Annotated in this window: 110 protein-coding genes, 5 pseudogenes, 1 riboswitch and 1 other annotated feature (1 of these 117 running past the window's edge); of the genes and pseudogenes, 38 read left to right on the top strand and 77 right to left on the bottom strand. The window is 44.3% G+C overall.

All coding sequences use genetic code 11. The annotated features are described in order from the left end of the window. Window positions 1-239 precede the first annotated feature (239 nt). Window positions 240-1,523, top strand: coding sequence for a dicarboxylate/amino acid:cation symporter (locus P7F88_RS17355; RefSeq protein ID WP_277826726.1), 1,284 nt, complete (start codon window positions 240-242; stop codon window positions 1,521-1,523). A gap of 87 nt (window positions 1,524-1,610) precedes the next feature. On the opposite strand, the gene P7F88_RS17350 is transcribed toward P7F88_RS17355, so the two are convergent. Beyond that, complete coding sequence (locus P7F88_RS17350; protein WP_277826724.1) at window positions 1,611-2,033, bottom strand: DUF3859 domain-containing protein; 423 nt, start codon at window positions 2,031-2,033, stop codon at window positions 1,611-1,613. Between the two features lie 77 nt (window positions 2,034-2,110). Further along, window positions 2,111-2,659, bottom strand: a complete 549-nt coding sequence (locus P7F88_RS17345; protein ID WP_277826723.1) for a DUF1415 domain-containing protein — start codon at window positions 2,657-2,659, stop codon at window positions 2,111-2,113. Window positions 2,660-2,794: 135 nt separating this feature from the next. On the opposite strand from P7F88_RS17345, the gene P7F88_RS17340 reads away from it, so the two are divergent. Further along, window positions 2,795-3,226, top strand: coding sequence for a VOC family protein (locus P7F88_RS17340; RefSeq protein WP_277826721.1), 432 nt, complete (start codon window positions 2,795-2,797; stop codon window positions 3,224-3,226). A gap of 48 nt (window positions 3,227-3,274) precedes the next feature. Here the strand turns inward: P7F88_RS17340 and P7F88_RS17335 are convergent, their stop codons facing one another. Next, window positions 3,275-3,493, bottom strand: coding sequence for a hypothetical protein (locus P7F88_RS17335; RefSeq protein ID WP_277826719.1), 219 nt, complete (start codon window positions 3,491-3,493; stop codon window positions 3,275-3,277). A 114-nt stretch (window positions 3,494-3,607) separates the two neighbouring features. On the opposite strand from P7F88_RS17335, the gene P7F88_RS17330 reads away from it, so the two are divergent. Next, a complete protein-coding gene (locus P7F88_RS17330) occupies window positions 3,608-4,507 on the top strand; it encodes an AraC family transcriptional regulator (RefSeq protein WP_277826717.1) in 900 nt (299 codons plus the stop codon). Window positions 4,508-4,524: 17 nt separating this feature from the next. On the opposite strand, the gene ppsR is transcribed toward P7F88_RS17330, so the two are convergent. Next, window positions 4,525-5,358, bottom strand: a complete 834-nt coding sequence (gene ppsR / locus P7F88_RS17325; RefSeq protein WP_277829216.1) for a posphoenolpyruvate synthetase regulatory kinase/phosphorylase PpsR — start codon at window positions 5,356-5,358, stop codon at window positions 4,525-4,527. Window positions 5,359-5,523: 165 nt separating this feature from the next. On the opposite strand from ppsR, the gene ppsA reads away from it, so the two are divergent. Together ppsA and P7F88_RS17315 are read left to right on the top strand one after the other, a co-directional pair. Beyond that, complete coding sequence (gene ppsA, locus P7F88_RS17320) at window positions 5,524-7,884, top strand: phosphoenolpyruvate synthase (RefSeq protein WP_277826715.1); 2,361 nt, start codon at window positions 5,524-5,526, stop codon at window positions 7,882-7,884. A gap of 214 nt (window positions 7,885-8,098) precedes the next feature. Next, a complete protein-coding gene (locus P7F88_RS17315; protein ID WP_277826713.1) occupies window positions 8,099-8,521 on the top strand; it encodes a universal stress protein in 423 nt (140 codons plus the stop codon). A 61-nt stretch (window positions 8,522-8,582) separates the two neighbouring features. Here the strand turns inward: P7F88_RS17315 and P7F88_RS17310 are convergent, their stop codons facing one another. Further along, window positions 8,583-9,800, bottom strand: a complete 1,218-nt coding sequence (locus P7F88_RS17310) for a 4Fe-4S binding protein (RefSeq protein ID WP_277826711.1) — start codon at window positions 9,798-9,800, stop codon at window positions 8,583-8,585. A gap of 180 nt (window positions 9,801-9,980) precedes the next feature. On the opposite strand from P7F88_RS17310, the gene P7F88_RS17305 reads away from it, so the two are divergent. Further along, window positions 9,981-10,733 (top strand): DNA/RNA non-specific endonuclease, encoded by a 753-nt coding sequence (locus P7F88_RS17305; protein WP_277826709.1) that lies wholly within the window; start codon window positions 9,981-9,983, stop codon window positions 10,731-10,733. An 82-nt stretch (window positions 10,734-10,815) separates the two neighbouring features. Here P7F88_RS17305 and P7F88_RS17300 read toward each other — a convergent pair whose 3' ends face one another. Next, the gene (locus P7F88_RS17300) at window positions 10,816-11,262 is read right to left on the bottom strand and encodes an L-alanine exporter AlaE (RefSeq protein WP_277826707.1); all 447 of its coding nucleotides are present in this window, start codon (window positions 11,260-11,262) and stop codon (window positions 10,816-10,818) included. A 293-nt stretch (window positions 11,263-11,555) separates the two neighbouring features. Between P7F88_RS17300 and P7F88_RS17295 the strand changes: the two are divergent. Then, window positions 11,556-12,122, top strand: a pseudogene (locus P7F88_RS17295) (UPF0149 family protein). A 63-nt stretch (window positions 12,123-12,185) separates the two neighbouring features. Here the strand turns inward: P7F88_RS17295 and nadA are convergent. From nadA to aspS, 17 genes are all read right to left on the bottom strand, one after another. Continuing rightward, window positions 12,186-13,250 carry a quinolinate synthase NadA gene (nadA, locus tag P7F88_RS17290; RefSeq protein ID WP_277829215.1) on the bottom strand — a complete coding sequence of 355 codons (1,065 nt, stop codon included), beginning with the start codon at window positions 13,248-13,250 and terminating at the stop codon, window positions 12,186-12,188. A 176-nt stretch (window positions 13,251-13,426) separates the two neighbouring features. After that, window positions 13,427-14,209: a tol-pal system protein YbgF gene (gene ybgF, locus P7F88_RS17285; protein ID WP_277826705.1), complete on the bottom strand. Its 783-nt coding sequence runs from the start codon at window positions 14,207-14,209 to the stop codon at window positions 13,427-13,429. Between the two features lie 15 nt (window positions 14,210-14,224). Then, entirely contained in the window at window positions 14,225-14,764 is a 540-nt protein-coding gene (gene pal / locus P7F88_RS17280) for a peptidoglycan-associated lipoprotein Pal (RefSeq protein ID WP_277826703.1), read from the bottom strand. 35 nt (window positions 14,765-14,799) lie between these two features. Beyond that, on the bottom strand, window positions 14,800-16,158 hold the full coding sequence (tolB, locus tag P7F88_RS17275; RefSeq protein WP_422128149.1) for a Tol-Pal system beta propeller repeat protein TolB: 1,359 nt from the start codon (window positions 16,156-16,158) through the stop codon (window positions 14,800-14,802). A gap of 15 nt (window positions 16,159-16,173) precedes the next feature. Then, complete coding sequence (gene tolA, locus P7F88_RS17270) at window positions 16,174-17,250, bottom strand: cell envelope integrity protein TolA (RefSeq protein WP_277826701.1); 1,077 nt, start codon at window positions 17,248-17,250, stop codon at window positions 16,174-16,176. Between the two features lie 12 nt (window positions 17,251-17,262). After that, window positions 17,263-17,706 (bottom strand): protein TolR, encoded by a 444-nt coding sequence (gene tolR, locus P7F88_RS17265; RefSeq protein WP_277826699.1) that lies wholly within the window; start codon window positions 17,704-17,706, stop codon window positions 17,263-17,265. Between the two features lie 2 nt (window positions 17,707-17,708). Continuing rightward, a complete protein-coding gene (gene tolQ, locus P7F88_RS17260; protein ID WP_277826697.1) occupies window positions 17,709-18,392 on the bottom strand; it encodes a protein TolQ in 684 nt (227 codons plus the stop codon). After that, window positions 18,382-18,804: a tol-pal system-associated acyl-CoA thioesterase gene (gene ybgC, locus P7F88_RS17255; protein WP_277826695.1), complete on the bottom strand. Its 423-nt coding sequence runs from the start codon at window positions 18,802-18,804 to the stop codon at window positions 18,382-18,384. The genes tolQ and ybgC overlap by 11 nt, the downstream gene beginning before the upstream one ends. Window positions 18,805-18,940: 136 nt before the next feature. Then, window positions 18,941-19,246, bottom strand: a complete 306-nt coding sequence (gene ybgE / locus P7F88_RS17250) for a cyd operon protein YbgE (RefSeq protein ID WP_277826694.1) — start codon at window positions 19,244-19,246, stop codon at window positions 18,941-18,943. A gap of 6 nt (window positions 19,247-19,252) precedes the next feature. Further along, on the bottom strand, window positions 19,253-19,360 hold the full coding sequence (gene cydX / locus P7F88_RS17245; RefSeq protein WP_000270284.1) for a cytochrome bd-I oxidase subunit CydX: 108 nt from the start codon (window positions 19,358-19,360) through the stop codon (window positions 19,253-19,255). A gap of 12 nt (window positions 19,361-19,372) precedes the next feature. Beyond that, window positions 19,373-20,509, bottom strand: coding sequence for a cytochrome d ubiquinol oxidase subunit II (gene cydB, locus P7F88_RS17240; RefSeq protein ID WP_277826692.1), 1,137 nt, complete (start codon window positions 20,507-20,509; stop codon window positions 19,373-19,375). A 15-nt stretch (window positions 20,510-20,524) separates the two neighbouring features. Then, window positions 20,525-22,117: a cytochrome ubiquinol oxidase subunit I gene (gene cydA, locus P7F88_RS17235; RefSeq protein ID WP_277826690.1), complete on the bottom strand. Its 1,593-nt coding sequence runs from the start codon at window positions 22,115-22,117 to the stop codon at window positions 20,525-20,527. 470 nt (window positions 22,118-22,587) lie between these two features. Next, window positions 22,588-23,598 (bottom strand): Holliday junction branch migration DNA helicase RuvB, encoded by a 1,011-nt coding sequence (gene ruvB, locus P7F88_RS17230; RefSeq protein ID WP_277826688.1) that lies wholly within the window; start codon window positions 23,596-23,598, stop codon window positions 22,588-22,590. A 27-nt stretch (window positions 23,599-23,625) separates the two neighbouring features. After that, a complete protein-coding gene (gene ruvA / locus P7F88_RS17225) occupies window positions 23,626-24,252 on the bottom strand; it encodes a Holliday junction branch migration protein RuvA (protein WP_277826686.1) in 627 nt (208 codons plus the stop codon). A 94-nt stretch (window positions 24,253-24,346) separates the two neighbouring features. Beyond that, window positions 24,347-24,865, bottom strand: a complete 519-nt coding sequence (ruvC, locus tag P7F88_RS17220; RefSeq protein WP_277826684.1) for a crossover junction endodeoxyribonuclease RuvC — start codon at window positions 24,863-24,865, stop codon at window positions 24,347-24,349. 38 nt (window positions 24,866-24,903) lie between these two features. Next, entirely contained in the window at window positions 24,904-25,590 is a 687-nt protein-coding gene (locus tag P7F88_RS17215; protein ID WP_277826682.1) for a hypothetical protein, read from the bottom strand. A gap of 122 nt (window positions 25,591-25,712) precedes the next feature. Continuing rightward, on the bottom strand, window positions 25,713-27,491 hold the full coding sequence (gene aspS / locus P7F88_RS17210; RefSeq protein ID WP_277826680.1) for an aspartate--tRNA ligase: 1,779 nt from the start codon (window positions 27,489-27,491) through the stop codon (window positions 25,713-25,715). A gap of 258 nt (window positions 27,492-27,749) precedes the next feature. Here aspS and P7F88_RS17205 point away from each other — a divergent pair, with 258 nt between their 5' ends. From P7F88_RS17205 to P7F88_RS17180, 6 genes and pseudogenes are all read left to right on the top strand, one after another. Continuing rightward, window positions 27,750-28,616 carry a DUF72 domain-containing protein gene (locus P7F88_RS17205; RefSeq protein ID WP_277826678.1) on the top strand — a complete coding sequence of 289 codons (867 nt, stop codon included), beginning with the start codon at window positions 27,750-27,752 and terminating at the stop codon, window positions 28,614-28,616. A gap of 62 nt (window positions 28,617-28,678) precedes the next feature. Continuing rightward, window positions 28,679-29,407: a carboxy-S-adenosyl-L-methionine synthase CmoA gene (gene cmoA, locus P7F88_RS17200; RefSeq protein ID WP_277826676.1), complete on the top strand. Its 729-nt coding sequence runs from the start codon at window positions 28,679-28,681 to the stop codon at window positions 29,405-29,407. Window positions 29,408-29,418: 11 nt separating this feature from the next. Then, entirely contained in the window at window positions 29,419-30,390 is a 972-nt protein-coding gene (gene cmoB / locus P7F88_RS17195; RefSeq protein ID WP_277826674.1) for a tRNA 5-methoxyuridine(34)/uridine 5-oxyacetic acid(34) synthase CmoB, read from the top strand. A gap of 117 nt (window positions 30,391-30,507) precedes the next feature. After that, entirely contained in the window at window positions 30,508-31,299 is a 792-nt protein-coding gene (locus P7F88_RS17190) for an ATP-dependent zinc protease family protein (RefSeq protein WP_277826672.1), read from the top strand. Window positions 31,300-31,307: 8 nt separating this feature from the next. Continuing rightward, window positions 31,308-32,815: pseudogene (locus tag P7F88_RS17185) on the top strand (inactive transglutaminase family protein). A gap of 4 nt (window positions 32,816-32,819) precedes the next feature. Next, window positions 32,820-33,794 carry an alpha-L-glutamate ligase-like protein gene (locus tag P7F88_RS17180; RefSeq protein ID WP_277826670.1) on the top strand — a complete coding sequence of 325 codons (975 nt, stop codon included), beginning with the start codon at window positions 32,820-32,822 and terminating at the stop codon, window positions 33,792-33,794. Between the two features lie 149 nt (window positions 33,795-33,943). Here P7F88_RS17180 and P7F88_RS17175 read toward each other — a convergent pair whose 3' ends face one another. Together P7F88_RS17175 and cysS are read right to left on the bottom strand one after the other, a co-directional pair. Continuing rightward, window positions 33,944-34,522 carry a thymidine kinase gene (locus P7F88_RS17175; protein WP_277826668.1) on the bottom strand — a complete coding sequence of 193 codons (579 nt, stop codon included), beginning with the start codon at window positions 34,520-34,522 and terminating at the stop codon, window positions 33,944-33,946. Window positions 34,523-34,633: 111 nt separating this feature from the next. Beyond that, entirely contained in the window at window positions 34,634-36,016 is a 1,383-nt protein-coding gene (gene cysS / locus P7F88_RS17170; protein ID WP_277826667.1) for a cysteine--tRNA ligase, read from the bottom strand. Between the two features lie 213 nt (window positions 36,017-36,229). On the opposite strand from cysS, the gene P7F88_RS17165 reads away from it, so the two are divergent. The 4 genes from P7F88_RS17165 (at window position 36,230) to P7F88_RS17150 (ending at window position 39,287) form a co-directional block, all read left to right on the top strand. Then, entirely contained in the window at window positions 36,230-36,724 is a 495-nt protein-coding gene (locus P7F88_RS17165; protein ID WP_277826665.1) for a peptidylprolyl isomerase, read from the top strand. A 36-nt stretch (window positions 36,725-36,760) separates the two neighbouring features. Further along, the gene (gene lpxH, locus P7F88_RS17160; protein WP_277826663.1) at window positions 36,761-37,474 is read left to right on the top strand and encodes a UDP-2,3-diacylglucosamine diphosphatase; all 714 of its coding nucleotides are present in this window, start codon (window positions 36,761-36,763) and stop codon (window positions 37,472-37,474) included. 114 nt (window positions 37,475-37,588) lie between these two features. Then, the gene (locus P7F88_RS17155; RefSeq protein ID WP_277826661.1) at window positions 37,589-38,797 is read left to right on the top strand and encodes an EAL and HDOD domain-containing protein; all 1,209 of its coding nucleotides are present in this window, start codon (window positions 37,589-37,591) and stop codon (window positions 38,795-38,797) included. Further along, window positions 38,790-39,287, top strand: coding sequence for a YchJ family metal-binding protein (locus P7F88_RS17150; protein ID WP_277826659.1), 498 nt, complete (start codon window positions 38,790-38,792; stop codon window positions 39,285-39,287). Before P7F88_RS17155 ends, P7F88_RS17150 begins: the two co-directional genes overlap by 8 nt. Before the next feature lie 40 nt (window positions 39,288-39,327). On the opposite strand, the gene P7F88_RS17145 is transcribed toward P7F88_RS17150, so the two are convergent. Next, window positions 39,328-39,597 carry a hypothetical protein gene (locus P7F88_RS17145; RefSeq protein WP_277826657.1) on the bottom strand — a complete coding sequence of 90 codons (270 nt, stop codon included), beginning with the start codon at window positions 39,595-39,597 and terminating at the stop codon, window positions 39,328-39,330. 179 nt (window positions 39,598-39,776) lie between these two features. Here P7F88_RS17145 and mnmA point away from each other — a divergent pair, with 179 nt between their 5' ends. Genes mnmA through purB form a run of 3 tightly spaced genes read left to right on the top strand, consistent with a single transcriptional unit; the run spans window position 39,777 to window position 42,930 of the window. Next, on the top strand, window positions 39,777-40,886 hold the full coding sequence (mnmA, locus tag P7F88_RS17140; protein WP_277826655.1) for a tRNA 2-thiouridine(34) synthase MnmA: 1,110 nt from the start codon (window positions 39,777-39,779) through the stop codon (window positions 40,884-40,886). A gap of 16 nt (window positions 40,887-40,902) precedes the next feature. Then, on the top strand, window positions 40,903-41,523 hold the full coding sequence (gene hflD, locus P7F88_RS17135; RefSeq protein WP_277826653.1) for a high frequency lysogenization protein HflD: 621 nt from the start codon (window positions 40,903-40,905) through the stop codon (window positions 41,521-41,523). Between the two features lie 36 nt (window positions 41,524-41,559). Further along, window positions 41,560-42,930, top strand: a complete 1,371-nt coding sequence (gene purB / locus P7F88_RS17130; protein WP_277826651.1) for an adenylosuccinate lyase — start codon at window positions 41,560-41,562, stop codon at window positions 42,928-42,930. A gap of 219 nt (window positions 42,931-43,149) precedes the next feature. On the opposite strand, the gene hisIE is transcribed toward purB, so the two are convergent. The 9 genes from hisIE to P7F88_RS17085 form a co-directional block, all read right to left on the bottom strand. Then, entirely contained in the window at window positions 43,150-43,797 is a 648-nt protein-coding gene (gene hisIE, locus P7F88_RS17125) for a bifunctional phosphoribosyl-AMP cyclohydrolase/phosphoribosyl-ATP diphosphatase HisIE (RefSeq protein ID WP_277826649.1), read from the bottom strand. Next, entirely contained in the window at window positions 43,794-44,567 is a 774-nt protein-coding gene (gene hisF / locus P7F88_RS17120; RefSeq protein ID WP_277826647.1) for an imidazole glycerol phosphate synthase subunit HisF, read from the bottom strand. The genes hisIE and hisF overlap by 4 nt, the downstream gene beginning before the upstream one ends. Further along, entirely contained in the window at window positions 44,549-45,286 is a 738-nt protein-coding gene (gene hisA / locus P7F88_RS17115) for a 1-(5-phosphoribosyl)-5-[(5-phosphoribosylamino)methylideneamino]imidazole-4-carboxamide isomerase (RefSeq protein ID WP_277826646.1), read from the bottom strand. Before hisA ends, hisF begins: the two co-directional genes overlap by 19 nt. A gap of 160 nt (window positions 45,287-45,446) precedes the next feature. Then, the gene (gene hisH / locus P7F88_RS17110) at window positions 45,447-46,064 is read right to left on the bottom strand and encodes an imidazole glycerol phosphate synthase subunit HisH (RefSeq protein ID WP_277826644.1); all 618 of its coding nucleotides are present in this window, start codon (window positions 46,062-46,064) and stop codon (window positions 45,447-45,449) included. Continuing rightward, window positions 46,065-47,138, bottom strand: coding sequence for a bifunctional histidinol-phosphatase/imidazoleglycerol-phosphate dehydratase HisB (hisB, locus tag P7F88_RS17105; RefSeq protein ID WP_277826642.1), 1,074 nt, complete (start codon window positions 47,136-47,138; stop codon window positions 46,065-46,067). 52 nt (window positions 47,139-47,190) lie between these two features. Next, window positions 47,191-48,231, bottom strand: coding sequence for a histidinol-phosphate transaminase (gene hisC / locus P7F88_RS17100; protein WP_277826640.1), 1,041 nt, complete (start codon window positions 48,229-48,231; stop codon window positions 47,191-47,193). 5 nt (window positions 48,232-48,236) lie between these two features. Next, the gene (hisD, locus tag P7F88_RS17095; RefSeq protein WP_277826638.1) at window positions 48,237-49,538 is read right to left on the bottom strand and encodes a histidinol dehydrogenase; all 1,302 of its coding nucleotides are present in this window, start codon (window positions 49,536-49,538) and stop codon (window positions 48,237-48,239) included. Window positions 49,539-49,542: 4 nt separating this feature from the next. Beyond that, on the bottom strand, window positions 49,543-50,439 hold the full coding sequence (gene hisG, locus P7F88_RS17090) for an ATP phosphoribosyltransferase (protein WP_277826636.1): 897 nt from the start codon (window positions 50,437-50,439) through the stop codon (window positions 49,543-49,545). A gap of 52 nt (window positions 50,440-50,491) precedes the next feature. Then, window positions 50,492-50,621: a sequence feature (His leader region), on the bottom strand. Window positions 50,622-50,791: 170 nt separating this feature from the next. Beyond that, on the bottom strand, window positions 50,792-52,375 hold the full coding sequence (locus tag P7F88_RS17085; protein ID WP_277826634.1) for a Na+/H+ antiporter NhaC family protein: 1,584 nt from the start codon (window positions 52,373-52,375) through the stop codon (window positions 50,792-50,794). Window positions 52,376-52,472: 97 nt separating this feature from the next. Further along, a riboswitch (Lysine riboswitch) is annotated at window positions 52,473-52,651 on the bottom strand. A 379-nt stretch (window positions 52,652-53,030) separates the two neighbouring features. On the opposite strand from P7F88_RS17085, the gene P7F88_RS17080 reads away from it, so the two are divergent. Next, window positions 53,031-53,438, top strand: coding sequence for an H-NS family histone-like protein (locus P7F88_RS17080; protein WP_277826632.1), 408 nt, complete (start codon window positions 53,031-53,033; stop codon window positions 53,436-53,438). 98 nt (window positions 53,439-53,536) lie between these two features. On the opposite strand, the gene P7F88_RS17075 is transcribed toward P7F88_RS17080, so the two are convergent. From P7F88_RS17075 to P7F88_RS17065, 3 genes are all read right to left on the bottom strand, one after another. Continuing rightward, window positions 53,537-54,838 (bottom strand): inosine/guanosine kinase, encoded by a 1,302-nt coding sequence (locus tag P7F88_RS17075; RefSeq protein ID WP_277826630.1) that lies wholly within the window; start codon window positions 54,836-54,838, stop codon window positions 53,537-53,539. A 168-nt stretch (window positions 54,839-55,006) separates the two neighbouring features. Beyond that, window positions 55,007-55,666, bottom strand: a complete 660-nt coding sequence (locus P7F88_RS17070; RefSeq protein WP_277826628.1) for a DUF2057 family protein — start codon at window positions 55,664-55,666, stop codon at window positions 55,007-55,009. Window positions 55,667-55,779: 113 nt separating this feature from the next. After that, entirely contained in the window at window positions 55,780-56,688 is a 909-nt protein-coding gene (locus P7F88_RS17065) for a porin (RefSeq protein WP_277826627.1), read from the bottom strand. 648 nt (window positions 56,689-57,336) lie between these two features. Between P7F88_RS17065 and dinG the strand changes: the two genes are divergently transcribed. The 4 genes from dinG to rsmS are packed head-to-tail and all read left to right on the top strand — an operon-like array spanning window position 57,337 to window position 60,966. After that, the gene (gene dinG / locus P7F88_RS17060) at window positions 57,337-59,412 is read left to right on the top strand and encodes an ATP-dependent DNA helicase DinG (RefSeq protein WP_277826625.1); all 2,076 of its coding nucleotides are present in this window, start codon (window positions 57,337-57,339) and stop codon (window positions 59,410-59,412) included. Between the two features lie 35 nt (window positions 59,413-59,447). Beyond that, a complete protein-coding gene (locus P7F88_RS17055; protein ID WP_277826623.1) occupies window positions 59,448-60,221 on the top strand; it encodes a TSUP family transporter in 774 nt (257 codons plus the stop codon). A 14-nt stretch (window positions 60,222-60,235) separates the two neighbouring features. Beyond that, window positions 60,236-60,787, top strand: a complete 552-nt coding sequence (locus P7F88_RS17050) for a primosomal replication protein (RefSeq protein WP_277826621.1) — start codon at window positions 60,236-60,238, stop codon at window positions 60,785-60,787. Then, the gene (gene rsmS / locus P7F88_RS17045; protein ID WP_277826619.1) at window positions 60,784-60,966 is read left to right on the top strand and encodes a pleiotropic regulatory protein RsmS; all 183 of its coding nucleotides are present in this window, start codon (window positions 60,784-60,786) and stop codon (window positions 60,964-60,966) included. Before P7F88_RS17050 ends, rsmS begins: the two co-directional genes overlap by 4 nt. On the opposite strand, the gene P7F88_RS17040 is transcribed toward rsmS, so the two are convergent. The 9 genes from P7F88_RS17040 to htpX all read right to left on the bottom strand — a co-directional run bounded on the left by P7F88_RS17040 (window position 60,934) and on the right by htpX (window position 68,110). Continuing rightward, entirely contained in the window at window positions 60,934-61,500 is a 567-nt protein-coding gene (locus tag P7F88_RS17040) for a DUF3833 domain-containing protein (protein WP_277826617.1), read from the bottom strand. The genes rsmS and P7F88_RS17040 overlap by 33 nt on opposite strands. Further along, the gene (locus P7F88_RS17035; RefSeq protein WP_277826615.1) at window positions 61,497-62,045 is read right to left on the bottom strand and encodes a hypothetical protein; all 549 of its coding nucleotides are present in this window, start codon (window positions 62,043-62,045) and stop codon (window positions 61,497-61,499) included. The genes P7F88_RS17040 and P7F88_RS17035 overlap by 4 nt, the downstream gene beginning before the upstream one ends. Before the next feature lie 2 nt (window positions 62,046-62,047). Then, on the bottom strand, window positions 62,048-62,533 hold the full coding sequence (locus P7F88_RS17030; protein ID WP_277826613.1) for a DUF2878 domain-containing protein: 486 nt from the start codon (window positions 62,531-62,533) through the stop codon (window positions 62,048-62,050). A 3-nt stretch (window positions 62,534-62,536) separates the two neighbouring features. Then, on the bottom strand, window positions 62,537-63,808 hold the full coding sequence (locus P7F88_RS17025) for an SAM-dependent methyltransferase (protein ID WP_277826611.1): 1,272 nt from the start codon (window positions 63,806-63,808) through the stop codon (window positions 62,537-62,539). Beyond that, entirely contained in the window at window positions 63,801-64,595 is a 795-nt protein-coding gene (locus P7F88_RS17020) for a DUF1365 domain-containing protein (RefSeq protein ID WP_277826609.1), read from the bottom strand. Before P7F88_RS17020 ends, P7F88_RS17025 begins: the two co-directional genes overlap by 8 nt. Continuing rightward, window positions 64,592-65,893 carry an NAD(P)/FAD-dependent oxidoreductase gene (locus P7F88_RS17015; RefSeq protein WP_277826607.1) on the bottom strand — a complete coding sequence of 434 codons (1,302 nt, stop codon included), beginning with the start codon at window positions 65,891-65,893 and terminating at the stop codon, window positions 64,592-64,594. Before P7F88_RS17015 ends, P7F88_RS17020 begins: the two co-directional genes overlap by 4 nt. A gap of 1 nt (window position 65,894) precedes the next feature. Continuing rightward, complete coding sequence (locus P7F88_RS17010; protein ID WP_277826605.1) at window positions 65,895-66,641, bottom strand: SDR family NAD(P)-dependent oxidoreductase; 747 nt, start codon at window positions 66,639-66,641, stop codon at window positions 65,895-65,897. Then, entirely contained in the window at window positions 66,638-67,057 is a 420-nt protein-coding gene (locus P7F88_RS17005; protein ID WP_277826603.1) for a nuclear transport factor 2 family protein, read from the bottom strand. Before P7F88_RS17005 ends, P7F88_RS17010 begins: the two co-directional genes overlap by 4 nt. A gap of 189 nt (window positions 67,058-67,246) precedes the next feature. Continuing rightward, window positions 67,247-68,110 (bottom strand): protease HtpX, encoded by an 864-nt coding sequence (gene htpX / locus P7F88_RS17000; protein WP_277826601.1) that lies wholly within the window; start codon window positions 68,108-68,110, stop codon window positions 67,247-67,249. Window positions 68,111-68,379: 269 nt separating this feature from the next. On the opposite strand from htpX, the gene P7F88_RS16995 reads away from it, so the two are divergent. After that, window positions 68,380-68,550 carry a hypothetical protein gene (locus P7F88_RS16995; RefSeq protein WP_277826599.1) on the top strand — a complete coding sequence of 57 codons (171 nt, stop codon included), beginning with the start codon at window positions 68,380-68,382 and terminating at the stop codon, window positions 68,548-68,550. 77 nt (window positions 68,551-68,627) lie between these two features. On the opposite strand, the pseudogene bioD reads toward P7F88_RS16995, so the two are convergent. The 4 genes and pseudogenes from bioD to bioB all read right to left on the bottom strand — a co-directional run bounded on the left by bioD (window position 68,628) and on the right by bioB (window position 72,310). Then, window positions 68,628-69,313: pseudogene (gene bioD, locus P7F88_RS16990) on the bottom strand (dethiobiotin synthase). Further along, entirely contained in the window at window positions 69,310-70,095 is a 786-nt protein-coding gene (gene bioC / locus P7F88_RS16985; protein ID WP_277826597.1) for a malonyl-ACP O-methyltransferase BioC, read from the bottom strand. The pseudogene bioD and the gene bioC overlap by 4 nt, the downstream one beginning before the upstream one ends. 29 nt (window positions 70,096-70,124) lie before the next feature. After that, window positions 70,125-71,271, bottom strand: a pseudogene (gene bioF / locus P7F88_RS16980) (8-amino-7-oxononanoate synthase). After that, window positions 71,258-72,310 carry a biotin synthase BioB gene (bioB, locus tag P7F88_RS16975; RefSeq protein ID WP_277826595.1) on the bottom strand — a complete coding sequence of 351 codons (1,053 nt, stop codon included), beginning with the start codon at window positions 72,308-72,310 and terminating at the stop codon, window positions 71,258-71,260. Before bioB ends, bioF begins: the two are co-directional and overlap by 14 nt. Before the next feature lie 123 nt (window positions 72,311-72,433). Here bioB and bioA point away from each other — a divergent pair, with 123 nt between their 5' ends. Then, window positions 72,434-73,723: an adenosylmethionine--8-amino-7-oxononanoate transaminase gene (gene bioA / locus P7F88_RS16970; RefSeq protein WP_277826593.1), complete on the top strand. Its 1,290-nt coding sequence runs from the start codon at window positions 72,434-72,436 to the stop codon at window positions 73,721-73,723. Window positions 73,724-73,835: 112 nt separating this feature from the next. Here bioA and P7F88_RS16965 read toward each other — a convergent pair whose 3' ends face one another. From P7F88_RS16965 to lrp, 6 genes are all read right to left on the bottom strand, one after another. After that, complete coding sequence (locus P7F88_RS16965; RefSeq protein WP_277826591.1) at window positions 73,836-74,591, bottom strand: metalloregulator ArsR/SmtB family transcription factor; 756 nt, start codon at window positions 74,589-74,591, stop codon at window positions 73,836-73,838. 71 nt (window positions 74,592-74,662) lie between these two features. Further along, a complete protein-coding gene (gene serS / locus P7F88_RS16960; protein ID WP_277826589.1) occupies window positions 74,663-75,970 on the bottom strand; it encodes a serine--tRNA ligase in 1,308 nt (435 codons plus the stop codon). 239 nt (window positions 75,971-76,209) lie between these two features. Further along, window positions 76,210-77,559, bottom strand: coding sequence for a replication-associated recombination protein A (locus P7F88_RS16955; protein ID WP_277826587.1), 1,350 nt, complete (start codon window positions 77,557-77,559; stop codon window positions 76,210-76,212). A 167-nt stretch (window positions 77,560-77,726) separates the two neighbouring features. After that, a complete protein-coding gene (gene lolA / locus P7F88_RS16950; protein WP_277826585.1) occupies window positions 77,727-78,326 on the bottom strand; it encodes an outer membrane lipoprotein periplasmic chaperone LolA in 600 nt (199 codons plus the stop codon). A 231-nt stretch (window positions 78,327-78,557) separates the two neighbouring features. After that, window positions 78,558-81,365 (bottom strand): DNA translocase FtsK, encoded by a 2,808-nt coding sequence (locus tag P7F88_RS16945; protein ID WP_277826583.1) that lies wholly within the window; start codon window positions 81,363-81,365, stop codon window positions 78,558-78,560. A 190-nt stretch (window positions 81,366-81,555) separates the two neighbouring features. Next, complete coding sequence (gene lrp, locus P7F88_RS16940) at window positions 81,556-82,050, bottom strand: leucine-responsive transcriptional regulator Lrp (protein WP_042474348.1); 495 nt, start codon at window positions 82,048-82,050, stop codon at window positions 81,556-81,558. A gap of 156 nt (window positions 82,051-82,206) precedes the next feature. Between lrp and ald the strand changes: the two genes are divergently transcribed. Further along, on the top strand, window positions 82,207-83,331 hold the full coding sequence (gene ald, locus P7F88_RS16935; RefSeq protein WP_277826580.1) for an alanine dehydrogenase: 1,125 nt from the start codon (window positions 82,207-82,209) through the stop codon (window positions 83,329-83,331). 80 nt (window positions 83,332-83,411) lie between these two features. On the opposite strand, the gene P7F88_RS16930 is transcribed toward ald, so the two are convergent. Together P7F88_RS16930 and cysB are read right to left on the bottom strand one after the other, a co-directional pair. Beyond that, window positions 83,412-84,605 (bottom strand): methyltransferase, encoded by a 1,194-nt coding sequence (locus P7F88_RS16930; RefSeq protein ID WP_277826578.1) that lies wholly within the window; start codon window positions 84,603-84,605, stop codon window positions 83,412-83,414. Window positions 84,606-84,661: 56 nt separating this feature from the next. Further along, window positions 84,662-85,636: an HTH-type transcriptional regulator CysB gene (gene cysB / locus P7F88_RS16925; protein WP_277826576.1), complete on the bottom strand. Its 975-nt coding sequence runs from the start codon at window positions 85,634-85,636 to the stop codon at window positions 84,662-84,664. Between the two features lie 274 nt (window positions 85,637-85,910). Between cysB and P7F88_RS16920 the strand changes: the two genes are divergently transcribed. Beyond that, window positions 85,911-86,675 carry a DNA repair protein gene (locus P7F88_RS16920; protein WP_277826573.1) on the top strand — a complete coding sequence of 255 codons (765 nt, stop codon included), beginning with the start codon at window positions 85,911-85,913 and terminating at the stop codon, window positions 86,673-86,675. Window positions 86,676-86,745: 70 nt separating this feature from the next. Then, window positions 86,746-87,516 (top strand): tRNA isopentenyl-2-thiomethyl-A-37 hydroxylase MiaE, encoded by a 771-nt coding sequence (gene miaE / locus P7F88_RS16915; protein WP_277826571.1) that lies wholly within the window; start codon window positions 86,746-86,748, stop codon window positions 87,514-87,516. A gap of 160 nt (window positions 87,517-87,676) precedes the next feature. Here the strand turns inward: miaE and pyrF are convergent, their stop codons facing one another. From pyrF to sohB, 7 genes are all read right to left on the bottom strand, one after another. Then, window positions 87,677-88,372, bottom strand: a complete 696-nt coding sequence (gene pyrF / locus P7F88_RS16910; protein WP_277826569.1) for an orotidine-5'-phosphate decarboxylase — start codon at window positions 88,370-88,372, stop codon at window positions 87,677-87,679. 179 nt (window positions 88,373-88,551) lie between these two features. Next, window positions 88,552-89,721 carry a lipopolysaccharide assembly protein LapB gene (gene lapB, locus P7F88_RS16905; RefSeq protein WP_277826567.1) on the bottom strand — a complete coding sequence of 390 codons (1,170 nt, stop codon included), beginning with the start codon at window positions 89,719-89,721 and terminating at the stop codon, window positions 88,552-88,554. A gap of 25 nt (window positions 89,722-89,746) precedes the next feature. Beyond that, window positions 89,747-90,022, bottom strand: coding sequence for a LapA family protein (locus tag P7F88_RS16900; protein ID WP_277826565.1), 276 nt, complete (start codon window positions 90,020-90,022; stop codon window positions 89,747-89,749). A 139-nt stretch (window positions 90,023-90,161) separates the two neighbouring features. Beyond that, window positions 90,162-90,446, bottom strand: coding sequence for an integration host factor subunit beta (gene ihfB / locus P7F88_RS16895; protein WP_277826563.1), 285 nt, complete (start codon window positions 90,444-90,446; stop codon window positions 90,162-90,164). 89 nt (window positions 90,447-90,535) lie between these two features. Further along, window positions 90,536-92,206 carry a 30S ribosomal protein S1 gene (rpsA, locus tag P7F88_RS16890; RefSeq protein ID WP_277829213.1) on the bottom strand — a complete coding sequence of 557 codons (1,671 nt, stop codon included), beginning with the start codon at window positions 92,204-92,206 and terminating at the stop codon, window positions 90,536-90,538. Window positions 92,207-92,304: 98 nt separating this feature from the next. Continuing rightward, complete coding sequence (gene cmk / locus P7F88_RS16885) at window positions 92,305-92,985, bottom strand: (d)CMP kinase (RefSeq protein ID WP_277826561.1); 681 nt, start codon at window positions 92,983-92,985, stop codon at window positions 92,305-92,307. Window positions 92,986-93,240: 255 nt separating this feature from the next. Continuing rightward, entirely contained in the window at window positions 93,241-94,302 is a 1,062-nt protein-coding gene (sohB, locus tag P7F88_RS16880; protein WP_277826559.1) for a protease SohB, read from the bottom strand. 132 nt (window positions 94,303-94,434) lie between these two features. On the opposite strand from sohB, the gene P7F88_RS16875 reads away from it, so the two are divergent. From P7F88_RS16875 to P7F88_RS16860, 4 genes and pseudogenes are all read left to right on the top strand, one after another. Beyond that, complete coding sequence (locus P7F88_RS16875) at window positions 94,435-95,175, top strand: YciK family oxidoreductase (protein WP_277826557.1); 741 nt, start codon at window positions 94,435-94,437, stop codon at window positions 95,173-95,175. A gap of 244 nt (window positions 95,176-95,419) precedes the next feature. Then, window positions 95,420-96,103, top strand: a complete 684-nt coding sequence (gene imuA, locus P7F88_RS16870; RefSeq protein WP_277826555.1) for a translesion DNA synthesis-associated protein ImuA — start codon at window positions 95,420-95,422, stop codon at window positions 96,101-96,103. Beyond that, window positions 96,103-97,490: pseudogene (locus P7F88_RS16865) on the top strand (Y-family DNA polymerase). Before imuA ends, P7F88_RS16865 begins: the two are co-directional and overlap by 1 nt. 183 nt (window positions 97,491-97,673) lie before the next feature. Further along, window positions 97,674-100,763, top strand: a complete 3,090-nt coding sequence (locus P7F88_RS16860) for an error-prone DNA polymerase (RefSeq protein ID WP_277829212.1) — start codon at window positions 97,674-97,676, stop codon at window positions 100,761-100,763. A gap of 65 nt (window positions 100,764-100,828) precedes the next feature. Here P7F88_RS16860 and P7F88_RS16855 read toward each other — a convergent pair whose 3' ends face one another. After that, on the bottom strand, window positions 100,829-101,779 hold the full coding sequence (locus P7F88_RS16855) for a chemotaxis protein CheV (RefSeq protein WP_277826553.1): 951 nt from the start codon (window positions 101,777-101,779) through the stop codon (window positions 100,829-100,831). A 156-nt stretch (window positions 101,780-101,935) separates the two neighbouring features. Further along, entirely contained in the window at window positions 101,936-103,150 is a 1,215-nt protein-coding gene (mlc, locus tag P7F88_RS16850; RefSeq protein WP_277826551.1) for a sugar metabolism global transcriptional regulator Mlc, read from the bottom strand. Window positions 103,151-103,494: 344 nt separating this feature from the next. On the opposite strand from mlc, the gene pyk reads away from it, so the two are divergent. After that, the gene (gene pyk, locus P7F88_RS16845; RefSeq protein ID WP_277826549.1) at window positions 103,495-104,940 is read left to right on the top strand and encodes a pyruvate kinase; all 1,446 of its coding nucleotides are present in this window, start codon (window positions 103,495-103,497) and stop codon (window positions 104,938-104,940) included. 35 nt (window positions 104,941-104,975) lie between these two features. Here the strand turns inward: pyk and P7F88_RS16840 are convergent, their stop codons facing one another. Both P7F88_RS16840 and cydH read right to left on the bottom strand, forming a co-directional pair. After that, window positions 104,976-106,115 carry a patatin-like phospholipase family protein gene (locus tag P7F88_RS16840; protein ID WP_277826547.1) on the bottom strand — a complete coding sequence of 380 codons (1,140 nt, stop codon included), beginning with the start codon at window positions 106,113-106,115 and terminating at the stop codon, window positions 104,976-104,978. 12 nt (window positions 106,116-106,127) lie between these two features. After that, on the bottom strand, window positions 106,128-106,217 hold the full coding sequence (gene cydH / locus P7F88_RS16835) for a cytochrome bd-I oxidase subunit CydH (RefSeq protein ID WP_277826546.1): 90 nt from the start codon (window positions 106,215-106,217) through the stop codon (window positions 106,128-106,130). A gap of 132 nt (window positions 106,218-106,349) precedes the next feature. Between cydH and P7F88_RS16830 the strand changes: the two genes are divergently transcribed. The 3 genes from P7F88_RS16830 (at window position 106,350) to P7F88_RS16820 (ending at window position 109,005) form a co-directional block, all read left to right on the top strand. Next, entirely contained in the window at window positions 106,350-106,940 is a 591-nt protein-coding gene (locus P7F88_RS16830) for a porin family protein (RefSeq protein WP_277826544.1), read from the top strand. Between the two features lie 491 nt (window positions 106,941-107,431). Continuing rightward, complete coding sequence (locus tag P7F88_RS16825) at window positions 107,432-108,901, top strand: sodium-dependent transporter (RefSeq protein WP_277826542.1); 1,470 nt, start codon at window positions 107,432-107,434, stop codon at window positions 108,899-108,901. Window positions 108,902-108,903: 2 nt separating this feature from the next. Then, entirely contained in the window at window positions 108,904-109,005 is a 102-nt protein-coding gene (locus tag P7F88_RS16820) for a MetS family NSS transporter small subunit (RefSeq protein WP_277826540.1), read from the top strand. Between the two features lie 79 nt (window positions 109,006-109,084). On the opposite strand, the gene P7F88_RS16815 is transcribed toward P7F88_RS16820, so the two are convergent. The 7 genes from P7F88_RS16815 to pabC all read right to left on the bottom strand — a co-directional run. After that, entirely contained in the window at window positions 109,085-109,525 is a 441-nt protein-coding gene (locus P7F88_RS16815) for a hypothetical protein (protein ID WP_277826538.1), read from the bottom strand. Between the two features lie 162 nt (window positions 109,526-109,687). Next, window positions 109,688-111,118, bottom strand: coding sequence for a PTS glucose transporter subunit IIBC (gene ptsG / locus P7F88_RS16810; protein ID WP_277826536.1), 1,431 nt, complete (start codon window positions 111,116-111,118; stop codon window positions 109,688-109,690). Window positions 111,119-111,378: 260 nt separating this feature from the next. Then, a complete protein-coding gene (locus tag P7F88_RS16805) occupies window positions 111,379-112,146 on the bottom strand; it encodes a TatD family hydrolase (protein ID WP_277826534.1) in 768 nt (255 codons plus the stop codon). Then, window positions 112,137-113,102, bottom strand: a complete 966-nt coding sequence (holB, locus tag P7F88_RS16800) for a DNA polymerase III subunit delta' (protein WP_277826532.1) — start codon at window positions 113,100-113,102, stop codon at window positions 112,137-112,139. Before holB ends, P7F88_RS16805 begins: the two co-directional genes overlap by 10 nt. A 1-nt stretch (window position 113,103) precedes the next feature. Continuing rightward, window positions 113,104-113,739, bottom strand: coding sequence for a dTMP kinase (gene tmk, locus P7F88_RS16795; protein WP_277826530.1), 636 nt, complete (start codon window positions 113,737-113,739; stop codon window positions 113,104-113,106). Beyond that, a complete protein-coding gene (gene mltG, locus P7F88_RS16790) occupies window positions 113,736-114,755 on the bottom strand; it encodes an endolytic transglycosylase MltG (protein WP_277826528.1) in 1,020 nt (339 codons plus the stop codon). Before mltG ends, tmk begins: the two co-directional genes overlap by 4 nt. Next, window positions 114,752-115,343, bottom strand: the 3' portion of a protein-coding gene (gene pabC / locus P7F88_RS16785; RefSeq protein WP_277829211.1) for an aminodeoxychorismate lyase. 212 nt of this gene lie beyond the right edge of the window; only the last 592 of its 804 coding nucleotides appear in the window; its start codon lies beyond the right edge, outside the window; it ends in the stop codon at window positions 114,752-114,754. Before pabC ends, mltG begins: the two co-directional genes overlap by 4 nt.

Below are 115,343 nucleotides of genomic sequence, written 5' to 3'. Positions count from 1 at the left end.
GTATAACTTTTATTATATCAATATAACCCATTGATATATTTAGCTCGTCAATAATTAAAGCTAGAGGGCATTACTAAAGTTATACCCCTTTATTTAATCCATAAAAACCATAAAACTCATAAAATCATATAGTTAACGACCAAATCAATGTTGGCACTCGGATTGCAATCTATTCCTTGTCGCAGGTGCTTGCAAAAGCCAACGCGTTGGAACTCGTTATCAATACAAGGAAATGAAATATGAGTGCAAAGGATTCGTCACCACAGGCAAGCGGTGGCTTTTGGAGCAAAATGGAACTTTGGAAAAAGATCGTAATCGCAATGGTTCTCGGAATGATCGTTGGTATCATCATGGGCCCGGAAGCGGAAATGCTAAAACCTATCGGTACACTATTCATCAACGCTATCAAGATGTTGATCGTACCACTTATCTTCTGTTCACTGATTGTGGGCGTAACCTCAATGCAAGATTCGGCCAAGATGGGCCGAATCGGCGGTAAAGCTATCGTTCTGTACATGGGTACAACCGCAGTTGCAATCACTATCGGTCTTGTTCTGGCTGCTGTTTTTGGTCCTGGTGAAGGTCTGAACATGGTTGCTCAAGACGCAGGCGCATCAGGTAAAGAAGCTCCACCACTGGTACAAACTTTATTAAACATTATCCCTAAAAACCCAGTAGGTGCATTGGCTGCAGGTAACATCCTTCAGATCATCGTTTTTGCTATCGGTCTTGGTGTATCACTAAACCTGATTGGCGACAAAGCAAAGCCAGCGATTGCTGTTTTTGAAAGCCTTGCAGAAGCTATGTACAAGCTAACAGAGCTTGTTATGAAGCTTGCCCCTTACGGTGTATTCGGCCTGATGGCATGGGTTTCTGGCAAATATGGCCTGGACATCCTTCTGCCTCTATTTAAGGTAATCGCGGTTGCATACCTTGGCTGTCTGCTGCATGTGCTAGTGTTCTACTCAGGTCTTGTTAAGGTAGTTGGTAAACTAAACCCATCTCGTTACCTGAAAGGCCTGACAAACCCTGCTGCTGTTGCTTTCACAACAACAAGTAGTTCAGGTACGCTTCCAGCAACTATCAAGGCTTCACGCGAAGAGCTTGGTGTTTCTAAAGGTGTATCAAGCTTTGTTCTACCACTAGGTGCAACCATCAACATGGATGGTACAGCGCTTTACCAGGGCGTTTGTGCGCTGTTCATTGCTCAGGCATTTGGTATCGACCTGACTATGGCTGACTACATGCTTATCATCATGACCTCTACCCTTGCATCAATCGGTACTGCTGGTGTACCGGGTGCTGGTTTGATCATGCTGTCTCTTGTGCTGACAACAGTTGGTCTTCCAATTGAAGGTCTGGCAATTGTTGCTGGTATCGACCGTATCCTGGATATGGCTCGTACAACAGTAAACGTATGTGGCGATATGATGGTATCTCTGCTTATCGCTAAGAGCGAAGGCGAGCTGGATGAAACTATCTACGATTCAGATACACCTGTACTAGAAACTGAAACAGCTTAATCGTCTAGGTCACACCCTCTTTAATTGAAAAGCAGATATCCTGGCGGGTATCTGCTTTTTTGTTCGTATGACAAACAACTTGCAGAGTTAAAAACCTCTGCGCCTCCAGAACTCACCCTCATCTCTGGCATAAACATCAAAGGTTTTCTCTGCGATAATTCGATTATCTAACTCAATCGTCATTCGCCACTTCCCTACCTTGTTATCAATTGGCTCCCAGATGGTATCACCCAGATAAAAGTCCCAATCGTTATTTCCGACATGGACTTCACCATTGAAAGGCGCTAACACTTCCCCGTCTGGAGAGGTTATTCCCGGGTGATAGATGCAGTAACGAACCTTCTTTCCTTTCGCCTTCTTAATATTAACGGTAAAACCAAACTCGATATCTATCTCAGCAGGAACCTGAGTCGTGAACTCTTGTATTTTAGGTAGATGTTTAGATTTCGCATCCCAGGTAGAAAATATGCCGTAGGATTCAATCTCAATTACAGGTGAGCGCTTTGCCATTGTACAGTGTTCTTATTTGACGAATGTTAGACGCCATAGTTTATCACCAGAGCGTAATTGGCAGAAACATTAAACGGCTACCCAAGCAGGTATGGGAATAGCTTTGCTTTCTCTTGATCGGTCAAAGCCTCAACTCTGGCAATGTTGTCATCCGGAATACCCTCTGGGTTTGGGTAATGCTTTAATACTTTTTCCATCGATTCTTCCCTGATCAGGTGAATCGTTGGGTATGGGGATCGGTTTGTTAAGTTCTCCGCATCTTCAGGTCCCGTTCCGCCAAAGCAATAATTGGGATGGAAGCTCGCAACCTGATATACCCCTTCGTAGTCTTCTTGCTTCAATAAAGCGTCGACCCAATCCAGGAAAAAGTTATAGTCCATAAAGTCTTCTAGCATATCCTGAGCCACTACTAAAGTGGTCTCAAGCTCTTCAGGAGCGCTACGATCTAACTCCTTAAGTTCTAGCAAGATAAATTCTAAAAGCTGTTCCTCTGTCGTCGCTGTAGATACTGCAATTTTAATTTGCTTTTTCTTGTTTGGTTTATGAGCAAACGGGCACAAGTTGAGGCCAATAACAACATCTTCCAGCCATTGGCGGGTTTGTGATTCTGCTTTAGATGTAGACATGTCATAAGCCTCGTGAAATATCCTGACTGGTGACTTAGCGTATCTGATAACGTTAATCTGGGCAATTTGAAAGTACTTATGTCCTTCTTTCGGGTTATAATTTACTGAAAATCATAGAGATACGGATTGATTCGGATGGAACCAAGAATAAGCATCATCACACTGGGCGTATCAGATCTGGAGCGGTCTTACGAGTTTTATCATAAAGGGCTCGGGCTACCTACCACTCGTGAGCCCAGTGAAGGCATTATCTTTCTCAAAACTTCTGGCACCTGTTTAGCACTCTATCCATTGGATAAGTTAGCAGAGGACATTTCTCCAAATCTGGCTATTCCTCAACCTGGTTTCTCAGGTATCACACTGGCACATAACACCAGGAAGAAAGAAGAAGTAGATAAAATTCTAAGTAAAGCAGAAGCTGCCGGTGGCAAAATAGAGAAAGCAGCACAAGATGCCTTCTGGGGAGGATACAGCGGTTACTTTTCCGATCCTGATGGCTACATGTGGGAAGTCGCCTACTCTGATGGCTGGCAATTTAACGAAGATGGTAGTCTGGTAATACGTTAAAGGGCAAACGTATTACCAGCAATGTCATCCATAAATGAAGTCTACCAATTAAAGTAGTGGCAAGACCAATACACATGGGACAACAAATAGCAGCATATCCATTCCACGCTCTTTCAATACGTCGTAAGAACGGTGTGCTGCGTCATTCATTCTGACAAGCGAGTGAACAAAGCCTACATTAGCTCGTAGCCTATGCTTCTCAACAATATGCTTAGTGGTTTCGTTATCGTCAGTATATTCCCACGGTTTTTCAATTAAATGGTTCATATCTATTCCCCCTTTGCTTATCTACACTTCATATTTTATAAGGCTTATCACAAATCTAAATGCCATGACTGGTAAAATAGATATGCTAATTGGCAATTCAATTTAGAGGAGTGAATGACCTTAATGGTAGAAAAAAACCAACACAAATATTTGGAAAAAGAGTCGATATGTGCCCAAAACCTGTTTCCTATGGAACATGAAAATAGCACCTCTTCACTCAATTTCTCCAGAACATTGGGACCATCAAAAAACTGGATTGGAAGCGGATATATAGAAGAAACTGGCACCGACAATGTGCATATCAATGGCAGATTCCCCTTTTACTCCGTTGTGTATGTGGTGAAAGGGGAAGGGTTATATATCGATAAGCATGGAAAGGAGTATCCACTTGTCGCGGGATCTGTCTTTCAACGACTTCCTCAAGTGACACACACAACATTGATTACAGAAGGCAGCGGCTGGGCTGAGTACTATCTGGACTGCAATGAAGAGCTTTATCTCCACCTTTGCTCATTATCACTCGTTGATAAAACTATCCCTGTATATCAAGGCGAGGTCTCGGAATCGCTTATTACAAGTATCAAATCTTTCATGGAACAGCTCAAAACAAGTACTGAAGAAGAGATGTTTGATGCATACCTCAACTACCTGAACATTCTTCGTTTGCTTTTTACGCAACAAAGCATCGGCATCATCCCAGATGCGATGCTAAAAGACGCACTCGAAGATTTTGAGAAGATCTATCCTACCCGATTTGATTTAAAGCTTTACTGCAAGGATAAAGGCTGGGGCTACGAAAAGTTTCGCAAGACGTTTAAGAAAAACATGGGGGTATCCCCGCGAGAATATCTCATCCGCAAAAGAATGAACGAAGCAGGTCGACTGCTCAGAACAACCAACCTGCGTATCTTAGAAGTCGCGACCAGACTTGGTTATGCTTCTCAATACGAGTTTTCGAATCAGTTTAGTAAGTACTTCTCTGTCGCACCTAAGCACTACAGAGAAGGCACCTAAAGTAGATTAGCTTAAAATTAAAACATATTCCGGCTAACACCAGTACGCTCCAGAATCCGGGCGGAGATCTCTTCAATTGATAGATTCGAAGTATCCAGATAAGGGATCGCTTCCCGGCGGAAAAAAGCCTCTACCTGATTAACTTCGCTAATACATTGATCAGCGCTGGCATACTCACTCTCAGCTAAACGATGGCTTCGTACTTCAGTCAATCGCTCTGCTTTAATCGTTAATCCAAATAACTTATGCCTGTTTATTTCAAGCTCAGGCAGCAACCTTAACTTCTTAAGATCTTCTTCAATAAACGGGTAGTTGACCACTCGTAAACCAAACTGCATCGCCATATACACACTTGTTGGTGTCTTGCCACTACGGGATACGCCCAACAGTATTAGATCGGCTTTATCCAGATCCCGGAGTGAAATTCCGTCATCGTGAGCCAGGGTGTACTCAACAGCAGCGATACGGTCGAAATACCCCTCTGCATTTTTGTTCACACTATGAGAGCGGTGCAGCTTTGGCTTTGCTTCAAGTTGCAAATCCGTCTGCATCGCCTGAATTAATGGGGCAAGTACATCATAAAAGTGCGCCTCGCATTCAAGTAACTTATCTCTAACTTCAGGTAACACCATAGAGAAGAGAACCATTGGAGGAACTCCCTGCTTTTGGTTGGATTTTTCAATCTCACGGATAAGCTCGTACAACTTTTCTTCAGATTCTACAAACGGAAATGTTCTCTCAACCGGCAAAAATGAGAACTGTGCAATAACTGCACGTCCTAATGTTTCACATGTAATGGCTGTTCCATCAGAAACGTAGAATACGTCACGAGTTTGAATATTCGATTCCATAATTTGTTTATAACTTAAAATATTTTTGAGTACGATGTGCGCAATGATAACGATAATAACAGGGTACTCAATTAGGCTAATAGGAAGTTGAGATGTTTGCACGTTTTAATTTTCTGCTCATTGTTTACCCACTTTAAGCCCCCAATGTATGACGTGGAGATAATCATGCAAAACCATACCCTCTGGCTCAATATGCTAGGCATGGACGATGTAGATAAAGTCGGCGGTAAAAACGCTTCCCTTGGAGAGATGGTATCCAATCTCGCTAACGTAGGCGTCTCGGTGCCTAATGGATTCGCTACAACAGCATTCGCTTTCCATCAGTTTCTGGAGTTTGAAGGCCTGAATCAACGGATCTATAACACCCTGAACACTCTGGATATTGATGATGTGAAAGCACTTCAACAAGCTGGAACTACTATCAGGCAGTGGATTCTTGAAGCCCCCTTCCCTTCAGAGCTGGAACAAAATATACGAGAATATTATCGGTCTCTGACTGATGGAAACCCTGAAATATCAGTGGCAGTGCGTTCATCGGCTACTGCAGAAGATCTTCCGGACGCTTCCTTCGCAGGACAGCAAGAAACCTTTCTGAACATCAAAGGTATTGATGCCGTACTTGAAGCAACAAAGCATGTGTTTGCTTCGTTATTTAATGACCGAGCCATCTCTTATCGTGTTCATCAGGGATTTGATCACGAGGGTATTGCACTGTCAGTGGGTATTCAGCGAATGATTCGCTCTGATATCGCCGCGTCTGGCGTTATGTTCAGTATTGATACCGAAACCGGATTCGATAACGCGGTATTTATCACTTCTTCCTGGGGCCTGGGTGAAATGGTGGTTCAGGGAGCCGTTAACCCGGATGAGTTTTATGTTCATAAGCCGATGCTGGAAGCGGGCAACCACGCTGTCATCAAGAAAACATTTGGTTCTAAGCTGACCAAGATGATCTACTCCGATCAAACAGAAGTCGGCAAACAGGTTCAGATTGTTGATACAAGTAACGAAGAGAGAAACCAGTTTTCGCTAACGGATGCCGAGCTGGAAGAACTGGCTAAGCAAGCATTGATTATTGAACGTCATTACCAACGTCCAATGGATATTGAGTGGGCCAAAGATGGTATCGACGGCAAGCTGTACATTGTTCAGGCACGCCCGGAAACCGTTCAGTCCCAAGAAGATACAAACGTCATTGAAAGATACCAGCTAGGTGACAAGAGCCAGGTTCTGATAGAAGGCCGGGCTATCGGTCAGAAGATTGGAACAGGTAAAGCTCGCCTGGTTTCCTCATTGGACGAAATGTCTTTGGTTAAAGAAGGTGATGTTCTGGTTACCGATATGACAGACCCTGATTGGGAACCGGTAATGAAAAAAGCAGCGGCAATCGTTACTAACCGTGGGGGAAGGACATGCCACGCAGCCATCATTGCTCGCGAACTGGGTATTCCGGCAATTGTCGGCTGCGGACACGCAACAGATGAAATCAAGGATGGCCAGCTTGTAACGGTGTCCTGTGCTGAAGGGGAAACCGGCCATGTTTATGAAGGTGAAATTCCGTTTGAGATCAATCGTTCTGAGGTAGATGAGTTACCTGTACTTCCTACCAAGATAATGATGAACGTGGGTAACCCGGATCGAGCATTCAACTTCGCGCAACTACCAAACGAAGGGGTTGGGCTCGCTCGCCTGGAGTTCATCATCAACAAAATGATTGGTGTTCACCCTAAAGCACTGCTGAACTTTGATGAGCAACCAGAGGAAGTAAAAGCAGAAATCCGCACGAAAATGCGTGGATACAGCGATCCGGTGGAGTTCTATGTAAGCAAGCTAACAGAAGGCATTGCTACCATCGGTGCTGCATTCTGGCCTAAACGTGTGATCGTTCGTATGTCTGATTTTAAGTCGAACGAATACGGCAACCTTGTTGGTGGTCCTGACTATGAACCCCATGAAGAGAACCCAATGCTTGGTTTCCGTGGAGCATCACGTTATATCTCCGAATCATTCGAAGACTGCTTCGAACTGGAAACTCAGGCGATCAAACGAGTTCGTGGTGAAATGGGTCTGAAAAACGTAGAAATTATGATCCCATTTGTTCGTACACCAAGTGAAGCAAGCTCTGTTATCGACCTGCTCTCTAAATACGGACTCAACCGTGGTCAGGAAGGTCTTCGCATCATTATGATGTGTGAGATCCCATCTAATGCGATTCTAGCGGATGACTTCCTGAGATATTTCGATGGCTTTTCAATCGGTTCCAACGATATGACTCAGCTAATGCTGGGGCTTGACCGGGACTCTGGCGATGTTGCGCATATCTTCGATGAGAGAAATGCGGCGGTAAAAGCGGTATTGCATATGGCTATAGAAGCTTGCACCAAACAAGGCAAGTACGTAGGTATCTGCGGACAAGGCCCTTCAGACCATGAAGATCTTGCTCAATGGTTAATGGAAGAAGGCATTAGTTCTATTTCCCTCAACCCGGATACGGTTGTTGATACCTGGCTTCAACTTGGTAAGTAAATCCCTTCTGGCCCGCTAGATTATTGCGGGCCTTATTCTTCAAACGATACACTTCCTACTACTATCTGCTACAAATAGTTATCTTCATCAAATTTTTCACCAAATAAATCACTGTTTTCGAACAAGATTACAAAAATGCGAATAGGTGTACAAAAACACGCTTTCTCAGGTGCTATGCTTTTTATGTTAATAACTATATGAGGAAGTTGCAGTTATGTATAAGCACATTTTAGTTGCAGTAGAGCTTTCCGAAGAGAGTGATTCGCTCGTCAGTAAGGGCGCAGCTTTAGCGAAAAAATTCGATGCCGAACTCTCCCTGATTTACATTGATGATACACACGGGGAAATCTATCACGAACTTTTTGATCTGAATGACGAAGAGAGTCGTGCAAACGTACCGGATAAAACCAACCACTTCTTTGAGCGCTTTATCAAGGCCTGTGATGTACCAGTTAAAAACGCTCTGGCCGGCTCCGGGAATATAGCCAACCGACTCCCTGAAATCATCGAAGAATACGAAGCCGATCTGCTGTTATGTGGGCACCATCATGACTTCTGGAGCCATATCATTTCTACTTCTAGGCAACTGATTAATAGCAGTTCGATTGATATTTTGGTCCATCCGATCATGAAATAAATCGTTCTAACAGCTAAACCGTAAGCCGTATATCTTTCTTGCAGGGTCGATATACGGCTGGTTAGTGATTTATCTGATGCAGATACTTCATCAACTCCATACGAGTGATATCTTCAATCTGACTGCTCCAGAACCCTGACAGGTAGGCTATCAAAGGCAAACCAAACATTAGCAGAAGCAAGACAATCAACATTCCCCTCGCCGATAAACGAACACCATTGCGAGTACTGACATCTAATGCTTCTTTTTTGGGACAAGCGCTAACACACCTCATACACGCCTGGCACTCGTCGGTTCTTACGGCTTCGACGGTATGGACCTTAATTCGCGCAGGGCATGCACGCGTGCACTTATCACAATCCATCCCTTTTGAGTCGATAAGACAGTGGGCCGTATTACGACGCACTTTGAATGGACTGGCGAAACTTAGAATCCCCAGTGCAGCACCATATGGGCAAAGGTAGCGACAAAACGCCCTATCCTGCCACAAGGCAAGTAGCAGCACGACTAACAAGCATAGTCCACCAATAAAACCGGGGCTGATAAAAAACAGTCCTGTTTTCAGATCAGCGACTTTCATATAGGTGCCGTCTAAATAGTGCGGTAATGCCTGGGTAGGAACTCCTTTTATAATGATGAAAAGCAGGCCTGCCAGAAGTAGATACTTTAGCATTCTAAGCGGCCAATCTAGCCAGCCCGGGGGATTGTAATCTCCAGCTATAAATCGCTTTCTCAGCTTGAATAGATAAGTACCGCCATAACCTATCGGGCAAATCCAGCCACAAAATGCACGCTTGCATAGCAACCCACTAAGTAGCACAGAAACCATCATGACCGCTGCTGCCGGGTGGTTGTCGTCCCATAAATTGAGAGTAAGAATCGCTCTGATCTCCAACCCTGCCGCGATAGGTAAAAAAGCATCCAGTACATCGGGTCGGGTAAGCCCACTTATCTCGCCATGCGCTAAAAAGCTGTAATACGCAACATATTGGATACCGACCAATAAGATAGAAAGCGCCATCAGGTGTTGCACCCAATCCCGGAGATTATTTTCCCGCACTTCTCCTTTTGACAGTTCGGGTTGGTAACGATTGAGCAAGCCTACAGCAACTAACCCAAACCCCGTTGCCAGCATTAGTGGCCAGTATGCCGAAATAATAACCGCGGCTAGCAATAACAAAGCTGAAAGCAGGTAACCCCACTTCTTGTTACTCCAGTAAAGTAAGCTTACACAGAAGATTAACCCTAACATCAAAACTATGGATTCTACTAGCGACATAATACTGCTCTTGATGAAGTGAGGAGAAAAAAGCTCCTGAACTATTACAGAGATTAATATAAGCAGAAGAAACCGGGATTGATATACCTTAAAAGATGTATTTTCCGTATTAAATACTGTGATTTAACTCTAATCCAAGTATTATTTAAGTCATACTTCTCAGCTGAAACATGGATAGTTATGAAATCATCTGTACTCATTGGCTTACTTAGCACTGTTTTCACACCAGCGATTGTTACCTCAGCATTTGCAGCAACTCTATCTGTACATTGTCCACAAGGTTGTCCAACTAACCCGGATAATAATGACCTCGTCTTCACACATATCTATGCCCTATCCAATAATCCAGAGACTAAGTTTGCAGACTGGGTAGCGTATGAAGTCAATCCTATTAATTTCGGTGCGTCTCCGGGCAGAACCTGGAAGTCCGATCCCCTGCTGGAACAAGATGAAACGCTGGAAAAAGCAGATTACAGTGGCGCTAGTTCAACATCACTGCAAGCAGACAGAGGGCATCAGGCACCGTTAGCCTCATTCGCCGGCTCCCGTTTTTGGTATGAAGCAAACTATCTGAGTAATATCACCCCACAAGACAAGGACCTGAACCAGGGACCATGGAAACAGCTGGAAGAAAAAGTCAGGAATGCCGCCACATATGACTCGCCATTGTATGTCATCACCGGCCCCGTATTTGATGAAAAGATGCCAAGCCTTCCAAAAGCTGATGAAAACCATACCGTGCCATCCGGTTACTTTAAGGTGATTTACGATGGAAAACATTCAATCGGCTTTTTAATGGCTCAGAATGTTAAACGAAGCGAAAACGCCTGTTCCAAAATAGTCAAACTTGAGGAAATTCAAACGCAACTCTCTTTCACTCTTCCTAAGTTGCCATTCGACACAGAGCTTCAGGAAAAATTAGGCTGTTGGTAGAAACGGACTGTTAAAATTAAGAAGAGCTCTGGAAGTGAGAGCCCCCTTTCGGGGGCCAGCCACTCTAGCCGTATGGCGTTAATTAAGCACCCTGATACCCAGGCACACGGAACATTTTTCTACAACTATCTAAAAAGTAGCCGTAAAGAATACCCATGCCACACGAAAGCGCCGCGTTAACCGACACTGCAGAAATAATCTGTTCAGTTGACGCGCCTACAGACAGTAAGATAGCCACATACACCGGGGACTGAAATGTAACAAAAGCAAAAAGATCTGAAACGTTTTTTGCAAAAGAGCCAGTAGCAACTTTCGCACCCTGTCTAACTACCCAGTCCCTATAAAGGCCATACGGCACCGCTATAGCAATGTTGACCGGTATAGAAACCAGTCTTGAAGCCAATGATTTTTCAAAGCTTAAACCCGAAATGAATACCTCGATCGCCATCCCTGTGATAAAGCAGAATACAACCATCGCAAAAGTATCTGCTGCAAAGTTCCTTAAGTTAAAAGGAGCGCGAACCTTCATTTACATCCTCTACAAGAATAAATATCTAGATTAATTATTGATATGCAATATTATAAACTGGCTTAAAGACCATAATCCAGCAGTGCGCGCTATTAAAACAGATTTTTTATAGTTTTATATTTTATATTTAAAATAGTTTTATGAATATTGCACTAGTTTTTTAACAGGAATCAGTCAGATTCTCTGAGTATTGATATCAACATCAGATCGATCCACCAGTAACCTGTCTTTTGGGTTTAGCCTGATGAATTATCTTGGTAGGATACTGCTATTATTCCAATCAAGGACATATCGTGACACTACAAGAATTACTTCAGTTGCCCGAGTTAGAAGGTAAGCTGCTTGGTGAATCCCAAACTATTGGATTCGTGACCGCAATGGCATGCGCCCCAAACGTTTTAGACCCAGCAGAATGGCTACCATTCCTGTGGGGAGGAAGAAACAGCGCCCTTTTCTGATGGAGAGCAGCTAGAAACTTATGCAGGTCTTGTTGTCGATATCTGGAACGAAGCAAGACCAGCGCTTCTGGACGGAAAGTGGCAATGGCCAGAAGGATGCACGTTGGACGACGAAGATATCGTCTCAACTCAAACCCGAGATTTTTGGAAGGCGTCTTACAAGGTTATCAGCTTGCACGAGACGATTGGGAAACGCTGATGCCTGAGCAAAGTGAAGATAACGCTCTACTAGGTGGTGTACTTCTTTCTCTGAGCATGCTTTACGATCCGGAAACCGCACTGACTACACTTCAGGAGCAAGGCATTGAAGGACTTGAACAGTTTGAAGAGATTTTTAACGCTGTACCTGTAATGCTCTGTGGCTTAACCCAACGTGGAGCCGTATTGGCAGAACAGCAATAAACGCATACAAATAAGGGGCTCGTTGAAGCCCCTTAGTTTTTTTAGATGCAAGCTGATAACCGCTTAAGCATTGCCCTTCACTTCCATCTGAAGTTGTTCTGCAAAATCAAGCATGCGGTTTAGTGGGATAAGCGACTTAACACGAACGTCTTCATCAACAAAGATTTCATGCTCTTTACTGTTACCCGTTAAAGCACTCTCAATAGCAGCCAGACCATTCATCGCCATCCACGGGCAGTGAGCACAGCTACGACAAGTCGCACCATTACCCGCTGTTGGTGCTTCCATAAGCTCTTTCTCAGGAACCAGTTGTTGCATCTTAAAGAAGATGCCTTTATCCGTCGCAACAATAAGCTGCTTATGTGGAAGCTCTTTTGCCGCTTTGATCAGCTGGCTGGTTGAACCAACTGCGTCTGCCAATTCAACAACACTTGCTGGTGACTCAGGGTGAACCAGTATTGCCGCTTCCGGATAGAGTGCCTTCATATCCTTTAGAGCCTTAGAAGAAAACTCATCATGAACCACACACTCGCCCTGCCACAAAATCATGTCAGCACCGGTTTGATTCTTGATATATGAACCTAAGTGGCGATCCGGCCCCCAGATAATTGGTTTATCTTCCGAGTCCAGATGTTCAACTATTTCTAATGCAATACTAGAGGTTACGACCCAGTCAGCACGCGCTTTAACCGCAGCAGAAGTATTGGCGTAAACCACAACAGTATGGTCTGGATGTTGATCGCAAAACTCTGTGAATTTATCAGCAGGGCAACCCAGATCCAATGAACATTCAGCCTCAAGGTTCGGCATCAAAATGGTCTTTTCTGGCGTAAGAATTTTTGCTGATTCGCCCATAAAACGCACACCTGCAATAATTAGTGTGGTTGCTGAATGACGGTTACCAAACTTCGCCATCTCCAGAGAATCCCCAACAAAGCCGCCTGTCTGTTCAGCCAATGCCTGGATTTCTGGGTCTGTATAATAATGGGCTATCAAAACCGCATCTCGCTCTTTAAGCAACCTCTTAATATTTTCTATATGAGTCTGCTTTTGCTCTTCTGTAAGAGGTACTGGCTTAGGAGGAAATGGGTATACGGTATTTTCGATAATATCTAATATGTGGCTCATTGCTCTGCTCACGCAATTTCCTGTAATCCGCGCATTGTACACCCGATAGTGTTTTTAGTTCCACTACCAATGAGGTATACATAAGTCTAAAGAGTTTTAATCTAAAGTTAAGACAATAAAAAAGGCCACCCTATGTGGATGACCTTCCATTATTGGCTCTATCGGAAAAGCTCGTTTTATTTCTCTATGCGAGATTTTGCGGTTTTCGCCGATGCGCTATCAGGGTACTCATCAATAGCCTGCTGGTAATACTTATTAGCCACGTCCGGCTTTTTGTTTCTCTTAGCAATATCGCCAAGTTTAACTAAAGCATCCGCTCTTTTTCCAGAATCAGTAAATGAAACCACAGACGCGAAATGCTTGGCAGCTTCAACATCCTGCTTCTTAGCAAAGTACAATTGACCTAGCCAGTAGTTTGCATTTGGCGAGTAAACTGAATCCGGGTAAGTAGCCTGAAACTGATTCAGTGCTTCCAGGGCACCTGAGTAATCTTTTTTAGTCAGGATAAGATCGACAGCAGCCTCGTAGTCTTCTCTTTCTTTCTGATTACTTGAAAAGGTTCCCGCACTTTTCAGCTCGGCTTTTTCTTGAGCGGCTTCTTCCGGAAATTGAGACGCTGTCTGAGCCTGGCTTCTTACACGATCCAACTCCAGAAAGAGTTCTCTCTGGCGATCTAATAGCTTTTTGATTTCGTAGCTGTTTCTTTCTACCAATCCACGTAAGTCACTCATCTCAGCCGTCATATCATCCATTTGCTGTTGCATTTGGATCTGTATACGGTTTCGATTTTGCAGTAGACGTTCAAGGCGCTGAACTTCATTCTCGGGAGAGGCAGGAGTGGAAACGGGAGTAGAGTTACTTTCGTTTATATTTGATACTGGAGCTGGTGCAGCGAGAGTGGTTCCCGCTGCACTTGCCAGTAACACAAGCGAAACAGCTCGCTTTAAGTTACTGAACATGAGGTATATCCTCAATTAGTATACGATAACCGCACGACGGTTTTTCGCGTAAGCTTCTTCGCTCTGACCTAGAACTAGAGGCTTCTCTTCACCGTAGCTAACGATTTCGATTTGATCTGCTTGTACACCTAGAGCCTGAAGGTACTTAGATACCGCCATTGCACGACGCTCGCCTAGTGCGATGTTGTACTCTGGAGTACCACGCTCATCTGCGTGACCTTCAACCTGTACTGTGATAGATGGGTCTTTACTTAGGAACGCAGCGTGTGCAGCTAGCATTTCTTCGTAATCACCAGAAACTGTTGCGTTGTCGAACGCAAAGAAAACGGTTTGGTTTTGACGAAGCGCCTGCTCTTTTAGCTCTTGCTCAGAAAGTTGAGCATCTGCGTCCATTGGAGTAACTACTGACGTATCTGTAGTGTTAGCTGCACCAGCTTGCTGGTTTGTAGTTGTTTCAGATGAAGCATCTGTCGCTTCGTCGCTAGAACTACATGCAGTTACAGCCAGTACTGGTAGCGCAATCAGAAGCCCTTTCAGAACCTTATTAAGTTGCATCTTATTTCTTCCTTTACTTTATAAAAACTTAGTTGCTACAAAAACGGAGACCAGGCGGGAGCTCTAACACGCCCATTTGTTGCCGGTAATCTAGCTTTAAATCGTCCATCTATAGACACCATAGAAAGAACGTTTCTCTTTCTGTACATAGAGCTATAGATGACCATGCCACCATTAGGGGCGATACTTGGAGACTCATCCAGAAGTGTTTTTGTTAACACCTGAACAGCTCCGGTTTCCAGATCCTGCTTAGCCAGATTAAATCCTGAGTTCGAACGGTTCACCATTACCATGAAACGCCCATCAGGAGTAATTTGACCACCCAGATTCTGACTACCTTGCCATGTCAGACGGTTTGTTGAACCGTCCTCCAAATTTACTTGATAAATCTGCGGTTTACCACCCCGATCCGAGGTAAATATCAAAGATTGACCATTCGGATGCCAAAATGGTTCAGTATTATTTGATCTGCCGCGAGTAATTTGTTTGAGACGACGTGTCTGCAAATCGAGAACATAAACCTGTAAGCTTCCGGTCTTTGACAAAACCAGTGCCAACTTGCTGCCATCCGGAGAAAACCTTGGCGCACCATTATGACGAGGAAATGACGTTAGCTTTTCACGCTTACCTGTGTAAATGTTCATCAAAAAGATTTCTGACTGACCATTTTCAAAGCTTACATAAGCCAACTGCTTTCCATCTGGTGACCAAGCTGGAGACATCAGTGGCTGCTTCGAACGAAGTACCATACGTTCGTTGTAACCATCGTAATCCGCAACACGAAGTTGGTAAGGATACTTGGCGTCATCGTTTACAACCACGTAAGCAATTCGTGTCAGGAACGCGCCTCTTTCACCAACCAGTTGCTCGTAAACCAGATTGGATATCCTATGCGCGTAACGGCGCATATCTTTTGACTTCAAGTTATTCTTGTTTTTGTGGAAATGAACATGGTCCTTAGTCACAACAAGCTCACCAGTCGCAGGATCTAAGCCTTCACTCTTTCCACCAGTTAACTGCCCTCTTACTACATCAATTAGCTGGTAGTTAACGTTATATGTACCGTCGGCGTTCTTTGTAATCGTTCCAGTTAATAACGCGTCCACACCTAAACGAACCCAGGCGTTGTAATCAACTTCAGTATCACTATACGGCGTTTGTGGCATCTGGTTCACTTTCACCGGGCTGAACTTACCACTACGCTGCAAATCAGATGCAATAACTGCCGACAAATCCTGAGGAAGAGGCTCTGTTCCCTCCCACTTGAACGGTACAATCGCTATAGGTCTGGCAGAATCAATACCTTCAGTAATGACTAGCTCCAGCGCAGCGTTTGCCACACTTACCATTCCAAAAAATAAAATAACAATACTTGTTAGCAGTCGTTTAATCACAACCCTTTCCTTTTACTATTCTGGCGCTACAGTCAGATTAATATTTCTAACTTTCTCAATTACGTCTTTTTCTGTTGGTAAAGGAAAGCTTCCCACCTGCGCAACCGCTCGCTTTGTAGCAGCACACAAACGTGAGTCACCCTCGATTACTTTTGCGTCATTAAGCATCATATCTGCACCTGTTGGTAGCAACCTAAGGTTTACCTTGCAGGTTTTGCCTCGATACGAGTCTTCCATTAATAAGTTTTGCTGGATCAGTTGGCGATAAATCGCACCGTAGCGATCCGCTTCAGAAGCCACATGTCTTGCTGCTGCTGAGTTGTTCTGAGCAGCTTCTTCCTGTAGTCCAGAGAAAATATCCCCTAAAGCTGCTTCTTGTTCTTTACGTTCGCGCTCTAGTCTTTCTAATCGCTCTGTTTCTACACGCGCTTTCTCGGCAGCTTCAGCAGCGGCCTTTTCCTTCGCTACTCGTTCCCGCTCGGCTTTTTCTGCTTTTTCACGTTCAACTCGAGCTTTTTCTTCTGCTTGTTTAGCCGCTTTCTCTTTAGCTATTCGTTCTGCTTCCGCTTTTTCGATAGCTGCCTGCTTAGCTTTACGCTCTTCTTCAGCTCGTTTTATCGCTTCCTGCTTTTTCTTACGTTCAGCTTCGGCTTTTGCCGCCAGAGCCTTTTCCGCTTTTAAGCGTTCCTGCTCTTTCTTAACTCGTTCTTGCTCAAGCTTAACTTTCTCTTGCTCAGCCTTGCGTTTTTTCTCTGCCTCACGAGCGGCTTTATCCGCTTTGGCTTTGTCTTCTTTGAGCTTGCGGATACGAGCCTCTTCGGCTTTTCGATTTTTCTCTAGCTGCTCACTTTGCTTACGCAATTTATCCAAACGCTCCTGCTCAGCTTTGGCCGCTGCCTGACGCGTTTTTCTGATCTCCTGAGCTTGTTTTCTCACGACATCGGGATCAATTACCACAGCCTGAACCAGATTGCCGCTAGGCTTTGGTTTAGACATGGTAAAGTCTGTTCCCCATATCAGTGCCACTACCAGTAGCAGATGGAGGAAAAGAGATATTAAAATCTCTTTTGTATAATTCTTATCGCTCTTCATTTACAGCTTAAGCTATTCCCTGATTTCTGTTAGCAGTCCTACTTTCGGAATCCCGGCTCTGCTTAATTCGTCCAGCACAAGCACCACTTCTGCGTATGGCGTAGAAGCGTCTCCACCAACCGCAACTGGAGATTCTGGCGCAATAGACAGTTCGGCTTTAACACGAACAATAATATCTTCCAATGACAGGCCTCGTTTGACCTCTTCGTCATTAACGCTTAATCCCAGGTTACCTTGGTCATCAATTTCCACAATGATAAAGCTTGCATCGCTATCACCAGCCAATTCAGAAGCTGGTTTCGCTGCTGAAGTCTGAGGAAGCTCAACTTCAACGCCCTGAGTAACAAACGGAGAGGTAACCATAAAGATAATAAGCAGAACCAGCATAACGTCGATATAAGGTACGACGTTAATCTCTGCTGTCATTTTACGCTTTTTAGGTTGATAACCCGCCATGCTTATTCCTTCTCACTCATCGCCTGACGGTGAAGAATACTGTGGAACTCTTCTGAAAAAGTCGCAAAGTTATGTTCTAGCTTACCAACACGGTTACTCAGGTTGTTATAAGCCATTACAGCAGGTATCGCTGCAAACAGACCCATTGCTGTTGCTACAAGTGCCTCTGCGATACCGGGAGCAACCATAGCCAACGTTGCCTGCTTAACTTCGCCTAATGCAATAAAGGCATGCATGATACCCCAGACCGTACCGAACAGACCAATGTAAGGGCTGATTGAACCTACTGTTGCCAGAAATGGAAGATTGGTTTCAAGCTCTTCAACTTCACGAGCGACTGCAACACGCATCGCACGGCCAGTACCATCCATGACTGAGTCAGCTGATGAACCCGTCGTTCTTCGAAGGCGAGCAAATTCAGTAAAGCCTGAATAGAAGATCTCTTCTGAGCCTGAGATTTCATCTTTACGTTTTTTAACGTCCTGATAAAGGCGAGAAAGGTCTTGAGTTGACCAGAATTTATCTTCAAAGGCATTACTATCGCGAATTGCTGTGGTGAGCACCTGACTACGTTTAATAATCATCGCCCAGGAAACAACGGACATTCCAAGGAGGATAAGCATGACAATTTTAACGAGTAAACTTGCCTGTAAAAAAAGATCTAAAATCGAAATATCAGCTGTCACTGTTCTTCAACTCCGCAATAATCGAGACTGGTATAGCTTGTGGTTTCATCTTCTGGTTGTTGACGCATGCTACCTTAACCGTTGATTGGCACAACGTACGGCCTTCAAGATTGACAATCTTCTGACAGAAAGTAATCGATGCTTTTTTCAACTCATTGATTGTTGTCTGTACTGTTAATTTTTCGTCAAGCCTCGCACCCTGACGAAAATCTATATCCATGTGTCTGACAACGAAGCCGATGTTTTGTTCTAATAAAATTTGCTGGGACACACCAACACTGCGTAACAGCTCTGTGCGCGCTCGTTCAAAGTATTTTAGATAATTAGAATGATATACAACACCACCCGCATCCGTATCTTCGTAATAAACGGTCACAGGCCATTCAAATAGAGAAGTCGTCAATTCCTGCACAACTCAATACCAGGTTAATTCTGTCAATAATAACGCTCAACTATACATGATGAATGCGGCAATAGTACGAAAACGTTGAATTTTTTTCAGGAAAATAGGAGTAGCTACCATTTAGCCACTCCTGTTTGGATAGAAATTATACGAAGAAGTAAAGAAATGTAAGATAACCGAGCACTAGTAGCGAAATGTACGGACTAAACAGAACGCGCCAGTACCAGTTAATCGGCGTGAAACCCACTCCAAAAATAACGCCAGTACAGATCGCCCAAATCATTAACGGACTAATTACCGTATTGAATCCACCAATCGCTTGCGCATATTGAGTTGGTTCCCATAGAACTAATCCAGCATGCATAAACACCATCAATATTGAAAGAGCCCTGAAAAGGGCTCTTTCTACAGGACGATGTATCTCAGCAACCTTTGTAGCCAAGTTACTCATCAGCAATTACTCACTGTCTTTGTCCATCATTTCTGAATGCTCTAGCCAAAGAGCATTAATGATGCCGAATGCACAGGCTAACAGTACGCCCAAAATCCATGCAAAATACCACATATTAATATCTCCTTAGTAAAGTGAATTCTTGTTTTCTTCGATGAAGTTTTCATCCAGACGACCAAACATCTTGTAGTACGACCATGCTGTGTATGAAAGAATGATTGGCACAAATACAGCTGCTACCGCAGTCATAATCTGCAGTGTCAGCTCACTGGACGTTGAATCCCACATTGTCAGGCTGTGGCTTGGGTTTAGCTCTGAAGGCATTACGAATGGGAACATTGTAAAGCCAGCAGTCAGAATTACACCCGCAGCAGTCAGACTAGAGAACAAGAACGCAAAACCATTTTTTTCTGCCTTCGTAGCAACGATAGTTAGCAATGGCATTACTACCGCAAGGATAGGCGCAGCCCACATAAGAGGATATTTGTGGAAGTTTGCCATCCATGCACCTGCTTCACGAACCACTTCTTTGTTCAGAGGGTTAGATGCAGCAAGCGTATCGATTTCACTCTTGATAGCGTAGCCATCGATAAACTGAATCCAAATACCAGCAAGAACCATTAGTCCTGCAACCACAAGTGAAGAGATCACACTGAAGTTACGTGCACGTTCATATACTGCGTCCGTGGTCTTCATCTGTAACCAAGTAGTACCCATCATGATGAACATACCAAGGCTAAGTACGCCACACACCAATGCGAATGGATTTAGCAGACCGAAGAACGAACCATGATAGGTTGGCATCATAAAGTCACTTAAAGTGAACGGAACACCCTGAAGCAGGTTACCAAACGCAACACCAAAGATAACTGGCGGAACAAATCCACTGATACTGATCGCGATATCCCAGTTATTACGCCACTTTGGATCTTCGATCTTAGAACGATAATCCAAACCGATCGGACGTAGCCACAGTGCAGCCAGCGTCACAATCATTGCAAAATAGAATCCTGAGAATGACGTTGCGTATACCAAAGGCCACGCAGCAAACAACGCACCACCAGCGGTAATCAACCACACCTGGTTACCATCCCAGTGCGGTGCAATCGAGTTAATCATTACACGGCGTTCGTTGTCCGTTTTACCAATGATAGGAACAAGCGCACCTACGCCCATATCAAAACCATCAGCAATGGTGAAACCAATTAGCAATACGCCAACCAATACCCACCAAATAAATCGTAAGGCTTCGTAATCAAACATTTTTATTCTCCCTGCTTACGCTTCAACCTGGCGGTTCACTGCATCCTGTGCAGAGTTGCCGTTTTGTTCAAAGTGGTAGCGGCCAGTTTTCAGGCTGCTTGGACCTTTACGTGCAAATTTAAGCATCAGATATACTTCTGCGATTAGGAACACTGTATAGAGTGCAATTATCGCGGCAAGTGACGCCCAAATCTGACCTGCGGAAAGCGCAGATGCTGCAACATCTACAGGAAGAATTTCACCAACCGCCCATGGCTGACGGCCATATTCGGCAACAAACCAACCCATTTCCACAGCGATCCATGGTAGCGGGATACTGAACAGTGCGGCTTTAAGCACCCACTGTTTTTGTTCTATCTTCTGGCGACATGTCTGAACAAACGCGGCACCGAATACGAATAGCATTATGAAGCCACAAGCAACCATGATGCGGAACGACCAGAACAGAGGCCAAACAGTCGGAATAGAATCATCTACTGCTGCCTGAATCTGATCTTCAGTCGCATCGACAACATTTTCTGTGTAACGCTTCAGAAGCAGGCCATAACCAAGGTCGTTTTTAACCTCATCAAATGCCTGCATGTTTGCATCAGATTTTTCGCCAGCGCGAAGTTTCTGAAGCAGTTCATACGCATACATACCGTTACGGATACGCTCTTCGTGCTCAAGCTTCAGATCAGTCAGGCCAGTGACTTCTTTTGTGATGGAACGAGTAGCGATAATACCCATAACGTAAGGGATCTTAATGGCGTAGTCCGTGTGCATGGTTTCCTGATTAGGCAGACCAAACAAGGTAAACGCAGCTGGTGCTGGTTCTGTGTGCCATTCCGCTTCAATAGCAGCGAGCTTAACCTTCTGGACATCACCTAGTTCATAACCGGATTCGTCACCCAGGACAATAACCGACAGGATTGATGCCATACCAAATGAAGCAGCGATTGCAAAAGATCGGCGTGCAAACGCGACATCACGACCTTTCAGCAGATACCATGCACTAATACCAAGGATAAACATCGCGCCAGTTGTATAACCAGAAGCGACTGTGTGAACAAACTTAACCTGAGCAACAGGGTTTAGAACCAGCTCAGAGAAACTCACCATTTCCATTCGCATTGATTCAAAGTTGAATTCAGAACCTACTGGGTTCTGCATCCAGCCGTTCGCTACCAGAATCCATAGCGCAGAAAAGTTCGAACCTAAAGCAACAAGCCAGGTAACAGCCAGGTGCTGGCGCTTAGAAAGACGTTCCCAACCAAAGAAGAACAGACCAACAAAGGTGGATTCGAGGAAAAATGCAACTAGCGCTTCGATAGCAAGAGGGGCGCCGAATATGTCACCTACATAGTGAGAATAATAGGACCAGTTAGTACCAAACTGGAACTCCATGGTCAGACCGGTTGCAACACCAAGTGCGAAGTTAATACCGAACAGCTTACCCCAGAACTTAGTCATGTCCTTGTAGATCTGCTTGTCCGTCATTACATAGAGAGACTCCATGATGGCAAGAAGAAACGCCATACCTAAAGTCAGTGGAACAAATAAAAAGTGATACATCGCTGTTAGCGCGAACTGCAACCGCGATAGATCGACTACATCTATATCTATCATTGAAACTCCTTTTGTGTCGGCTGAATGACACTGATGCTATTGCATCCATTGGGCTTAAAATTCCAACGAAGCCTTTCCTTAACGGGCCAACTTCATTGTTAACACTTTGTGTCTTAATGGTTATTATTTTGTTAAGACACTCCTAATATAGCTGGGGCTAATATTAACGCCAAACTTCCGACGTTTCAAAATTTTTATGAACAAATTTCGCCTTGATTTAAATCAAACATTCATCCTAATTTGTCATACATAGATAATTAAACTGATCGAGATCAAGTGAACCCACACGAATTTTATGGTTTTAACGTTTAAAACGTACGTTTAAGAATCAAGGCTTTTGAGAAAACTGAAAGGCGAGCGATAAGAGAGAATTATTAGAAGTGTGAAATTTATCACACATTGAATAGAGTAAAAGACTTAACTCAAGAAAGCCAGACCGAATAAGATGTTCCATCTGGCTATGAAGATTGTTACTCGTTTGTATCAAGACCGAAGTGAAGATAGGCTCGGTTAGTCGCGATTCTTCCCCTTGGCGTTCTTTGAAGATAACCCTGTTGGATCAGATAAGGCTCAAGAACATCCTCAATGGTATCCTTCTCTTCACCAATGGCTGCGGCTAAGTTGTCTAGACCAACAGGCCCGCCACCAAATTTTTCCATAATCGCCAGCAGCAATTTTCTATCCATGTAGTCAAAGCCCTGATTATCCACATCCAACATGTCCAGAGCTTTGTCAGCAATTTCTCCACAAATATGGCCATCACCCTTAACTTCCGCATAATCACGGACTCGTCTTAACAAGCGGTTCGCTATACGCGGCGTTCCTCTGGCACGTCTTGCTACTTCCATTGCGCCAGCCGGCTCCATAGACAGATTCAAGCAGTCCGCACTTCTTTGGACAATGTTCTTAAGATCTGAAACATTATAGTATTCAAGACGCTGCACGATACCAAATCGATCCCGCAGTGGAGACGTTAACGAACCCGCGCGAGTCGTGGCACCAATTAAAGTAAACGGCGGCAAATCAATCTTAATTGACCGAGCCGCAGGCCCTTCACCTATCATTATATCCAACTGGTAATCTTCCATCGCCGGATAGAGTACCTCTTCAACCATTGGGCTTAACCGGTGAATTTCATCGATAAAAAGAACGTCGTTTTCTTCGAGGTTAGTTAACAAGGCCGCCAAATCACCGGCTTTTTCTAGCACCGGCCCAGAAGTAGTCCGAATGTTCACTTCCATTTCATTAGCGACGATATTCGCCAACGTGGTTTTACCTAATCCTGGTGGACCAAAAATCAATAAGTGATCCAGAGCTTCACCCCTTTGCTGTGCCGCCTTGATAAAGATTTCCATCTGATCACGAACGTGGTCTTGTCCCTGATAATCAGCAAGTTTCTTAGGGCGGATAGCACGGTCGATAACGTCTTCTTCTCTGAACGTCGGGTTATCCGGGGCTATCAGGCGATCGGCTTCAATCATATCTTTCTCTCTGACAATCGTCTCTTATTAAACCATCGATTTAAGGGCTTCACGAATCAGGGTTTCGCTGGTCATATCATCTGTCGCAACTTGTGAAATAACTTTTGATGCCTGTTGAGGTTTATAACCTAAAGCAACCAAAGCACTTACAGCCTCTTCTACCGCGTTTGCAGACTTATCAGCAACACCACCAGACATACCGTCCATTGGAGCGGCATCTGTCGCTGGAGTAAACAGATCTCCCTCACCCCACCCTTTCAGGCGGTCTTTCATTTCTACGACCAGACGCTCTGCGGTCTTTTTACCCACGCCCGGCAACTTAACCAGTGTAGAGATGTCTTCACGCTCAACACAAGCAACAAACTGTGCGGCTGTCATCCCGGAAAGAATGGCTAATCCCAACTTAGGTCCTACACCATTTGCTTTGATCACTTCACGAAACAGAGCTCGCTCTTTCACTGTATTAAAGCCATAGAGCAACTGAGCATCTTCCCGCACAACAAAGTGAGTATAAACGATAGCTTCCTGGCCAACTTCTGGTAATTCATAAAAGCAGCTCATCGGCATTTGTACTTCATAGCCAATACCACCGACTTCAATAAGTAGCTCTGGTGGTTGTTTTTCGATAAGCATTCCGCGAAGGCGTCCAATCACAAGTGTGTTCCTTTGGATAGTAGTGACTTTTAATAGCGAAGATAGTAATAAATTACTGGCTATTTATCCAGTAAAAGATAGCAGTATGAGTTGACTAGCGATAGCGTCCCTTCTTTGCAGACGTTGCCTTACCCGCCAGCGCAATAAGAGTTTTATTGGTATTAGCATGACAGATAGCAACACCGAGTGCATCGGCAGCGTCAGCCTGTGGCTTAGCAGGAAGTTTCAGCATACTCTTCACCATATGCTGTACCTGAGCTTTATCCGCCCCACCTGTCCCCACTACTGCTTGTTTTATCAGCCTCGCGGCATATTCATAAACTGGCAGATCGGCGTTTACCGCGGCAACAATTGCACTTCCCCGAGCTTGTCCTAGCTTAAGCGCTGAGTCGGCATTGCGAGCCATAAACACCTGTTCTATGGCAAAGGCATCGGGCTGAAATTGAGTAATAATCTCTGTCACACCTGCGTATATTTGCTTTAAACGCCCCGGTAGTGCTTCCTCTGAAGTGCGGATACAGCCGCTACCCACGTAGTGGAGGTGACGTCCCTCCTGTCGTATAACACCATATCCAGTAATTCTGGAGCCAGGGTCTATACCAAGAATAATCATTAAGTGTCCTGTATGTGGGCTGCGTCAGATGAGAAATCCTATATCGGGAAGAATGTCATCGATGCAACGCTATGCACCACTTTATTTATTGTTCTGTTATTGCTGTCGGCGATGATTGCCGACATTGTGTCCTGAATAATGATCAGTTGCCCTAGAACGCGTTCGTAACTAAAGTTAGGTACACCACTTTCATCGTAGCCGTTTGATAGCAATAAAAGCGAACCATCATCGTATTTTGCATTGTTAAGTTGCCAGGCTATTTTCTCTAGGTTTCGGGCACTGTTATACAGCTTCTGTTCATCAATATCATCGAGCAAATAGAACTCAAGCTTGTTTTCATAAGAAGCTGTGAGCATCCCGGTGACACCCGCCATCAAAGCAAATACGCGGTCACCTTTAAACTCTTTTGAAAAGGCCAGGGGAAGAACGTCAACACCATCCATATACCCTAATTCAATAAATCCTTTTTCTGGGCGATCAACTGTCATCAATTGAACGAGTCTTGCATCAATTGTCATCCCAGAGTTCTTTTTGAGCTCTCGCGGGTTCCTTTTATATAGCTTGATGATCAGCTGCTTGGTAAGTGCCCTCAGATGTTCCAGGTGAATTTCCGTCACAAGGTCAACGTCTGATTTAGCCAGATTTTTAATATTAAAAGGGCGTGAATCCTTGCTGGAGCAACCAGCAAGCAGTATTCCTAATAGCGCAACCAGCACAATACGCATCCATGTATCCTTTCACCGAGTGATATCAACAAACTAGGTTGAAGGAATTCATGCAATTTATCAATTATCGGATGCAAAAAGCCGGGGCTAGCCCCGGCTTTGAATTGTTACAAAAGCAAAAATTACTCTGCTTCTTTATCCTGTGCTTTCGTTACCGCAATAGCCAGCTCTTCAAGCGCTGCTGGATTAGCAAGGCTTGGGGCGTCAGTCATCAAACACGCTGCAGCAGTTGTTTTAGGGAATGCAATTACGTCACGAATGTTCTCAGTACCACAAAGCAGCATAACCAGGCGGTCAAGACCAAATGCCAGACCCGCGTGCGGCGGTGTACCGAACTTCAGAGCGTCAAGTAGGAAGCCGAATTTTTGCTTCTGCTCGTCTTCTTCAATACCCAGGATATCGAATACCGCTGACTGCATTTCAGCATTGTGGATACGAACAGAACCGCCACCAACTTCGTAGCCGTTAATTACCATATCGTAAGCATTTGAGTTCGCCGCTGCCGGGTTCTCTTTTAGCTCCTGAGCCGATACGCTAAGCGGAGATGTGAATGGGTGGTGCATAGCATGCAGGTTACCTTCATCATCTTCTTCAAACATTGGGAAATCCACAACCCAAAGTGGCTTCCAAGCAGAAGTATCAGTAAGTTCAAGATCGATACCCACTTTAAGACGAAGTGCGCCCATTGCTTCAGCAACAACGTTCGCTTTATCAGCGCCAAATAGGATGATGTCACCAGACTTAGCACCAGTGCGCTCAAGAATACCCTTGATAACATCTTCGCTCAGGAACTTAGCAACTGGAGACTGAATACCTTCCATGCCAGCATCGATATCGTTAACCTTCATCCATGCTAGACCTTTAGCACCGTAGATACCTACGTATTTGCCGTATTCATCAATCTGCTTACGGGTTAGTTTCGCACCGCCAGGTACACATAGAACCGCTACGCGACCTTTTGCATCATTAGCCGGGCCTGAGAATACCTTAAACTCAACGTCTTTAACCAGATCAGCAACGTCCACCAGCTCAAGTGGGTTACGTAGGTCAGGCTTATCGCTACCAAAGCGGCGAATTGCTTCTTCAAATGACATAACCGGGAACTGACCAAGGTCAACGTTCAACAGCTCTTGCCACATTTCGCGAATCATTCGCTCAGTCACTTCACGAACCTGAACAGCAGACATGAACGATGTTTCGATATCGATCTGAGTGAACTCAGGCTGACGGTCAGCACGAAGGTCTTCATCACGGAAACACTTAACGATCTGGTAATAGCGGTCAAAGCCAGACATCATCAGCAGCTGTTTGAACAGCTGTGGCGACTGAGGTAGCGCGTAGAAGCTGCCTTTATGTACACGTGAAGGTACAAGATAGTCACGCGCACCTTCAGGTGTCGCTTTCGTTAGTACCGGTGTTTCGATATCCAGGAAGTCGTTACCATCAAGGAAACGACGAACAAAGCTTGATGCTTTAGCACGAAGCTTGATGTTGTTGCTCATTTCCGGACGGCGAAGATCGATATAACGATACTTCAGACGCTGTTCTTCGGTGTTGTTCTGGTTGAAGTCTAGTGGCAGCACGTCAGAACGGTTGATGATTTCCAGACCTGTAGCCAGCACTTCTACTTCACCTGTTGCCATATCTTTGTTGATTTGGCTTTCAGGACGAGCGCGAACTTCACCGGTAAACTTAATGCAGAACTCGTTTCGTAGTTGGTTGGCAACCTCAAAAACGTCCTTCATATCCGGGTCTACAACTACCTGAACGATACCTTCGCGATCTCGCATATCCACGAAAATAAGACCGCCTAAATCACGGCGACGGTTTACCCAACCGCACAGTTCAACAGTTTGTCCCACAAGGGACTTGTTCAGGTGACCACAATACTGGGTACGCATAATGAAATTCCCAATCTCTTAATTCAAATTATTCCAGTGCAGCCGGTCTACTTTCCGGTCTGCGTACGAACCCACATTTATACTCGGAAAGTCGCTTAAAATCGACCTTTGCAGATACTTTTTCTTATAAAAAATGACCTCTTTCTTTAAATCGGACAGAAAACAAACAATTTATAACGTTTATGTAAAATTCTCTCTTAGCAAACACAACAGTATTCTGTAGAGTGGACAACGAACTTTCTGCAATAAGGTAAGCTAATGGAACCAATCCCTATTCGTATCGGGTTAACTCTCTGGTCTCATAACCAGTGGGCAGACTCTTTTTATGGCAAGGGAACAAAGCCTGCAGAAAGGCTGGAAAAATACTCGAGTGTCTTTAATACCGTCGAAGGAAATACAACGTTTTATGCAACACCTTCCAGCCAGACGGTTGATGCATGGAACAAATCCACACCCGAAGATTTCAAGTTCACTTTTAAGCTTCCCTCCTCTATTACGCATCAAAACCAACTGAAGAACTGTCAGGGATTACTTCATGAGTTTCTTTCTGTAATGGAGCCACTTTTCGACAAAATTGGTCAGTGGACAATTCAGTTACCCGCTTCATTTTCCCCCGAAAACCTGCCTGAGCTAAAAACCTTTTGTGAATTAATGCCAAGAGAAGTCAAACTCGGTGTGGAAGTTCGACATCTCGGCTTTTTCTCTAAAGATGAGCGTGAAAAAGCCTTTAATCACTGGCTGATGGAAGCGGGGATCAATCGAATCATCATGGATAGTCGTCCAGTTTTTGCCGCACCACCAACCACTGACGCGGTTATTGACGCCCATCAGAAAAAACCTAAAGTCCCGGTACATGCCATTGCAACAGCTGAGAACCCATTAATACGGTTTATTGGACACCCTACTTTGTCCGAGAATGATGCCTTTTTTGCTCCCTGGCTGAAAAAAATACCGTTGTGGATGGAACAGGGAAAGCAGCCGTATGTGATGATTCATACGCCGGATAACATAGAAGCACCTGAGCTAGCTGATAAACTGTATAAACAATTACAAAAGATTTGCACTATCCCTAACCTACCTGATTTTCCTGCCAATAATGACCTACAGCAGTTAGATATGTTTTAAGTGACATAGTCCACAAGATCTCATAAAATACGCCCCCAATTTTTACTGGCGGATACCCTGATATGAGCAACAGAGACGATATATTCTCATCACCAATCGACAACATTGGTAACTTCTCGTTTGATGAAAATGTAGTTGAAGTCTTTCCAGACATGATTCAACGTTCGGTTCCTGGTTATAGTAACATCGTATCTGCCATCGGCATGCTTGCTGAGCGCTTTGTTAAGCCCAACAGCAATATCTACGATCTTGGTTGCTCGCTTGGCGCGTCGACACTCTCTATCCGACGCAACATTCAACAGGAAGGTTGCACTATTTACTCCATCGACAACTCTAAAGCGATGGTGGAAAGATGTAAGCTGCATGTTAATGCCTACCGCTCGGATACACCTGTGAATGTTATAGAAGCAGATATCCGCGATGTTGACATCGAAAACGCAAGCATGGTTGTACTGAACTTCACCTTGCAATTTCTATCACCGGAAGATCGCCGTGCACTGCTTGAGAAAATCTATCAGGGTCTGCGCCCGGGTGGCATTTTGATCCTATCAGAGAAATATATTTTTGAAGATGAGCGCTCAAACGAGCTACTGATAGACCTACACCATGATTTTAAGCGAGCGAATGGATACAGCGAACTTGAAATAAGCCAAAAACGCAGTGCAATTGAAAATGTACTGATCCCGGATTCTATTCCAACTCACCAAAAACGCCTAGCCGATATCGGCTTCAGTAGTGTAGAGGTGTGGTTCCAGTGCTTCAACTTTGGCTCAATGTACGCAATTAAATAAGAATATTCATTATGTTTAACTTTTCAGATATTTATAAGTTGATCGCTCAAGATACTGTACTGCAGCCTTGGCTAAATATACTTCCACAGCAGCTTACTGATTGGCAGAATGCTGAGCACGGTGATTTTGAACGCTGGCTAAAGGCGCTAAAAAAGATCCCTGAAGGCACACCTGACAATATTGAACTTAAAGATTCGGTCACGGTATCCAATAACCAGCCGCTACCAAACGGTGAATTGAAAAAACTGGAAAACCTACTACGTACTTTCCACCCATGGCGTAAAGGCCCTTTTGAGATGCACGGCATCCATATTGATACCGAGTGGCGCTCTGACTGGAAATGGGACCGAGTATTACCTCATATTTCTCCGCTGAAAGATCGCTCTGTACTGGATGTGGGCTGTGGTAATGGTTACCACATGTGGCGTATGTTAGGAGAAGGTGCTCGCCTGTGTGTCGGTATCGACCCGTCACATCTGTTCCTTGTTCAATTCGAAGCAATCCGAAAGCTGATGGGAGGTGATCAAAGAGCCCACCTTCTTCCGCTTGGAATCGAACAACTACCTGAGCTAAAGGCTTTTGATACCGTATTTAGCATGGGTGTACTTTACCACCGTCGTTCCCCACTTGATCATTTGATTCAGTTGAAAAACCAGCTTGTTTCCGGTGGCGAACTGATCCTGGAAACACTGGTGATTGAGGGTGACGAAAACGCGGTACTTGTTCCGGTAGACAGATATGCTCAGATGAGAAATGTTTACTTCTTCCCATCAGCTAAGGCGCTTAAAGTGTGGCTGGAAAAAACCGGCTTTGAAGACGTAAGAATTGTAGACGAAAACGTCACAACAACTGGTGAACAGAGAACAACCGGCTGGATGACTCACAACTCATTACCGGACTATCTGGATAAGAACGACCCAACAAAAACAGTTGAAGGTTATCCTGCACCAAGACGTGCAATTTTGGTTGCAAGAAATCCATAACTATCTCAATTAGATATCGATTTCTGATTATCTGACTTAATACTAACATTAGGGTGCTTCTCGCACCCTTTTTTGTGAGCTAAACTCCTCGCGGCTCTTAATAAATTAAGGTATTCAATGAAAACGACCGTATTTCCACTTATCATTTTATCGTTGCTGTCTGGATGCACACTTACCGATGGGGAGAAGTACAGCAAGGAAACGCAAGCAACTATTCAACAGTCTGAAACGAATATAAACCAAAAGCTTTCTATTATTACACTAGCTGTTAGCAACCAGTCCGACTACATTGAAAGTCTCGAACACGAAGTGACATCGTTGAAATCTGACGTAGATAAACTGCGGGAAGAAGTTGCACTAGTTAACGCTAAAGACTCAGACCAAAGCCAAAATACAGAAAACAGTCCACAACCACCTGAAAGTCAAAACCTTTCATCTTTGAACACATCGGCAATTTCCGATGAATTAGTTGTACTTGGTGCCGTAGAATCTGTCACAATAGACTCGATAGAGGTCACGTTCGATGCAAGAATCGACACTGGCTCAAAAATGTCGTCATTGAATGCCGTTGATATGCAGCGATTTGAACGCGAAGGCAAGACCTGGGTGCGTTTTCATCTAGGTGATAAAGACGTTGAAGATGCAGATAAAAACTGGATTGAAGCTCCGGTTATTAGGTATGTCAATATCCGACAAGTTTCAACAGACGACAAGCTAGAAAAACGTCCGGTAATTGAATTGTGGGTAAAAGTGGGAAATATCCATGAAAAATCGCAATTTACATTGGCGGATCGCACTCATATGAGCCACTCTATCCTTTTAGGCAGAGAGTTTATTAAAGACATCGCGATAGTAGATGTAAGTAAGAGCTTTCTTCAATCTACGTCAGATAAGAAAAATCAAAGTTAGGGAAAATTATGATTTCCAGAGTTCCTTTCTACTTACTCATTGGCTTGTTAGTGGCTGCTGGTATTTCTTTGTGTATCACACGGCATGAGAATTACGGTGTACCCTGGACTCCAGGTGAACAACGTCAGGTATGGGATATTGAAGCTAGAGTAGAGTTCAGTGGTGTTGGTGAACCTGCTAAAGTATCACTTGCAGCACCAAGTACCCAGCAGGGTTATACTTTAATCGAAGAATCATCTTCTTCACCTGGTTATGGTGTTGCCTATTTAGATACAGATATCGGTCGTCGTGCAGAATGGTCTGTACGCCACGCTGATGGTTCACAAACCATTTATTATAAAACTCAGTTTCTGGAAGATGACCGCGCGGATGTAAAACCAATTCCACCGTCCGATTCGCCGATACTGAAACCAACCCTTGACGGACCTCAGGAAGCGGCTGCAAACGCGCTAATTGAACGAGCTACTCAGCGCTCTGCGGATGATGTCACTTTCACTCGTGAGCTTATCAAAGCACTGAACGATACCGATAGCCAAAATGCCTCTTTGCTGTTAAACGATGACTCTAAAGCGAAAACGACGTCTCGTATTCTCTCTTACTCCAATATCCACAATAAGATTGTCGGCGTTATTTTCCTTGAGGATGGTCGCCGTCGCCAAAGCATTACCCAAATGCTTCAGGTTTGGGATGGAAAAACTGGGTTCTGTTTGACCCTGAATCAGGCGCTCAGGGGCAGCCAAAGAATGTGCTGGTCTGGGATGAATCCAACGTATCTCTTCTAGACGTGATTGGCGGTAAAAACAGCCAGGTGCACTTCTCGATGATCGCACAGGAAGTTTCACCTAAGCTTGCCACCAACGCCAAGATTGAAGCAGATAACCTGATTAACTTTTCAATACACAGCCTGCCGCTGGAAGAACAGTCAATGTTCAAAACCATTATGTTGATCCCTATCGGCGCGCTGATTGTTGTTTTCCTCAGAATCATTGTTGGCCTTAAGACCTCCGGTACCTTTATGCCAGTACTGATTGCAGTAGCCTTTGTGCAAACACAGCTGGTAACCGGTATCGTTGGGTTCCTGCTTATTGTTGGTACAGGTTTGGTGATACGCAGCTATCTGTCCAAGCTTAACTTGTTACTGGTTGCCCGGATTTCTGCAGTGATTATTACCGTAATCCTGATTATTTCTGTGTTTACTGTTGTTGCTTTCCGCGTTGGTTTAACCGAAGGTCTAAGCATTACCTTCTTCCCAATGATCATTCTTTCCTGGACTATCGAACGTATGTCGATTCTATGGGAAGAGGAAGGTGCAAAAGAAGTACTGATTCAGGGCGGAGGCTCACTTCTTACTGCCGTACTTGTGTACCTTGCGATGACCAATCCGTTTATTCAGCACATGACGTTTAACTTCATCGGTGTTCAGCTTCTTGTTCTGGCTGCCATTCTGGCACTTGGTAACTATACCGGTTACCGACTCACTGAACTTAGACGCTTTAAGCCGTTAACGGAGGACTAAGCCTATGCTTGGAAAGCTAACCTCCCCTTTTAAACTTCGTGATAAAGGCATCATGGGGATGAACCAGAGGAACCACAGCTATATCGGTCGATACAACGATCGTAAAAAGTATCCTCTGGTTGATGATAAGTTAAAAACTAAGATCATCGCGGAGAAAGCTGGTGCTACAACACCTGCGCTAATTGGTGTGATTCGAAGCCAGTCTGCTGTAAAAACCGTACATAAGATGGTTAAGGATTGGCCTGGATTCGTCATCAAACCGGCTCAGGGCAGTGGTGGTAAAGGCATTCTGGTCATAACCTCTCATAAAGATGGAGTTTATACCAAGCCTTCAGGCGCAACCATTAATGAGCAAGACGTAGAGCGTCATATCAGTAATACGCTAGCTGGCTTGTTTTCTCTAGGTGGAAAAAACGACGTAGCAGTTGTAGAAAACCTGATTAAGTTTGATGATTGCTTCGATGGCTTCAGCTACGAAGGTGTGCCAGATGTACGAATCATCGTATTCAAAGGTTACCCAGTAATGGCAATGATGCGCCTTTCTACTTCTGCATCAGACGGTAAAGCGAACCTTCACCAGGGTGCAGTGGGCGTTGGTATTGATATCGCCACCGGAAAAGCGGTTCGTGCGGTTCAGTTTGACCAACCTGTCACCCATCACCCCGACACAGGAAAGGATCTGAGTACCCTACAGGTTCCGCACTGGGAAAAGCTCTTAACACTAGCGTCTAGCGCCTGGGAGATGACCGGACTTGGCTATATGGGTACAGATATGGTGTTGGATAAAGAAGAAGGACCTATGGTACTAGAGCTGAATGCCCGTCCTGGCCTAGCTATTCAGATCGCTAACGGCTGCGGAATCCTCCCTCGCCTTCAGCATATCGAAAGCCTGAACCTCGATGAACTGCCGCCAATAGACTTCCCACGCCCCGCTGAACGCGTAGCCTACGCTGCAGAGCAGTTTGGTACTGGGGTATAGGTTACGGGTTACGGGTTACGGGTTACGGGTTACGGGTTACGGGTTACGGGTTACGGGTTACGCAAGGAATAATAGAAAGCGCAAGAATCAAACTCTTGCGCCTTTTTATCTAAGACCCGTAGGACGAAGTCCGTCCTGTAACCCACAACCTACTTCCCTAGCGCCTCTTTATAATGCTGACGACATACAGACACATATCGGTCGTTGCCACCAATCGCCACTTGATCCCCTTCAGCAATTGGATTTCCATGCTCATCTGTTCGGATAACCATATTCGCCTTACGGCCACAATGACAAATCGTCTTAAGCTCAATAAGTTTGTCTGCCCATGACAGCAGATACTTACTACCTTCAAATAGCTCGCCCAGAAAGTCAGTACGAAGACCATAGCAAAGCACCGGAATATTCAGTTTATCCACCACTTCGGTAAGCTGATAGACCTGCTCACGGGATAAGAACTGGCACTCATCGATAAGGACGCAATGTAACTTCTCTTCGTTGTGCAGTTTATCTATTGCTTCATGAAGGTTTGTTTCCGGCTGGAAAAGGTGCGCTTCCGACTGCAACCCGATTCTTGAACTCACCTTGCCTACGCCATAACGATCATCAAGAGCAGCAGTAAAAATAACCGGGTTCATTCCTCGCTCCTGGTAGTTGAACGATGACTGCAAAAGGGTGGTTGATTTACCCGCGTTCATCGCGGAATAGTAGAAGTACATCTGAGCCACGTGGCTTTCCTCTAAGTAGTTGTCTTATACGACGATATATCTTCGTCTTTCTGATAAAAAATTGCCCCGAGAAAACTCTCAGGGCAAGTATTTATTATAGAAAAGAAGTGGTTAGCCTCTTCTCCATGTTGTACCTTCTGGGCCATCTTCCAGAACGATACCCATTTCATTCAGCTTATCACGAGCCATATCCGCATTCGCCCAGTCTTTTGCCGCGCGAGAATCATTACGAAGTTTGATTAATGCTTCGATCTCTGCAACTTCATCGTCATCACCCGCATCACCTTTAAGGAATGCTTCCGGATCCTGATAAAGGATACCAATAACATCCGCCAGCTCACGCATCAAAGCGCCTAGCTTAGATGCAGCTACAACATCTTCTGTCTTCAGGCGGTTAACTTCTCGAGCCATATCAAACAGTACAGAGTAAGCCTCTGGTGTATTGAAGTCATCGTTCATCGCATCGCTGAAGCGCTGTACGTAGGATTCACCGCCCGCTGGCTCAACAGACATATCCAAACCACGTAGCGACGTATACAGGCGCTCAAGAGAAGCACGAGCCTGATTTAGGTTCTCTTCACTGTAATTTAGCTGGCTACGGTAGTGGCCTGACATCAGGAAGTAACGAACTGTCTCTGCATCATAGTGTCCCAGCACATCGCGGATAGTAAAGAAGTTGCCTAGTGATTTAGACATTTTCTCTTTGTCTACCATCACCATACCGCTGTGCATCCAGGTGTTTACATACTGGGTATCATGAGCACAGCACGACTGAGCAATCTCATTTTCGTGGTGCGGGAACTGGAGGTCAGAACCACCACCGTGAATATCAAAGTGATTACCAAGGATAGCCGAGTTCATTGCAGAACACTCGATGTGCCAGCCCGGACGACCAGGTCCCCATGGCGACTCCCATGTTGGCTCACCCGGCTTAGACATCTTCCACAGCACAAAATCTAATGGGCTTTTCTTCGCACTTTCGATATCAACACGAGCGCCAGCCTGAAGTTGCTCAAGGTCTTGTTTAGAAAGGCGGCCATATTCATCGTACTTGCTCACTTCAAACATCACATCGCCATTATCAGCAACGTATGCAAAGCCACGTTCAATCAATCGCTCGACAAGCTCAATGATCTCCTGGATGTAATGCGTAGCGCGAGGCTCAACATCAGGGCGCTTCATGTTCAGTGCATCAAAGTCCTGATACATATCCTGAATCAGACGCTCAGTCAGTGAATCACAGCTTTCACCGTTCTCTGCCGCACGTTTAATAATTTTGTCGTCGATATCCGTGATATTACGAACAAAAGTCAGGTCATAACCCAGGTAGCGCAAGTAGCGCGATACCACATCGAAAGAGACAAAAGTACGACCATGACCGATATGACAGAGATCGTAAATAGTCACTCCACAAACGTACATACCAACTTTGCCGGCAGTAATGGGTTTGAATTCCTCTTTTTGACGAGTGAGTGTGTTATATATTTTTAGCATGATCTCTATCTGTATTTAATTTTAAGTAAACAGAGCGAAAGTATAACAACTCATCAGGCACCAAGTCACTCCAAATGTGGCTTTAAAGTGTTCAATTAGTCAGCAAAATAATGGCTTAGGTTTGAATGTGAGCCATGTTCAGCTAGACTAGGTTCATCTGGATTCAAAAGAGTCCACAATACAACCCGAACAAAAAATCGAAAGGAATTAATCATGATCGTCCTTCATACCAACTTTGGCGACATCAAAATTCAGCTAAACGAAGAAAAAGCTCCGGAGACCAGCGCAAACTTCCTGCAGTACTGTAAAGATGGCTTTTACGACAACACTCTATTCCACCGTGTTATCGATGGCTTTATGATTCAGGGTGGCGGCATGACTTCTGGCCTGAAAGAGAAGGCAACTCGTGCTCCTATCAAGAACGAAGCGAACAATGGTCTTAGCAACAAGGTTGGTACATTAGCAATGGCTCGTACAATGGAACCACACTCTGCAAGCTCCCAATTCTTCATTAACGTAAACAACAACACCTTCCTTGACTTTAAATCAGAGAGTCTTGATGGCTGGGGTTACTGCGTTTTCGGTGAAGTAGTAGAGGGCATGGAAATCGTAAACAAAATCAAAGGTGTGAGCACAGGTACAATGGGCATGCACCAGGATGTTCCACTGGAAGAAGTAGTAATCACTGACACTACTATCGAAGAGTAATATTTAAGGGAAGCGTATGCTTCCCTTCTTTCTATTATGACAATACTTTTTATATCTGATTTACACCTTACGCCTAACCGCCCCGACATCACCCAATGTTTTATGGAGTTTATGCAAAGTGAAGCGATACATGCGGAAGCTCTGTATGTGCTCGGTGACCTTTTTGAGTTCTGGGTCGGCGATGATGACAATAACCCTTTCAACCAGAATATTAAGCAAGCTTTCAAGTCATTAACCAGTGCCGGCATCCCTTGCTATTTCACCCAGGGCAACCGTGATTTCCTTGTTGGTAAGCGCTTTGCGCGGGAAACCGGTGTGATCATACTCGATGAACTTAGCGTTATCGACCTATATGGTGAAAAAGCGTTAGTCCTTCATGGAGATACACTTTGTACTGATGACCACAAATATCTCGCGTACAGAGAGAAGGTTCATCAACCATGGTTACAATGGGTTTATAACCGCCTTCCGCTCTTTATCAAAAAGAAAATTGTTTCCAAGGTACAATCTGATATTGGCGAAGAGAAAAAAGAAAAGTCGCTCGACATCATGGATGTTAATCAGGCCGAGGTCGAAAGAGTCATGGCGCAATACGATTGTAAGCTAATGATTCACGGCCACACCCACAGGCCGGCAATACATACGTTCGAGCACAACAAACGAATCGTACTTGGCGACTGGTATACCCAGGGATCAGTCTTAGTGGTGACGAAAGAAAATCTGGATTTACAAAATCGTGATTTCACTTAATAGAAACATGTCTATGTACCTAATTTAACGAAACCATGATCTTTCGCAAAAATCATCGTATCATTAGAACATAGTGATTTAAGCCTCAATGAACAAAATGAGCTGCAGGATAAAATGAGATATTCCTATGTTGCGCGCCAACCTATATTAGATGCAAATAAGACAACCGTTGCATACGAGTTATTATTCCGGGATGGCCCTAAAAACACTTTTCCAGAAGTTGAGGCAGAAATGGCGACAAGCCGCCTGCTATCTGATCAATTTCTAAGTGCTCAATATGCGTCCATTGGTGGAAAACTTGGTTTTGTTAACTTTCCTTATGCCAGTCTAGTCAATCTGATCCCTACCCTGTTCCCAAGAAAGAAGATCGTAGTAGAGATTCTTGAGGATTGTGAGCCTACAGATGAATTATTGGAAGCGGTTAAACTGTTACACTCTAAAGGATATAAAATAGCGTTAGATGACTTTGTTCCCAGCCCGGAGTGGAAGCGGTTTCTGCCCTACATTGCTATTATCAAGTTCGATATCCGGATCGTGCCGATTGCTAAGGCCGCGAAGTTTATCGCTCGGCTAAAGGGCACCAAAATAGAATTTCTGGCAGAAAAAGTAGAAACCTACGAGGAATTTCAGGAGGCACTGGACGCCGGGTTCAAATATTTTCAGGGCTATTTCTTTAGCAAACCGGAAATTATCCAGCAAAAAGCGATTGAACCATCATTTTTAACCGTTGTTCAATTATGTAAAGAAGTGGCCTCAGATGACATCAACTACGATGCTATTGAACGCATCGTTTTACAGGATGTATCACTCTCATACAAGCTATTGCGCTATGTGAACTCATCAGCAAATATTACTTCTCAGATCAGCTCTTTCCATCAGGCGCTAGTGTACCTTGGTCAGGAGCGCTTACGTAAGTTTATTGCTCTTGTAGCTATCGCCAACGAACAGGATAGCAAGCCTGATTCACTTTACGCATTGTCGATTCAACGTGCCAGAAGATGTGAACTAATGCTTCATTATCATGATAAAAGCATGGACAAAAGCCAGGCCTTTTTAGTCGGCATGTTTTCTTTACTGGATTCGTTACTAGACCAGCCGCTAGAAAAGGTACTTAACTCTATACCTCTTGATGATGAAATCAAACGCGCACTGCTTGATAGAGAAGGGATATTGGGCAAGATTTTGTCAATATCGATACATTACGAGCAGGCTAACTGGTCAGAAGTAGAATCTCTCCTGCCTGAAACTAACTTAAGCGAAGAGTCACTTCGTCGTTGTTATGAAGAGTCTACCGAATGGGCCGAGGAACTATTTAGTGAATGATGTTTGTCCTTGTGGCAGTGGTAAAAGCTACAGCCAATGTTGCGAGTTAGTTCATCACAACCACGCTACGGCTCAATACCCTGAGCAATTGATGCGCGCACGCTATAGTGCCCATGTGCTTAAACTGGTGGATTTTGTTGTTAACACATACCACTCTTCCTGTAATGCGGAGCATGAAAGAGCCGGGATTGAAGAATCAATCAATCTGGACTGGAGCAAACTCGAGGTGGTTCGAGCAGACAAACCTCTATCAGATGAAGGTTTTGTTGAGTTTAAAGCTTACCTTTTAGAGGAAGGTATCGAACATTGTATGCATGAGTTATCTCGTTTTGTCAGAGACGATGGACTCTGGTACTACATTGATGGCGTTTTTCCCGAAAATGAAGACGCGCCAGAGAGCACAGCAACAGCAGTAAAAACAGAAAAAGTCGGCAGAAACGATCCCTGCCCTTGTGGTAGCGGAAAGAAATTTAAAAAATGTTGTGGGTAAACAGGGTTAAAAACCCTGTTTATGGTTCAATTCTCTGAAACTACTCACCTTCCATAAAGCTGATATCAGGCAGCATGTCCAGATGCTCAGCATAACGTTTTTCATTAAACGGCTGCTGGTTTTTCATCACATCAAAGATTTCTACCGAAACTGCACATGCCATCATAGCGATGGCGTCTTCTCGTGAAGTGCCCATCATCGTAAGCCTCATCAGAGTCTCTTTTGCTTTTAATGGCTTGCCATCTGCTAGCTGGTTTTCGATTACTTCCAGAAGCATTGCTTCATCGATAAATTCAGGAGTGTCAGTCATTGGTTTAATTCCGGTTAAATTCTTGCGCAACTATGACATAACCGACAAGAAAAGCGAGTAATTTTGCCCCTCCAAAACAAGCATCAACTAATAAAAAGTGTGAACAGTGTCTCTAAACTGTAACCTTGCGAATCTTTCTGATAGAATCACCGCCCGTGTAACTTTAGTGGTGTTAGCCAATGTCTGATAATAGCCAAAAGAAAGTCATTGTCGGTATGTCCGGCGGCGTTGATTCATCTGTATCTGCCTACCTTCTGCAACAACAGGGGTATCAGGTAGAAGGCCTGTTCATGAAGAACTGGGAAGAAGACGACAACGAGGAGTACTGTACAGCAGCGGATGATCTTCGCGATGCTCAAGCTGTGTGTGACAAACTTGGTATTCATCTGCACACCATTAATTTTGCAGCAGAATACTGGGATAACGTATTTGAGTACTTCCTTGCTGAGTATAAAGCAGGGCGCACGCCAAACCCGGATATTCTTTGTAATAAAGAAATCAAATTCAAAGCGTTTCTGGACTTCGCTGACGACGTTCTGGATGCAGATTATATCGCTATGGGCCACTACGTTCGCCGCACTTTCCCTGAAAATGGCGGTAACCCACAGATGCTACGTGGCTTAGATGGTAATAAAGATCAGAGCTATTTCCTCTATACTTTAAGTCATGACCAGGTCGCTCGTAGCCTTTTCCCTGTAGGTGAGCTAGAAAAACCAGAGGTTCGCCGTATTGCTGAAGAGCAAGGTCTGATTACAGCGAAGAAAAAAGACTCTACCGGCATCTGTTTTATCGGAGAGCGCAAATTTACAGATTTTCTTTCTCGCTACCTGCCTGCGCAACCGGGTAAAATTGAAACTCCTGAAGGCAAGGTTATTGGCGAACATATGGGGCTGATGTACCATACCCTTGGTCAGCGTAAAGGCCTGCATATTGGCGGCCAAAAAGGCGGCGGCGGCAATGAAGAACCGTGGTACGTTGCAGACAAAGATTTGAAGCGAAATGTTCTTATCGCGGTTCAGGGTGCTGACCACCCATTGCTGAAATCTCAGGGCTTGCTTGCTTCGCAGCTTCACTGGGTAGATAGAAAAGCAATTACTGAGCCCCTAAGCTGTACGGTTAAAACCCGTTACCGTCAACAGGATATTCCATGTACAATTATTCCTGTTGACGACGAGAATATTAAAGTTATCTTCGACGAACCTCAGGTTGCAGTTACACCGGGTCAGTCGGCAGTATTTTATAAAGATGATGTCTGTCTTGGTGGCGGCATTATCGAAGAACGAATCTAACCAGGAGTAAAAATACGTGGCAAATTCACTTTATGACCGTACTATCGCTTTCGCAGGAATGTGTCAGGCTGTTGCATTGGTTCAGCAGGTAGCAAAAGACGGTTATTGTGACAACGACGCGTATGAAACCGCTCTTAAAGCAATTATCAACCTTAACCCATCCAGTACGCTTGACGTATTCGGTCATGAGTCAAACCTTAAAATAGGCCTGGAGACTCTGGTTAAGGGCATTGATAGCACTCCAGCTGGTAGCGAAGTGACTCGCTACCTAATCAGCCTGATGGCACTTGAGCGCAAGCTAAACGAAAAGCGTGACGCAATGGCTCAACTTGGCGATCGTCTTCAGATGATCGAACGTCAGGCAGATCACTTCGAGCTTCTGGACGACCAGATGCTTTCGAATATTGCCAGTGTTTATCTGGACGTTATTAGTCCTATCGGGCCAAGAATTCAGGTAACCGGCACCCCATCAGTATTACAGCAAACTACCAACCAGCAAAAAGTAAGAGCTATGCTACTTTGTGGCATCCGATGCGCAGTACTTTGGCGTCAGGTTGGTGGCAAGCGCCGCCATATGGTGTTTGGTCGCAAAAAAATGGTCGAGCAAGCACAGATCCTTTTGGCAAGAATTGCATAACCCACCCACTTAAATTTTTTATTCAGGAGAAACATAATGGAACTGTCAGCACTGACTGCTGTTTCACCGGTAGATGGCCGCTACGGTAGTAAAACGATTGCGTTACGCAGCATCTTTAGTGAGTATGGCCTCCTAAAGTATCGAGCTATCGTTGAAATCCGTTGGTTACAGAAGCTTTCTGCTACCGATGCTATCAAAGAAGTCCCTGCTTTCAGCGCAGAAGCAAATAAGTTTCTTGATGAGCTGGCTGCTAACTTCAGCGAAGCAGATGCAGCACGCATTAAAGAGATCGAGCGCACTACTAACCACGACGTTAAAGCGGTTGAGTACTTCCTGAAAGAAAAAGTGGCTGAAGTTCCTGAACTTCACGCAGTGAACGAATTTATTCACTTCGCTTGTACTTCTGAAGATATTAACAACACTTCTCACGCACTGATGCTAAAAGAAGCTCGTGATACTGTTATTCTTCCTGAAATCAAAAACATCATCGATGCTATTCGCGCGCTTGCAGTAGAGTATCGTGATATTCCTCTTCTATCACGTACGCACGGTCAACCAGCCTCTCCTTCTACTATGGGTAAAGAGATGGCGAACGTTGCTTACCGTATGGAGCGCCAGTACAAGCAGATCGAAAATGTTGAAATTCTTGCAAAAATCAACGGTGCTGTAGGTAACTACAACGCTCACCTTTCTGCGTACCCTGAGCTAAACTGGCACAAGTTCAGCGAAGAGTTCATTACTGAGTCTCTGGGCGTTACCTGGAACCCATACACAACTCAGATTGAACCGCACGACTACATCGCAGAACTATTTGATGCTATCGCACGTTTCAACACCATTCTAATCGACTTCGACCGTGACGTTTGGGGCTACATCGCTCTTGGTCACTTCAAGCAGAAGACAATTGCTGGTGAAATCGGTTCTTCAACCATGCCGCATAAAGTTAACCCTATCGATTTTGAAAACTCGGAAGGTAACCTTGGCCTTGCGAACGCGGTATTCAGCCACCTGGCACAAAAACTGCCTATCTCTCGCTGGCAGCGTGACCTGACTGACTCAACAGTGCTACGCAACCTGGGTGTTGGTGCTGGCTACGCGATCATCGCGTACACATCTACACTTAAAGGCATCAGCAAGCTGGAAGTTAACCGCGACGCTCTACTAGCGGAGCTAGACCAGAACTGGGAAGTATTGGCTGAGCCTGTACAGACAGTAATGCGTCGCTACGGTATCGAAAAGCCATACGAGAAGCTTAAAGAGCTGACTCGTGGTAAGCGTGTAGACGGTGAAGCAATGCGTAACTTTATCGACGGCCTTGAACTTCCGGAAGAAGAGAAAGCTCGTCTGAAAGAGATGACGCCAGCGAACTATATCGGTCAGGCTATTGAGCTAACTGATAAGCTGTGATGAAGGTTCAAGGCTTATAGGTAACAGGACGGACTTCGTCCTATAGGCTATGAGCAATTGTTTGAAGGAAGTGACCTGAGTTTTACTTTGGTCACTTTTTTTATTTTCTTAAAACAGGGCTAACATCGTTAAAAAAAGGACTGACATAAATAATATCAGTCGCTTCTTCGCCAGTTACCTGTAGGACGAAGTCCGTCCTATAACCTGTTGCCTGTAACCCTATTTGTGTCTTTCCTTAAGCTTATTAATCACATCATTCAGTGATAAGCCCTGATCCTGTAGCAGAACCAATAAGTGATAAATCAGGTCAGCTGATTCACACACAAGTTCTGCTTTATCACCAGAAGTAGCTGCAAGAGCGACTTCAACGCCCTCTTCACCCACTTTCTGAGAAATACGCTTAGTACCACGCGCATACAGGCTAGCTGTGTAGGATGAATCAGGATCGGCGTCCTTACGCGCTGCCAGAAGCGACTCTAGCTGGCTTAACCATACCAGTTGAGACTCTTCTTGCTTATCAGCGTCAAAGCAGGTTGTCATACCCGTATGGCACGTTGGACCAATAGGATCGACTTTAAGCAGCAGCGTATCTTCGTCACAATCCAGCGCCATGTTTTTCAGCTGCAAAACGTTGCCTGAGGTTTCTCCTTTAGTCCAAAGACGCTCTTTGGTACGAGAGAAAAACGTCACATTTTCAGTTTCTGCCGTTTTACGCAACGCATCTTCGTTCATGTAGCCCATCATCAGAACCTGACTGGACTGAAAATCCTGAACAATCGCGGGAACCAACCCATCGACTTTGTCCCAGTTGATACGCTCAATAATGCTTTCGATATCCTGAACTTTAAAGCTCTCTGTCAGGCTCATATACGGATCTCCACGCCTTCTTGTTTCAAATACTGTTTTAGCTCACCAATATTGATGACTTGCTTATGGAATACCGATGCCGCCAAGGCGCCATCTACATCCGCTTTTTTATAGGCTTCTGCAAAGTGCTCCATCGCCCCAGCGCCACCTGAAGCAATCAGAGGAACATGACAAACTTCACGCACCATGTTTAGCTGCTCAATATCGTAGCCATTTCGCACACCATCCTGGTTCATCATATTTAGTACGATTTCACCAGCGCCGCGCTTTTGCACTTCCTGAACCCAGTCTCGGGTTTCCCATTTAGTGGCTTTGGTTCGCTCTTCGTCTCCAGTAAACTGGTAAACCTGATATTTACCTGTCTCTTTGTCGTAGTACGAGTCGATACCCACAACGATACACTGAACGCCGAACTTATCCGCAAGGTCGGTAATCAGTGCAGGATTTGCCAATGCCGGAGAGTTGATAGAAACCTTGTCTGCACCAAACTCAAGAATACGCGCCGCATCTTCGGCTGATTTAATACCACCAGCCACGCAGAAAGGAATATCAATCACCTCTGCAACACGAGCTACCCAACTTTTATCTACCACACGACCATCTGAAGAAGCGGTAATATCGTAGAAAACTAGCTCATCGGCTCCCTCTTCAGCATAGCGCTGCGCAAGAGGAACGATATCACCAATAATTTCATGGTTACGAAACTGAACGCCTTTTACTACCTGTCCGTCACGAACATCAAGACACGGTATTATTCGCTTTGCCAGCATTCGAATGCCTCCTCAGCTGTAAATTTGCCATCCAGTAGCGCTCGGCCAACGATAACGCCAGCTACACCACTACCCTTCAGTGCTTCGATATCTTCAAGCTTGCCAATACCACCTGATGACTGGAACTGAATCTGTGGGTAGGTATTACAAAGGTCGATGTAAAGCTCAACGTTAGAACCAGCCAGAGTACCGTCGCGTGAGATATCAGTACATAACACATGAGTCAGGCCAACTGTCAGGTAGTTTTCAATCAGTTCTTCAATCGACACGCCTGAATCTTCCTGCCAGCCTGACACCGCTACGCGACGATTGCCAAATTTGTCGATATTGATATCCAGAGCCAGAACGATTTTTTCAGCGCCGTACTTCTCCATCCAACCTTTAACCATTTCTGGTTCTTTAACAGCAGTAGAGCCAACAACCACGCGTTGAGCGCCTGCATCAAGCAAGTCTTTTACATCCTGCTCGGTACGTACACCACCTCCAATCTGGATATTGGCAGGCGTGCTAGCAAGAAGCTTTGCAATCAAATCAAGCTGACGCGCTGAAGTATCTTTAGCGCCAGTAAGATCAACAAGGTGCAGCCAGCCTGCACCTGCTTTGTGGTAAAGATTAAACTGCTCAGCCGGATCGACTTTGTATTCTGTTACCTGACCATAGTCGCCCTGATAAAGGCGGACTACCTGTCCTTCGATTAAATCTAATGCTGGAATAATCATTTTAATTCCTTTCTTTTTTATTCCCTCGTTCCCACATTCCGCATCCTCTCGTTCCCACGCTCCTGCGTGGGAATGCGTATTGCTTCTGATATTTTGGTACGAGATTATTTAAAATTAAACACCGTATGCATTCCCACGCGGAACTTGGGAATGAGATCCATCAGAGTTCTAAGAAATTTTGTATTAACTTAGACCCAGCTTTACTTGAACGCTCTGGGTGGAACTGTACGCCGTAATAGTTACCACTTTGAATCGCTGCAGAGAACGGATTTCCGTAATCACAACTCGCGATGGTGTAATCGCCAGTTGGCATAGCAAAGCTGTGTACGAAGTAGAAGTATTCTCCTTCTTCGATATCTTTAAACAGCGGGTTGCCCTCTTTTGCAGAAACGGTATTCCATCCCATGTGTGGTAGAGGCAGATCTCCAGTATCCATTAGCTTAACTTCGCCTTCACACAGGCAAAGACACTCAACGATGTCGTCCGCTTTCGAACCTTTCTCCTGAGAAAGCTTACCAAGTAGCTGCATACCCAGACAGATACCCAGAAGTGGTTTTTCAACCTTCTTAACCAGCTCAATCAAATTTCGCTCTTCAAGGTTCTTCATTGCTTCACTTGCTGTTCCTACTCCAGGCAGAAACAGTTTATCTGCCGCAAGAACCACTTCTGGATCTTTAGAGATAGTAACCTGATAGCCAAGCCTCTCGATTGCGAACTTTACAGAAGATACATTGGCACAGCCTGTATCAATAATAACGACCTTCTGGGTCTGACTCATTTACAGCACTCCTTTACTGCTTGGCATCTCGTTGCCTTCCACTTTAATCGCCTGACGAAGTGTACGGCCAAAAGCCTTAAAGATACTTTCGATGATGTGGTGATCATTCTCGCCAGTAGATGAAATGTGTAGCGTACATAGCATGGTGTCGGACAGAGACTTAAAGAAGTGCTCGGTCATTTCGGTAGAGTAATCACCGACCGTCTCGCGACTGAACTTAGCATCAAACACCAGATAAGCACGACCGGATAGGTCTAAGGCACACTGCGCCAGACATTCATCCATTGGAAGCGAGAAGCCAAAACGTCCGATACCGCGCTTATCGCCAAGCGCTTCACGAAGTGCCTGACCAAGAGCCAATGCGGTATCTTCAACCGTGTGGTGGTCATCAATGTGTAGATCACCATCCACCTTTGCCTTCATCTGGAAGCCGCCGTGTGTCGCAATCTGATCCAGCATATGGTCATAAAAACCTAGACCCGTGGAGATTTCATTTCCGCCCTGACGATCAAGGTTAACTTCGATAGAGATATCTGTCTCTTTAGTTTTTCGAACCACTTTAGCGATGCGCTCTTTTACTGTCAGGTCACGCAGAATCTCACGCCAGCCCATGGTTTCAGGATTGTACTGAATACCGCGGATGGCCATATTCTCTGCAAGCTGAAGATCAGTTTCACGATCACCAATCACTGCGGAAGTTTTAAAATCGACTTTGCCGTTTTGAAGATACTCTTTTACCAGACCAAGCTTTGGCTTGCGGCAAGAGCAGTTATCTTCTTCAAAGTGAGGACAAATAAGAACATCGTCGAATTTTACGCCCTGAGATTCAAAAATCTCCATCATCATATTATGAGGAGCGTCAAAGTCTTCCTGCGGGTAGCTGTCTGTACCTAAGCCATCCTGATTGGTTACCATAACAAGACGGTAACCTGCATCCTGAAGCGCCAGCAGGCTTGGAATCACGTAAGGTTCCAGCTTAAGTTTGTCCAGTCTGTCGACCTGAAAATCCACCGGAGGCTCAACAATTAAGGTGCCGTCACGGTCGATAAATAGAATTTTTTGTTGGTTGCTCACTATTTTTTCCTTTATGCATTACCACACAGAGCGTGGGAACGAGTGTGCGGGATTATTCCACTGTTCCTTTGATAAATTCGATTGTCTTCTCACACTCTTCCCGACTACCTATACTGATACGAACGCAGTCTTCAATCGGCGAGTTACGAAGAATGATTCCTTTATCCCATGCAGCTTTAAACAGCTTATCACCTTCGGGGAACTGAATCAGAGAGTAGTTACCGTTGCCCGGATAAACCGTCACACCTTCTAACTTAGAAAGCTCTTCCTCAAGATAAGCCTTATTCTCGTTCAAGACAGAGATCTGCTCTTTAGCACGCGCTAAACCTGCTTCAGAAAGTGCCTGAGTCGCAATATCGGCAACAGGGACCGGTACCGGATAGGGTGCAATTACCTTCAACAGAACATCAATCAGAGATTTATTTGCCAGAGTAAAACCACAACGTAAACCAGCCAGTGCAAACGCCTTCGAAAGGGTTCTCAGAATAGCTAGGTTTTCGTACTCACTCAGCAGATCGGCAGTTGAAGCTTCCGGACAAAAGTCAATATAAGCCTCGTCCATTACAACAATCGCTTTGTCTTTGGTCATCTCAAGCAAAGTGATAATGTCTTCGCGATTAACAATATTACCTGTTGGGTTATTAGGACTACAAACAAAGACCAGTTTAACCTTATCCAGATTTGCTTTAATACCTTCCAGATCTAACTGCCAGTCAGCCGTTAAAGGTACTGTTTTACGCTCAACACCAATGGTTTCTGCACTAATTGAATACATCCCGTATGTTGGTGGGCAATAAAGAATCGAATCCTCTCCCGGCTCACAGAAAGCGCGGATAAGCAACTCGATACCTTCGTCAGCACCACGAGAAGTCAGTGTTTGCTCAGGTATAACGCCAGCGTACGCCGCGTAAGCATTAATTAGCTCTGGTGGTTGGCACTCACTGTAGCGATTCAGACGATCAAACGTGGTTATGTACTCGTTGTCGTGTGGTGATTCATTGGCATTCAGCCAGATGTCACCACTACCACCGATACGACGCGCTGAAAGATAAGGCGTAAGCAGTTGAACCTGTTTCCTTGCAAGTTTCTCCATTAGCCTTACTCTCCTTTTTGTTTGTTCAGTGCTTCTACACGAATCGTTACCGCACGCTTGTGTGCGTCAAGGCCTTCAGCTTCGGCCATTGTTACAACCGTAGGAGCCAGACCAAGAATACCGTCAGCAGATAGCTCCTGAACCGTCATACGCTTAGAGAAATCCGCCAGACCAAGGCTCGAGTATGTTCTGGTGTAACCATAAGTCGGAAGTACGTGGTTTGTGCCAGAAGCATAATCACCGGCTGACTCTGGAGACCAGTCACCAAGGAAGATTGAACCAGCATTGTCCAGCACTGGCAACAGTTCGCGAGCGTTACGGGTCTGAACAATCAAGTGCTCTGGACCATAGTAGTTAGAGATAGATACACACTGAGGAATAGAGTCTGCAATGATAATCACACTTGAACCCAACGCCTGCTCTGCGATAGAAGCACGAGACAGCTGTTTAAGTTGCTTTTGAACTGCATCTGCAACTTGATCGGCAATCACTGGAGATGGTGTTACCAGCACTACTTGAGAATCTGGACCGTGCTCAGCCTGGCTTAGCAAGTCTGCTGCAATAAAGTCAGGATTTGCGTTTTCATCAGCAATAACCAGTACTTCTGAAGGGCCAGCAGGCATATCAATCGCCGCACCACGGAAATCGTTGCTAACCTGACGTTTAGCTTCAGTTACATAAGCGTTGCCAGGACCAAAGATCTTATCGACCTTAGCTACCGTCTCAGTACCATACGCCATTGCAGCCACTGCCTGACCACCACCTACATTGTATACTTCGTCAATCTTACATAGCTTTGCTACATACAGAATTTCATCTGCAATTGGTGGTGGTGAACATAGAACAACTTTACGACATCCGGCAATCTGAGCAGGAACACCAAGCATCAACACCGTTGATGGTAGAGGCGCACTACCTCCCGGGATATAAAGACCAACCTTATTAATTGGACGGGTAACCTGTTCACAAACCACACCCGGCTGAGTCTCAACACTCAAAGGTTGTGGTTTTTGTGCTTTATGGAATGTCGAGATATTGGTATACGCTTGCTCTAATGCTTGCTTCATTTCATCCGTCAAACGCTCAGAGGCAGCTTCGATCTCTTCCTGCGATACGCGAATTGATTCAGGACGAATGCCGTCAAACTTTTCCGTAAGTTCTAGTATCGCTTCGTCGCCCTCTGCACGAACTTTCTTGATGACACTTTCTACCGCCGCGGTAATATTTGCGCCTTCGGTAATCGCAGGACGTTCAAGTACTGAATCCTGCTGATCTTCACTTAATGATTGCCAGACAACTGTTTTCATCGCCTTACCCCATCATCTTCTCTATAGGTAGTACCAGTATTGAGCTCGCGCCCAGTTCTTTCAGTTGCTCCATCTCTTCCCAGAACAGGTTTTCTGTACTTACAAGATGAACAGCAACACGGTTTCTGTCTTCAGATAGTGGCAGAACGGTTGGATCTTCTGCACCCGGAAGCAACTTCTTAATCTCTTCCAGTTTCTCAGTCGGTGCGTGAAGCATGATGTACTTAGATTCTTTTGCCTGAATCACGCCCTGCATACGAGTCAGAAGCTTATTAATTAGAGCCACTTTATCCTCTGTAAATTCACCGGCACGCTGAATAAGTGTCGCTTTAGAGCGGAATATCACTTCAGCTTCTTTCAGGCCATTCGCTTCTAGCGTTGCTCCCGTTGAAACCAAATCGGCAATCGCATCAGCAAGACCTGCGCGTGGAGCAACCTCAACAGAACCTTGCAGTACACAAGTGCTAAAATCAACGCCCTGCTCATCCATATAGGCTTTTAGCAGGTGCGGATAAGTTGTTGCGATGCGCTTACCTGCCAGATCCTGTGGGCCGTTGTAGTCTTCATCTTTATCAATCGCGATTGACAGGCGGCAACCACCAAAATCAAGACGACGAAGTGCCACAAACTCATTCGGTTCTTCCTGAGCGATTCTGTCCAGGCGAACTTCTTCCAGCTCGTTTTCTCCGATGAAGCCAAGGTCAACGACGCCATCCATCACAAGACCAGGGATATCGTCGTCGCGAACAAGTAGCAAATCGATAGGCATGTTTTCAGAGTGGACCACTAAGCGCTCACCCATTAGGTTAAATTTAACGCCACATTTTTTTAGCAGGTTCTGACACTCTTTACTTAGGCGTCCTTTTTTTTGAATTGCGATTCTCAATCTTTGATTTGGCATTGTATTTCCCTGTAATAAATTCTGTCTGTTTAATAATTTTGTTGTGTTAAATACTAAAAAACCCCCGGAAGTTTTATCTCCCGAGGGTCTAAATCTGATGTTTCTGACTTAACCACCGGGAGATTGTCTCCCGGGTATGCGTACATCTCCCGAAAGACTACTCAGGATGATGGTGATGATGAATGTTCATTACAAAATTACGCATAAGTTTTATTAGCTCCGATTTCTTGCTAACCACACTAACGAAGCTGTTCACATTTTTCAACAGAAAATTTGTTGTTTTTCCATATTATTTTTCAATAAAAAAAGGAGACCGAAGCCTCCCTTATATAATTAACTAACTTTCAATGAGTTATGCTTTTTGCAGAGCCGAAGATTTTGCCTTTGAAATCATTGCTAGAGCAACACAAACTGCGACAAAGGCTACGAATGTTGCTGCAAACGAGACAGCTACAGAACCAGTCATACCAAGAAGCACGTAACCAATACAAGAAATAAAGGCAACTGAAAGTGCATAAGGCAGCTGTGTCGCAACATGGTCAATATGGTTACAACGAGCACCTGTAGACGAAAGAATAGTCGTATCCGAAATAGGTGAACAGTGATCACCAAATACCGAACCGGCTAATACCGCACCTAGCATTGGCAGCATCATCGCCAAATCCGTAGCTCCCGCCATGTCACCGGCAATAGGAAGCATAATGCCAAACGTACCCCATGAAGTACCTGTAGAAAATGCCATCAAACCAGACAATAGGAATAAAATTACCGGCAACCAGTGGTAATCAATATTACCCTGAACAAGAGAAGACAAATATGCCCCCGTTTTCATGTCACCAATAACAGAACCAATCGACCAGGCGAATATAAGGATAAGAATAGCGCCGAACATAGATTTAGCACCAATCCATAATGTCGTAAATATATCTGACATCGATAATTTCTGCATAAATACAGTAATTAGGGATACCAATAACCCAACTAGTCCGCCATAAACTAAAGAAGTGCCTACATCTGTATTCTCGAACGCACCTAATACAGAAAACTCTTTGCCAGACTCGGCCAGTGCATTACCACCAGTTGTTAACATAAATACAACTGTTGCTATAATTAGCGCTACAATTGGTAAAATAAGATCTGATACTTTACCGTTTTCACTTTCAGTGATATTTAGATCTTCGCTTAATTCATTCACTGACGAAGAATTATCACTTTCAGCTAAATTACAGTTTTCTTCGTGCTTACGCATAGGCCCAATATCCAACTGGAACCAGGCTACTGCAAATACCATTAACAGTGCAAATACCGCATAAAAGTTCATTGGGATAAGGGCGAGATAAGCACCAATTGGCGAATATTCTGTCATACCGTGGGTAACTAAAATCCCACTAATAATGGTCATAATATAAGCCCCCCAACTAGATGCAGGCATTAATACACACATCGGAGCAGCGGTAGAATCCAGAATATAAGCAAGTTTCGCTCGAGATACTTTATATCGGTCTGTAACCGGACGTGAAATCGCACCTACCGCCAAACTGTTGAAGTAGTCATCGATAAAAATGAAAACACCAAGGAAAGCGGCCAGTAATTTAGAGCCACGCTTACTTTTCACTCTTTGTTGTGCCCAGAAAGCAAAAGCACGAGTACCGCCAGAAAGAGTAAGCAGTGCTGTCATCATTCCCAATAATAGTAGGAAAGCGACTATACTCATATTCCATGAGTTAATTCCACCGTCTTCTATAAATACGCCTTTTACCGTATCGCCAATATAAGAAGCGGAATTAATTAAAGAAAAGTCTGTTAAGAGTAAACCACCAAGAATAATACCTACACCTAACGAAAGTAATACCTGACGGGTGACAATCGCTAACGTTAACGCAATAAGCGGTGGTAATACAGAAACAGGAGATAATGCAAAATCGACTAAAATCATGATCTTCAAAAACCAATTTGGTTAGAGATCTACTGCAGAACAGTCGCTAAAGCGACATATGTTGAACAAGCGAAAGGGAAGCGAACACTTCACCCAACCCTACAGTAGCGCTCCATAGTTAAAAACAATTACTATGGCAGTGATGTACCTATTTAATACACCCCCAGCAAGCCACCTTGATGAGTGAACTCACTTCGGCAATAACCCCTTTCACATCTGTTCATTGGCATCACCCCAACAGAAGTTACTGATAACTATTGCGCCTCTACCTCAGCCTCATCCCAAATTTTAGTTAAAATTTAGTTAAATCGGGCTATAGACTGAATTAGGTAACGGGAATTCTACTGATTTCATTGTTATTTGCAAGATTAAATTCGAGGCACAACACGTTTAGTGCCGGGATTTGATGTTAGAGTCAGCTCACAAACTTAGTTAATCGATGCCGCAAATTAATTCTATTTTTTAACGATTCATCCAGTTAAATAAAAATATATAAATTCTTATGATTGTAAGGAATGTTACACCACTCGAACTTTTATTATTATGTGTAGATATTCTATAATAATATTTACAGGATTCAGTGCGAATTTAATTGTTAATAGTTAAACGCACTGCTATTATTAGCGCGTTTAATAAGAAATAGATGGGATAAATCATGTCAGAACTTACCAAAACTCTGCTCAATATTCGTAGTCTGCGTGCGTTCGCTCGCGAATTAACTTTAGAGCAACTAGAAGAAGCCTTAGATAAACTAACAATTGTTGTTGATGAGCGTCGCTCAGCAGCAGAAGAAGAAAAAGCAGCTTTAGCAGAACGTGAAGCTAAATTATCTGAATATGCTCAGATGATTGCTCAGGACGGAATTGATGTTGAAGATCTAATTGCCGCTCTTTCTGGCGAAACTAAAACTAAGACGCGTAAAAAACGCGACCCTCGCCCAGCGAAGTATAAATATACTGATGTAAATGGCGAAGAGAAAACATGGACTGGTCAGGGCCGTACACCATCTGCTATTCAAAGCCAACTAGATCAAGGTAAATCTCTGGAAGACTTCCTAATCTAACCTAATCTATTTAAGCTTCGTATTAAAATTTGAGCCCCTAAAAAGGGGCTCTTTTTTTATTTGTTAATTATTATTAATATATTTAACGATAGTGTTAATTATCTTTCCCAGTATGCCTCTTCCAGGCTATCTTCTTTTTCAGGTAACCCTCTGGAAAGCCTTGGAGAATGTTGAACTAAAACCTCGTAGCTTGCCCGGTTCGCATACTTACAAACCTGTGAAAATGACGAATAAGTCAGATATGGATATTGGTGTTTACTAGAATTAGGGACGTTTTCTTTATGGTACTTATTTGCCGACATATCATGTAATAGAGCAGACAATGCTGCATCGCCAGCACCATTAGTATTTTTTATTTTTTCCGGTCCACCCATATAAGGGGCAATATGTGAATACACTTTAATTGGGTCTTCACATAGTGATTTTTGTGCCGGACGACTAAATTCATACTGGTTAAATTCAGCAATTGCACCTGGTAGTAATGGCAACGAAGTAGTCCTTTTCGCCTTCTCTTCCGTATATCCAGCCATAAATAACCCAATTGGGCCTGCGGTACATAAAACAAGGTCAACCCACTCCAGAGCCTTGTCAGACGCTAACAGAGGATCTGATTCACCAGTCAACGCCTCTGCTTCATCTTCATTCATTGCGACAATGGTGACATGGTCACGCAAGAAATCTCGCCAGTATTGAGGGTCATCTTGAATAACAAATTTTGTACCAAGCGTCAGCACGACAGGAACATCGTGCGCTTTTGCATACTCTATTGCTTTCATCGTTGCTTCAGGCATAGGATCGCCTTCTTTACAACGAACAAGATAAGCTGTTAAAACTAACGCTGACGCATTCTCGAAAATAGTTTCCGGGATATTCTCTGGTAGCAATTGGTTCATTTGCCCTTCACTGATAGCAAAAGTACGTTCGCCATCATCACTAATTAGGGCGAAGCAGCGGCCTATTGCACCATCAACACCCTGTAGATGGTTTAAATCCACCCTGCTCGATGTGTTACAAAGATAACGATAGCCGTAGCTTCCAATCTCGATATCTTTACTCATCACGCCAAGCAATGTAGAGCGATCATCAGCAAGCACAGAGTAGTTGTGCAGCGTGTTCCCTATTGTGCCGCCAGCAAACTCATTGGTGATTAGTTCGTTTTCCTTAAGCTCTCGATATAAACTTTCTGCTTTCTCATCATCGATAACCAGAGAGTGTCCCTTACTCAGTGCGAACTTTTCGATAAACTCTTGTGACACTCTTGCCTCGATATCTACCAGGGTCTGGTCGATACCAATAACATGAGTACGCTTCATTGTTTTAGCCGGAGACTGGCTAATAAGGGGATCACGTGCGTGAACGGGGAAATAGTGCTTAGATTTGCGTTGACCGGGAAATTTCATGGGAACGTTCTACAGGGTTATGAGTAAAACGTTAAGTTTAGCGTGGGTATTTTGTTACAGCAATATGATAGGAAATAGCAAACGGTTGCGGGTGAAAATAGCCAATGTCATTCCCACGCAATAGAGTTGCATGGGAATGCATATCGACTCAGGAAGATTTAAACAGGATTATTCCTGGTCAATCATCCAGCGTCTGAATTCTTTACGCTCTTCTTTTGAAGATTTTAGGTACCAGGCTTTTAGCTGGTCAAGGCTGTCAGTATTGATCATCTTACCTTGTAGCTTGGCACTATTTCCTGTAGCCACGTTCTGGCTTGCTGTAACACTTGCAGACTTTGCCTTTGCAGCGATTGCAGCCTCAGTACCAAAGTAGATATTGTGATTCTCGTTATACGCCTTTATCTTGCGGTCAAGCTTCCAGTTTGGCATAAAACCATCTTCTAGTGGCATTGGAATCGCTTCATGATCGACAGGCCTACCATTTGAAGTCACGCCCCACGTTGGTCCCTTTTTAAAAAGGTTTACCGCTTGTTCATAGCTGTATATTTCTGGAGCGCTAATATGAACGTCGGAATCCCCTGCTGTAAAAGTAATGATATACGGTTCTGAATCGAATACGCGTTTTTTACTCCCTCTACCTACAGACTCACTCATCCTAACCACAGCCTGAACTTTGCCAGGCTCAATATCGAAGCTGGAACCCAAAAACTCAGAAGTTTCCTCATTGACTACCAATAACCTTACACCTGACTCAGGTATCAGCTTTGCAGAATATGCTGCCCCGGAAAAGACTACGCTTGTTAGTAGAATAAGCACTTGATTTCTCATTGATAACCCTTTTTCAAAAACACGAAATACAAATCGATAAAGATATATAATAAAGGTAAAAAAAGTAAAAAAGCCACCCTTAGGTGGCTTTTTTTATAAAGTCAAAATTCTGATTAGAATTCAGCTTTAACACCGATAGCGTAACCAGTGTCAGTGTCAGTACCGTCGATATCTGCGCCACCAACTTCTGCATAGATCTTAGTATTTGGAGCAATACCGTAACCAGCGTTTACGAACCAGTTTTTAGTTTCAGGTTCAGCTGCATTAACTTTCTTGTCTACTGTAGTTACAGAGTAACCAGTAGCAAATGTCCAAAGGTCTACAGAGTAATCTGCCGCTAGAGCCCAAGAATCAGCTGTATCTTCTGTATCGTAGTAACCTGCTTCTAGGTTTACAGCGTCGATAGCGTAACGTAGTTCAACAGCCATTACGTCAGTTTCTTCTGTAGTGCCTGCTGGTTGAGTCTGACCGTAGAATACTACCGCGTCAAAGCCAGCTACACGAACACCAATGTTCATATCAGCAGTGCGGTCGCCGCCTTGCTTGTTATCCATGAATGCAACACCACCGTATACCATACCAGTGTCGATTTGGTACTTGATAGTTTCTTCACCGCCAACAGTTACGTCGTCGATAGCTTTAGAGATACCGAACTGGTAGTCACTACCTACGCCAGCGTCATCAAAGATTGTTGCAGTCTTACCAACTTTAATTGAACCCATGTCTGCAGTGTAAAGAGCAACGTAAACGTCACCAGTATCTGCCTGACCTGCGTCACCAGAGAACTCCCAGAATGCACCTACAGTGTACTCATCATTGATAGCGTAACGAGTGTCAAAGCTGAAGTCTGCATCTTGGATGTCTTGCTCCATAGAAGAGTCTTTTGTAGTGCTCTTGATGTAAACTACTTCGATGTCACCACCGAAATCTACAGTAACACCGTCTGCGTCATAAATGTTGATGCCCGCGTTCGCAGTACCAGCTGCTGCTAGTACACCTAGAGCGATTAGAGTCTTTTTCATAATAATCCACTGCCTTTTCTTAAAATTGGGAGGTCCTTGCCCGGTTCCCTTTTAGTTTTTGATGACAACGTTTTACCTCTTTGTGCAAAATCGTTATCGCCATTAAATTGCGGAGTTAGATTGCAAAAGTTTGAGCCGCATGTCAAACGGATAAATTTTTATAAACAAAAAAATAAAAACCCTTTAATTACAGCAAGTTAGTAATGTTACCAGTCAATTAATGTGATCTTCATAATAAAACATTCATTAAATTTAAATAAAAATCAGCCACCTCATTGCAGTATTTATATCTGTTTACACTTCAATAAACCACAGTTTACAGCATTAAATTCTATTTATATTTTTTTACACAGCCATAAAGGCATGTATCTGGGTGTATTTTAGTTAGTTCCGTAAGGTTCAGTATTTTTTTGTGACGCAAGTCAATTTTTAGTCAAAAACAGACTCTATCTGGCTATAAAACACCCGCAAACTAAAACTAATAGTCAATCAAATGAGTTTGTTAAAGCGATAAGTTACGTAACAAAACATTTACGAAACCTATATTTACCGCGAGTTTATTCCTTCTATTCTCGATAGTGGACAGCATCTGTATTGTGATATCATGCACACAATGTCGCCCCTGGTTTCAGCCTCAGTTTAAAACTCATGATTAACCCAAACATCCAAAAATCCATCAAGACCAGTTATCAAAACCTTCAACATCAACTTGATAATTTCAAACCCAGGCGCGCTCAAAACTATCTGGTTGCCGAGATAGCTAAAACACTGTCTGGGGAATACCATAAAAAAAATCGACTGATAGTGGCTGAAGCTGGTACAGGAATAGGTAAATCACTGTCTTATTTAATGGCTGCAATTCCTGTTGCCGTGTTAAACAACAGAAAAGTCGTTATCTCTACCGCTACCGTTGCCCTTCAGGAACAGTTACTAAATAAAGATCTGCCCCTATTTAGGCGAATTACCGATCTGAACTTTTCTTTTGTATTAGCGAAAGGCAGACAGAGATATTGCTGCGCTGAAAAGCTCGCGGTAGCGTGTGGTGCCGATGGCGGCCAACTTGCGATATTTGAAACCAAACCTAAAAAGAAAGATATTGAGCTTTTGGAGACAATGTATCGCTCCCTTGCTCAGGGTAAGTGGGATGGCGACAGGGATTCATGGCCCAAACCCATAAAAGATGAACTATGGCAACTGATCGTTAGTGACAAGCACAGCTGTAACAATGCTCTCCCTGCGCATAGAGGCTGTCCATTTCAGAAGGCACGTTCGGAACTGGATAAAAATGATGTCATCATTGCCAATCATAGCCTGGTGATGGCGGACATTGATCTTGGTGGCGGAATCATCCTTTCAGAACCAGAAAATACTATTTACGTTTTTGATGAAGCGCATCATCTGCCTAAAGTAGCCAGAGACCACTCTTCTGCAGCTGCAAGCCTGAAAGGTGCAGCAAGCTGGCTGGAAAAACTGAACCAGTCATCAGCCAAATTTGCATCACTGGCTGATGATAAACGGGTTAACCGTTTTCGCAATGAGCTACAGGATGGTATTCAACAACTCATTCCTGGCCTGACGCAATTAGCAAGACAGTTTAATCCAACAGGCTTTGAAGAAAACGTTTTCCGTTTTGAACATGGAGAATTACCAGAGTGGCTGGAAAAAGAATCGTCTGAACTCAAAACTATCGCCTTAAAAACCAATCAAGCGTTGGGAAAAATAATCGACCTTATTGCAGAGCAAGTAAAAGACGGCGAGCTATCGGCAAAACTGGCCGAGCCTACCATGGCGGAAGCCGGGTTTTATCTTCAGCGTCTGGAAAACCTGACTAAGGTCTGGACACTTATGGCGGAGCCAACACGGGAAAAAGGCGCACCATTGGCAAGATGGCTAGAGCTTCACCCCGATCGTGAAGGCGACTTTATTGTTAATGTATCTCCACTGGAAATTGGCTGGCAACTGGACCAAAAGCTCTGGAGCCGATGTATCGGAGCCGTTCTAACATCAGCAACCATTCGAGCGCTTAACTCATTTGGCTTCTTCTGCTCTCAGGTTGGAGTTAGCCAAAAACCTGAAGAAGGCACCCAGTATCTGGCTTTGGCTTCGCCTTTTGATTATCAAAACAATGCCGAGCTTTATTTACCGCTAACCAAATACGAACCACAAGCGCCTCAATTTAGCGATTATCTGGCCGAAGCTTTACCCGAATTAATTAAAGAGAACAAGGCGAACCTGATACTTTTTGCTTCTTACTGGCAGATGAATCAGGTCGCTAAATCCCTAGAAACAAGTTTTGTGAAGAAAGGCTGGGCTCTGCAGGTTCAAGGGGAAAGCTCCCGTTCCGAAATTCTAAAAAAACATAAAACACTGATTCAGTGCGGTAAAACAAGCGTGCTTTTTGGCACCGGAAGTTTTTCAGAGGGCTTAGACCTACCAGGCGAACTTTTAGAAAACCTGATAATCACCAAAATACCTTTCGCGGTGCCCACATCGCCGGTAGAACAGGCTCATTCGGAGTATATAGAGAAACGTGGCGGTAATCCCTTCCTGCAAATAGCGGTTCCTGAAGCGAGTAAAAAACTCATACAATCTGTGGGGCGTTTACTGCGAAAAGAAGAGGATTCTGGTAGAGTCGTCATTCTTGATCGTCGCTTGATTTCAAAACGTTATGGGAAGTCGCTTCTGGACTCACTCCCTCCTTTTAGACGCAATATCGAGTATTAACCTTAGTTAAGTAAGCTTTATTAATAAGAATTGTTATGGAAATGATGGAACCGGCCATGCTGGTTATTTTAGCGATAGTCGCTTTTTCAGCTGGTTTTATTGACGCAGTAGCGGGGGGCGGAGGAATGCTCACAGTACCTGCACTCTTGTCTCTTGGGCTTCCCCCTCATATTGCATTAGGAACAAATAAACTGGCAGCAACCTTTGCATCGTCTACTGCGGCGGTCACATACTATCGTAAGCGTTTATTTAACCCTCAGTTTTGGGGACATGCGTTTGTTGCAACGCTTATCGGAGCAACTACCGGAACGCTGGTTGTAGATGCAATAAGCACAGAGTGGCTCGAAAAGGCGCTACCACTTATCATTATAGCAACCGCGATTTACACCATTTTCCATAAAGCCCCGGATACCAATAAAAACGTCCTTCCGGAGCCCAGCAAAAAGCTGACAAAAATCCAGTGCTTACAAGGATTCACTTTAGGCTTCTATGATGGCGTAGCAGGCCCGGGAACCGGCGCTTTCTGGACAGTAAGTAGCATGGCAATATACCGCCTGAACATACTACTCGCTTCTGGATTGTCAAAGGCAATGAACTTTACCAGCAACTTCACCTCATTGGTCACCTTTGCCGTTTTAGGCCATATTAACTGGGTTCTCGGGCTAACTATGGGAGTCTGCCTGATGATAGGAGCTTACGTAGGAGCACATTCCGCGATTAAGTTTGGTGCTAAATTTATCCGCCCTGTGTTTATTACTGTGGTTACTGTGCTGGCAGTAAAACTGGCCTACGAAGCCTGGTTTGTATAGAGATAATCATAGAGATGTCGGTTTCATTCCTCCAACTAACCAATTTGCTTGAGCAGCTGACTCTTCAGGCTGAACAACTGGACGGTAAACGTGGTGAGCATCATCATCCACTGTTTGATGACCGACTTTTTAGTACTCGCTCTATGTTGCTGACTCCATATGTCGATGAAACCCGGAACCTAGTCGTTACTCTGATAAACGAAAAAGATAGCGGGCAACTGACACCCGAGCACGCTGAATACCTGACAGATAAATTGCTCGACCAGATTTCAGCTATTCAACTCGAACTTAACACTCAGGAACTGCGGAAAAGCGAAGCCAAGCCGAGAGGATATTATAAAAAGCCTATCTGCCTGCTCTATCAAGATCTTGCACAACACCAGGAGTGGGAGCGTCGCCTAAAGGAGTTAGTAAGGGCAAAAGAGAAAGAAGCTGAACAGGCTCCACCAACTTTAAAACCTCAAGCACTCAAGGCTCTTATCAACGCAGAAAAGCGTCTTGAACGCTGTATCGCAGCAAAGGCCAATATTGAAAAACAGATTTACAAACGAGAAAGAAAGCAATGACAGGGAAAAGAAATATCTCCAATAACAACACTTTAGAGAATGCGGCCGAAGAGATAAAGCTGGCTGTTGATCTTATTTATCTACTCGAGTCGAATGAGATTGACCCAAAAGTGGCACTTGATGCGATTAACATTGTGAAACAGGATTTAGAAAGCAAAATCGAGCCTGCACGTACTTAACGAAAGATTGTTACTGTTTTTCAAAAATAGCGTGATAGTGCCAACCTCAATGCCAAACTTTTTAATTTTGGTCAGGTTGAATACTCGTTTTTCATCCTGACGATAAAGCCAGTCATCAAATGCAACGGTTACAGAGCTGCCGTCTAACTCAAGTTCGAAGTCATACTGCCACTGCAATGCATTACCTACTTCTCGCCCCTTAGCCGCACCGATTATGTCATCCGCCTTGCCGGAATAAGTACCGTCAGGCTGACGCGTGATTACCCAGATCCTTTTGGATTTTTCGCCATCAGCAAAAATGAAATCTTCGTCAAGAGTCAGCACATCTCCTTCAATCTTTCCTCTTAATATAACGCTGAAACGCCTGGTTTGCTTATCCGTATAGTCCTGTACCATTCCCCATGCATGTGTTTCACCTTCAAAATACTCAAACAAGTTAAATTTAGGATGTTGTCCCGAGTATTCATTCAGATCTGCGCTGCATCCAAAAAGGGTGAACACTAAAGTTAAAAATAAAAGCAAACGTTTTATCATTTTCTGTTCCCGATAAGTTTAGCCCTGTGTTTAGGGTATTCGGTACCCGGCGATAACCAAATAGACAAGAATGCATCGTTTAAAGACTCACTTTGAATCTCTCCAAGTTTAACTGGTTCACTTTTGTCACGATAAAAATGGATCTCACCTGTTTTCCCGTCAGTGATGTAAACCAATCTTTGTCCTTTTTGAACGCTTGGGTAGATCTTATCCAACTGCGTTAACCACTCTTTCTGCGACTCTTCGCTGTAACCGAGGTAATTCCACTGATCCTGAGTCGCTTCCATCAGTTGCTGCTTGGTGATATCACGCTGATACTCAATAGAAAGCGCCATAGGGTGAGGTGTTACATCCAGTGACTCTTCGTATTCACCAGTAGGGGTTTTGAGCTCTGAGTTAAATAACTTAAAGAACAACCAACTTAAACTAGACTTGCCAACGGTCGGCCAGCTTTCCCACTTTGTTTCATCTTGCCAGTCAGGTGCCGAAGCTAACGCTGACGTTGATAGAACTGTGTAGATCAGTAATCCGGTTATCCATCTCATGACTATTCCCACCTGTTACGAATCAGTAAACGTACACTCCAGGTCAGCAAAATCCATTCCACAAATAGAATAGCGAATGTAACGTATACCGGAAACGCCAGAGCCACAGCGCTCAATTTATAACCAGCAAGGTAACTTAGTGCACCTCCGGTTCCTCCAAGAAACAGTACGCCAACAAGCGGCAAACGGATCAAAAAGGCTCGTATTTGCCAACAATACCAGGCAAAAATCAGCCACAGGCAGATAAGCCATAACGGAAAAGGGCCGGTATCAAAATTAAGTATGCTGTTATAAATGTTTCCACCATCCACCAGTAATCCCAGTCCAACCACTGATATGGCAAACGTAATGGGTAGATCTTTTTTGTATAGCGAGTATAAGTAGGTACTTACAATCAGTATTACCAGTAAAATTAAATAATCTCCTCTGCCAAGCACGGCAAGAAACCATATCATTTGGAACCAGAGTGACTTTAGAAAAAGGGCCATAATCTAGCCCGCCTTTCTGAAGGTTAACTGTACTGTACTGATACTTTGGGCAAGAAAGCCTCCTTCACAGTAACTCAGGTAATAACGCCACATCCGGATAAATCTATGGTCATACCCGAGGCTAAGAACTCTGTCGAGTGAATTCAAAAAACGGCCATGCCAGTCTGCAAGTGTCCGTGCGTAATCTGCGCCAATGTCTTCTGCATTGTTAAGCATGAGCTCACTATTTTTGGTTGCTGTGTTGACCAAGGCTGTAACAGAAGGCAGAAAACCACCGGGGAATATGTATTTTTGAATAAAGTCGACGCGTTTGCTGTATGCTTCGTAACGCTGGTCGGCTATGGTTATCGCCTGAATAGCCATTAAACCGCCCGGTTTTAGTAACTCATTGCACTGATGTACGTAAGAAGGCAGAAAGGCCTTGCCAACAGCTTCAACCATCTCTATCGACACTAATTTGTCGTACTTCCCTTTCAGGTTACGGTAGTCTTCTTTCAGCAAAGTGATCTTGTTTCCCATACCGCTTTCTTCGATTCTCTTTCTAGCATACTCATACTGTTCTTCGGATATGGTCGTAGTCGTCACATGGCATCCGTAATGCTCTGCCATATAAATCGCCATTGATCCCCATCCACTGCCGATCTCAATGACTTCATCACTCGCTTTCAGTTGCAACTGTTGACAGAGTCTTTCCATCTTATTGATTTGAGCCTGTTCAAGAGAATCGTTGACACCAAGGTAGATACCCGACGAATAGAGCATTTTCGAGTCAAGAAACTGTTCATATAAGTCGTTACCCAAATCGTAATGGGCCTCTATGTTCTTTTTGGAGTTCTTTACCGTATTCTTGTTTAGCCAGTGCTTAAACTTATTTACCAGCATTGCTAATCGACCTGTACTCGCTTCCAGTTTATCTATTAAAGGAAGGTTCTTAGCCATCAGCTCCATCAACGTTGTCAGATCTGTGCTATCCCAACGCCCATCCATATAGGATTCGCCCACCGCAATACTTCCCCCTTTGAGAAGAGTACAGAAGAAATCCGGGTGCTTTATTTCTATAACCGCATGAATTCCAGATTCACTGCCAAATCGCTCTGTTTTGATATAACGTTTATCATCGTCATTTGAGCGTAATTCCCTGCCAGATAGATAATTCTCAATAATGGTAAGTGAGCCATGTTGAATATTTGGCAATAATTTAAATATCAATGCGCGAGCGTTTTTTTGAGACACGCTTAATTCATTAATCGACGCTACAGAAATTGATTCATACATGGCTGTCTCTCCTATTTCGATCACTTACTGGATGATCGCTTACTGCATTCTCTGGTATGGTTTTTCCCGGGTGCTGATATAAAGGGGCTTTTTTAATAAACAATTTCAATGCCTGCCAATAGATACCAGTTACCACCTTAATGGTCTGTATTGGTGTTTTAACAAGTACCTTTGCAAGGTTGCACGAGGTAAACTCATTGGCCTTAAGTGCTAGTGTGGCATCAAACTCTTTGTCCGATCGACGGCATTCAAGATGGACAAATAAGCGCTCGGACAAAGGCTTCAATTTCCAGACATAATCCTGATCTACCGGGTTGAAAGGGGAAACATGAAAAGCTTTCTTATGTTCCCAGCCTGATTCTGAATCTTGGTCTGCGCTGATCGCGTAGTAATGGCGCTCATTCCAGGGGGTATTACTCACTTCTGCCAACAGGTATCGCCATTTACCATCATCATCGTAAACGTAATAAAAGTTAACCGGACTAAAATAGAGGCCGAGATATCTGAGGTGGCAGACCATCATCACCCGCCCGGAAAACTTCTCTCCGGTTAGCTCAAATACCTTATTCTGAACCGCTACTTTAAGGCTACCGTCTCCCAAATAGTCACTCCGCTTAAATCGTGCCCAGTGCCACCAGCGATTACCAAATAGCCATACTTTTTTCTGCAATGTTTCAAGGTCATCCAGGTTGATGCTGGCCATAAACATTGAATAACTGAACTGATGTTTGATCGGCAGGTATCGAGTATGCTGCACACTACCTATCATTAGAGAGCTAGAAATCATGATGCATTCTCCCAGCGCTGTTTTGAATGCACATTTGACACGCCTATGGCTTTCGCTTCTATCGCCCGAACCACGTCAAGGGCGCTTCTTACACCATCTTCGTGGAATCCGTTGTACCAGTAGGCACCACAGAACCAACTTCTGTTGTTACCGTTGATCTCCGCTCTTCTTGATTGCGCCTCACTAGACTCACGGTTGAAAAGTGGATGGTGATAAACAAACGATTTTAGGATCTTGTCCTGACGTATTTTTTCTGAAGAATTCAACGACACGCAGAAGGTTTCATCAGATTGAATGCCTTGCAAAATGTTCATATTGTAAGTCAACGTCGGTAGCTGATGATCCATGGAGTCAGCTTCAGGTAACTGATAGTTCCACGATGCCCAGGCTTTTCTTCGCTTAGGCAGCAGCCCAGTATCAAGATGAAGTGTTACCTCATTGGCCTGATACTTGAGCTTTGGCAATATGGTTTGCTCTGCCAGAGTTTTATCCTGAATCATATTGAGTGCCTGATCGCTATGGCAGGCAAAAACAACTTCATCGAACAGTTCATGGTTGCCATTAGAAACAACGTGTACACCACTCTCATCACGCCATACCTTCTCAACCGGAGAGTTGAGCTTTATCTTGTCTTTGAACTCCCGCGTCATCGGTTCCACATAGGAGTTTGAACCTCCTTTAATCACATGCCACTGCGGGCGATTTTTCACATCCAACAGGCCATGATTCCGGAAGAAGCGCATAAAGAACATCATCGGGAACTTACGTATATCGGCAATCGTAGAAGACCAGATTGCAGCACCCATTGGCAAAAGATAGTTTTGAGTGAAGTAATCACTAAACCCGTAGCTAGTGAGGAAATCCCCTAGCGTTATGAAATGGGTATCTTTCTCTGAAACACTTTGCTTTGCGAGCTCATTAAACTTAAGAATCTCGCGAATAAATCGGTAAAACTGTGGATTAAACAAGTTCGATTTCTGAGCAAATAGCGTCGAGATTGAATGCCCGTTATATTCAAGACCAATCTCGTCGTTTCTGACACTAAAACTCATTTCGGTAGGCTTGCCTTCAACACCTATCTCATTCATAAGGTTAATGAAGTTTGGATACGTTCTGTCGTTGTAAACAATAAACCCGGTATCAACTTTATACTTTTTTCCCTTTACTTCGACATCTACCGTCGCTGTATGTCCGCCAATGTAATCATTCGCTTCAAACAAGGTAATGTCGTGGTTTTTATTAAGGTAATAAGCACAGGTCAGTCCTGAAATACCGCTTCCGATGATAGCTATCTTCATTTTATTGCTCCTTAACGAATCTATTCACCAGATATGATTGCCATTCGTACGGCAGCAGCGAGATCGCCCTGAGTATCGAAGTAAACCGTTTTGGGAAATAGATATTGGATTTGCCAGCCTTGATACCATTCCTGATCGCTAAAGAAGCCTCTTTAACGCTGACTATCATCGGCATGCTAAATGTGTTTTTGTCCGTTAGAGGGGTTTTGACAAAGCCCGGAAAAATTGTGGTTACATTTACTCCGGAATTTTTCAGATCAACAGCCAAAGCTCTTGCTATATAACTTACTGCCGCTTTAGACGCCCCGTACGCTTCTGCTCTCGGTAATGCAAGCTCACTCGCTATCGAGCCGACGACCGCAATCCTGTGACCAGAGCGATACATTGGTTGGGTAGCTTCAATGCTATTCACCAACCCTTGGACGTTGGCAGAGAAAACACGCCCAACCAATTCTGCGTCCATTCTTCCGTCATCAATATATTCGCAGGTACCCGCATTAAATATCCATAAACTTGGTTCAGGAGATAAGCTCTCAAGGTGCAACTTTGTGGACTCAAGATCAGATATGTCAAACCCAATAGTTCGGATATTATTCGAGTACTCTTCCAGTTCGCCGAGTTGTTCAAAGTTTCTTCCACATGCCCAGACAAAATAACCTTCGTCTGCATAGTCCTTTGCTAGCTGATTACCGATGCCAGATGTCGCTCCGGTAATCAGCACACAGTTGTGATGTTCTGCACTGCTCATTGGCCAACCCTCTGTTTGATAGCGCTAATGAATGTCCCTACTACAGGCAGATTTTCGTAGAGCATTTCTCCCGCATCAAAGTAGTCTCTGTGATACAAAACTTTGCCTTCAAAAAACTCAAGGTGGCTGCATCCATGAACGGTAACTGCTTTCCCTTTGTTGATTTTTGGATGTTTAAGGGACATCTCCCAAACCAGGAAACCAACACTGCTCTGTTGCTGCGAGTAAGAAATATAGAAACTGCAATTCTCGACATTTTTGTACAAATTATCGAAATAGTTGTACAGGCTATCTATACCCTCAATACAATGAAGAGGATCGCGAAACTCCACATCTGTATGATATATCTCATACAATTCAGAGAGCCCATCAGCAGTAAGACTTTTATAAAAGGAAGCGACTTGTTCGACATTCATCTCTAAATACCTGCATACAACCTAAAGTTATACAATATTCGTTTATGTAAAACTTAGTACGGATTAAATAATTGTACAAATATTTTTTTGTACAATTTAATTTTCTTGCGGGTATCTACGTTTCAGAAAGGAAGATGGATCAAAAAAAGCCTGAGATAATCAGGCTTTTGGTAGGATGTAAGGAAAGGTTTAGCTGTTACGCAATGCGTCGATACGCTTGTCCAACGGAGGATGGCTCATCAGAAGCTGCATCATGGTGCTCTTACCATTAATGCCAAATGCCATCATGGAACCTTCAAGTTGCGGCTCGTGGCTCATTTTAAGACGCTCGAGCGCTGCAATCATCTTATGCTTGCCGACCAGACTCGCTGCTCCTGCATCAGCAAAGTACTCTCGACGGCGGCTGTACCACATGGTGATAAAGCTAGCCAGGAAGCCAAGAACCAACTCCAGGAACATGGATATCGCAAAGTAAGCCATCATATTTGTGCCCTGACCTTCTTCTCTGTCACCAGAGGCTAGAATGTTGGCAACAAAGCGAGATAAGAATATAACGAAGGTGTTCACAACACCTTGCATTAGCGTCATAGTGACCATATCGCCATTGGAAATATGGCTGACTTCATGCGCTAACACCGCTTCCGCTTCATCACGCGTCATGTTGCGAAGAAGTCCTGTAGATACAGCCACCAGCGAATCATCACGCTTTGCACCTGTAGCAAAGGCGTTAATATCAGGGGAATCGTAAATCGCTACAGTTGGCATGCCGATACCCGCCTTCTGCGACTGAACTTTAACGGTTTCTAATAACCAGTGTTCCGTTTCATTTCTTGGGCTATCAATAACCTGTCCACCGACAGAGCGCAGAGCCATACTCTTGGACATGAGCAAGGAAATAAACGAGCCACCAAAGCCAAATACCGCGGCCATAATTAGCAGACCATTGAGGCTACCTGGCTGCATTCCTGTGGTCGCATAGACAATATTCAATACGATACTTAGTACAAAGACGACAGCTAAGTTCGTTGCTAAAAATAGCATTACACGTTTCATTCTTATCTCCAGTTATTATCTATTAGCGTACATTTTTTATAAGGTTATTTGGTACGCCGTCATGTTATATAGATAGTGTCATAAATTTCGATTACAAGGTTAAGCCTAATTTGCAACAAATTGTCAATGAAGTGAAAACCTCATTCACAAAGTAACACTGGTCTAACCATCATACTTTATAGACTAAGGTCTTATTGATGATAAATACATCAAGAGTAGGATTCCAGACATGCAAAACTGCATGAACTATTAAGTAAAGGGATTAGATTATGGTTGAGAATGGAAGTAACTATCAGATGGCAATTGACCTACTATGTTGCCATCTGGGCATTACTGAGGATGAAGCGAGAGATCAGCTTGGTATCGGTGATGAGCAATCAATCCATAAGCATGTAGTGGATACCCAGCAGGCGTTGATGGGCCTAAACACAGAAAAGTAAATTCACCGCTTGTTCAAGGTTTGAAACAAGAAGGGTTGCCGTACGGCAACCCTTCTTAATTATATGATTCGGCTAAATTAACCTTCAATAATCGGTGAAACATCCATATATTTACCGATATCACGCCTTTTAACACTAGGCACGTATGGGATTTCACCAAGTTTAGAGTGCCGGTATCTTGTCTTCCAGCATCTTGATGATTTCAGCATAGTTTTCGGTACCTGGGTTAATGCGATTTGCAGCCCAGCCGATGATTTCCAATCCGTCATTCTGGATCGCTTCAACTGAAAGCATTGCGTGACTCCAGACAACCCAACTTAATGCCAACCACCAGTATTACCGGAAGCTTTTCCTGTTTTACCCAGGTTGATAGGCAGTCTGAATCAGAAATCGGAACTCGCCAGCCACCAGCACCCTCAACCAGTACAACATCAGCACACTCTTTGTGGTGAACAAGTTTCTCGCTAAGAACCGAGTACTCGACTTTTACTTGCTCTCTCTTTGCCGCAATATGCGGAGAGCAAGGCTGAATAAGAGCATAAGGATTGACATCCTCATATGGTACTTGCTTTGTTGCAGCTTGCTGAAGATGTAATGCGTCAGAGTTGCGCATCCCTTCTTCCGTTTCTTTGCAACCAGCAGCAACGGGTTTGTACCCGATGGTTTCTAAACCTCTGGCACCCAGTGCCTGCAGTAGCGCTTTAGATACTACTGTTTTACCGACTTCTGTATCAGTTCCGGCAATGAAAAATGCTTTAATCATAGATTAATAGCCCCTAAACATACTTCATAAGTGGCAGGTAATAATCCTGACTCACTTCTATATCTACTGTACTCACCCTCAACATCTAACAAAGTCTGCTTTTTAATCAGTCCTTGCGATCGCCCACTAACATGGGTTGCTCCAATGCCTTTCAGATCACGCATTAGCTGTAACGCAGATGAGTACCACACCTTAATTGTCCGTAAGTCTAGATGATGCACCGATGCCTCAGATTGCGCTAACGCAACTTTTATATTTTTCTCATTAAGAAAATCATTGACGTGTTGATATGTATCAATTTTGGCCCAGGACTGTTTCAATTCATACAGTGAGCCATCCAGTAAAGTCGAAAAGTAGATTTTTCCTCTGGGTTTGGTTACACGCTGCAACTCTTTTAATGGAATAGAAAGATCGTCACACCACTGTAAAGCCAGGCTGGAGAAAACAATATCAAATGAATCATCATCAAAAGGAAGACCTTCTGCATCAGCTTGTTGATAGCTCTCAACCCGACTACCACAACGGATTTCTGCCTGAGCCAGCATTTCCACGGAGAGATCTGCAGCTGTAACACTCGCTCCTTTCTCTGCTAAAAGTGCGGAGAAATAACCGGTTTTACCACACCCGATATCTAGTACCTTCAAACCTTTCAGAGACTCAGGTAGCATTTCGATCAGCTCATGACCGACCTGTCTTTGAAACTCTGCATGGTCATCATATCGCGCTGCGGCTCTGCCGAACGCATCTGCAATGGCTTCTTTACGACTATTATCTAACACCATCTATGTACCACTCTTTGTACCACTCTTTTTTAACCTAATGCCCTGCAGATTTCCTGACCGAGCAACTTTACTTCGTCACATGTATGTTTTGCCGTTAAGGTCACTCTTAACCGCGCACTACCTGCCGGAACCGTGGGCGGGCGAATAGCGGTAACCCAGAAGCCTTTCTCTTTAAGAAGATCGCGCCAGATTCATAGCAGTTTCAGCCTCGCCACAAATCAACGGCTTAATCGGCGTTTCAGTTTGGACAAAACCATCTAAGTTTCTGAGCTCATCATCAAAAACTGATTGCAGTTCAAGAAGCTTTTCCCTACGCCAATTTTGCTCCTGAATTAGCTTCGCCGTACTAGCCAGCGCGTATGCCTGTGCTGGCGGCATGGCAGTTGAGTAGACATGATGTCTTGCAAACTGTGCTAGATAATCACCCGTTTCTTCACTGCACATAACGGCAGCGCCAGATAAACCAAACGCCTTACCAAAGGTAACGACCAGAAGTTCGGGCTTAATTCCGACAGCAGAACAACTTCCCTCGCCATTTTCCCCCAGTACACCAATACCGTGCGCATCGTCGACCATTAGCCAGCTTTTTGCTGCTCTACACCTCTGATGAATGGAGTCCAGAGGTGCTTTATCGCCATCCATGCTGAACACGCCTTCGGTAACGACGAGCGAGGACTTTGTGCCATCAATCAGTTTTTCCAGGTGTTCAACGTCATTGTGCTTAAAGCGTTTCATTGAAGCCGGAGATAAGCTACCAGCTTCCATCAGAGAAGCGTGATTCAGGCGGTCCTGAACCAGTAGATCCGTTTTATCCAGCAACGAAAAAAGCACCGCCTGATTGGCGCTAAAGCCAGATACAAATAATATCGCTCTCTCGTATCCTAGCCATTCACACAGTGTCTCTTCCAGCAGTTGATGGGCGGGAGAATAGCCAGTAACCAGCGGAGAGGCTCCGCTACCAGCACCATATAGATCCAGCCCTTTGTGCCAACTTGCGACAACATCTGCATCCGTGGCCAGGCCAAGGTAGTCATTACTGGAGAAGTTTACATACCTCCTAGCATCACTCTGGAAGCTCGAATTATTAGCCCCTGAAAGCACATTCACCCTACGGGTAAGCCCTTTTTGCTTACGCTCTTCCAGTTCAGCAGCAATTCGTTGGTTAAACGCTGGCATCGTAAAACAGATCGTCTTCTGTTGGACGCGCGGCAACTCGTTCTGCAACCTGCTCTAGCAGTTCATTTTCCTGTACTTCATCCGGCTTCTGACTCATTTCTACACTGTTGATACCCAGCTTCTTAAACAGCTGCATATCCGCATCTTCATCCGGGTTAGGTGTGGTTAAAAGCTTACAACCATAGAACACAGAATTTGCGCCAGCCATAAAACAAAGCGTCTGCATCTGCTCATTCATATTTTCACGACCAGCAGACAGGCGAACCGCAGATTTCGGCATCATAATTCGTGCGATGGCAATCAGGCGGATGAAGTCAAAAGGATCGACATCTTCTGCATCTTCAAGCGGTGTGCCTTTCACTTTAACCAGCATGTTGATAGGCACACTCTCCGGATGGACCGGAAGATTGGCAAGTTCCACAAACAAGCCCGCCCTGTCATTTACGCTTTCCCCCATACCGATAATGCCACCAGAACAAATTTTCATACCGGCATCACGCACATGAGAAAGGGTATCTAATCTATCCTGATAAGTACGAGTGGTAATGATCTTGCCGTAAAACTCCGGTGAGGTATCAAGGTTGTGGTTGTAGTAATCTAAACCAGCATTTGCAAGTTCGTTTGCCTGGTCAGGAGTTAGCATGCCTAGAGTCATACAGGTCTCGAGTCCTTTCTCTTTTACACCTTTGATCATACTGATCAGATGCGGCATATCCCTTTCTTTTGGGTTTTTCCACGCCGCTCCCATACAAAAACGGGTAGAGCCGGCATTTTTTGCTTTCTCAGCAGCGTCTAACACACGCTCTACTTCCATCAGGCGCTCACGTTCTACATCTGTTGTATAGCGAGCGCTCTGCGGACAGTACTTACAATCTTCCGGACAAGCGCCGGTTTTAATCGATAGCAGCGTACTCACCTGTACATAGTTGTGTTGCTGATATTGGCGATGAACTTGCTGCGCTTCAAACAGCAAATCCATAAAAGGCTTTTCCATCAGTGCACGAACTTCCTGCACCGTCCAGTTATGACGAACTTCCACGTGTATATCCTGAATTTTTATTGTGTTAATGCTTGGCTAGTCTACTGACAGAAGATAGACTGTCAACAAAACTAAATGCACTTAAGTTTACAATTGACCAATTAATAATCAATAATACTAATTATGGATCTGAACTTTGATCGCCAACACATTTGGCACCCATACACCTCAACCCTGAATCCTTTAACTTGTTACCCGGTAAAAAGTGCTAAGGGCGTTTACTTAGAATTAGAAACTGGTGAGCAACTTATAGATGGCATGTCTTCCTGGTGGTCTGCTATTCATGGCTACAACCACCCTCACCTTAATCAGGCAGCTCATCAGCAAATCGATAAGATGTCCCATGTTATGTTTGGTGGTCTTACTCATGATCCAGCAATCAATCTCTGTAAGAAACTGCTCAATCTAGCGCCTGATAACCTTGAACACGTGTTTTTGGCTGATTCTGGTTCCGTTGCAGTTGAAGTGAGCCTTAAAATGGCGATGCAATACTGGCATGCTAAAGGTGAATCCCGACCAAAGTTCCTCACACTTAGGGATGGTTATCATGGGGATACCTTTGCAGCTATGTCGGTGACTGACCCTGACAACTCTATGCATAGCCTCTACAAAGGCTTTCTACCTGAACATATCTTTGCCGATTCTCCTAAAACCGGATTCTGGCAAGAGTGGAACCCAAAAGATATTGCTGATTTTGAAGCAAAATTAACAGCGCACAACAAAGAAATAGCAGCCGTTATTCTGGAACCGATTGTTCAGGGAGCCGGTGGTATGCGTATCTATCACCCAGAGTTTCTTAAACAGGTCAGAAGGCTGTGTAATGAATTCGGGGTACTGCTGATTCTTGATGAAATCGCCACCGGATTTGGACGTACAGGAAAGCTGTTTGCTTGTGAGCACTCCGATATCCAGCCTGATATCCTTTGTATCGGAAAAGCGATTACAGGTGGCTATATGACGCTCTCTGCGGCATTAACTACAAAGAATGTCGCAGATACCGTTTGTGGAGGCGAAGCAGGCTGTTTTATGCACGGCCCAACCTTTATGGGTAACCCTCTGGCTTGTGCGGTTGCAACCGCCAGTATGGAGTTGATTGAACAAGGTGACTGGAAAAAACAGACTCGGAAAATTGAATCTATCTTTGCTGAAACGCTTCCGGCTCTGAAAGAGTCTGATTTGGTAGAAGATGTACGTTGGTTAGGCGCAATCGGTGTGGTAGAAACCAACACTCCGGTCAATATGGATAAGATTCAGTCTCTGTTTGTCTCTCAGGGCGTCTGGATTCGCCCGTTCGGTAAGCTCATCTATATGATGCCACCCTATATCAGCACCGAAGAAGAAGTAAAAAAACTGGTTGAAGCTGTTCGAAATGCACTGGCAGAGCCTGAATGCTTCTCCGCCACACACCTATAAGGCGTGAAATGGTGTTGGTGGAGTAAACATACAAGGGCATGGATGCCCTTGTTTAAGCGAACAGGGATGTGTCCCAGCGGTTTACGGAACCAATTCCGTTTTATGCCTTCATCTATTTCCCTTTATAACGCCTCTTCCGCTCAGCTAGTTTAAGCTGATGCTTCTCGTGGTTAATAATCCCAGGATTACCATTTCGAACCGTTTGAAGCGTATGCTTAATCCATAGCGGAAGATGATCAGATAAACGGTAGAAAATCCACAGGCCATCTCGCTCATCCTGTAAGAAGCCACTATCCCTCAGCAACGCCAGATGACGTGACACCTTCGGCTGGCTCTCTCCCAGTGCCTCGGTAAGGTCCGATACACTCAGCACTGTTTCATCTTCGAGCAACATAATGATTTTTAGACGAAGCGGGTCACTCATTACTTTAAAAAAAGCAGTTGGTGCAAACACGCCTTCAACTTGATGACCATTTAGTAACAGAAACAGAGAAATTCTCTCTTCTAGCCCTCTATAAACCTCTTCGAACGCCTCTTTGCCTGTAGCATCCCTAGGATCTGCAAAGTCCCAGTGAATCTGATCGCCTTGTTCATCAAATACACCACATTCATCTTTAGCACGCTCACATAGCGTTATCACAAAATCAAATGTCTGGCCTTCAAACTCTTGAGTCGATTTACTTCTCAGAGCGCTGGCATCAATACCATGCTCAGTAAGTACCTCAACAACTCTTGGGTCAACTTCATCGGGACGTGTTCCAGCACTCGCTGCAGTAAAGTTACCCTTCGCCATACGGTTAAACAAACCTTCAGCTAACTGAGAACGAGCGGAGTTACCTGTACATAAAAATAGAATCTTTCTCACCATTTATTCCACTAAAAATAAATAAGGCCCGACTAATCTAGCCAGGCCCTGAAGAGTTCATTCAGTCGGTCAAATTAACCGATATGAGTCTGACCACCCATGTACTTACGTAGTACTTCTGGGATCTCGATACGGCCATCTTCTTGCTGGTAGTTTTCCAGAATAGCTACCATTGTACGACCAACAGCCAGACCAGAACCATTCAATGTGTGTACAAGTTCAGGCTTTTTCTCACCTTTACGACGGAAACGAGCCTGCATACGGCGAGCCTGGAAGTCCCACATGTTTGAACAAGATGAGATCTCACGGTAAGTTTCCTGTGCAGGCACCCAGACTTCAAGGTCGTAAGTCTTACGAGAACCAAAGCCCATATCACCTGTACATAGCACAACCTTACGGTATGGCAGTTCAAGGAGCTGTAGAACCTTCTCAGCGTGGCCTGTTAGTTCTTCCAGAGCATCCATAGAATCTTCTGGACGAGTGATCTGTACAAGCTCAACCTTATCGAACTGGTGCATACGGATCAGACCACGAGTATCACGACCGTAAGAACCTGCTTCTGAACGGAAACATGGAGTATGAGCCGTCATCTTGATTGGAAGATCTGCTTCGTCAGAGATGGTATCGCGAACAAGGTTAGTCAGCGGTACTTCTGCTGTTGGGATCAGAGACAGGCGACGAGGTTCTTCGTCATTAACTTTCTCTTCCAGTGGCTCTGTGTGGAACAGATCTTTACCGAATTTAGGTAGCTGACCAGTACCGTACAGGCTGTCTGCGTTAACAAGATATGGCACATACATTTCTGCATAACCGTGCTCATCCGTATGAAGATCCAGCATAAACTGAGCGATTGCACGGTGTAGACGTGCAAATTGACCTTTCATTACGATAAAGCGAGCACCAGTGATCTTAGTTGCACTTGCGAAATCAAGGCCATCGCCCATCTCACCCAGGTCAACGTGGTCTTTCACATCAAAGTCATAAGACTTAGGTGTGCCCCACTTCAGAACTTCTACGTTCTCGTCTTCATCTTTACCAACTGGCACAGAATCATCCGGAAGGTTTGGTACAGAAAGCGCTATTTCTTCAAGCTTAGACTGAACATCAGCCAGCTGAACCTTTTTGCTGTCTAGTTCACTGCCAAGGTTACCGATCTGCTTTTTGATCTCCTCAGCGCCTTCTTTATCACCAGCAGCCATTTTCTGGCCAATCTGCTTGGAGATGGAGTTACGAGTGGATTGTAAATTTTCAACTTCTACCTGAATGGACTTACGAGTCTCTTCAAGTTGACGAATTGTCTCTACGTCCAGCTTAAAGCCGCGACGCGCCAGTTTTTCAGCTGTTTCTTCCAGCTCTGTACGAAGTAATTTAGAATCCAGCATTGCTAATCCTATGCCTTTTTAGTTGAGTAAATACATTTGAAGTCAAAGTAACACTAATCGTTTGTATGATTCGATATCTCTTTTACATGATCCGTCATCCCGGAAATTGCCTAAGCAATTGTCCGGGATCTATCTCAGACATTCGATAAAATTAATAAGCTTCCTGCCTTCGCAGGAATGACGAGATTAGTGACTTATGACTGAAATTAAAATAACTGGGTAAAGATAAACAAAAAGCACTACTTTTCATAGCGCTTTTGCAGGCTTTTTGCATCCAATGAGGCAAGATAATCTAACTTTTCGTTAATTTTCGTCTCCAAACCCCGATTTGTTGGAAAATAGTAACGGGTTTGTGCCATTTCAGGTGGAAAATAGTTTTCTCCAGCAGCGTAAGCACCAGGTTCATCATGCGCATATCGATACTCCGCTCCGTAGCCCATATCTTGCATCAGACTCGTAGGCGCATTTCTCAAATGATGAGGAACTTCATACTCAGGTTGCTCGCGAGCATCCGTCAAAGCCTGCTTCCAGGCTGTATAGACTGCATTGCTCTTTGGAGCACAAGCTAAATATACCACAGCCTGGGCAATCGCCCTCACCCCTTCAGCTGGGCCAACTCTGGTAAAACAATCCCATGCAGACAAAGCCACCTGCATCGCTCTCGGGTCAGCATTACCTACATCCTCAGATGCGATAGCCAGTAAACGACGGGCGATATAAAGCGGATCGCAGCCTGCAGTAATCATTCGGGCAGACCAATACAGGGCAGCATCTGGATCTGAACCACGAATCGACTTATGAACCGCCGAGATCAGGTCGTACCAAATATCCCCTTTGTTATCAAAGCGCGATACCTTCTCACCAGCTACTTCCGCCAGCAATGGTAAGGTTATCTGCTTAACGCCGTCAGCATCCTCTTCTGCCATATCATAAAGCAGCTCAAGGTAGTTCAGAGACATCCTGGCGTCACCATTGACCAGCTCGGCTAACCTGTCTAGCACGTTATCTGCAAAATGTGCCTTCACATTTCCAAGCCCTCTTTCCTGTTCGGAAACCGCCTGGTTTATTACTAGAAGAATATCCTGTGTGTTCAGGGAGGTAAGCTTGTAAACACGGGCGCGTGACAAAAGTGCGTTATTGAGTTCAAAAGAAGGGTTTTCAGTCGTCGCACCGATAAAGGTAACCGTGCCATCTTCGATATGGGGTAAGAATGCATCCTGCTGGCTCTTGTTAAAGCGATGCACCTCATCCACAAATAGGATAGTACGTCGGCCAGCAAGCTTGTTCTCTCGCGCTTTCTCGATTGCCGCACGAATATCTTTCACACCAGATGTAACCGCAGAGACTCGCTCAACTTCGGCATTGGCATAGTTCGCCGCCACTTCCGCCAGCGTCGTTTTGCCCGTACCCGGAGGCCCCCAAAGAATCATCGAGTGAATCTGTCCCGCCTCTAACGCTCTGCGAAGCGGTTTGCCTTCTCCGAGGATATGCTGCTGCCCGATGTACTGTTCTACCGTCTCCGGTCGCATACGAGCAGCTAGAGGACGGAAATCTTCATCGGAAGCGAAGTCTAAGGTGTAATTTGACAAAATTTGTCCCTATTTGCATTCCCATTAAGGTCTGAGAACAAGATTAGATTATTTAAACTTCTCGTTCCAATGCTTCAGCGTTGGAATGCATATCGTGCTTGAATCAATCGTCTTTAGTCAGATCTGCATTCCCACGGAGACCGTGGGAACGAGGGAGGATTGGAGCTCTAATTACGCTGATCGTCAACCTCAACTCCCTGAGGAACAATAAACGTAAATCTATCTGCTGCTGGAACCTTTGAGCTGAATTCATCAAACACAAACTGCCCCTGCTGACCGTCCTGCTCTATCACCGTAAAACCTTTAACAACACCACCATCGTCAATCTCAACAACAAACTGTCCTTGAGTCGAATCAGTTGCAGTCGGCGTTAGAGTAAACTTATCGCCTTCCTGGGTCACATTGTAGTTATCCCAGTCACTAGCACGGTTGCGAGTCAGCAATACAAATGGCGTCTGAGCTGTTGCTTGCTCTTGCCAGTATATGGTTACCTGTTCAATAAACGGACTGTAATACCAAAGCGTCTTACCATCCGATACCAGAACATTTTCATCCGGCATGACTGTTGTCCACCTAAACAGGCTCGGTCTTGCTATTTCAACGGTACCTTCACCCTCCATAATCAGTTCATTTTCCGGACTGATTACCTTTTGAGAAAAGTTAGCACTAAACCCATCCGTTTTCGTCAAACGTTCGCTAAGCTCTTCCTGTGGAGTAGCAAATGCAGTGAAGCTTACTGCCAGCAAAACAAATAAAAGTTTTTTCATTTAAATTCTCTTTAACAACAGGGACTCTTTACTAGACCCGTATCTTTAGTTCAAGTTCCGCACACAGTTCTCGTTCCCACTGTCCCCGAGGGAATGCGTGCCCTGGCAGAAACAAACTACACAACACATTATTTATCAGACTGCTTGAACTCAGGTATGCATTACCACGCAGGAGCGTGGGAACGAGAAAACCTGTAACCCGTACCCGTAACCCGTAACCCGTAACCCAATCTAATCCTTAAGCGGTGCAGGCGCTAACACTTCACGGTTACCATTATGCCCTGGTGCACTTACAATACCCTGAGCTTCAAGTTGCTCAACAATACGTGCCGCGCGGTTATAGCCAATCTTAAATCGTCTCTGTACACCAGAGACAGAACCTCGGCGGGTCTCTACCACATGTTCTACTACCTGGTCGAACAATGGATCAACATCCTCATCAGACTCCATCGTTTCACCCGGAAGTAACATTTCCGGACTCTGCTCGCCATTGGTGATTTCATCGATATACTGAGGTTTACCACGCGCCTTCCAGTCATTCACCACCGCATGAACATCATCATCTGATGCAAACGCACCGTGAACACGAATGGTATGGCTTGAGCCAGGAGGAAGATAAAGCATATCACCCATACCGAGTAGCGACTCTGCACCACCCTGATCCAGAATGGTTCGGGAATCGGTTTTAGTTGATACAGTGAATGCCACACGCGTCGGTATATTCGCCTTAATCAAGCCAGTAATAACATCCACAGACGGACGCTGCGTTGCAAGAATAAGGTGAATACCCGCAGCTCGTGCCTTTTGTGCCAAACGGGCGATAAGCTCTTCTACTTTTTTACCAACCACCATCATCAGGTCGGCAAATTCATCGACTACAACGACAATATAAGGAAGTTTTTCAAGTAGTGGCGGCTCCTGATCCATGCTATCGCCCGGTTGCCAAAGTGGATCGTGAATTGGATGACCTGCGTCTGCCGCCATTTTCAGCTTGTCGTTAAAGCCCTTCACATTCCGCACACCCAGTGCTGACATCAGCTTATAGCGACGCTCCATCTCTCCGACACACCAACGCAGAGCGTTGGAAGCATCCTTCATATCAGTAACCACTTCAGCAAGTAGGTGCGGTATGCCTTCATAGATGGATAGTTCAAGCATCTTAGGGTCGATCATGATAAAGCGCAGATCTTCTGGTTTCGCTTTGTAGAGCATGCTCAGAATCATCACGTTAACACCAACCGACTTACCGGAACCTGTTGTACCGGCAACCAGTACGTGTGGCATCTTAGCGATGTCAGCAATCACGGCTTCACCAGCGATATCCTGTCCCATCACTACTGTTGTAGGCGACGTTGCTTCCTGGAACTGTTTGCTGCCTACCACGTCAGAGAAGAATACTGTTTGGCGACTCATATTTGGTAGCTCCAGGCCAACGTATGGCTTGCCTGGAATAACTTCAACCACACGAACCGCCATCGCAGACAACGAGCGCGCTAAATCCATTGAAAGGCTTGAGATTCGGCTTACTTTGACACCTGGTGCCAAATCCAGCTCAAAACGGGTAATTACTGGCCCTGGGAAGATACCGACAACCTGAGCAGTAATTTTGTAGTCAGCCAGCTTAGATTCAACCAACCTTGCTATCTCTTCAAGAGCGGCTCTGTCGATATGATTTTCTCGTTTTTCCGGATGATACAGCAGTTCAAGCGTCGGCATCGGAGACGTTGGCACCGGCAACGACTCCTCCTTCTTCATCAGGAATGGATTCTCCTGAGCAGCCATGTTCTTCTGGGCTTCCTGAACAATATTCTGAAACGCCTCTACATCGGGGTCTGAATGCGCGGCTTGTTCTGCCTGAGCCATGTCTTCGACTTCGGGGAGCTCTTCTTCTGCCATCGTAGTTTCTACTATTGCATCAAGATTCGTTACCTCTGGCTCAGAAGCACCTGTCTGTTGTTCTTCCTGATAGATTTCATCAAGCGCTTCCATCGAAAAGGCTGGTTGCTGTAGCTCTTCCGGCTCAGATTCAATCAGCGGTTCAGATGAGCCCTGTGTCACTGGTTCTATTACCCGATGCTCAACAGTTTCATGATGGCTGGCATCGTGATGGTGAGTCGCAACAGATTCCAGTTCTTCTATTGTAGAATGAAGCTTAATACCTGGATCCATCTCTTCAATAAGTTCTTCACCTCGCACTTCATCAACCTGCTCGTCCATCTGTTGAGGCTCAGCTTCTGCTGCGGATGGTGGAATGTGAATATTGTATCGAGAAGCTGGCTCTGGTTTTTTTTCCGGCGTCTCTACGATTTTTTTCTCGAAATGAAACTCTGAATCACTCTCATCATCGGTATAACTCGCAGCGTCCGTATTAGCTTGAAGCTTTTCGGTCTTATTGCCACGCACTCGGTTCAGAACGCCTGTAACAAACGAAATTGCCATGCTTCCAAGCCACTCTACAATAGACAACCACGAAATACCTGTAAGTAGTGTTAGACTCGCTCCCCAAAGAAACAGAAGTACAAGTGTTGTTCCAAGCACACTTAATGTGGGAAGCGTAAAGCTGGTCAATACATCTCCGACGATACCGCCTGAAGAAAAGTACCAGATATCATCAAAGTTAATGTCCGCAAGACCGCAGCTGGTAAGAACCATGATGGATAAACCAAGCAGACGCGTTCCCCATAACATCAAGTCCAGAGGATCGTTTTCTGTCCGGTTTCGAAACAACCCATAGCCAATGATGGCAATCACTGCAGGCAAAATAAAAGCGAGAATACCAAAGGTAAAAAACAGGGTATCGGCCAGCCATGCACCAAAGGTGCCACCAGCATTCTTTACTTCACCACCCCAGGATGTCTGTGACCAGGACGGATCTGCCGGGTCGAAACTGTAGAGTGCTATAGCGAGAAACAGTGAGATGAGTACGCCAAAGATAAAACCAAACTCTCTAAGCCTCTGGAATCCATTGAGGTTTAAGCTGCTTTCATCTTCAGACGTCTTAAGAATAGTTGTAATTTTTTCTTTGTTCTCTTTGAACATATCATTTTCTGATTTTGTAATACTAATTCCGTTGCCGAGTCTCATAACTCGACAATGGAATGAGCATAAAAACAGTCCGAGCGGCCAAAGCCGCTCGATTTACCCCAATTAAAGCCAAAACCCAGTAAGTAAACAACTGAAGACCGCGCAACCAGGACAACAATTGACAGGGTTTTGACTTTATTTACTGCTATCTTGTTTTGATAACCAGTTGGTTGGTCTGTTTAACTTCTTCCATTACTACATAAGTACGTGTGTCATTTACACCAGGTAGACGTAGAAGTGTGTCACCAAGCAGTTTACGATATGCACTCATATCAGATACTCGGGTTTTAAGAAGATAGTCAAAATCACCTGATACAAGATGACACTCCTGAATATCATCCAATTTCTGCACTGCTGTATTAAATTGCTCAAATACATCAGGTGCGCCACGGTTCAATGTTATCTCAACGAACACAAGCAATGATGCATCCAGATATTGAGGATTTAACAGTGCGGTATAGCCCGTAATGTATCCCTGACGCTCCAAACGGCGAACACGTTCCAAGCAAGGTGTAGGCGAAAGCCCCACGCGCTTAGACAGTTCAACATTCGAAATACGTCCGTCTTTCTGTAGCTCATTTAAAATATTTCGATCGATTCGATCAAGTTCCTTAGACGGTTTTTTGTAGTTGTCTGCCATTTTTTATTCCACCTTAATACTTCCTTGCAAAAATATATACTACAATTTATTAATATTCAGAATCAAATTTTCCCATTTGATTTATATACTAGCTAATATCTCTAACAAAATGCCCTACAAACAGTTAATACAACCAATAAATATTAAGGAGTCAGGATGATCATTGGCGTACCTAAAGAAATCAAAAACCACGAATATCGTGTTGGTATGATTCCAGCCAGCGTGAGAGAGCTTACCTCTCATGGACACCAAGTCTTTGTTGAAACCAATGCAGGGGCGGGCATCGGCTTTTCTGACGACGATTACGTCGCAGTGGGTGCATCCATTCTTCCAACTGCTTCAGACGTATTTGCCAAAGCAGACATGATTGTAAAGGTTAAAGAACCTCAATCTGTTGAGCGTGCCATGCTCCGTGAAGGGCAAATATTGTTCACCTATTTACACCTTGCACCAGATTTTCCACAGACAGATGAGCTTATCAAGAGTAAAGCCATCTGTATAGCATATGAGACTGTAACAGATAATGCGGGTCATCTTCCACTATTAGCGCCAATGTCTGAAGTCGCAGGACGCATGTCTATTCAGGCTGGAGCTCAAACTTTGGAGAAATCTCACGGTGGACGTGGTCTTCTTCTAGGTGGTGTGCCTGGTGTTGAACCAGCTAAGGTCGTTGTTGTTGGTGGTGGTGTCGTCGGTTCTAATGCGGCAAGAATGGCGGTAGGCATGCGAGCAGATGTCACTATTCTGGATAGGAACATCAATACACTGAGAGCTCTGGATGAAGAGTTCCAGGGACGCGCGAAAGTAGTATTCTCTACCGAGGATGCACTAGAGAAGCATGTTCTTGAAGCCGATTTAGTAGTAGGTGCGGTTCTTATCCCTGGTGCAGCAGCGCCTAAATTGGTGACTAAAGAGCATATTAAGAAGATGAAACCGGGCGCAGCGATTGTTGATGTAGCAATCGACCAGGGTGGCTGTTTCGAGACTTCTCATGCAACAACACACGCGGATCCAACATACATTGTTGATGATGTTGTTCACTACTGCGTGGCCAATATGCCAGGCGCCGTAGCCAGAACTTCTACTTTTGCTCTAAATAATGCAACGCTGCCATACATCATTAAACTTGCCAATAAAGGTTACAGAGAAGCGCTTCTTGAAGATCAAGGATTCCTGGCTGGCCTGAATGTGATTCACGGTAAAGTGACATGCAAAGAGGTTGCTGAAGGTTTTGACCTTGAATACGTTGAGCCTGAAACAGCAATTGCGATGTTTAACTAAGGTTACAGGTTACAGGTTACAGTGATAAATATGCAAAAAGCGTGAGGGGCAAACCTCCACGCTTTTTTCTTTCCTGTAACCTAAATCCTGCCCCCGTGAATCAAAATATTCCTCGGCGTTACGCTTTTCTCACAGAACGTAGACACTGACACCTTATACCCTTTCTCTTCCAGATATAGTGCCCGGTCTAAAGCTAACCATATTTCCAGCGGCCTTCTGAAAACCTGTTGAACTAAACTGATTTTTTCCATTTTCCAGAAACGCTCTATCCCTTTCTGACACCAGAATTCCAAATCAACCTCAGGTAAACACAAGCCCTTTTTCTCAGCAGCCCAACGACAGAAATATTCAAAGCCATTAGCAAGTTCGGACTTTTTAACACTTGGAATAGAGACGTATTCCTTGGAGCCTGTTTCCAAGGTTAACAATAAGTCCAATCCTAACCTGTAGCTCATTTCAAGCTCACGGTGCTTTTTGACCCTTTCTCCGCCAGTCACTGTTTCCTGCAAAGGTATTCTCAGTTCCGACTTACTAAATTTCAACGTCGACTGTTTTGCTGGCTCAGAAAGCGGTTGATATAAATCATCACGGATAAGGTGGTAACAACATGGAGATATAGTGATTCCTTTTAGATGATGCTCGGTAGCACGACGAATCAGTTGAACATGCAAATCACCACAAGCATGCAGAGCTACAGCATGTTGATTTGGTTTAAATAGCAGTTCCACCTCAGGAGAAAAGGCATCCCCCTGTACAAACTCCATCGGCAAATGGCGTGTATCGGCTTCTTGTTGACCAGAAATACAAAGTTCATTCTGCCACTCTAGGCTTGTAACTTTTTCGCCTGACTTAGCCGCTAAAATTCGCCCTAGATACCCCTTTCCAGAACACCATTCTAACCATTCGTCACCAACGTGATGCTGCAAAGAACAAGTACCCATTGATACTATTTGTGTCAGTTTTCGGCCAGGTATACCAGTATCCAGGCCTCTTTCAAGTTGGAGTTCGTTTATCTTTTCTTCTGGCAATTTTATAAGCTCTTCAAGCTCACTTATAAAAGGGAGAAACAGCGAAATGGCATGTATCAGGCTTTTTGTATCGGCCTTGTAAGCAACAACCTGTTCAGGTGAAAGTTTTTCCAGCCACTCTACAAGCTCGTTATTCGAATCGTTCCAGGGAAGAGTATCTTTACTACTCAGTTGAAAAGGCTCTATTCGCCAATAATTCTGGCACTGGGTTAACAGTGAGTCGAGTTGTGAAAATCTGGATAACATACCTTCCCCTTAGTTTGTCGCCATTCTAAGGAGAAGGATTTCGGAAAGGAAGAAAATTATCGAATTGGCAGATCGATGTCTTTAAACATCTCTTCGATTTCAGCGTTGTTACGCAATGAAATCGCCTGTTCGACTACAGGGCGCGTCAAGTGAGGAGCAAAACGTTCCATAAAATCGAACATATAGGTACGAAGGAATGTGCCTCGCCTAAAGCCAATGCTCGTAGTGCTTGATCCAAAGATATGGCTGGCATCAATTACGACAAGGTCGGTATCCTGCTGCTGGTCAATCGCCATACTAGCAATAACACCAACACCAATTCCCATACGCACATAGGTTTTAATTACATCTGCATCGGTTGCTGTAAAGACTATCCTCGGGGTTAACCCTGCTGAATTGAACGCCGTATCAAGCTCTGAACGGCCAGTAAAGCCGAATACATAAGTAACCAAAGAATAAGCAGCAAGGTCTTCAATCGTGATATCTCGTTTTTTCGCCAGAGGGTGGTCCTTTGTGACAACAATTGAACGGTTCCAGTGGTAACAAGGTAGCATGATTGCATCCTGATACAGATGTAACGCTTCAGTTGCTATGGCAAAATTCGCAGTACCTTTTGCAATGGCTTCAGACATCTGAGTTGGCGTTCCCTGATGCATATGCAGGGAAACTTTAGGGTACCTTGCTGTAAACCCTTTAATCACTTCAGGTAGCGCATATCGAGCCTGGGTATGGGTCGTTGAGATATTCAGGCTGCCCATTTCCGGATGAGTGTGTTCACCAGCAACAGCTTTGATACTTTCAACTCTGGATAAGATTTCTCGGGAAATTCGTACAATATCTTCTCCGGCGGTAGTAACCTGAGTAAGATGCTTGCCACTTCGTTCAAAAATCTGAATACCAAGCTCGTCTTCCAGTAACCTGACCTGCTTACTGATCCCCGGCTGTGATGTATAAAGACTTTCTGCGGTTGCCGACACATTCAGGTTGTGGTTCACCACCTCAACAATGTACTTTAGTTGCTGCAATTTCATTTTCTGACCTGTATTCCATTTCAGCCCATGCATATAATGATTAGTTATAACGCTATTACCAGAAAATTGATAGTAAAAAGAAAAAGTCTTTGAATTATTTGGTCGTTGGTTTCTTTTCTATGCTAGTTTTGTAACCAAACACACAGAATTTATAACTATTCTGCGTTTTTCGTTACGTTGTCGAATATCAACATTGATAATGATGTGCTGAATACGCAAGTTTGGTGTATTCTATTTGACGCCCAATTGTAAACACTTATTTGGATGTAACTTTGTGAATATTGGTTTAATTATAATTCTTGTTGCTGTACTTCTCGTTCTGGTGATCGGCTATAACGTCATGCTTCAGTACCGCACTAAGGTTGAGTCAGCAAGAAAACAAGAGTCTGCACGCTACATTGCCATCATAGATGCAACGGAAGATCTTATTGGTAACGCTCACCACCTTCCATTTAGCCAGGAGCTACTTGTCTGCCTGAACCAACGTATTCTTGATGCTCTGGATGCCATGTGTGAGCTGGATCCGAAAAACCGCCAGCTAGCTCAGCGTAGAGAAAATATGAAGAATCAGGTTCAGCAGCTTAAAGAAAATTATAGCGGCGGCGAAAGTACATCTTTTAAAGTTCCAACCAGTGATAAACAAGCGATAATAATGCTTAAACTGGTTAAGAGACTCCGCGACACTATTCGCAGCGAACACAATAAAGGTCGTTTCAATACACAATCTTATGTAACCGAGAACGCCCGTTTAGAAACTATCCAGATCCGAATTAATATCGAGAACGTTATCAAACGTGCAAACGAAGCGGTAATGCGTAATCAGGTAGGTACTGCACGTCAACTACTTAAGAAAGGGCTCGACGCTCTGGCGCCTAAAAATGACTCTTATTCTAATCAGGCGCGAGAAAAGCTTCAGGGGATGCTTGATAAACTAGAACAAAATAAGAAAGATCAAAATGCTGAAGACCTGTTAGCTATGGAAGAGCAAGAGCGTAATAGCGATATGGAAGCGCTTTTTGGCGAAAAGAAAAAATGGTAAGTACTTATCTATAAAATCAACTCCAGGGTCGCTTTATGCGGCCCTTTTTGTATAAAACCAGACTCTTACTATGAATATACTTTCTGAATACCAAAGCCTTCTCGAGCCGATAAACCAGTTTCTACAGTGTGCTACTCCCGATAAATGGATAATCGAAGCTAAGAAACCTGAAAACTTAAAGACTGTTTTAGTCGATCATTTGATGTGTGAGCTGAAAGCAGGTCAATCAGCCATGTATCTCATTCGCAAATATGCCGTAGAACCCAGTAGCGCTGCAGCGTTGCTTGACTGGTTTAAGCCTTACGAGGATTTTGCATACCGACAGGCTGGTTCATTAGAGACACTGAAGGGAAAAAGTAATATCTCCAAATCAATCATCGCGAAAGCAGACTCTCCTTATAGCCGGGATCTTATCGATAAGATGGTATTGCTAATCAAAGAAGAGCTACATCATTTTTATCAGGTGTTGGAAATTATGGAAGACCGGGGTATTCCATATGAAAATATCACTGCGGGACGATATGCAAAAGGCCTGATTAGTAATATGAGAACCTATGAGCCAGGTGCGCTGGTCGACAAGTTGATTATTGGAGCATTTATAGAAGCTCGTTCCTGCGAGCGTTTCGCTAAACTGGCTCCCCATATGGATGACGATATTGCCAGATTTTATGTTTCTCTGCTCCGTTCAGAAGCAAGACATTATAAGGATTATCTGGAGTTGGCAGAGCAGATAGCTGGTGAAGATATTTCAGAAAGAGTTACTTACTTTGGAAAAATAGAAGCTGAGCTTATTTTATCACCAGATGATGATTTTAAGTTCCATAGTGGGATTCCAGTTTAGGTGACAGGTGACAGGTGACAGGTGACAAGTGACAAGTGACAAGTGACAAGTGACACAGGATGAGAAATATGAAAAAAGCGTGATAGGCAAACCTTCACGCTTTTGTTTTCCCTGTTGCCTGTAAGGCGAAGCCCGTCCGGTAACCTGTAACCTTTGCTCTTTAACCTAGAGTTTTATTAATCTCCGCCAATACCGCTGCAGGATCTGCTGCCTGAGTTATCGGGCGACCAATAACCAGATAATCAGAGCCTGCATTCACAGCTTCTACCGGAGTCATAATACGCTTCTGGTCACCAGCAGCGCTGCCAGCAGGGCGAATTCCCGGTGTTATTAGTTTAAAATCCTGACCCAAGCTTGTTTTTAGCATCGAAGACTCCTGAGCAGAGCATACAACCCCATCAAGACCACTATTCCTAGTAAGTGTTGCAAGTCGCATTACCTGATCCTGAGGTGCCATATCCAGGCCAATGCCCGCAAGATCGTTTTGTTCCATACTGGTAAGCACTGTTACGCCAATCAATAGCGGACGATCTTTACCATACGGTTCGAGTATCTCACGCGACGCACGCATCATCTTTTCGCCACCACTAGCGTGTACGTTCACCATCCATACACCTAACTCTGTAGCAGCTCTTACCGCTTTTGAACAGGTATTTGGAATATCGTGGAACTTAAGATCCAGAAATACCGAGAAGCCTCGTTTATGAAGTTCCTTCACAAACTCAGGGCCAAACAAGGTAAACATCTCTTTACCCACTTTCAGGCGACAAGAAGCAGGATCGATTCGGTCAACAAACGCAAGCGCATCCGCCTGATTGTCGTAATCCAGTGCTACTATTACTTTTTGATCCAGCATTTTCTCTCCTAAAATTCTAATAAAACCCAAATTCACGTCATTCCACTAGCCGTGCGCCTGCACAGGCTGGAATCTACTTACAAAACCTGAAATAAAAATATATTAACTGAAGTTATTTCTACAAACTAACCTAGATCCCCGCCTTCGCGGGGATGACAAATGATAGAAATAGCTAAAAATTACTCCCCATCCAATCCACGAATTGGCTTTATCGTTCCCCACCCTTTACAGGAAGGGCAATGCCAATAGAGTGAATGGGTTGAAAAACCACATTTTCGACATCGATGATGTGGTTTTACTTTTATTTGTTCACCAACCATCGCCTGAAGTGTAGTCAAACTATCTTTCGCTCGGCCTTCCTCAGCTTCCGCAAGGTGGTAATCCATAAGGCGATGGAACCCTTTCATTGTAGGGTTTTTCAAAAGCTGGCGTGTTAGCAGGGTCTGAGCTGAAGCCGTTCCTTCATGATGCGCCACCATCTGGGCAAGCATAAGTTCAGCAGACACCCCAGCACCAGCTGAGATACTAGCTCTCAAAAACTCTACCAGCTGCTGTTCTTGTCCTAAATGGTGATAGCACTCAGCGATGGTCGGCAATACTTCGGCAATAAAATCTATATCTTGTTCTAGCACCATTTCCATATACTTGATGGTGCTTTTGTAGTCCTCATTTTCAAGGTACATCTTACCAAGAGAGATGCTTGCCCGAACACATTTAGGGTCTTCTGAAAGAGCTCGCTTAAAGTACTGAATAGCCTTTGAGACATTCTGCTCTCTTTGTTCTTGCATTGCCATTTCACACCAGAAATGTGCAATATTGGCTTTCATACGTTTGCGCCCTAATTTCACTAGCGCATTCCCGTAATAAATCGCCTTGCTCCACTCACGGGTCTGTTGATAAATGGCGACTAGTTGCGTTAGTGCAGCTTCTTTGTGGGAGGGCTCATCCACGAGCTGTTCAAAGATCTTTTCTGCGCGATCTAAAAAGCCAGAGACCATATAGTCCTTCGCCAACTGTTGCAGTGCGAGGTTCTTCTGGTCGATGGTTAAACCGGATCGTGAAATCAGGTTCTGGTGAATACGAATGGCTCTATCAACTTCACCTCGTGAACGAAACAAATTACCCAGCGCTAAATGGGTATCAATGGTTTCATTATCAACCTGAAGGAGTTCAATGAAGTGATCAACCGCTTTATCCGATTGATCGGACAAAAGAAGGTTTAGACCCGTCACATACTGACGGGATATCTGATGAGACTGCTCCTGCTTATCCTGACGCGCACTACGGTTACCCATATACCAACCATAAGCGGCTGCAATGGGTAGCAACAGGAAAAGTAGCTCAAGCATCGATTAGTAAAACCTTTATACGCAATTAAGCTTTGTTCTCTACAGCAGGTGTAGAAGAAGAGTGCTTTCTAAGCTGACGGTTTAACTTTTTGATGGTTAGTTGTGATTTCAGTTGCATACTGCCAAATATTAACCACGCTAATGCAAAACCTGACACAAATACCACACCCAGCAAAGTAGATAAATGGAAATCGCCTTTTGCCAGTAAATAGTTGAATGTTACAACTTCTTGATTTTGTGCACCTAATGCCAGTGCAACTAAGAATAGCGCGATAACAAGAATGATTTTTATAATTTTCATCGTTCATTACTCCCTGGGTCTTCGCCGACCTCTGATTATGCAGCAAATCGCCTTTACAAACCACGCTAATCTTCGATTTCATGACATAAAAAAGCGGCATATGGAGATATGCCGCTTTTTTATAACTCTAACTAATGATTTAGCTGTAAATATCTACGCGTTCACGCAGTTCTTTACCAGGTTTGAAGTGAGGTACGTATTTACCTTCAAGTTCAACCTTCTCACCAGTTTTAGGGTTGCGCCCTACACGAGGCTCACGGTAATGCAATGAGAAGCTGCCAAAACCACGAATTTCAATTCTGTCACCGCTTTCTAAGGTAGAAGCCATATGCTCTAGAATGTCCTTAACGGCATCCTCAATTTCTTTAGCAGAAAGATGAGTTTGTTCAGCACAGAGTCTTTCAATAAGTTCAGATTTAGTCATATATCCCTCATTACTGTGTTATCCCAACGCATTGGGTATCTTAAAGGTTATTATCGAAAAAAGGGAGCCATCAGGCTCCCTCAGAACGATTATTCGCCTTTAGCAGCCTTGAATGCGTCAGCCATAGCATTACCGAACGCGCCTTCATCAGCTTTGTTCAGTGAAGCCATTGCTTCTTGCTCTTCAGCTTCATCCTTAGCTTTGATAGATAGGTTGATTACGCGGTTCTTACGGTCAACACCTGTGAACTTCGCTTCAACGCTGTCACCAGCACTTAGGATTAGAGATGCATCTTCAACACGGTCACGTGATACTTCAGAAGCACGGATGTAACCTTCAACGCCCTCTACAATTTCAATTGTAGCACCTTTTGCGTCAACTGCAGTTACAGTACCGTTAACTAGAGCACCTTTCTTGTTGTCAGCAACAAATGCGTTGAACGGGTCGTTCTCCATTTGCTTAACGCCAAGAGAAATACGCTCACGCTCTGCGTCTACTGCAAGAACAACTGCTGAGATCTCGTCGCCTTTCTTGTATTCACGTACTGCTTCTTCACCTGGAACGTTCCAAGAGATGTCAGATAGGTGTACAAGACCGTCGATGCCGCCTTCAAGACCGATGAAGATACCGAAGTCAGTGATAGACTTGATCTTACCAGTTACTTTATCGCCTTTAGCCTGAGCTTCAGCGAATGACTGCCATGGGTTAGCTTTACACTGCTTCAGACCTAGAGAGATACGACGACGTTCTTCGTCGATTTCAAGAACCATAACTTCAGCTTCGTCGCCAACGTTAACCACTTTAGATGGGTGGATGTTCTTGTTAGTCCAATCCATTTCTGAAACGTGTACAAGACCTTCAACGCCTTCTTCGATTTCAACGAAGCAGCCGTAGTCAGTTAGGTTAGTTACACGACCAGTTAGCTTGTGACCTTCTGGGTAACGCTTAGCGATTGCTACCCATGGATCTTCACCTAGCTGCTTAAGGCCTAGAGATACGCGAGTACGCTCACGGTCGAACTTAAGAACTTTAACTAGGATCTCGTCACCAACGTTTACGATCTCAGATGGGTGCTTAACACGCTTCCAAGCCATGTCAGTGATGTGTAGTAGGCCGTCAACGCCACCTAGGTCTACGAATGCACCGTAGTCAGTAAGGTTCTTAACGATACCTTTAACTTCGCTGCCTTCTTGTAGAGTTTCAAGAAGCTCGTCACGCTCAACACTGTTTTCAGATTCGATAACAGCACGGCGAGAAACAACAACGTTGTTGCGCTTCTGATCTAGCTTAATTACTTTGAACTCTAGCTCTTTGTTCTCTAGGTGAGCAGTGTCGCGGATTGGGCGAACATCTACTAGTGAACCAGGTAGGAACGCACGGATACCGTTTAGTTCTACAGTGAAACCACCTTTAACTTTACCGTTGATGATACCAACAACAGTTTCAGCTTCTTCGTATGCTTTCTCAAGAACGATCCAAGCTTCGTGACGCTTAGCTTTCTCACGAGAAAGCTGAGTTTCACCAAAGCCATCTTCTACAGCGTCTAGAGCAACGTCGATTTCAGAACCAACTTCTACTTCAAGTTCGCCAGCAGCGTTCTTGAATTGCTCTGCTGGGATAGCAGACTCAGATTTAAGGCCAGCATCAACAAGAACGAAACCGTTCTCAATTGCTACTACAGTACCTTTAACAATAGTACCTTGGCGGAATTCTAGTTCGTTTAGAGACTCTTCAAAGAGTTGAGCGAAAGATTCAGTCATTAATTTGATCTTCAATATTAAACTTCCACGGGCATCCTACCGCGTGGGGTTGATAAATTAGCCAGTCATCTTCCATGCGACCGACCTCCTGTTGCCTCTTACTGAGACAACTTAGATTCGATAAATTCAAGTGCTTTTTCCACCACTTCATCAATAGAAAGTGATGTAGAATCAAGCACTAAAGCGTCATCCGCAGGACGTAACGGCGCAACCGCTCGGTTACGATCTCGGTGGTCACGTTCTTGGATCTCGCTCAAAAGGTGGTCAAATTTAACACTTAACCCCTTGTCTTGCAACTGCTTCATGCGTCTATTTGCACGCTCTTCTGCACTTGCATCTAAGAATATTTTAGCTTCTGCTGATGGAAATACCACTGTACCCATATCACGGCCATCTGCAACCAGACCTGGTTCCGTTGCAAAAGCTCTCTGACGGCGTAGCAAAGCTTCTCTGACTCGAGGTAAGGCTGCTACTTTAGACGCAGCCATTCCGGTTTCTTCTTTACGTAGTTCACCAGAAACATCTTCCCCTTCAAGGATAACCTTAACCAGGTCACCTTCAGCGATAAACTGAACATCCAGATGTGTTGCCAGTGGTACTAATGCATCTTCAGACTCGGTATCAACGCCATGGTGAATAGCAGCCAGAGCCAATACTCGATAGATTGCTCCGGAATCGAGTAGGTGGAAACCTAATTTTTCCGCCAGCATCATGCATAAAGTGCCTTTACCAGCACCACTAGGTCCATCAACGGTTACAACCGGTGTATTAGAGGACATTTGTTTCTCCAAATTATTTTTTAGCAAGCTTAAAAGTCAGAGTAAAAGGTATGAGAGCTTGCTTTAACGGCGGCATATTATAGGGGGAAATAGGATTGGGGGCGAGTAGAAATGTGGATTATTTATGGTTACGGGTTACGGGTTACGGGTTACGGAAGATTGTGAAACAAAAACGCGAGCTCATCAACTCGCGCTTTTAATTCTTAACCGGTTACCCTTTACCTGTAGAGCGAAGCTCGTTCTGTAACCTTTAAACTAAACGATCGGTCTTTGCCCTCTCTGAATCCACTTCATCAGAAGGTTGTCTGCTGCATCACCACCAATTTTAGCCAGACGATCTGACATTTTCTTTTTCTGAACATAGTGAATAGAAAGAACCGTCTTTTCTTTGCAAGCTTCAACGACAAGGTCGTCAGAAGTGCGTATCTCATCTACCAGACCTAGACCTTTCGCTGTAGTACCAAACCAGTGTTCACCCGTTGCTACCTTTTCTAAATCCAGTTCAGGACGACGTTCACGAATGAAGTCTTTGAAAAGCACATGAGTTTCTTCCAGCTCTTCTTTAAACTTCTCACGAGCTTTATCAGTGTTCTCACCAAACATCGTCAGTGTGCGCTTATATTCACCAGCAGTTAGCTGCTCAAATTCAATATCGTGCTTTTTAAGCAGTTTATTAAAGTTTGGAAGCTGTGCAATCACACCAATAGAGCCAACGATAGCAAATGGCGCAGAGACAATTTTGTCGGCAATACATGCCATCATATAACCGCCACTTGCTGCCACTTTATCAACCGAAATAGTCAAAGGCAGATTTGCTGCTTTTAGTCTGTCTAACTGAGAAGATGCAAGGCCATAGCCATGGACCATACCGCCACCAGACTCAAGGCGAAGCAATACTTCATCCCCTTCTCTTGCTACAGAAAGGATGGCGGTTACCTCTTCACGCAGAGAAGCCACTTCTTTCGCATCGATGCTGCCATTAAAGTCGAGAACAAACAGATGTGGTTCGCGAGTTGTTTCCAGCTCACCTTCTTTGGCTGCTTTCTTCACCTCTTTGCTACGAGACTTAGCTTTCTCTTTTGCCGCCTTCTTCTCGACTTTATCGCGCTCTTTGATAAAGGTGCCGTCGTGAAGATGATGCTCCATCACTTCCACCGTGTTTTTATGCTGTTCTGTCAGGTTGGTTATCTCTAACTCCCCTTTTGCGCCACCTGGCTTACCTGAAACGCCTTTCGCAACAATCAATACAGCAGCAATCGCAACTACAAAGGTCACGATCTTAGCTAAAAACAGGCCATAATCTAACAAAAATTCCAATCTTGCTTCCTCAATACATGAGATTTATGTAATCATCCCGTCATGATACAAGGGCTTAATTCTCTTTCAAGCAGTTCCTGCTAAAAGCGTTATGAGTTCTTACAATAATTAATAAGATAGAGATACGAGAAAGTGGAATATTCTGTAGCAAAACACACACTAAAGGACAAAGTCATTCTGGTTACCGGCGCTGGCGACGGTATTGGTAGACAAGCCGCTCTAAGTTACGCCGAACATGGCGCAACGGTGATTCTTCTGGGTCGCACAGTAAAAAAACTAGAACAAACCTACGATGAAATTGAAGCCGCCGGCTATGCTCAACCCGCAATTATTCCTCTGGATATGAAAGGCGCGACGAAGCAAAACTATGTTGATATGGCTGAAACCATTGAACAGCAGTTTGGTAAGCTTGATGGTGTATTACATAACGCTGGCCTTCTTGGTGTTATCAGCCCATTTGATCAAATTGGTGAAGATACCTTTGATGATGTGATGCAGGTGAATGTAAAAGCTCAGTTCCTGATGACTCAGGCACTTCTTCCTGTACTTCACCAATCTGAAGACGCTCGAATTGTATTTACTACATCTACTGTTGGGCACTCTGGCAGAGCTTTCTGGGGTACTTACTCTATCTCTAAGTTTGCTACCGAAGGGATGATGCAGGTTCTGGCTGACGAACTAAGCGATACCAATATCCAGGTAAACGCGATTAACCCAGGCGGCACCCGCACAGGGATGCGTGCTAAAGCTTACCCTGCGGAAGACTCCAGCTTATTGAAAACACCACTGGATATTATGCCGCTTTACCTTTATTTGATGGCACCAGAAGGTAAAGACGTTAACGGCCAGTGTATCGACGCTCAGCCTAAGTAACGCAACCTCTTCACAAAACTTACCCATTGTTCCCACGGTCCTCCCGTGGGAATACATACCTGACTTAGACAGATCTGCCATAAAATCTTACCTTCATACTTTCTACGCTCATTCGGGTGATTTCACCTATGATATGCATTACCACGCATAGCATGGTAACGAGTAGTTTTGCCACCATTTCTTTTTCTAGCCTTGATCCTCATTTATAATTAAATATACTGTACATATATACAGGTATTTTATTATGAATGTACTCACTGATCTTATAAATAACAGAAAACTACTCTGGAAAGGCTCTGAACAAAAGCCGATGACAGAGGTGACATCATCTGGCTACAAAGAGATGGATCGCCAACTACAGGGTGGCTTTCCAAAGCATGGCGTGGTTGAAATTTTGTCTGATACCGGTATTGGTGAACTTCGTTTGCTCACGCCTTATATCAGGGAAAACAGCCAGAAGAGACTCTCTGTTTTTATTAATCCTCCAGCCTATCTGTGTGCAGAGTTTCTTGAACAGCAAAACATCGATTTAAGTAGAGTTATCATGATTCATCCTAAAAATGATAAAGATGCTTTATGGGCTGCTGAACAGAGCCTGAAAAGTGGTGCCTGTGGAAGTGTTTGTTTATGGCACTCCTCATTAGAAGTACATCAGGCAAGACGCCTACAGGTTGCCAGCGAAACCGGAGGCTGCTTGCACTTTTTCTTCAGAACAGAACAAAAATTTCAAGTCACCCTTCCTATATCTCTTAGTCTCACATTAAAAGCGACCGATCTAGGGTTAGAAGTATCTGTTAGCAAAAGAAAAGGAGGTTGGCTCAATTCTACCTTCCAGATCGATATGTCCAGGTTGTGGCCTTCATTGACAAGGCCAGCTACAAATGAGCCGGTCCTTGCATTCCCGACTCTCAAAAGAGGCCATGCATAATGCTTTGGCTCTACCTGCATTTTCCGAAACTACAACTGGATACTCTTTTTTCAGAGCTCAGTGGTCCTGTCTGTATTATCGATAAAGCGACCATTATCCAGGCAAATTCGGTTGCTGAACAGCAAGGTATTCGTTTAGGAATGGGACTAGGGAGCGCAGCATCACTCTGCCCAAGCCTTCAGGTGCATCCTTATAAGCCCGAAGCTGAGGAAAAAAACTGAAAGAGATTGCTCATTGGCTCTATCTACTGACTTCCGATATTGCACTTTTTCCGCCATCGGGATTACTGTTGAAAGCCAGCAATATGTTGACCTTGTACGACGGCCTTGAAAGCTACTGGCATGCTCTGAAATCACATTTAGATACACAGGAATTCGAATATTATTACGCATCAGCCTTTTCACCACTGGCTGCTCGCCTGATGGCACAAGCTGGTTGGAATCAAATTGCAGACAACAAGGCAAGATTAGAGAAACAACTAAAAACTTACCCATTAGCCGCAACCGATCTTGATATCAAAACTACAGAAAAACTAAACAGGGTTGGTATCCGTACGCTTAATGAGTTACTGGAACTGGATATATCAGAAGTAGCCAAGCGATTCGATATCAATCTGGTCAATTACGTCGGCCGACTTACCGGACGTTTTAAACACCCTGTTGAGTTTTACTATCCGCCAGAGTCTTTTAAGCGTTATCTGGAATTGCTGTACGAGATAGAGAATGTTCAATGGCTGGAAAAACCTCTGCGCAAATTATTCGTTCTGCTGGAATCATTCTTAAAGATAAGAGATCAGGTTGCTTATGAATTAACCCTATCCCTTCATCTGCGAGATAAACCCGATCAAAGCGTGACTTTTAGCTCTGCGCAGGGAGATTACCTTGCCGGAAAATGGCAAAGGCTAAGCCAATTAACACTGGAATCACTTCAGCTTGATGCTCCGGTTATTGGTTTAACTCTGGAAGCTAAAAGGGTCGAACAACTTCAGCCTGCACATAGCGATATCTTCGATGGTCAGGTAGGTAACCACTCTGCCCTTGAACTGATATCCCTTCTTCAGGCAAAGCTAGGTAATGAAGCTGTAAGTGGTATCACACTAACCGATGACCCTCGTCCGGAAAAGACCACCCTACTCTGCCCTCCGATGAGTACTGAGTCGCAGCACAATAAAACCAATAGGCTCCGGCCTAGCTTTTTGCTTCCGGAACCAGAGCCATTAAATGAGAAAGTCTCCATTATGCAAGGGCCGGAAAGGTTAGCTACGGGGTGGTGGGATGCAGGAGAAATTGTCCGGGATTACTTTGTCGTACGAAGCAGTACCGGACGCTGGCTGTGGGTATTTAGAAATAAAAATAAGCAGTGGTTTATTCATGGGGTTTTTAGTTAATACATACAACCTAAGAAATGACAAGGGTGAAGCTCATCGCTCAGGACGCCGTAAATCCATCCATGGAGGCTTGGACGCAGCATCCATGCTGCGAACACCTGCTCAACGAGCCACACCCTTATCATCCAACCTAAACCGTAAGTTTCCTCTTTATCGCTTTGATTACATATGAAAGAGCAACAGATTCAATACGCAGAACTCTTCTGCCAGAGCAATTTCACCTTTCTTACCGGTGCATCTCATCCGGAAGAGCTGATATTGCAGGCGGATTTTCTTCGTTACTCAGCCATCGCGATTACTGATGAATGCTCTGTAGCCGGAGTAGTAAGAGCTTACTCAGCCCAAAAAGAGCATAACCTGAAAATCAAACTGATTATTGGCAGTATGTTCTGGCTGAATGCAGAATGCCAAATAGTCTTACTCTGCCCAAACATAGAGGCGTATAAAGAGCTTTGTCGTGTTATCACCAATGCTCGAAGAAGAGCTGAAAAAGGAGAATATAATCTCTCTGAGTGGGATCTGATGTCTCTTCAGCACTGTTTTGTTCTCTGGCTACCCTGCAATAAACATGCGGATTACCAATGGGGAGACTGGCTTTCAAAACATCACAAGGAACGGTTATGGATCGGTGCCCAAAGGCACCTAGAAAGCGGTGATAAAAGCTATATCCGATATTGTGAAAGATTGGCTCATCAGTTTCACCTACCAATTACAGCTTGTGGTGGCGTACTGATGCATTCTGCAACGCGGCTACCACTACAACATACTCTGACTGCAATTCGGTTGAACACTTCAGTATCAGATGCCAAAAAACACCTGATTACCAATACAGAACGAAGTTTGAGACCTAAAGAGAAGCTCAGAAAAGTTTTTCGGCCTGAATGGCTAAAGGAAAGCCACCATCTTGCTGAATGTTGCCAGTTCGAACTGGACGAAATTATGTATCAGTACCCATCAGAGCTGGTTCCGGATGGTAAAACCCCGATGGGCTATTTGCGTGAATTAGTTGAACAAGGGAAAAAAGAACGCTTTCCGGAAGGAATTACAGCGGAAATTCAACAGACAATAGATAAAGAGCTGAACCTGATTGAAGAGGTAGATTACCCTTTTTATTTTCTCACCATCCACGATCTGGTTGTCTTCGCCAAAGAAAAAGGAATTCTTTACCAGGGGCGTGGCTCTGCTGCTAACTCCGTGGTCTGTTACTGCCTAGGAATCACCTCTGTCGATCCGCGGCAGATTTCTGTTCTGTTTGAACGCTTTATTAGTAAAGAACGTGATGAGCCACCTGATATTGATGTCGATTTTGAGCACGAACGCAGAGAAGAAGTTATTCAATACATCTATAAAAAATATGGTCGCGAACGCGCAGCCATCGCTGCTACCGTGATTAGTTACCGTTTTAAAAGTGCAGTTCGGGATGTTGGTAAAGCATTAGGGATTTCAGAAGCCCAGCTCGATTTCTTTATTAAAAACATCAATCGACGCGACCGCTCTTTGGGCTGGCAGGCTCAAATAACTGAACTAGGGCTTAACCCTGACTCACTCAAAGGTGAGCAATTTATTCAACTGGTCAACGATATTATGGGCTTCCCAAGACACCTGTCTCAGCATGTGGGCGGGTTCGTTATTTCTGCTGGCCCACTTTATGAGCTAGTGCCTGTAGAAAATGCCTCAATGCCTGACAGAACGGTTATCCAGTGGGATAAAGACGACCTGGAGAGCCTGAAGTTACTCAAAGTTGATGTTCTGGCTTTAGGCATGCTTAGCGCAATACGTAAGTGCTTCGATCTGATTAAAAGATATGAAGGACGGAGCCTAAGTATTGCTGATATCACGCGTATGCAAGATGACAAGAATGTCTATGACATGATTCAGAAAGCAGACACCATTGGCGTATTCCAGATTGAATCGCGGGCACAAATGAGTATGTTACCTCGCCTGAAACCTGCCAACTATTATGACCTGGTAATCCAGATTGCGATCGTTCGTCCCGGGCCGATTCAGGGTGATATGGTCCACCCTTACCTGAAAAGACGAGATAAAATTGAACGAGAGAGCTACCCATCTAAAGAAGTGGAACAGGTTCTGAAACGAACTCTTGGCGTCCCTATTTTTCAGGAACAGGTGATTAAACTCGCGATGGTCGCGGCCGGGTTCTCTGGTGGTGAAGCAGATCAACTGCGCAGAGCAATGGCTGCATGGAAGAAACACGGTAACGTGTTTAAATTTAAATCAAAGCTAATCGATGGCATGCTTGAACGCGGCTATGAACTTGAATTTGCTGAACGTATCTTCGATCAAATATGTGGTTTTGGTGAATATGGCTTCCCAGAAAGTCATTCCGCTTCATTTGCAGTTCTGGCTTATTGCTCCGCCTGGTTGAAGTATTATTATCCCGAAGCATTCTATACATCCCTTCTTAATAGTTTACCTATGGGGTTTTATAGTGCTTCCCAGCTTATTCAGGATGCCAGAAGGCACCATATACAAATACTTCCAGTATCTGCTAACTACTCCGAGTACGACCACAAAGTAGTTCGTATATCTTCTTCCGGCTCTGACCGGAAACGTTATGCTATCCGCCTCGGTTTCAGGTTGGTTAAAGGCCTGTCCGCTCAGGGAGCAAAACAGCTATTACTCGGCAGAAAGAAGTCTCTGTTTACTCATATTACTCAAATAAAAAATATCGGCTTAAACCGAGGGGATTTAGAAGCCCTGGCATCAGCGAATGCCCTAGAAGAATTATCAGGGGACAGATATTCCGCTCGCTGGGAGTTGATGGATTCCATTAACGATCTACCACTCTTTGAACAATACCAACCAACTGACAATGCTTACCAACATCAGGTAAGTGATTATGACACTCTGGTCGAAGACTATGCCTCAACCGGACTGTCACTGGAAACTCACCCAATAACCTTACTTGATCAAGCAGGTCAGCTCGGTAGATTCACCCGTCAGAAAGATCTCCTCAATAAGCCTCATAAATCGCTGGTGACTGTAGTTGGTGTTGTAACGGGAAGACAATCCCCTGGAACCGCAGCCGGAGTGACCTTTTTTACATTGGAAGACGATACCGGGAATATCAATGTGGTTGTCTGGTCAGGAACCGCAAGAGCACAACAACAGGCTTATATATCTTCGAAGATACTAAAAGTAAAAGGTATTATTGAACACGATGGAAAGGTTATCCATGTTATCGCCGGGAAGTTAATTGACCTGACCGACAAGCTTGGAGAGTTGGCGACAAAATCCAGAGACTTTCATTAGTCATTACATTTACCAGGTACTAAAAAGGGTGGACTTTGCCACCCTTCTCATAAGTAATCATCAAGTTACTTATGGCCAAGTATTTCACGCATTCTTTGCTGAGCAACATCCACCAGCAAGTCTGGCTGGAACTTAGAAATAAAGCGGTTGCACCCCACTTTCTCAACCATCGCTTCATTAAAACTGCCGCTAAGAGACGTGTTTAGAGTGATAAACAGATCTTTCATTCTCGCATCCTGGCGGATTTCATACGTTAGTCGGTAACCATCCATTTCAGGCATTTCTGCATCCGTAATCAGCATCATGATTTCCTGGTAAATATCTTTACCTTCATCAGCCCAGCGCTTAAGCAGTTCCCAGGCCTGCTTACCATCACTGCATTCGATAATATTTAACCCAAGCTGTTCTAATGTTCCCCTAACCTGACCACGCGCCGTCGATGAGTCATCTACAATCAGAACGTTTCTGCCCGCCATATGCCCAACAAGATCCTGGTCCAACACCTCGTCAGAGATTGAAACATCATAATCAACAATCTGAGCAAGCACTTTTTCCACATCGATAATTTCAACAATGTGTTTCGCTCCATCCTGCTCTATCTGAGTAATAGCAGTAAGGTAGTTAGAACGTCCTGCAGTGGCTGGGGGCGGTTCAATTTCGGTCCAGGCTGTATTCACAATGTTCATCACCTGCCCGACGCGGAAACCCTGGATAGAGCGGTTATACTCAGTGATGATAAGGTTCTCTTCCAAATCTTCACCTCTGGCAGGAGGAAAGCCAATCGCTGCACGCAGGTCAATAACAGGAACAGACTCCCCTCTTAAAGAGGCAACGCCAGTAACATGATGGTGAGCACCGGGCATCTTAGTCAGAACCGGTACTTTCAATACCTCTTTTACTTTAAATACATTTATAGCAAATAGCTGTCGGCTATTTAGCTTAAACATCAACAACTCTAGACGGTTTTCACCAACCAAATTTGTTCGTTGATCAACTGTACTTAAAACTCCGGACATACCACTTCTCACTAAGCTGGAAAAAAATCAGGTTATCGCTTTATCTAAATCGCCTGGATACCAATACAAGCGCGTTTCAATATAAAGCTTTTTCTCAGTAACTACTATAGCTCATAACCGTTTATGATGGATGCGCCAGATAATATATTGCGAGCTTTATCCTTCAACCACTTTCATCAGAAGCTGACCATCGTACATCGCCTGTTTAATCAGTGCCGCACCAGGCATGGTTGCTTGCTTGTAGAAACGACTCTCAACCATCTCAAGATCTTCATAATAAATGGGCAAACATTGTTGTTTGATACTAGCCTGAATCGCAGGATATAAAACTGATTTAGCCTGATTGATAACGCCACCAATCAACACGATTTCCGGGTTGAATAGATTAATAACGATGGAAATAGCAGAACCAAGATAGTGGCCAAGCTTTTCAATCACATCAACAGCGAGGGGATCACCATCAGCAGCAGCGCTACAAATATTTTCAATCGTAATATTTTGAGATGAAAGAGAAGATTCCTCTCCTTCGGCAAGCCGGCGTTCTACTTCACCCCTAACCGCCTTCGAACTTGCAACCGTATCCAGACAACCTTTATTGCCACAGTCGCAAACTTCCCCATTAGGGACAACCTGGATATGCCCTAACTCACCAATGTTACCATTTCGCCCCTGAATCAATCGTCCATCGAGAATGATCCCGGCAGCAAGGCCGTGGTGAATAGAGAACAGAACAGAGTTTTCGTTTTTCTGCGAGTTACCAAATAGTTTTTCCGCCAACGCCCAAGCATGAGTATCGTTTGCCATAAATACAGGCAATCCAGTCGCTTCAAAAATCGCGGAGCCTAACGGCATGTTCTTTACATTGTAGTGTGGCATCTGGAGAACAACCCCTGAGGCTGGATCAACAAGCCCTGGAATCGTTACTGCGATACTGGTTACCCTATCGAGCTGGTCAGCATAGGTTTGGAAGAACTCATCGATTTCATGCAAAAGTCGGGCAAGCAAGTCGTCCTGGTCATCTTCATGAACATCAATTCTGGTATCGACAAGAACATCACCACCAAGATCGTGTAGTGCTATTGAAAGGTATCCGCGTCCAAGACGCAGAGAAAGAAACTGCCACCCTTCATTTAGCGTTTGCAAACCAACCGCAGGACGCCCACGACTGGTCGCTTCCTGAACCACCGTCTCGTGCACCAGGTTAGCATCAATAAGCTCTCGGGTGATTTTCGTTATGCTGGCAGGAGCGAGCTCACTTATTTTTGAAAGATCTATCCTGGAGATAGGACCGTAAAGATCAATCAATTTATATACGCGGCCTGCATTAACCTGTTTTATATGGTCAATATGGCCGGGTTGAGCCAAATACATCTTCTACTCCAAAACAGTATGAACCGACTAATTTTTTTACTTTGCGAACTAATTGTGAAGTCACTTGCTATATTGCCGTGACCAGCATCACGTACTAATCACATTTCACAGCAAAATAGCAGAATATCTGTCTTGCTTTTGCATATCCACTTCTTTTTTCTGAGCTTCATTAATAATTTTTTAAACTTTATGCATATATGCCTAAGTATAAAGTTGTCAACAACGACACAAATAGTTCTATCAGTGCATATACTTAATGTTGCACGGGTAGGCAGGCAAAAACAGATAACTAAAACCGCCCGTTCTATCATAAAACAGCAGCCTAAAGGAATGTGGAGTATCCCATGAGCAAAAGACTCAGACGAACCAAAATAGTGACAACACTTGGCCCTTCCACTGATAAAGACGATAACCTGGAAGCCATTATTCAGGCAGGGGCAAACGTAGTCAGGATGAATTTCTCGCATGGTAGCCCCGAAGACCATATAAGAAGAGCAAATCAAGTACGCACGCTGGCAGCCAAATACAACCGCCACATCGCCATACTAGGCGACTTACAAGGACCAAAGATCCGGGTATCAACCTTTAAAGAAGGAAAGATTCATCTCAATGTAGGAGACCGTTTTACACTCGACAGTGATCTTCCTGCAGGAGAAGGTGATCAGGAAGGGGTTGGGCTGGATTATAAAGAGCTGCCACAAGATGTATCCATTGGAGATACCCTACTACTGGATGATGGACGGGTACAACTCAAAATCGTTTCAGTAGATGGAAACAAAGTACATACCGATGTAACGATTGGCGGTCCGCTTTCTAACAATAAAGGCATAAACAAAAAAGGCGGTGGGTTATCTGCTGCGGCTCTGACTGAAAAAGACAAACGCGATATCCTCACTGCTGCAGAGATCAAGGTTGACTACCTCGCGGTATCCTTTCCCCGGAATGGTGAAGACATGAAATATGCCCGTCGTCTGGCCAGAGATGCTGGCTTACAGGCAAAGCTCGTAGCGAAAGTAGAGAGAGCAGAAACCGTCAGTGATCAGGAAAGCATTGATGACATCGTGATGGCATCGGACGCAATTATGGTAGCTCGAGGTGATCTGGGAGTTGAGATTGGTGACCCCGAATTAATCGGGGTACAAAAACAGCTTATCAGAAGTGCTCGTAGCATGAACCGTACAGTAATTACTGCGACTCAAATGATGGAGTCCATGATGGCAGCACCAATGCCGACACGGGCAGAGGTGATGGACGTAGCAAACGCTGTACTCGATGGTACCGATGCCGTAATGCTGTCCGGAGAAACAGCGGCTGGACAATACCCTGTAGAAACCGTTAAATCGATGGCAGAAGTGTGCATGGGGGCGGAAAAAATGGCATCGGTTAATGTCTCCAGTCACCGAATGACACGTCGCTTCGTCGCTCCGGAAGAAACCATCGCTATGGCAACCATGTATTCGGCGAACCATATGGATGGAATTAGCGCTGTTGTGACTCTGACGGAATCAGGCCGCACACCGCTGATGATGTCCAGATTGAGCTCAGGATTACCCATCTTCGCTCTATCCCGAAATGAAAGCACGTTAAACCGAGCGGCTCTATATCGTGGCGTCACTCCGGTATATTTTGATAGTAACGCTGATGCTGGGCTTCCATCCGCACAGGCTGCGTTGGCGACATTAAAAGAGCGTGGATTACTCGATGCGGGTGATAGTGTAATCATGACTCAGGGTGACGTCATGGACATTATCGGTTCCACTAACTGTATGAGAATTCTTACTGTGGAATAAACTTATAGGACGACTATAGGCTCTTTCTAAAGGGCCTATTTTTGTTTCCACTGAAGGTTTTTCGTCTCAACATAACTGTCTATATAGTTATACCCTGCCATCAAACCCAACTCATAGTCATGTAAAAGGTCTTCTTCTTTGCTAAGCAGTGGTGATGCTCTTAACGATTCATGAGGGGTAATCTGCACAATAAAACAATCATCAGGTGGACTTAGCAAAAACTCCTGGGTGAGCGCGTAAGTTTGGTAATGCACCATGACTAGATCAGCAATACCAGAGTCAAACTTATCCCCGAAAAGATGGCTCAGACGATAGATGTCATCAGCACCAAACAGCCAGCGCCCTCCATTAAGCATATTCAGATGCTTCTTGTGTGGCTTCGCCTCTTTTGAACGACTGAGCTGATCCTGCCAGAAATCACTCCACTCACTTTTCCAGTCATTAAAAACACCCTGCCAACGCTCCTGCATATTCGCGACTGGCTCCCTATACCAAACTCTGTCTGTTACAGGCGATTGCTCTTCTTCATTTTCATCTAAACATTCTGTACGAATCACAACAATATTTCTTGCAGCATTTCTCCAGGCCTCCTGTACAGGAATTGCAGCAGAGACACCGCCATCAACATAGCTAACGCCATCAATCATTATCTCATCGGAATAAATTCCGGGTATTGCGCAAGTTGCCCTCATCACGTCATACCAATTGTCATCAAGAATTGGCAAATAGTGATCATTCAGATGCTTCGAATCTGTAACCGCGGCTAATGCAATTCTGTCTCTCAAAGAACGTCTGCCCATATCCAGATCAAGCTTATATGGATAGTCACAAATTCGCTCAAGCGCCCATTCAAGGTTTAGCCCCTGTTTACGCCTGATATAGCTAAATAGGTGGAAGAAGTTATCGTTAGTAGTTAAATCAAGAATGAAGGATTTTCCAAGCCCATTCTGTCGACATAGAAACGCGCATATGTTTAATGCACCTGCCGAGGTGCCATAAAAAATATCGAAAGGATCGAAATTGGAAAGTATAAAAGAATCGAGTACGCCAGAGGTAAATATCGACCTCTGGCCGCCACCCTGCGCAATAAGCGCAGTCCTTCCCTCCAGGTATTTCACGTATCTGGAGGTATTGGTTAAGGTCTGGGTACCAGTAACTACGCCCCTATTGGACATCCCTACCTCAAGTTAAGCACCTATCGCAATGACACCTAATCCGATGATCACTGCAAATGCCGCTACCACAATCATTAAAGTGTAATTTAAGTCTTTATCCATAAAAGCCTCCTTGGTTAACATTTTAATAACAGATGTGTGAGGTACCCTCAAGAACTCAACAAAAAACCTTTTTGAATATGTAGTTATAGTCACAATTATAGTACGGGATTTTGATAAATATCGGATGAAGTTATGAATAAATTGTTATTTTTCATGCTACTACTCAGTATTGGCAATACAGCTTATGCCAGGTTATTTTTGTCACCTGCTATCGGGTACACTGCGGGTGGGAAAATAGAGAACGAGAGCAGTGAGTACTTTAATATCGAGTCATCGGAAAACTACAACTTAAGCCTAACAACCAACCTAGATAAAGGAAGAATAGGTCTGTTCTACTCACGACAAGATACTAACGTAACTAACCAACCTCTTAGCCTGACGATGCAGCACCTGCATTTCCAGAGTGCAATCTATTATCAATCCTCCTCTGAGAAGATACTTCCCTATCTGGGGCTTAGTCTGGGAAGCACCTACCTGGATACGAACTGGGCTAAATCTGACTACGAGTTTTCAGCTTCAGTATTTGGTGGCTTGGAGTATAAGTTCAACGAAACGATAGCACTACAGGCTCAACTTCGCTGGCTCGGTATTCTCACAGACAGTAAAACGTACTCGGTATGTACTTCTTCAGCCTCGGTTGAGACAAGTAAGTGTTTGATAAAATTTGAAAGTGACTGGTTAGGTCAGGTACAGAGCAATATCGGAATGGTTATAAAATTCTGAATTTTCACTATAGTCAGCGGCTATTACCGTAATAAAATTATGTTTTTTGCATATTTTTCAGTCATACACGCTAAAAAGCATTGCAGTCACAACATCTGACACATAGAAACAACAGAGACAATTCAACCATCACAAATCAATTATCCAACTTAAATCACTTTATTTCCCACACCAGTACTCATTTTTAACTCAAAAAAACATATTTTTTAACAATTACTTTCTATTGCTTTAGGTCACATTAAACTGTAGTCTTCTTGTCACGCGTAGCTGAATATTTCAGTTTTCGCAAACACACATTGCATAAATTAGAATAATACTCTGAGTTTTATCTGTTAAATTAGAATAAAAACCTAGTTTGTAACTCTTATTTCGACATTAGAGCAAAGTCTTTTCGCCTTTGGCGCTTTATTATGTTGAAGGGTTGCAGCATGTCATTCGAAATGCACAGGTAAATGCTTCATGTCTCAGAGAAATGCCGTAAAGGAGTAGTTATGAAGCGAGAACAATGGGGATCCCGTGCGGGATTCATTCTTGCCGCAGTTGGATCTGCAATTGGCCTGGGTAACATTTGGCGTTTCCCATATATGGCGTACGAAAACGGTGGTGGCGCATTTTTAATTCCTTACCTTTTTGCCATGCTCACCGCAGGTATTCCATTTATGATCCTGGAATTTTCTATGGGTCAACGTAATCGTGGTTCTGCACCAATCACTCTTGGGCGTATTAACGCTAAGTATGAGTGGCTTGGTTGGTTCCAGATTGGTGTCGCTGCAACAATCGCAGTTTATTATGTTGCTGTTATTGGTTGGGCAATTTCATACTTCGGTATGTCTTTCACTCAGGAGTGGGGCACAGATACTAACGCATTCTTCTTCAGTGAATACCTAGGTCTTGGTGACAACTCACCAACTAACCTTGGTGGCATGCAGTGGAAGATTGCTGGCGCAATGCTAATTGCATGGGGTATCACATACGCAGCTATCGCTGGCGGCGTTAAAGCAGGTATCGAGCGCGCAGCAAAAATCATGATGCCAGTACTATTCTTCATGGTACTTGCACTGATTGTTCGCATGATTATGCTTCCTGGTGCTTTAGATGGTGTTAACTACCTGTTCAAGCCAGATTTCAGCAAAATCTTTGACTTTAACGTATGGGCTGCTGCTTACGGTCAGATCTTCTTTACCCTAAGTATCGGTTTCGCAATCATGCTGGCATACTCAAGCTACCTACCTGAGAAATCAGACATCAACAATAACGCATTTATGACAGTGTTGATCAACTGTGGTTTCTCTATCATGGCTGGTGTTATGATCTTCTCTGTACTAGGCTACATGGCTGCAGAGCAAGGTAAACCACTAACAGAGGTAGTAAGTGCTGGTGTTGGTCTTGCGTTTGTAACGCTACCAGCAGCAATCAACCTGCTTCCTGCGCCATACATTCTTGGCCCTCTATTCTTCCTTGCACTAGTTGTTGCAGGCCTGAGTTCACAAATCTCTATCATTGAAGCAGTAACTTCAGCAATCATCGACAAGTTGAACTGGTCTCGTAAAAAAGCGGCAACTATCGTATGTGGCGTTGGTTTCGCAATCTCTATGGCATTCGCTACTGATGGCGGCCTACTACTACTAGACCTTGTTGACCACTTCGTGAACAACGTTGGTATTCTGGGTAGCTGTCTGGTTGAAATTGTACTGATGGCATGGTTCGTTAAGCTGGCTGATGTTCGCGACTACGTGAACAAGTACTCTGACTTCTCTATCGGTGGTTGGTTTGAGGTCTGCCTACGATTCATTACACCAATTATGCTTGCTATCATCGTTGGTCAGAAGCTGATTCACCTGATTCAGGAAGGTTACGGCGGCTACGATATGAAACTTGGTTGGGGCCTGATGGCTGTTCTACTAATCATTGGTGTTGCTGTTAACGTAATGAGCAAACCACAACAGAAAGTGGAGGCATAATTATGACTTTCGGTGCAATTATCATGATGATTATCGGCCTGGGTGTAACCTGGGGTGGCGCAGCGTTCTGTATTAAGCGCGCAATGGATAGTCAGCAAAAATAATGACTAGATAACAAGAACGCCGGCTAAGTAGTTAGCCGGCGTTTTCTTTTATCTAAGCTTTAAAAGCAGTTCAGAGCCATTAAAAATCGTATCGGATTCCGACTGCCGCCCCCATACCCAATTTCAAATCATCCTTGCGGTTGTTGAATTCCAGCTCTGGATGTATTTGCCCATAGGCTTCCCAGTTAGGAGAAAAGCCCCAGTTCAATCCGAGTGGCATTCGGACACCGAAGTCTCGACTATCATCACCCCAGCCAACTCTTGCGCCACCACCGACATACCAGGTGAACGGAATATCTTGATTATCAAAAGGGCCTTTACGGAATAGATAATCTGCAGTCACCCCGTCATTACCAACCGCAAGGTTAATTTTGTTGTCAAACTGAAGTAAAACACTGAAACCAGGATCAATACCAAAGCCAAATTTTACATTTGACGGTGTACCACCCTGCTCCTGGCTATAAGCCGTTCCAGATATGGCTATGGCAAGCATGCCAACAGATAATATACGCTTATACATAGCGTTCCCCATAGTGCTTATTTTAATAACGCCCTAGTATTTATATTCGAGAAACAAAATCAATATGCGAACAAAAAATACACAGAAAAATGACAAAAGCCCCATGGGATATGGGGCTCGTTATGAGATGAAATTCGGGTCTATAAAAACAGTGGTAAACGGCTAGCCGTGAGTTTTAATCCACTCATCCATATCGGTTTTTAGGTTATCAGACTTGGTACCAAATATTGCCTGAACACCACCAGCAACAACCACAACACCAGCTGCGCCGAGTTGTTTTAACTTGTCCTGATCGACTGCATCAGTATCAGCAACTGCAACTCGAAGACGAGTAATACAAGCATCTAGCCCGGTAATGTTAACTTTACCACCGAAGGCAGCAACCAGCTCACCAGCCATCTCATTGTCACTGATTGCAGCTCCCGCATCTTCCGTTTCATCTTCACGTCCCGGGGTTTTAAGATCCATCGCCTTAATAACCGCGCGGAAAATTGTGTAGTAAATAGCAGCATAAACCAGGCCACACACTACAAACATAATCATCTTCTGTGAGTTACCAGATAGAACAATAAAGTCGATAAGTCCGTGTGAGAACGATGTACCATGCACCATTCCAAGTGTATTGGTAAGCACAAAAGCCGAACCTGCAAGCAGAGCGTGAATCGCATAAAGAACAGGAGCAACAAACAGGAATGAGAACTCAATAGGCTCTGTTATCCCCGTAAGGAATGATGTTAATGCTGCAGAAACCATCACACCCATGATCTTAACGCGATTTTCTGGCTTAGCCGAATGAGCTATCGCAATAGCAGCAGCAGGCAGGCCATACATTTTGAACATATAAGCACCAGCCAATTGACCAAAACCATTACCAGCAGCGCGAGATGCGGCATCAGCTTCGAGGTAACAGGTCAAAATACCCGTACGTGCTTCACCTGCAGCATTGACACAACTACCCGCTTCGAAGAAGAAAGGTACGTTCCAGATATGGTGAAGACCGAAAGGAATCAACGCCCGCTCTACGATTCCGTAAATACCAAACGCAACCTGCGGGTTCTGGTTAGCTGCCCAGTGAGAAAACGATTCGATACCCGCACCAATAGGAGGCCACACAACAGAAAGAAGTAAACCAAGCGCAATAGCTAAGAAGCCAGTAATAATAGGAACTGCACGCTTACCAGCAAAGAATCCTAAGTAGTCCGGCAACTGGATACGGAAGAACCGATTAAATGTCCAGGCAGCGACACTACCAGCAAGAATACCGCCAAGCACACCGGTGTCTATCTTATCGACCCCCATAATCGAAGCCATAACACCAAGGGTAGCTGCCATAATACCGTAGCCAACTATTGCCGCGAGGCCAGCTACACCATCGTTATTAGTAAAACCCAGAGCAACACCAACAGCAAAAAGCAAAGGCATCTGCCCAAACACAGAACCACCAGCCTGAGCCATGATGTTAGAGACAATATCGGGTAACCAGCTAAAGTTTGCGGCACCCACACCAAGTAAAATACCAGCAACAGGAAGAACAGATACCGGTAGCATCAATGCTTTACCGACCTTCTGTAATTCAGCAAACAAGTTTTTCATAGATTGCACTCCTGACAAAGTTTGAATAAACCAAATCCAGGGCTCTTACTACCTCCCACATAGTTTTAATATTAGTACGTAACGCAAAACTGTCGCATTAATGTTTTATTTCAATAGCTTTGGAACAGATAAACTTGCTGTTGTAGCAAAATTGAGAAGAGATTAAAGAATGAGAGTCGCCAGAAAGCTTTAGAAAAGAGTAAGGCAATAAATACGGCTGAGTGATTTGGATACACCAATCACTCAGCGCTTGTCTTTAATTACTTAAGGAAAAGATCACGGAAGTTTTGTGTTGTTGTCGTAGCAACTTCTGTCAAAGAGATGCCTTTCAACTGAGCGATATATTGTGCAACTTCAACCACATAAGCAGGCTGATTTTGTTTACCACGATGAGGAACCGGAGCCAGATATGGGGAATCGGTTTCAATCAATAAACGCTCTAATGGTAAAGCTTTAACCACTTCCTTAAGCTCTGTAGCCTGACGAAAAGTCACTATACCGGAAACCGATATATAGAAGCCAAGCTCCATTGCACTTTCTGCAAACGCCATATCCTCTGTAAAGCAGTGAATAACACCGCCGCATTTTTCAGTATGGCCATTTCGCAAAATCGCAAGAGTATCTTCACGAGCCTCACGGGTATGAATAATCAGAGGCTTATCAACTTCAACAGCCAGAGAAACCTGTTGCTCAAAACGAAGCCTTTGTAAATCCGCTGTTTCTGGCTTGTAGTGATAATCAAGCCCGGTTTCACCAATCGCGACCACTTTAGAATGTTTAGCAAAATGGTGGAACTCATCCAGCGCAAATGGGCTTTCTACATCCAGAGGATGTACACCGCAAGAGGCATAAACGTTATCAAATGGCGTGATCATTTTGATCATTTCTGGAAATGCATCCAGTGTTACACCAACAGACAGTATCTCAGTTACTCTTGCCTCATTGGCTTTATTGATAACATCAGAGATGTCGTGATGCAGCTCTTCGTAATCAAGTTTGTCGAGATGACAATGAGAATCTACGAACATATTTCCTCGTGTAATTCTAATACCCAGTTTGTAAATAATAGCTCAGTATTTAAGCCCGTATAGGTAACCAGTTGCTCTCTTAGTTTGTTCAGTCTGTTACTGAACTCGTAAGCATTCTGATAACTAATATGCTCCGCAAGTAACGTGCTTGCGCCACATAACCCGGTTTCCACAACGCCAAAATGTACCTTCTGGATATCAGACAATAGTAATGCTAACCAATAAAGGCTTTTTAACGGCTCTTCTTTGATGCACTTAAATAGTTTAGGCGTGTCCGGGATGGACTTAACTATCTCTTCACTAAAACACTTTTCCAGCTCAAAGTAGCGATCGCTGTCTCCGTCAGTAAAGAACTCAAGCGCTTTTAGCGGAGCTCCTTTGCTCAACCTGATTCCATTGTAAGATACAGGCTTTTCGCAGTTAGATTTAAGCCAATCGTAAGTTATCTCTATATTCGGCTCAGCAATATCCCATAACTGACAGCGGCTTATTATCGTTGCCAGCAATTTGCTTCTGTTGTTTGATAGCAATAAAAACAGGCAGTTTTCTGGCGGCGACTCTAAGGTCTTCAGCAAGGCATTAGAAGCTGACTCATTCATCGCTTCTGCTGGCTGGATCACGATAACTCGCTTCCCACCTAATTGTGAGGATTCAAGCGCCCAACGGTTACATAGGCGAATCTGATCAACAGTAATGCTCTTCCCTTCAGATTCAGGGGCTACCCAGTGAATATCAGGGTGGTTTTCAGACTCACTCAACGCACAGGAGTGGCAAAATCCACAAGGTTCTGATTTTGATTCTGTACAAACCAGAGTGCGAACATAGTGTTTCACCAGGCTAGAAATGCCCATACCTTCTGGTGACGAGCAGAGCATAGCGGCAGGCGCTCTGTCAGCAACAGATAACGCTTGCCATTTGTTCCAAACCGGTAATAACCAGGGATAGATTGAAGTCATTTTAACGGTTTACTGTAAGCCAGTTTTCAAGCGCATTGACAATATCACCTGTCACTTCCTCTATCGTCTGGCCTGCATTGATGGTAATAACGCTGTTGTCGCTACCTGCTAGCTCCAGATATCTTTCACGGGTACGCTCGAAAAAGCTGATATCCATTTTCTCGATTCTATCTAGCTCTCCACGCCCACGAGCACGCTCTAAGCCCAGCTTAGGGTCAATATCCAGATATAACGTCAAATCCGGCTTAAACTCACCCAGCGTAACGTTTTTAAGTGTCTGCATCACATCACGATCCAACTGACGACCTCCACCCTGATAAGCCTGAGAAGACATATCATGACGGTCACCAATTACCCACTGCTGCTTTGCAAGTGCCGGCTTGATAACATTTTCTACCAACTGAGCACGCGCTGCATACAGCAGCAACAACTCACTGATATCCTGTAGCTCTTCGCCTTCGTGCTCTTCTTTAATCAATGCACGCATTTTCTCTGCCAGAGCTGTGCCCCCCGGCTCACGTGTCTTAGCGAGGTCCTGGATACCATGTTTATTTAAAGTGGCTTCAATAGCAGCGATTGCCGTACTCTTGCCCGCGCCTTCAAGCCCTTCTACTACAATAAATTTTGCGTTGCTCATGATTTATTTTTTCTTAGCTGTTTCAGATAGGCGCGCACAGCTCTGTTGTGCTCCACCAATGTTTTCGAAAAGACATGTCCGCCCTTACCGCTTGCGACAAAGTATAAGTATTTTGTCTCATCAGGGTTCACCGCCGCTTCGATCGAAGCCTCTCCGGCCATCGCAATGGGTGTTGGTGGCAATCCGTTAATGGTGTAGGTGTTATAAGGTGTCGGTGTCTGTAAATCTTTTTTCCTGATATTACCTTTATATTTATCACCCATACCATAGATAACTGTAGGGTCTGTCTGGAGACGCATACGACGGTTCAGGCGGTTAACAAATACAGAAGAAACCTGTTTTCTTTCAGATTCGACAGCGGTTTCTTTCTCAATAATCGAAGCAAGTATCAATGCTTCATATGAATTTTTCAGAGGAAGCTTGTCCTGGCGGCTTTCCCATGCAGCATTTAGCACAGAAGTCAGTTTGTCATTGGCGCGTTTAAGGATATCGAGATCAGACGTTCCGGCCGTGTAGTGATAAGTTTCCGCAAGAAACAAGCCTTCAAGTTTTTCGCGTTCAATACCAAGCTTATCAGCAATCTCTTTCTCCGAAAGTTCATCGATTGTATGAACTAACGATTCAGACTGCTTCAGAATGTCTCGCCACTCACTGAAACGACTGCCTTCGACAAAAGTGATCGCAAACTGGTGCTCTTTACCTTCTGCTAGGAAAAGTAGCGCAGAAGTTAAGGTCATATCTGGCTGAAGCTGGAATGTACCTGCTTTTACATGAACCAGTTCGGGTTTCGCCCTGCGAACAAAGCGGGAAAAATCACTAGGCTCAATCCACTGGTTCGCTTCAAGCTGCTTCAAAACTCCTTGAAAGCTAGTACCACTCTTAATGGTAATAATCGAAGGTTGTTGAATATTCAATGGCTGTTCGAGGTATTTTTCGACCTGCCCCAATCCATAAAAAACGCCACCTGCCGCTAAAGCAATGGCAATAAACACCAGAAATAATAATTTCTTAATCACGAACTCTGACTCTCCTGAAAACGTCGTGTAATTGGCCCTATAGGAAAGGCCTTATTGTTTATTTTCGTCACCGGGGCAACGCCTAATACAGAGTTAGTCATAAACACTTCGTCTGCACTGTTTAAATGGTCCAGCTCGAAATCTCCTACCAGTACTTTTAAACCGTTAGATTTCGCATCCTGAATGATTAGCCGCCTAATAGTTCCGGCGACACCACAATGCTCCATGCTTGGTGTGTAGAGCTTTTGACCTTTGACCCAGAACAGATTTGCCATCGTAGTCTCAACTACGTGGCCATTGATGTCCAGAACCACAGCATCCGGATAGCCGGATTCATCGGCCTCAGCTTTTAATAATACCTGCTCAAGACGGTTATTATGTTTGTGTCCTGCCAACATCGGAGTATGCCCAAGTCGGCGCTCGCAAACGCCAAGCTCTACGCCATTTTCACGCCAATCCAGATAGTGCGCAGGAAATGGAAACGAGCTGACTGTAACAACTGGTTCGTTAGCTCCAGTAGCGCTATAACCTCTTCCACCCTCACCACGGGAGATATGAAGCTTTAGACCTGCGTACGGGTCTGTAGTT

It is taken from the genome of Vibrio hannami (genome assembly GCF_029589055.1).
In the GTDB taxonomy this organism is placed as follows: domain Bacteria; phylum Pseudomonadota; class Gammaproteobacteria; order Enterobacterales; family Vibrionaceae; genus Vibrio; species Vibrio hannami.
Note: the sequence above shows the minus strand (reverse complement) of the source record. Positions and strands in the feature narration are given on the sequence as shown.

Excerpts from the sequence above, each read along its gene's own strand:
- hisC (WP_277826640.1), bottom strand. The coding sequence starts at position 48,231 with ATGGAGAAACTTGCAAGGAAACAGGTTCAACTGCTTACGCCTTATCTT.
- cmoA (WP_277826676.1), top strand. The coding sequence starts at position 28,679 with ATGAGCAACAGAGACGATATATTCTCATCACCAATCGACAACATTGGT.
- ald (WP_277826580.1), top strand. The coding sequence starts at position 82,207 with ATGATCATTGGCGTACCTAAAGAAATCAAAAACCACGAATATCGTGTT.
- lpxH (WP_277826663.1), top strand. The coding sequence starts at position 36,761 with ATGACAATACTTTTTATATCTGATTTACACCTTACGCCTAACCGCCCC.
- ppsA (WP_277826715.1), top strand. The coding sequence starts at position 5,524 with ATGCAAAACCATACCCTCTGGCTCAATATGCTAGGCATGGACGATGTA.
- mnmA (WP_277826655.1), top strand. The coding sequence starts at position 39,777 with ATGTCTGATAATAGCCAAAAGAAAGTCATTGTCGGTATGTCCGGCGGC.
- ptsG (WP_277826536.1), bottom strand. The coding sequence starts at position 111,118 with ATGAAAAACTTGTTTGCTGAATTACAGAAGGTCGGTAAAGCATTGATG.
- P7F88_RS17145 (WP_277826657.1), bottom strand. The coding sequence starts at position 39,597 with ATGACTGACACTCCTGAATTTATCGATGAAGCAATGCTTCTGGAAGTA.
- hisD (WP_277826638.1), bottom strand. The coding sequence starts at position 49,538 with ATGAAAACAGTTGTCTGGCAATCATTAAGTGAAGATCAGCAGGATTCA.
- rsmS (WP_277826619.1), top strand. The coding sequence starts at position 60,784 with ATGACAGGGAAAAGAAATATCTCCAATAACAACACTTTAGAGAATGCG.
- P7F88_RS16855 (WP_277826553.1), bottom strand. The coding sequence starts at position 101,779 with ATGTCCGGAGTTTTAAGTACAGTTGATCAACGAACAAATTTGGTTGGT.
- rpsA (WP_277829213.1), bottom strand. The coding sequence starts at position 92,206 with ATGACTGAATCTTTCGCTCAACTCTTTGAAGAGTCTCTAAACGAACTA.
- tmk (WP_277826530.1), bottom strand. The coding sequence starts at position 113,739 with ATGAGCAACGCAAAATTTATTGTAGTAGAAGGGCTTGAAGGCGCGGGC.
- pyrF (WP_277826569.1), bottom strand. The coding sequence starts at position 88,372 with ATGCTGGATCAAAAAGTAATAGTAGCACTGGATTACGACAATCAGGCG.
- ruvC (WP_277826684.1), bottom strand. The coding sequence starts at position 24,865 with ATGATTATTCTTGGTATAGACCCTGGCTCCAGAATTACTGGATATGGT.
- P7F88_RS17180 (WP_277826670.1), top strand. The coding sequence starts at position 32,820 with ATGCTTGGAAAGCTAACCTCCCCTTTTAAACTTCGTGATAAAGGCATC.
- bioC (WP_277826597.1), bottom strand. The coding sequence starts at position 70,095 with ATGGTGTTAGATAATAGTCGTAAAGAAGCCATTGCAGATGCGTTCGGC.
- P7F88_RS17155 (WP_277826661.1), top strand. The coding sequence starts at position 37,589 with ATGAGATATTCCTATGTTGCGCGCCAACCTATATTAGATGCAAATAAG.
- P7F88_RS17010 (WP_277826605.1), bottom strand. The coding sequence starts at position 66,641 with ATGAGCAGTGCAGAACATCACAACTGTGTGCTGATTACCGGAGCGACA.
- P7F88_RS17315 (WP_277826713.1), top strand. The coding sequence starts at position 8,099 with ATGTATAAGCACATTTTAGTTGCAGTAGAGCTTTCCGAAGAGAGTGAT.
- P7F88_RS17055 (WP_277826623.1), top strand. The coding sequence starts at position 59,448 with ATGGAAATGATGGAACCGGCCATGCTGGTTATTTTAGCGATAGTCGCT.
- P7F88_RS17340 (WP_277826721.1), top strand. The coding sequence starts at position 2,795 with ATGGAACCAAGAATAAGCATCATCACACTGGGCGTATCAGATCTGGAG.
- hisA (WP_277826646.1), bottom strand. The coding sequence starts at position 45,286 with ATGATTATTCCAGCATTAGATTTAATCGAAGGACAGGTAGTCCGCCTT.
- lapB (WP_277826567.1), bottom strand. The coding sequence starts at position 89,721 with ATGCTTGAGCTACTTTTCCTGTTGCTACCCATTGCAGCCGCTTATGGT.
- P7F88_RS17015 (WP_277826607.1), bottom strand. The coding sequence starts at position 65,893 with ATGAAGATAGCTATCATCGGAAGCGGTATTTCAGGACTGACCTGTGCT.
- P7F88_RS17215 (WP_277826682.1), bottom strand. The coding sequence starts at position 25,590 with ATGCGTATTGTGCTGGTTGCGCTATTAGGAATACTGCTTGCTGGTTGC.
- aspS (WP_277826680.1), bottom strand. The coding sequence starts at position 27,491 with ATGCGTACCCAGTATTGTGGTCACCTGAACAAGTCCCTTGTGGGACAA.
- pyk (WP_277826549.1), top strand. The coding sequence starts at position 103,495 with ATGAGCAAAAGACTCAGACGAACCAAAATAGTGACAACACTTGGCCCT.
- cydH (WP_277826546.1), bottom strand. The coding sequence starts at position 106,217 with ATGGATAAAGACTTAAATTACACTTTAATGATTGTGGTAGCGGCATTT.
- cydX (WP_000270284.1), bottom strand. The coding sequence starts at position 19,360 with ATGTGGTATTTTGCATGGATTTTGGGCGTACTGTTAGCCTGTGCATTC.
- P7F88_RS17020 (WP_277826609.1), bottom strand. The coding sequence starts at position 64,595 with ATGATTTCTAGCTCTCTAATGATAGGTAGTGTGCAGCATACTCGATAC.
- purB (WP_277826651.1), top strand. The coding sequence starts at position 41,560 with ATGGAACTGTCAGCACTGACTGCTGTTTCACCGGTAGATGGCCGCTAC.
- ihfB (WP_277826563.1), bottom strand. The coding sequence starts at position 90,446 with ATGACTAAATCTGAACTTATTGAAAGACTCTGTGCTGAACAAACTCAT.
- hisIE (WP_277826649.1), bottom strand. The coding sequence starts at position 43,797 with ATGAGCCTGACAGAGAGCTTTAAAGTTCAGGATATCGAAAGCATTATT.
- htpX (WP_277826601.1), bottom strand. The coding sequence starts at position 68,110 with ATGAAACGTGTAATGCTATTTTTAGCAACGAACTTAGCTGTCGTCTTT.
- hisH (WP_277826644.1), bottom strand. The coding sequence starts at position 46,064 with ATGAGTCAGACCCAGAAGGTCGTTATTATTGATACAGGCTGTGCCAAT.
- P7F88_RS17065 (WP_277826627.1), bottom strand. The coding sequence starts at position 56,688 with ATGAAAAAGACTCTAATCGCTCTAGGTGTACTAGCAGCAGCTGGTACT.
- P7F88_RS17085 (WP_277826634.1), bottom strand. The coding sequence starts at position 52,375 with ATGATTTTAGTCGATTTTGCATTATCTCCTGTTTCTGTATTACCACCG.
- P7F88_RS16830 (WP_277826544.1), top strand. The coding sequence starts at position 106,350 with ATGAATAAATTGTTATTTTTCATGCTACTACTCAGTATTGGCAATACA.
- cydB (WP_277826692.1), bottom strand. The coding sequence starts at position 20,509 with ATGTTTGATTACGAAGCCTTACGATTTATTTGGTGGGTATTGGTTGGC.
- cmk (WP_277826561.1), bottom strand. The coding sequence starts at position 92,985 with ATGTCCTCTAATACACCGGTTGTAACCGTTGATGGACCTAGTGGTGCT.
- P7F88_RS17300 (WP_277826707.1), bottom strand. The coding sequence starts at position 11,262 with ATGAAGGTTCGCGCTCCTTTTAACTTAAGGAACTTTGCAGCAGATACT.
- P7F88_RS17305 (WP_277826709.1), top strand. The coding sequence starts at position 9,981 with ATGAAATCATCTGTACTCATTGGCTTACTTAGCACTGTTTTCACACCA.
- hisF (WP_277826647.1), bottom strand. The coding sequence starts at position 44,567 with ATGCTGGCAAAGCGAATAATACCGTGTCTTGATGTTCGTGACGGACAG.
- bioA (WP_277826593.1), top strand. The coding sequence starts at position 72,434 with ATGGATCTGAACTTTGATCGCCAACACATTTGGCACCCATACACCTCA.
- P7F88_RS17310 (WP_277826711.1), bottom strand. The coding sequence starts at position 9,800 with ATGTCGCTAGTAGAATCCATAGTTTTGATGTTAGGGTTAATCTTCTGT.
- P7F88_RS16815 (WP_277826538.1), bottom strand. The coding sequence starts at position 109,525 with ATGTATAAGCGTATATTATCTGTTGGCATGCTTGCCATAGCCATATCT.
- P7F88_RS17080 (WP_277826632.1), top strand. The coding sequence starts at position 53,031 with ATGTCAGAACTTACCAAAACTCTGCTCAATATTCGTAGTCTGCGTGCG.
- P7F88_RS17165 (WP_277826665.1), top strand. The coding sequence starts at position 36,230 with ATGATCGTCCTTCATACCAACTTTGGCGACATCAAAATTCAGCTAAAC.
- P7F88_RS17040 (WP_277826617.1), bottom strand. The coding sequence starts at position 61,500 with ATGATAAAACGTTTGCTTTTATTTTTAACTTTAGTGTTCACCCTTTTT.
- serS (WP_277826589.1), bottom strand. The coding sequence starts at position 75,970 with ATGCTGGATTCTAAATTACTTCGTACAGAGCTGGAAGAAACAGCTGAA.
- P7F88_RS17205 (WP_277826678.1), top strand. The coding sequence starts at position 27,750 with ATGGAACCAATCCCTATTCGTATCGGGTTAACTCTCTGGTCTCATAAC.
- nadA (WP_277829215.1), bottom strand. The coding sequence starts at position 13,250 with ATGAGCCACATATTAGATATTATCGAAAATACCGTATACCCATTTCCT.
- P7F88_RS16900 (WP_277826565.1), bottom strand. The coding sequence starts at position 90,022 with ATGAAAATTATAAAAATCATTCTTGTTATCGCGCTATTCTTAGTTGCA.
- imuA (WP_277826555.1), top strand. The coding sequence starts at position 95,420 with ATGAATGTACTCACTGATCTTATAAATAACAGAAAACTACTCTGGAAA.
- hisG (WP_277826636.1), bottom strand. The coding sequence starts at position 50,439 with ATGCCAAATCAAAGATTGAGAATCGCAATTCAAAAAAAAGGACGCCTA.
- P7F88_RS17050 (WP_277826621.1), top strand. The coding sequence starts at position 60,236 with ATGTCGGTTTCATTCCTCCAACTAACCAATTTGCTTGAGCAGCTGACT.
- cysS (WP_277826667.1), bottom strand. The coding sequence starts at position 36,016 with ATGCTAAAAATATATAACACACTCACTCGTCAAAAAGAGGAATTCAAA.
- tolA (WP_277826701.1), bottom strand. The coding sequence starts at position 17,250 with ATGAAGAGCGATAAGAATTATACAAAAGAGATTTTAATATCTCTTTTC.
- pal (WP_277826703.1), bottom strand. The coding sequence starts at position 14,764 with ATGCAACTTAATAAGGTTCTGAAAGGGCTTCTGATTGCGCTACCAGTA.
- P7F88_RS17005 (WP_277826603.1), bottom strand. The coding sequence starts at position 67,057 with ATGAATGTCGAACAAGTCGCTTCCTTTTATAAAAGTCTTACTGCTGAT.
- dinG (WP_277826625.1), top strand. The coding sequence starts at position 57,337 with ATGATTAACCCAAACATCCAAAAATCCATCAAGACCAGTTATCAAAAC.
- mlc (WP_277826551.1), bottom strand. The coding sequence starts at position 103,150 with ATGTATTTGGCTCAACCCGGCCATATTGACCATATAAAACAGGTTAAT.
- P7F88_RS16825 (WP_277826542.1), top strand. The coding sequence starts at position 107,432 with ATGAAGCGAGAACAATGGGGATCCCGTGCGGGATTCATTCTTGCCGCA.
- P7F88_RS17070 (WP_277826628.1), bottom strand. The coding sequence starts at position 55,666 with ATGAGAAATCAAGTGCTTATTCTACTAACAAGCGTAGTCTTTTCCGGG.
- P7F88_RS17350 (WP_277826724.1), bottom strand. The coding sequence starts at position 2,033 with ATGGCAAAGCGCTCACCTGTAATTGAGATTGAATCCTACGGCATATTT.
- P7F88_RS17355 (WP_277826726.1), top strand. The coding sequence starts at position 240 with ATGAGTGCAAAGGATTCGTCACCACAGGCAAGCGGTGGCTTTTGGAGC.
- ybgE (WP_277826694.1), bottom strand. The coding sequence starts at position 19,246 with ATGAGTAACTTGGCTACAAAGGTTGCTGAGATACATCGTCCTGTAGAA.
- ybgF (WP_277826705.1), bottom strand. The coding sequence starts at position 14,209 with ATGTTCAGTAACTTAAAGCGAGCTGTTTCGCTTGTGTTACTGGCAAGT.
- lolA (WP_277826585.1), bottom strand. The coding sequence starts at position 78,326 with ATGAAAAAACTTTTATTTGTTTTGCTGGCAGTAAGCTTCACTGCATTT.
- P7F88_RS17330 (WP_277826717.1), top strand. The coding sequence starts at position 3,608 with ATGACCTTAATGGTAGAAAAAAACCAACACAAATATTTGGAAAAAGAG.
- ruvB (WP_277826688.1), bottom strand. The coding sequence starts at position 23,598 with ATGATTGAAGCCGATCGCCTGATAGCCCCGGATAACCCGACGTTCAGA.
- cmoB (WP_277826674.1), top strand. The coding sequence starts at position 29,419 with ATGTTTAACTTTTCAGATATTTATAAGTTGATCGCTCAAGATACTGTA.
- P7F88_RS17335 (WP_277826719.1), bottom strand. The coding sequence starts at position 3,493 with ATGAACCATTTAATTGAAAAACCGTGGGAATATACTGACGATAACGAA.
- miaE (WP_277826571.1), top strand. The coding sequence starts at position 86,746 with ATGAATATACTTTCTGAATACCAAAGCCTTCTCGAGCCGATAAACCAG.
- cysB (WP_277826576.1), bottom strand. The coding sequence starts at position 85,636 with ATGAAATTGCAGCAACTAAAGTACATTGTTGAGGTGGTGAACCACAAC.
- P7F88_RS16930 (WP_277826578.1), bottom strand. The coding sequence starts at position 84,605 with ATGTTATCCAGATTTTCACAACTCGACTCACTGTTAACCCAGTGCCAG.
- P7F88_RS16965 (WP_277826591.1), bottom strand. The coding sequence starts at position 74,591 with ATGGTGAGAAAGATTCTATTTTTATGTACAGGTAACTCCGCTCGTTCT.
- holB (WP_277826532.1), bottom strand. The coding sequence starts at position 113,102 with ATGACTTCAATCTATCCCTGGTTATTACCGGTTTGGAACAAATGGCAA.
- P7F88_RS16995 (WP_277826599.1), top strand. The coding sequence starts at position 68,380 with ATGGTTGAGAATGGAAGTAACTATCAGATGGCAATTGACCTACTATGT.
- P7F88_RS16945 (WP_277826583.1), bottom strand. The coding sequence starts at position 81,365 with ATGTTCAAAGAGAACAAAGAAAAAATTACAACTATTCTTAAGACGTCT.
- P7F88_RS17035 (WP_277826615.1), bottom strand. The coding sequence starts at position 62,045 with ATGAGATGGATAACCGGATTACTGATCTACACAGTTCTATCAACGTCA.
- P7F88_RS17030 (WP_277826613.1), bottom strand. The coding sequence starts at position 62,533 with ATGGCCCTTTTTCTAAAGTCACTCTGGTTCCAAATGATATGGTTTCTT.
- cydA (WP_277826690.1), bottom strand. The coding sequence starts at position 22,117 with ATGATAGATATAGATGTAGTCGATCTATCGCGGTTGCAGTTCGCGCTA.
- P7F88_RS17075 (WP_277826630.1), bottom strand. The coding sequence starts at position 54,838 with ATGAAATTTCCCGGTCAACGCAAATCTAAGCACTATTTCCCCGTTCAC.
- P7F88_RS17190 (WP_277826672.1), top strand. The coding sequence starts at position 30,508 with ATGAAAACGACCGTATTTCCACTTATCATTTTATCGTTGCTGTCTGGA.
- P7F88_RS16820 (WP_277826540.1), top strand. The coding sequence starts at position 108,904 with ATGACTTTCGGTGCAATTATCATGATGATTATCGGCCTGGGTGTAACC.
- P7F88_RS17025 (WP_277826611.1), bottom strand. The coding sequence starts at position 63,808 with ATGTATGAATCAATTTCTGTAGCGTCGATTAATGAATTAAGCGTGTCT.
- ppsR (WP_277829216.1), bottom strand. The coding sequence starts at position 5,358 with ATGGAATCGAATATTCAAACTCGTGACGTATTCTACGTTTCTGATGGA.
- tolR (WP_277826699.1), bottom strand. The coding sequence starts at position 17,706 with ATGGCGGGTTATCAACCTAAAAAGCGTAAAATGACAGCAGAGATTAAC.
- P7F88_RS16840 (WP_277826547.1), bottom strand. The coding sequence starts at position 106,115 with ATGTCCAATAGGGGCGTAGTTACTGGTACCCAGACCTTAACCAATACC.
- P7F88_RS16805 (WP_277826534.1), bottom strand. The coding sequence starts at position 112,146 with ATGTTCGTAGATTCTCATTGTCATCTCGACAAACTTGATTACGAAGAG.
- lrp (WP_042474348.1), bottom strand. The coding sequence starts at position 82,050 with ATGGCAGACAACTACAAAAAACCGTCTAAGGAACTTGATCGAATCGAT.
- P7F88_RS17345 (WP_277826723.1), bottom strand. The coding sequence starts at position 2,659 with ATGTCTACATCTAAAGCAGAATCACAAACCCGCCAATGGCTGGAAGAT.